The 99392-nt window shown below is 42.6% G+C and carries 76 protein-coding genes and 1 tRNA gene (1 of these 77 cut by a window edge); 37 read left to right on the top strand and 40 right to left on the bottom strand.

From position 1 onward, the window contains the following. Together WCM76_01725 and WCM76_01720 are read right to left on the bottom strand one after the other, a co-directional pair. The coding region (locus tag WCM76_01725) for a C25 family cysteine peptidase (GenBank protein ID MEI6764327.1) at window positions 1-3343 on the bottom strand (3343 nt) is incomplete at its 3' end. An 8-nt stretch (window positions 3344-3351) separates the two neighbouring features. Continuing rightward, window positions 3352-4473, bottom strand: coding sequence for a PorV/PorQ family protein (locus tag WCM76_01720; protein MEI6764326.1), 1122 nt, complete (start codon window positions 4471-4473; stop codon window positions 3352-3354). 184 nt (window positions 4474-4657) lie between these two features. Between WCM76_01720 and WCM76_01715 the strand changes: the two genes are divergently transcribed. From WCM76_01715 to WCM76_01695, 5 genes are read left to right on the top strand one after another with little or no spacing between them, the layout of a single operon-like run. Beyond that, entirely contained in the window at window positions 4658-5269 is a 612-nt protein-coding gene (locus tag WCM76_01715; GenBank protein ID MEI6764325.1) for a hypothetical protein, read from the top strand. A gap of 12 nt (window positions 5270-5281) precedes the next feature. Continuing rightward, complete coding sequence (locus tag WCM76_01710) at window positions 5282-6280, top strand: methyltransferase (protein ID MEI6764324.1); 999 nt, start codon at window positions 5282-5284, stop codon at window positions 6278-6280. Between the two features lie 51 nt (window positions 6281-6331). After that, the gene (locus tag WCM76_01705; protein ID MEI6764323.1) at window positions 6332-6901 is read left to right on the top strand and encodes an AAA family ATPase; all 570 of its coding nucleotides are present in this window, start codon (window positions 6332-6334) and stop codon (window positions 6899-6901) included. Window positions 6902-6926: 25 nt separating this feature from the next. Then, window positions 6927-7421 carry a cytidine/deoxycytidylate deaminase family protein gene (locus WCM76_01700; protein MEI6764322.1) on the top strand — a complete coding sequence of 165 codons (495 nt, stop codon included), beginning with the start codon at window positions 6927-6929 and terminating at the stop codon, window positions 7419-7421. Window positions 7422-7430: 9 nt separating this feature from the next. Beyond that, on the top strand, window positions 7431-7943 hold the full coding sequence (locus WCM76_01695) for a hypothetical protein (protein MEI6764321.1): 513 nt from the start codon (window positions 7431-7433) through the stop codon (window positions 7941-7943). On the opposite strand, the gene lptB is transcribed toward WCM76_01695, so the two are convergent. Continuing rightward, a complete protein-coding gene (lptB, locus tag WCM76_01690; GenBank protein ID MEI6764320.1) occupies window positions 7932-8657 on the bottom strand; it encodes an LPS export ABC transporter ATP-binding protein in 726 nt (241 codons plus the stop codon). The genes WCM76_01695 and lptB overlap by 12 nt on opposite strands. Before the next feature lie 126 nt (window positions 8658-8783). Beyond that, the gene (locus WCM76_01685) at window positions 8784-11264 is read right to left on the bottom strand and encodes a DUF5686 family protein (protein MEI6764319.1); all 2481 of its coding nucleotides are present in this window, start codon (window positions 11262-11264) and stop codon (window positions 8784-8786) included. A 357-nt stretch (window positions 11265-11621) separates the two neighbouring features. Between WCM76_01685 and WCM76_01680 the strand changes: the two genes are divergently transcribed. The 5 genes from WCM76_01680 to WCM76_01660 all read left to right on the top strand — a co-directional run bounded on the left by WCM76_01680 (window position 11622) and on the right by WCM76_01660 (window position 18476). Continuing rightward, entirely contained in the window at window positions 11622-14855 is a 3234-nt protein-coding gene (locus WCM76_01680; protein ID MEI6764318.1) for an FAD-dependent oxidoreductase, read from the top strand. A gap of 31 nt (window positions 14856-14886) precedes the next feature. Then, entirely contained in the window at window positions 14887-15429 is a 543-nt protein-coding gene (locus tag WCM76_01675; protein ID MEI6764317.1) for a DUF177 domain-containing protein, read from the top strand. Between the two features lie 13 nt (window positions 15430-15442). After that, window positions 15443-15628, top strand: coding sequence for a 50S ribosomal protein L32 (rpmF, locus tag WCM76_01670; protein MEI6764316.1), 186 nt, complete (start codon window positions 15443-15445; stop codon window positions 15626-15628). Window positions 15629-15674: 46 nt separating this feature from the next. After that, window positions 15675-16673, top strand: coding sequence for a beta-ketoacyl-ACP synthase III (locus tag WCM76_01665; protein MEI6764315.1), 999 nt, complete (start codon window positions 15675-15677; stop codon window positions 16671-16673). An 837-nt stretch (window positions 16674-17510) separates the two neighbouring features. Next, on the top strand, window positions 17511-18476 hold the full coding sequence (locus WCM76_01660; GenBank protein ID MEI6764314.1) for a T9SS type A sorting domain-containing protein: 966 nt from the start codon (window positions 17511-17513) through the stop codon (window positions 18474-18476). Window positions 18477-18505: 29 nt separating this feature from the next. Here the strand turns inward: WCM76_01660 and WCM76_01655 are convergent, their stop codons facing one another. The 3 genes from WCM76_01655 to WCM76_01645 form a co-directional block, all read right to left on the bottom strand. Beyond that, entirely contained in the window at window positions 18506-19300 is a 795-nt protein-coding gene (locus WCM76_01655) for an amidohydrolase (GenBank protein MEI6764313.1), read from the bottom strand. Then, a complete protein-coding gene (locus WCM76_01650) occupies window positions 19288-20442 on the bottom strand; it encodes a methionine aminotransferase (protein MEI6764312.1) in 1155 nt (384 codons plus the stop codon). Before WCM76_01650 ends, WCM76_01655 begins: the two co-directional genes overlap by 13 nt. Window positions 20443-20610: 168 nt before the next feature. Continuing rightward, complete coding sequence (locus tag WCM76_01645) at window positions 20611-21771, bottom strand: hypothetical protein (GenBank protein MEI6764311.1); 1161 nt, start codon at window positions 21769-21771, stop codon at window positions 20611-20613. A gap of 182 nt (window positions 21772-21953) precedes the next feature. Between WCM76_01645 and WCM76_01640 the strand changes: the two genes are divergently transcribed. From WCM76_01640 to WCM76_01610, 7 genes are all read left to right on the top strand, one after another. Beyond that, window positions 21954-24353 (top strand): MMPL family transporter, encoded by a 2400-nt coding sequence (locus WCM76_01640; protein ID MEI6764310.1) that lies wholly within the window; start codon window positions 21954-21956, stop codon window positions 24351-24353. Window positions 24354-24367: 14 nt separating this feature from the next. Beyond that, complete coding sequence (gene rfbA / locus WCM76_01635) at window positions 24368-25228, top strand: glucose-1-phosphate thymidylyltransferase RfbA (protein MEI6764309.1); 861 nt, start codon at window positions 24368-24370, stop codon at window positions 25226-25228. A gap of 2 nt (window positions 25229-25230) precedes the next feature. Further along, complete coding sequence (locus tag WCM76_01630) at window positions 25231-26178, top strand: NAD-dependent epimerase/dehydratase family protein (protein ID MEI6764308.1); 948 nt, start codon at window positions 25231-25233, stop codon at window positions 26176-26178. A gap of 160 nt (window positions 26179-26338) precedes the next feature. Further along, entirely contained in the window at window positions 26339-27439 is a 1101-nt protein-coding gene (locus WCM76_01625) for a glycosyltransferase family 2 protein (protein MEI6764307.1), read from the top strand. A gap of 13 nt (window positions 27440-27452) precedes the next feature. After that, entirely contained in the window at window positions 27453-28580 is a 1128-nt protein-coding gene (locus WCM76_01620) for a glycosyltransferase (protein MEI6764306.1), read from the top strand. After that, the gene (locus WCM76_01615; protein ID MEI6764305.1) at window positions 28581-29375 is read left to right on the top strand and encodes a class I SAM-dependent methyltransferase; all 795 of its coding nucleotides are present in this window, start codon (window positions 28581-28583) and stop codon (window positions 29373-29375) included. Next, entirely contained in the window at window positions 29372-30301 is a 930-nt protein-coding gene (locus WCM76_01610) for a lysylphosphatidylglycerol synthase domain-containing protein (GenBank protein ID MEI6764304.1), read from the top strand. Before WCM76_01615 ends, WCM76_01610 begins: the two co-directional genes overlap by 4 nt. A gap of 12 nt (window positions 30302-30313) precedes the next feature. Here the strand turns inward: WCM76_01610 and WCM76_01605 are convergent, their stop codons facing one another. After that, the gene (locus tag WCM76_01605) at window positions 30314-32398 is read right to left on the bottom strand and encodes a tetratricopeptide repeat protein (protein MEI6764303.1); all 2085 of its coding nucleotides are present in this window, start codon (window positions 32396-32398) and stop codon (window positions 30314-30316) included. Between the two features lie 214 nt (window positions 32399-32612). Here WCM76_01605 and recQ point away from each other — a divergent pair, with 214 nt between their 5' ends. The 3 genes from recQ to WCM76_01590 are packed head-to-tail and all read left to right on the top strand — an operon-like array spanning window position 32613 to window position 35987. Further along, window positions 32613-34808 carry a DNA helicase RecQ gene (gene recQ, locus WCM76_01600; protein ID MEI6764302.1) on the top strand — a complete coding sequence of 732 codons (2196 nt, stop codon included), beginning with the start codon at window positions 32613-32615 and terminating at the stop codon, window positions 34806-34808. Between the two features lie 30 nt (window positions 34809-34838). After that, window positions 34839-35537, top strand: coding sequence for an OmpH family outer membrane protein (locus WCM76_01595; protein MEI6764301.1), 699 nt, complete (start codon window positions 34839-34841; stop codon window positions 35535-35537). Window positions 35538-35552: 15 nt separating this feature from the next. Then, on the top strand, window positions 35553-35987 hold the full coding sequence (locus WCM76_01590; protein ID MEI6764300.1) for a hypothetical protein: 435 nt from the start codon (window positions 35553-35555) through the stop codon (window positions 35985-35987). A 93-nt stretch (window positions 35988-36080) separates the two neighbouring features. On the opposite strand, the gene WCM76_01585 is transcribed toward WCM76_01590, so the two are convergent. The 10 genes from WCM76_01585 to WCM76_01540 all read right to left on the bottom strand — a co-directional run bounded on the left by WCM76_01585 (window position 36081) and on the right by WCM76_01540 (window position 46522). Next, on the bottom strand, window positions 36081-37226 hold the full coding sequence (locus WCM76_01585; GenBank protein ID MEI6764299.1) for an acyloxyacyl hydrolase: 1146 nt from the start codon (window positions 37224-37226) through the stop codon (window positions 36081-36083). After that, entirely contained in the window at window positions 37207-37953 is a 747-nt protein-coding gene (gene kdsB / locus WCM76_01580) for a 3-deoxy-manno-octulosonate cytidylyltransferase (GenBank protein MEI6764298.1), read from the bottom strand. The genes WCM76_01585 and kdsB overlap by 20 nt, the downstream gene beginning before the upstream one ends. Before the next feature lie 41 nt (window positions 37954-37994). Then, on the bottom strand, window positions 37995-38609 hold the full coding sequence (locus WCM76_01575) for a deoxynucleoside kinase (protein ID MEI6764297.1): 615 nt from the start codon (window positions 38607-38609) through the stop codon (window positions 37995-37997). A gap of 149 nt (window positions 38610-38758) precedes the next feature. Beyond that, window positions 38759-39211: a CoA-binding protein gene (locus WCM76_01570; GenBank protein ID MEI6764296.1), complete on the bottom strand. Its 453-nt coding sequence runs from the start codon at window positions 39209-39211 to the stop codon at window positions 38759-38761. 56 nt (window positions 39212-39267) lie between these two features. Next, entirely contained in the window at window positions 39268-40290 is a 1023-nt protein-coding gene (locus WCM76_01565) for a radical SAM/SPASM domain-containing protein (protein ID MEI6764295.1), read from the bottom strand. Window positions 40291-40304: 14 nt separating this feature from the next. Continuing rightward, entirely contained in the window at window positions 40305-41399 is a 1095-nt protein-coding gene (locus WCM76_01560; GenBank protein ID MEI6764294.1) for an AI-2E family transporter, read from the bottom strand. A gap of 57 nt (window positions 41400-41456) precedes the next feature. Further along, entirely contained in the window at window positions 41457-43058 is a 1602-nt protein-coding gene (locus tag WCM76_01555; protein MEI6764293.1) for a S41 family peptidase, read from the bottom strand. A gap of 141 nt (window positions 43059-43199) precedes the next feature. Then, window positions 43200-43679: a glutathione peroxidase gene (locus tag WCM76_01550; protein MEI6764292.1), complete on the bottom strand. Its 480-nt coding sequence runs from the start codon at window positions 43677-43679 to the stop codon at window positions 43200-43202. 95 nt (window positions 43680-43774) lie between these two features. Further along, the gene (gene asnB / locus WCM76_01545) at window positions 43775-45637 is read right to left on the bottom strand and encodes an asparagine synthase (glutamine-hydrolyzing) (protein ID MEI6764291.1); all 1863 of its coding nucleotides are present in this window, start codon (window positions 45635-45637) and stop codon (window positions 43775-43777) included. A gap of 30 nt (window positions 45638-45667) precedes the next feature. After that, window positions 45668-46522 (bottom strand): TIGR01777 family oxidoreductase, encoded by an 855-nt coding sequence (locus WCM76_01540; protein ID MEI6764290.1) that lies wholly within the window; start codon window positions 46520-46522, stop codon window positions 45668-45670. Between the two features lie 167 nt (window positions 46523-46689). Between WCM76_01540 and WCM76_01535 the strand changes: the two genes are divergently transcribed. Beyond that, on the top strand, window positions 46690-48996 hold the full coding sequence (locus WCM76_01535) for a DUF3352 domain-containing protein (GenBank protein ID MEI6764289.1): 2307 nt from the start codon (window positions 46690-46692) through the stop codon (window positions 48994-48996). A gap of 189 nt (window positions 48997-49185) precedes the next feature. On the opposite strand, the gene WCM76_01530 is transcribed toward WCM76_01535, so the two are convergent. From WCM76_01530 to WCM76_01515, 4 genes are all read right to left on the bottom strand, one after another. After that, window positions 49186-52605, bottom strand: a complete 3420-nt coding sequence (locus WCM76_01530) for a lamin tail domain-containing protein (protein ID MEI6764288.1) — start codon at window positions 52603-52605, stop codon at window positions 49186-49188. 104 nt (window positions 52606-52709) lie between these two features. Next, window positions 52710-55349 carry a gliding motility-associated C-terminal domain-containing protein gene (locus tag WCM76_01525; protein MEI6764287.1) on the bottom strand — a complete coding sequence of 880 codons (2640 nt, stop codon included), beginning with the start codon at window positions 55347-55349 and terminating at the stop codon, window positions 52710-52712. A 20-nt stretch (window positions 55350-55369) separates the two neighbouring features. Then, window positions 55370-55855: a hypothetical protein gene (locus tag WCM76_01520; protein ID MEI6764286.1), complete on the bottom strand. Its 486-nt coding sequence runs from the start codon at window positions 55853-55855 to the stop codon at window positions 55370-55372. A 292-nt stretch (window positions 55856-56147) separates the two neighbouring features. After that, window positions 56148-58559, bottom strand: coding sequence for a gliding motility-associated C-terminal domain-containing protein (locus tag WCM76_01515; protein MEI6764285.1), 2412 nt, complete (start codon window positions 58557-58559; stop codon window positions 56148-56150). 263 nt (window positions 58560-58822) lie between these two features. Between WCM76_01515 and WCM76_01510 the strand changes: the two genes are divergently transcribed. The 4 genes from WCM76_01510 (at window position 58823) to WCM76_01495 (ending at window position 61977) form a co-directional block, all read left to right on the top strand. Next, window positions 58823-59665: an SDR family oxidoreductase gene (locus WCM76_01510; GenBank protein MEI6764284.1), complete on the top strand. Its 843-nt coding sequence runs from the start codon at window positions 58823-58825 to the stop codon at window positions 59663-59665. Window positions 59666-59679: 14 nt separating this feature from the next. Then, complete coding sequence (locus WCM76_01505) at window positions 59680-60156, top strand: (4Fe-4S)-binding protein (protein ID MEI6764283.1); 477 nt, start codon at window positions 59680-59682, stop codon at window positions 60154-60156. Between the two features lie 74 nt (window positions 60157-60230). Continuing rightward, the gene (msrB, locus tag WCM76_01500) at window positions 60231-60719 is read left to right on the top strand and encodes a peptide-methionine (R)-S-oxide reductase MsrB (protein ID MEI6764282.1); all 489 of its coding nucleotides are present in this window, start codon (window positions 60231-60233) and stop codon (window positions 60717-60719) included. A 67-nt stretch (window positions 60720-60786) separates the two neighbouring features. Then, window positions 60787-61977 (top strand): MFS transporter, encoded by a 1191-nt coding sequence (locus WCM76_01495; protein ID MEI6764281.1) that lies wholly within the window; start codon window positions 60787-60789, stop codon window positions 61975-61977. A gap of 27 nt (window positions 61978-62004) precedes the next feature. On the opposite strand, the gene WCM76_01490 is transcribed toward WCM76_01495, so the two are convergent. The 3 genes from WCM76_01490 to WCM76_01480 all read right to left on the bottom strand — a co-directional run bounded on the left by WCM76_01490 (window position 62005) and on the right by WCM76_01480 (window position 65729). Next, window positions 62005-63144, bottom strand: coding sequence for an iron-containing alcohol dehydrogenase (locus WCM76_01490; GenBank protein ID MEI6764280.1), 1140 nt, complete (start codon window positions 63142-63144; stop codon window positions 62005-62007). 228 nt (window positions 63145-63372) lie between these two features. Beyond that, window positions 63373-64755 (bottom strand): class II fumarate hydratase, encoded by a 1383-nt coding sequence (gene fumC / locus WCM76_01485; protein MEI6764279.1) that lies wholly within the window; start codon window positions 64753-64755, stop codon window positions 63373-63375. A gap of 86 nt (window positions 64756-64841) precedes the next feature. Then, a complete protein-coding gene (locus tag WCM76_01480; GenBank protein MEI6764278.1) occupies window positions 64842-65729 on the bottom strand; it encodes a class I SAM-dependent methyltransferase in 888 nt (295 codons plus the stop codon). Between the two features lie 40 nt (window positions 65730-65769). Between WCM76_01480 and WCM76_01475 the strand changes: the two genes are divergently transcribed. Continuing rightward, window positions 65770-66573 carry an RNA methyltransferase gene (locus WCM76_01475; GenBank protein ID MEI6764277.1) on the top strand — a complete coding sequence of 268 codons (804 nt, stop codon included), beginning with the start codon at window positions 65770-65772 and terminating at the stop codon, window positions 66571-66573. Here the strand turns inward: WCM76_01475 and gldA are convergent. After that, window positions 66570-67484 carry a gliding motility-associated ABC transporter ATP-binding subunit GldA gene (gene gldA / locus WCM76_01470; protein ID MEI6764276.1) on the bottom strand — a complete coding sequence of 305 codons (915 nt, stop codon included), beginning with the start codon at window positions 67482-67484 and terminating at the stop codon, window positions 66570-66572. The two genes, WCM76_01475 and gldA, sit on opposite strands and share 4 nt — an antisense overlap. A gap of 169 nt (window positions 67485-67653) precedes the next feature. Between gldA and aspS the strand changes: the two genes are divergently transcribed. After that, window positions 67654-69405: an aspartate--tRNA ligase gene (gene aspS, locus WCM76_01465; protein MEI6764275.1), complete on the top strand. Its 1752-nt coding sequence runs from the start codon at window positions 67654-67656 to the stop codon at window positions 69403-69405. A gap of 34 nt (window positions 69406-69439) precedes the next feature. Here the strand turns inward: aspS and WCM76_01460 are convergent, their stop codons facing one another. The 3 genes from WCM76_01460 to WCM76_01450 all read right to left on the bottom strand — a co-directional run bounded on the left by WCM76_01460 (window position 69440) and on the right by WCM76_01450 (window position 73199). After that, entirely contained in the window at window positions 69440-69958 is a 519-nt protein-coding gene (locus WCM76_01460) for a hypothetical protein (protein ID MEI6764274.1), read from the bottom strand. A 25-nt stretch (window positions 69959-69983) separates the two neighbouring features. Next, on the bottom strand, window positions 69984-70580 hold the full coding sequence (locus tag WCM76_01455) for a hypothetical protein (GenBank protein ID MEI6764273.1): 597 nt from the start codon (window positions 70578-70580) through the stop codon (window positions 69984-69986). 174 nt (window positions 70581-70754) lie between these two features. Continuing rightward, window positions 70755-73199, bottom strand: a complete 2445-nt coding sequence (locus tag WCM76_01450; GenBank protein ID MEI6764272.1) for a DUF5686 family protein — start codon at window positions 73197-73199, stop codon at window positions 70755-70757. Between the two features lie 92 nt (window positions 73200-73291). On the opposite strand from WCM76_01450, the gene WCM76_01445 reads away from it, so the two are divergent. Beyond that, entirely contained in the window at window positions 73292-74542 is a 1251-nt protein-coding gene (locus WCM76_01445) for a peptidase U32 family protein (protein ID MEI6764271.1), read from the top strand. 26 nt (window positions 74543-74568) lie between these two features. On the opposite strand, the gene WCM76_01440 is transcribed toward WCM76_01445, so the two are convergent. The 7 genes from WCM76_01440 to WCM76_01410 all read right to left on the bottom strand — a co-directional run bounded on the left by WCM76_01440 (window position 74569) and on the right by WCM76_01410 (window position 85387). Beyond that, on the bottom strand, window positions 74569-76821 hold the full coding sequence (locus WCM76_01440; GenBank protein ID MEI6764270.1) for an OmpA family protein: 2253 nt from the start codon (window positions 76819-76821) through the stop codon (window positions 74569-74571). Window positions 76822-77001: 180 nt separating this feature from the next. Continuing rightward, a complete protein-coding gene (locus tag WCM76_01435; protein ID MEI6764269.1) occupies window positions 77002-79053 on the bottom strand; it encodes an OmpA family protein in 2052 nt (683 codons plus the stop codon). 27 nt (window positions 79054-79080) lie between these two features. After that, window positions 79081-80136 carry a tetratricopeptide repeat protein gene (locus tag WCM76_01430; GenBank protein ID MEI6764268.1) on the bottom strand — a complete coding sequence of 352 codons (1056 nt, stop codon included), beginning with the start codon at window positions 80134-80136 and terminating at the stop codon, window positions 79081-79083. A 57-nt stretch (window positions 80137-80193) separates the two neighbouring features. Then, entirely contained in the window at window positions 80194-81090 is an 897-nt protein-coding gene (locus WCM76_01425; protein ID MEI6764267.1) for a UbiA-like polyprenyltransferase, read from the bottom strand. 85 nt (window positions 81091-81175) lie between these two features. Then, the gene (trxA, locus tag WCM76_01420) at window positions 81176-81529 is read right to left on the bottom strand and encodes a thioredoxin (protein MEI6764266.1); all 354 of its coding nucleotides are present in this window, start codon (window positions 81527-81529) and stop codon (window positions 81176-81178) included. A gap of 114 nt (window positions 81530-81643) precedes the next feature. After that, window positions 81644-84004 carry a Smr/MutS family protein gene (locus tag WCM76_01415; GenBank protein ID MEI6764265.1) on the bottom strand — a complete coding sequence of 787 codons (2361 nt, stop codon included), beginning with the start codon at window positions 84002-84004 and terminating at the stop codon, window positions 81644-81646. Between the two features lie 147 nt (window positions 84005-84151). Then, a complete protein-coding gene (locus WCM76_01410; protein ID MEI6764264.1) occupies window positions 84152-85387 on the bottom strand; it encodes a glycosyltransferase in 1236 nt (411 codons plus the stop codon). A 180-nt stretch (window positions 85388-85567) separates the two neighbouring features. Here WCM76_01410 and WCM76_01405 point away from each other — a divergent pair, with 180 nt between their 5' ends. Beyond that, on the top strand, window positions 85568-86902 hold the full coding sequence (locus tag WCM76_01405) for a hypothetical protein (GenBank protein MEI6764263.1): 1335 nt from the start codon (window positions 85568-85570) through the stop codon (window positions 86900-86902). Here the strand turns inward: WCM76_01405 and WCM76_01400 are convergent. Next, window positions 86890-88398 (bottom strand): glutamine synthetase family protein, encoded by a 1509-nt coding sequence (locus tag WCM76_01400; GenBank protein MEI6764262.1) that lies wholly within the window; start codon window positions 88396-88398, stop codon window positions 86890-86892. The two genes, WCM76_01405 and WCM76_01400, sit on opposite strands and share 13 nt — an antisense overlap. Before the next feature lie 139 nt (window positions 88399-88537). On the opposite strand from WCM76_01400, the gene WCM76_01395 reads away from it, so the two are divergent. The 3 genes from WCM76_01395 (at window position 88538) to WCM76_01385 (ending at window position 90610) form a co-directional block, all read left to right on the top strand. Next, window positions 88538-88610 (top strand) — tRNA-Lys (locus WCM76_01395). Between the two features lie 355 nt (window positions 88611-88965). Further along, window positions 88966-89508, top strand: a complete 543-nt coding sequence (locus WCM76_01390; GenBank protein ID MEI6764261.1) for a sigma-70 family RNA polymerase sigma factor — start codon at window positions 88966-88968, stop codon at window positions 89506-89508. A gap of 1 nt (window position 89509) precedes the next feature. Then, entirely contained in the window at window positions 89510-90610 is a 1101-nt protein-coding gene (locus WCM76_01385; protein MEI6764260.1) for a tetratricopeptide repeat protein, read from the top strand. A 111-nt stretch (window positions 90611-90721) separates the two neighbouring features. Here WCM76_01385 and WCM76_01380 read toward each other — a convergent pair whose 3' ends face one another. Further along, a complete protein-coding gene (locus tag WCM76_01380; protein MEI6764259.1) occupies window positions 90722-93544 on the bottom strand; it encodes a CHAT domain-containing protein in 2823 nt (940 codons plus the stop codon). A gap of 938 nt (window positions 93545-94482) precedes the next feature. On the opposite strand from WCM76_01380, the gene WCM76_01375 reads away from it, so the two are divergent. The 3 genes from WCM76_01375 (at window position 94483) to WCM76_01365 (ending at window position 95841) form a co-directional block, all read left to right on the top strand. Further along, complete coding sequence (locus WCM76_01375) at window positions 94483-94638, top strand: hypothetical protein (GenBank protein ID MEI6764258.1); 156 nt, start codon at window positions 94483-94485, stop codon at window positions 94636-94638. A 407-nt stretch (window positions 94639-95045) separates the two neighbouring features. Continuing rightward, window positions 95046-95414 carry a hypothetical protein gene (locus WCM76_01370; GenBank protein MEI6764257.1) on the top strand — a complete coding sequence of 123 codons (369 nt, stop codon included), beginning with the start codon at window positions 95046-95048 and terminating at the stop codon, window positions 95412-95414. A 55-nt stretch (window positions 95415-95469) separates the two neighbouring features. Beyond that, on the top strand, window positions 95470-95841 hold the full coding sequence (locus WCM76_01365; protein ID MEI6764256.1) for a hypothetical protein: 372 nt from the start codon (window positions 95470-95472) through the stop codon (window positions 95839-95841). Window positions 95842-95870: 29 nt separating this feature from the next. Here the strand turns inward: WCM76_01365 and queG are convergent, their stop codons facing one another. Continuing rightward, window positions 95871-96815, bottom strand: a complete 945-nt coding sequence (gene queG, locus WCM76_01360) for a tRNA epoxyqueuosine(34) reductase QueG (GenBank protein ID MEI6764255.1) — start codon at window positions 96813-96815, stop codon at window positions 95871-95873. Between the two features lie 113 nt (window positions 96816-96928). Next, window positions 96929-97951: a Holliday junction branch migration DNA helicase RuvB gene (ruvB, locus tag WCM76_01355; protein MEI6764254.1), complete on the bottom strand. Its 1023-nt coding sequence runs from the start codon at window positions 97949-97951 to the stop codon at window positions 96929-96931. Between the two features lie 154 nt (window positions 97952-98105). Between ruvB and WCM76_01350 the strand changes: the two genes are divergently transcribed. Together WCM76_01350 and WCM76_01345 are read left to right on the top strand one after the other, a co-directional pair. Beyond that, window positions 98106-98960: a universal stress protein gene (locus WCM76_01350; protein ID MEI6764253.1), complete on the top strand. Its 855-nt coding sequence runs from the start codon at window positions 98106-98108 to the stop codon at window positions 98958-98960. A 65-nt stretch (window positions 98961-99025) separates the two neighbouring features. Then, on the top strand, window positions 99026-99392 hold the 5' portion of the coding sequence (locus tag WCM76_01345; protein MEI6764252.1) for a hypothetical protein. The gene runs 41 nt beyond the window's last position; 367 of the gene's 408 nt are visible here — the first part of the coding sequence; the start codon lies at window positions 99026-99028; its stop codon lies off the right edge, out of view.

Here is a 99392-nt window from a genome sequence, read left to right as displayed (position 1 = left end):
GGCTCCAGCCGAGTATGTGAAAGCCAGCGGGAACAGAATCCATAAATGCCCGCATCACCTCTCTGCTCGCCGCGCTGCCAATATCAAATTCATAACCGTCCTGCGTAGGATTACCAACAGCGGGGTTATGCCAGGGCACGCCGGTAATCGGATCGAAAACAGAAAGTATCATCAGATTGCCGCCTGAATTATACGCCCACATGTAGTTTTGCACGGCATTGATGCGGTAATACTGGTCGGTGAAATTAAACCCACCTTGATTGAAGGTTTGACAATAAAGGGCGACCTGATTATTTACGAACTCAAACTTACGTTGTGGTTTGTTATAATTTACATAAGTGTAATCATCATTTTTAAACTGGAAGAAATGTGCCTGTCCCCAGCCCTGCTTGTTTTGAATATACTGAAACGAAGTTTCGCGCCAGTTAAACGGAACGCCATTGCTGGAGTCGCGGCTCACGCGCCAATAGTAAACAATGCTGTCGGTCATAATCGGGAATACCGGATTCCATGAAACAACACCTCCGCCATGATTGATAACCTGACTTAACTTAATGGGACTGTTAAATGCATCGGTGGTATCGAGTTCGAAGCGGTAATTGGCTGCAGGGGCGAACGCAAATCCGGTAGAGGCTTTCAGGGTAACCGGCAGAGCAGGAATTACAGCATATTTATATGGATAAACAGGCACGATATCGGATGATTTGATAAACAGATCCACATCGGTAATATTATTCACTTTAGTGATTTCATCCATGTGGTTGTAAGCATCCAGTGAAATTCTGAATTTATTGAGTCCTATTCCTTTGATAAAATTAACAGGCAGTTTAACCGCAAGTGTATCTTTAAAAAGAGGTGCAACTATCTGGTGATAATAGGTAGATATGGTTCCATCGGGAAACGTACGGTCGAGCTTAACAATGAATGAATCGGCCACGGCACGGCCTAAATTCGTGGTGATGATGTTCACATAAAAAGAATCAATTTCGGTGGTAACATTGGGCGGGTCAAAATAAACAGATGAATTGTTTACCATGTAATCCGGTTTGGGGAAGGAGTTGATGATGATGGCCGGATCGCCGTGCAATGTCATAGTAAGACAGGTTTCTTTAAGTGTAACATCTGTTGTCTGCACCGCTTTTATGGTTTGCTGAATGCATTTACCCACAGGCTGACCATAATTTTTGAATGAAATATTTTTATAAAACTCTGAACTGTATGCATTGAGTGCCCATGGCATTCCCAATGCAATAGATGCCAGATAGCCTATTACACCTTTATTTTCTATTAAAACAAATGACTCGCTTGAACTGGGCGCATCAAGATAAATATCGCCGGCATAGCATGAATTAGCAAGCAGGAAGGGGTATTTATCCATATTGTTATACTCCGCAGGATTATCGATACTCACATCAAATCCGGTTCCTCCGGCATGGCCAAAAAAGGTCATCAGGCTCACGCCTCCGTTGATGATATTTTTCAGTGAATCGGACTGATTAATCTGAATCGGATCCGAATTGGTTTTCAGGTAGGTTCTTACATATCCGCCGAACAGCGTATCTTCAATGGTATTCTTATAGGTGTTCAGGTATGCCTGAAAGTCTGATTGTTCGCCGATATTCGACCCCCCGCCAAAATGAAGCACATTCTTCATCCATTCCTGAGGGGTTTGTGCGGCTATTTCATATCCTTTCACCTTATCAAGATATATCCTCACCTGGTCGGCAGTGCGCGCACTCAGCCTTCCGGTGGGAACGGCCGGAGTGTACATGGTGTCGTTGATGCCGGTTGTGAAAAGCAAATCGCTGGGCGGATTGCCCAGTGAAGGCACTAATGTCTGGTTCCAGTAATACGCACTTTTTCTATAAACATAGGCATTATCATAACCTGCGCGGAATGCTTTCCCGATAAGGAATAAATCTTTGGGTTTCTCCGGAAAATTTGCCCACGCATACCGCATAAAATTGCGGATTCCCAATGGGTTTTTCAGAATACCGTAAGCGAACTGGTCATAAAGCTGATCAACATCAGCCAGCATGGCATGATATCCGGTTGAATTGCGGTACAGCCTGTAATTCTCTGTTTCGGGTTGAAGCTGGCTGTTAGAAATAATAATGTAATCGGAGTTTTTGGATGTTGCCTCTGCTAGATAATTGAAAAACTTTGCGTTTGCCGAAACCGCAACCAGCTTAGTTACATTACTGATAGCGCCGTCTGAAGTTATGTAACATTCCTTTTCATTACCGGCATTAGGAATAAGCGCACGATAGTTGGTGCCGTCATAAACCACTTTAATACGGCGATGATTACTGAGGTCGTAAAGCCTCGCGGTATCATTATTATTTACCGTAAGCCCCGTGAAATTAAACAGCGACTTTGCCTGAATGCCATCGGGAACAAAGAAACGGAAGGTTGTTGAGTTGTCCAGACTGGGCGTATGGGGATATTTAATCTGGATGTACGGAATGGTATTTCTGTCGGCGCCTGAGCCAATATTATTAACGGAAGTAAACGTAAAACCTGTTGTAGCGCTTCCAAGCTGACTTACCGGAACTGTCCGGTTAAACCTCAACATTTGATAGCCTTCAAAAACAGTATCGATGATGGTGCTCCCGAACTGGATTCGCACATGATGGTCGGGATTGGCAAGGCTGTAATCAGATGCGCCCACCAGAATAAAATCTACTTCGGCATTGCCCGAACCGTATTTGCCGGGGGTAGGAATATTTTTTGAAATGCTGCCTCCAAGCGAAAATCCGTTATCAAACCAGCCCTCACCCGCGGTGTACACAGGGTCGGTTATTCCGTTATAGGGCTTACCGTTGAAATAGGCAGAGGTATAATCCACCCTGCTTATTTTATTGAAGAAGGTTACAGGTGTATAGGATGAAAAATTAACATCGTTTTCAAGCGTCATTCTTCGGTTATTTATCGAAGAATTCCACGTAAGAAAATAGACCGCTGAGTCGCAGAAAAGGCTGTAATTAGGATTCGCCTGGCTTAGGGGATGATCGTATAATTGAGTGTCGAAGGTACCGTCGTTCATTTTTCCTGAAAACTCGATAAAATCACCGGGATTGAATACGCCATCGGTTTCACCCTTGATATAAATATACTGTTCAATGCCTTTACAAAAAAGCTGAATACTTCGCGGGTCTATAGATTGCACCGGTACGCCGGCAGTTTGGAGTGTAGTATATGGAATACGAAAAATGCCATCGTGGCTAACGTAAATTTTGTAATACTGACGGTTATAATCTATCCATTCGTTACCGAAATTCTGGCCTTTGGCCAGTGTGGATAAACAGATGTATAATGGCAGGAGTAGGTAGAGTTTTCGCATAATGGATTTCAGAAATAACTTTTTTTGGTTTTCGTATCATCACCGGCAACCTGTTTTTTCCTGTTGATATTGAACTTAAGAGAAAAAACGTGAGAATAAAGAGCTATGGATGCATTGCCCACATCGGTAAGCGCATAATCAATGCTTACCATTTTTTTAATTGTAAATCCCACACCGATATTCGGTTGAAAGGTAGTATGGCGTTTGTCGGTAAAATCTGTTTCGTTCTGAATATTACCAATGCCGCCGCGCAAAAAGATAAAATTTCCATATCCAAGTTCCAGTCCCGCATGCGGATCAATTGAAATAGGATCGCTTTTTACGAGAACGTTGCGCATCCCGTCGAAGGTAAAATCTGCATCAATGTCTATCAGCGCTGAAAAGCGTTTTAAGAAATCGAATCTGCGTGCCACCCCTACATTGATACGGGGCATGGTAAGCTCAAGTGAATTCTCCGGTATATCATTCCCGGTGCGGGTAAAGGTTTCTTTCATCCCGTCGCTCAGGCTATAACTCCATGCATTGAAGGTCGAGGTTACGTCGCGGGCAACCAGACCGAAAGTCCACTTTTTAACATCATACTGTGCACCCAGATCCAGCCCGAATCCCCACGAATGCGCAAAATCGCCCACCTTGCGGTGAATAATTTTTACATTGGCACCATAGCGGAACCCGGGAAGTTTATGAAGATTGCGCGCATAGGAAAGAATAAACGCATAATCGGCCGCCGAAAACGTGGTGATGCGGTCGTAATTTATGTTTCCTTCGGCATCAATTAATTCTGTTGTATTGGGTATGTCGTCAACACCAAAACGGATAAAGGTAAATGCGGCAGTACTCGATGAGTCAATACGTGCAGCAAGACCACCATAATCATATTTTGCAATTCCCGCAAAATATTCGGAGTGCATAAGCCCCACCTGAATACTCGACGGAACAAGCATCAGACCGGCAGGATTCCAATAGCCCGCTGTGACATCATTCACAATGGCGGTATTACAGCCCGACATTCCCAAAGCACGCGCACCAACCCCGATAGCAAGAAATTCGTTACTGTATTTGGGCGACTGCGCCATTCCCTGTGACCAGGCAAAAAGCAATACAAAAAAGGCAATGAAAGTTCTTCTCATCAGTTTATCTTATATAGAAGCTAATAACGACTGTTTAATGAATGTAGTATCCTGCGTGAAATTAAAGGTATAAAATTATGAATTTTTTTGAAGAATACTATCCACTTGTTATATATTTATGCCGTTAATTATACACATACACGATTTGAAAAAGTTCGCATACTGTTTTTTCTTTCTTTTTTTGATGCCTTTACAGAACATCAAAGCAGAAATTAATGCAGGCTCAAGCATAGAATGGCTGTGCGCCTCGGCTGATATTGTTGCCACCGGAAAAATCACATCCGTATGTTCTGTAAAAGGACAGAACGGCATTACCGGCTGCGTTTTTAAAGTGAGTCAGTACCTCAAAGGCAATGCGTCAGGCGACCTTTACTTTTATGTACCGTGGTTTGCATCTGACAGCCTGCAGAAGCTCAAAAAAAACGAATCCGAAATTATTGTTTTTCTAAAAAAAGCGGATAATATATATACTTCCGGGAACAAGACTTTTGACTATATCGTTATGGAAAGTTATAATTCTGTTCCTGCACTTGCAAAACTTGAGAAGCCGCAAAAAGCATTTATTTCTGCGGCGAATTTCAAATTACTCACTACCGGCACACAGATTCTCGAATGCAGTCGCAAAGCTATCAGCCGGATGCAGGAATATACACAAACGCAGCAAAAAGAAATAAAAAGACATTATCTGGAAATACCGTACAATACCGACGCATGGGATCTGCTCTATTCAGGAAGCAGTTGCTTCTTATACGTCCCGGCCTTCATGTTTCCCGAATCGAACGAAGACTTTTACTAAACTATTTATTCTATGAATCCTACAGACAAATTTAAAACGCCGCTTGACCTCCGCGAATCGGTGAGCGCTTTCCAGCGAAGCCGCATAATTCTAAGCGCATACGAACTTGAATTATTTACCGTGATTGGTAAAGAACGCAAAAGTCCAGAGCAGGTTGCCACCGAAGCAAAAACCGACAAGCACGCCACAGAACGCCTGATGAATGCTCTTTGCGCTATTGGATTACTTGAGAAAAATGACGGGCTTTATAATAATTCCGAATTTGGACTTAACTATCTTGTAAAGGACCGTCCGGGGTTTATTGCCGGACTTATGCATAGTTCAAACTTATGGCGGTCGTGGAGTAATCTTACAGAGATTGTAAGAACAGGTCGCGAGAACGCGCAGACCATCCGCACCAAAAGCAATGACGGCGACTGGTCTGAATCGTTTATTGCAGCGATGCACGACCGCGCTTACCGCCAGGCACCGGCCATAGTTGCGCAGATAGATCTCACGGGCACACATAAAGTTCTGGATATTGGTGGCGGCTCAGGTGCCTACAGCATGGCCTTTGTTCGTGCAGGTAAAGAAATAAATGCAACGGTTTTCGACCTTCCGAATATTGTTACAATCACCGAAAAATATATTCGCGCCGAAGGTTTGCAAAATAAAATTGATACCCTTGCCGGCGATTATCTGGTGGATTCTTTCAGGGCGGGATACGATCTGGCATTCCTTTCCGCAATTATCCATATCAATTCGTTTGACGAAAACCTGCGTCTGGTAAAGAAGTGCGCTGCCGCGCTGAACCGGGGCGGCATCATTGCCATTCAGGATCACGTAATGGGGCAAGACCGCACCAACCCTGCGCCCGGAGCCATATTTGCCATCAATATGCTTGTGGGCACACCCAAAGGCGACACCTACACCGAAAACGAAATTCGCTGGTGGATGGCCGAAGCCGGATTTGATGACGTACAGCGAAAAGAAACCTTCCAGAATGCGCTTATCATTGGAAGGAAGAAATGAAACCGTTAAGCACCTTTGTATATCTTTGTAACGATTTATTCCTGTTTTAATATGATTATCATTGGCATTACCGGCACTCTTGGATCAGGCAAAGGCACTATTGTTGAATATCTTGTTCAGCAGAAAGGCTTTGTTCATTTTTCGGTGAGAGCATTTATTGCCGAAGAAATACTGCGCCGCGGATTGACTGTAAACCGCGATAGTCTGACCATGGTCGGAAACGACCTGAGAGCCGCCAACAGCCCATCATACATTGCAACTCAGCTATATGAACGAGCCGCTCAGAATGGGAAAAATTGTGTGATTGAAAGTTTGCGCACACCGGGAGAAATTGATGCACTGCGCGCCATGGGCGGCTTCTGGTTATTTGCCGTAGATGCTGATATACAAACACGGTACGAACGCATTAAAAAACGCAAATCGGAAACCGATGATGTTACATTTGAAACCTTTGCCGCCAATGAAAACAGAGAAATGCTGAACCATGACCCGAATAAGCAAAACATCCGGAAATGTGTTGAAACAGCAGATTATGTATTTATTAATGACGGCAGTATGAATGATTTATTTCGTGAAGTTGAAGTCGCCCTGAATCAAATAGTGCTAAAACAGAATTCGTAAAATCTCCTGGTATAAATTTTTTGTCATGACCGAAGAAACAAAACACCTGCGCCCGAGTTGGGACGAGTACTTTATGGAAGTGGCCAATACCGTGGCGAAGCGCGCCACCTGCGACCGCGGCAGAAGCGGTTGCCTGATTGTACGCGACCGTCAGATACTGGTATCGGGCTATGTTGGCTCACCCCGCGGACTTGAACACTGCGATGAAGTCGGACATTTATTTAAAACCGTAACACACGAAGACGGCCATACCACCAATCATTGCATGCGCACCGTTCATGCCGAACAAAATGCCATTTGCCAGGCAGCAAGGCTCGGCATACCGCTCGATGCAGCAACACTGTATTGCCGCATGACACCCTGCCGAACCTGCGCCATGCTTATCATTAACTGCGGAATAACCCGCGTTGTCTGCGAAAAAAAATATCATGCCGGCGCCGAATCCGAAGAAATGTTTCGGCGCGCAGGACTCACACTCGACTATATAAGCGAAGAAATTTTAACCTACAACAATCAATAATATTTTATTATGAATAAAGGATGGAAACCAATGCCCGTGATACTGAAAGTTATCTGGGTAATTTTAGTAATCAGTTCGTTTTTTTCGATATTTACGGTGATTGGTACATACGATGCCGGCTATGACCTGCTCGGAATGCACCTCGACCGAATATTGGCCGTAAATGCGGCATTTATTTTAAATATGGTGCTGCCTGTTCTTCTGATAATCGCCATGTATCAACGTCACAAAGGCACGGTACTTTTTGCAATTATTTACTTCCTGTTTTTTATCGTTAACGGCTTGTTTATTCTACAGAATATTGATGCAAAAATAGAGCTTGTGCTTGCGCAGATGCCTGAAATGGGCGAAGAGCTCAGCGATGCCTATATGTATTCGGTTGCTTACTGGACAATAGTATTAACAGCTGTTTTCAGCGCAGCTTTTAACCTTGCCATTCTTATTATCTTCTTTATTAAACGGAATTATTTTATTGGGCAGGATAACGCTAATATGCCCGAAAATCCCGAACTACCTTCGTAATTCAAAATTTTTGCCCAGATATACCTTGCGAACCTGTTCATCACTTGCAAGTTCTTCGGCGGTTCCTGATTTAAGGATAGAACCTTCAAACAAGAGATATGCCCTGTCGGTGATGTTCAGTGTTTCATGAACATTATGATCGGTAATGAGTACACCGATATTTTTTGTTTTGAGTTTGGAAACAATGGCCTGAATATCTTCAACGGCAATAGGATCAACGCCTGCAAACGGTTCGTCGAGAAGAATAAATTTAGGGTCAACGGCTAATGCGCGTGCAATTTCCGTTCTGCGGCGCTCACCGCCCGAAAGGGTGATTCCTTTTCCTTTACGTACATTCTGCAAACCAAATTCATCAAGCAACGATTCAAGCCTGTCGCGCTGCTGCTCTTTTGTGTAATCGGTAAATTCAAGTACGGCCCTGATATTATCTTCAACACTCATACCCCGAAATACCGACGCTTCCTGCGGAAGATAGCCGATACCCTTTTGCGCACGCCTGTACATGGGCATGCCCGTTATCTCATCATTATCTAGAAAAACCTTGCCGCTGTTCGGGCGAATCAGCCCAACAATAATATAAAATGATGTTGTTTTCCCGGCACCATTCGGACCTAATAATCCAACTATCTCACCGGGTTTTACTTCAAGTGAAACACCTCTCACAACCGTGCGGCTGCGGTATTTTTTAACAAGATTTTCGGCGCGAAGTATCATTCGGAACGGATAATTTTAAAGAGCAAAGTTAATTCAATTTCGTTTATCTGAATATTCAGTATTAAATGACCCGCACTTCGTAATAACTTTATGTGTTGTGATGATACCGGCTCATGCCTGGGCAGACTAAAAATTAAACGACATTGTTATCAGTACATTAAACCTTCGTATGCCCGGATGATCAAGATGTGACAGACGCCACACACCAACTATGCGCAACACCTTTAAAATATTTTCTATTCCCACACCTGCCTCATAAAATGGCTTATCGAGGGTGTAGGTGTATTCCGGCAGCACGTTGAAGTCGCGGTTTTGCTTGCTGAGTGTACCTATACCATAGCGCCCGTAAGCATATTCGCGCCAGTGCAATTTGCGAAGCAATGGGATTCGATTGAAAAACAATCCGTCGAAATGCTGCGAATACAGCGCCGTAAAATACTGGTCGCTCATAAACTCATAATAATTCATAGAGTTGAACGAGTAAAAGTCCCATATATAGGTCTCGTTGCCTTCATGAATTTTTAACAGTGGGAAGGGTACTTTCCCCCAGATACGTCCGCCTTCCATATAATAATCGGCCCATCCGAGCGGCCCAAGGTTGAACCACTGATTTACGCTGATGGTAAGCTTATCATACGAAAATTCACTTTTCAATACGTCCTTGAAGCCATGAAGGTAGCTCACATTCAATTTCGGAAATTTTGTGCCAAGGCTGACGCGCTGAAACGCTCCTTCGACAAATTTTTCCTTAAATCCGAAATGTGTGTTAATCATTATTTCGGAAGTACTGAATGAACTCATTTTACTTATTATTCCATTATCCCGAAGTTCAAATACCGAATTTCCAATAGGATAATTTTTCCGGTGAATAACATAAAAAGCAGTTGAAAAGCCCGTGAACCAGTCTATATCTGAAAACACGCGGTAATCCTCAGCCATCGAAAGTTTATCCTGTGGTTTGCGCCTTGCAAACGATCCCACAAGGTCATATTCATTGAATGAATTATCGCTGCGCCCCAACTGTTCCACATCATAACGATAGGCTGCACCCACACCCCTGAACGGCCTTTTATCCCACAGATACCAGATGCTGCCCGAATATTTCCACTTCATGTCTTTAGTGCCGTATGCCCCGTAACCGCTTATCATTACCTTCTTGCTGAAATTGTTACTTGTTCTTCCGCCAAAACGAAAACGGGTGCCTTCATTATTATTCCAGCTTACCAACGACAATATCGGCCCTATTTCAAACCACCCTACCTGATAATGGTCCATGCCTATGGTCAGGAAAAGCTTTTTCCATATTCTAAATGCACGAATCGTTTGTATCGTGTCTGTCATGTGATAGATACTCTTTTCCTGTTTGGAAAGAGAATCGGGACGCCTGTTTTGCCAGTACAGATGCGACATTTTTAAGGCACTGTCGGAAACCACAATACTTAATGGATTATTGTAGAAGCTTTCCGGCATCGGCTTGTCAAGAATATAGTTATTATAGGTTGAGGATTTGTGGATATACATCCCCATGGTTTTTTTCAGGTTATCAAAAACATTAATATCGGCGATGAGATTATCCTTGACGGGCATCCAGCATTTCCCGTCTACATAAGTGAATTCCTGATAAACAACCAGATCATTGATAAGATTGATATTGGCCTCAGGATCCATGCGAAGGTCTATTTTAACGATGCCCCAGGTGGTGTCATTTATCCATACATTGCCCGAAAAAGCCGGTTCCTGAACCCTGCGCGGCTTAAACATAATATGATAACAATATTTATTGCCGACATAGCCGCTGTCAATTAGATAGTACTTATAGTAGGCAAGTCCGAAATTTGCCAGAGGACTTACAAAGCTCTTTTCAACAATGGAAATATAATTATCATAGACGTTCGTTTTCTGGTACGAATCGCCCACAACCTGCGATATGCTCGCATTTTTCATTCCCGAAACCTTGCTTGCATTTATAATTTCACGGTATGTTTTAGGACTCTTTCGGAAATAAATATCTGAAACGGTTTCTGTAAGAAAAATCGGTAAAAAAGCCTTGCCGTTTACGGTAGAAGTGTCCACATTATCAAAAACAAAACGGAAGGGTTTAAGCACGCCAAGATCTTTTAGCTTGCTGCCAAAATTATTGGCATCAATCTGCATCTTGGTATAAGCTTCGTACTGAAAATTCCCCTGCGCCTCACGGTTGTTCTTATCCTTATTTTTTATGACCTTTCTTATAATTACCTCCGCAGGATTTTCACCGGCAACAATTACCGCTTCTTTAAGTTCCAGCGTTTTTGGTTCAAGCTCAAAATCGATGTACTGAAACTTATTTTTTACTACAGCATGTCCTTTGGAGTAATAGCCAATATACTGGGCCATTAAAGAGTCGCAGGCAGTTTTCGTTTCAATAGAATAACGACCGTCAAAATCAGTCGTTGTTTCAACATCACTTCCTTTACAGTAAACATTCACAAAAGGAATAGGACTCTTCGTTTGAGCGTCAATTACCGTACCCATAACCTTTGTAAGAGGCTGAGCATGTAAAAATGCCGGCGCAACGGTCAGTGCGAGAAAAAGAAAAGTGAAGCGTATCAGTGATTTATATCTCATGTGCAAAAAAAGTGGGCAAAGTTATTCAAAAAAGCGACAAGTATGTTTAAACGTAAATATAATATGGATATTATCCCGGGCAATAATTAATAGCGTTCATCAGCTGCAGTTTTTAAAATACCGGTAATTCTATGCCGGCCGTTTATGCATCAATTGCAAAAACAGTATTATTTATATTACACAATATCAGTTAATTAATGCAATATACGGTTTTTATTAAAAACTTAACGTTTACCGGAGAAAAAAAAAGGGCAGAAAGTCCTTAAGCAGGAATAATTCATATAATTTTGCGCCGATATCGCAGAATGAAAAATATACTGTTTCTGCAACACTACGCTTGTTTAAAACCTATCAGTTATGTATAAAGTAACGAAACACCCCATACTTGAAGTTCCCGAAGGTAAAAAAGTGGTTTTTACTTTTGAAGGTAAAGAAATAGAAGGCGAAAGCGGATTTACAATCGCCGCGGCACTTCATCAGGCAGGATTTCCGGTTCACAGCCACAGCCTGCGCAACCGCGAACGAAGCCTTGAATGCGGCATCGGCAAATGCGGTGCCTGCGAAATGCTGGTCGACGGAAAGATTAAAAGGATTTGTATTACCCGCATCGACGGAATTAAGACCGTGTCTGAAATTCCGAAAGATTACGCACCGGAAGCGGTAGACTTCATAAAGACCGACAGCATTGATGTTTATAAAACCGACGTGGTTATCATTGGCGCCGGACCTGCCGGACTGGCTTGCCGCGAAGAACTGAACAAACACGGCATCCCCAATATTGTTATTGATAATAATGACCGTATCGGCGGACAGTTTCTGATGCAAACCCACCAGTTCTTCTTTTTTGAGAAAGAAAAGAAATTTGGCGGAATGCGCGGTTTCGATATCGCTGAAACACTTGCCGGTGATGATCATTCGGGAATCTTTCTGAACTCAACCGTCTGGGATTTGCTCGACGGTAAACGCGTTGCCGTTAAAAATCTGGTGACCGGCACCATTTATTATGTTGACACTCATTTTTTGGTGATTGCTACCGGCGCAGTGCCCTTCATGCCTGCGTTTGAGAATGATGACCTGCCCGGAGTTTATACTGCTGCCGTTGTTCAGAAAATGATGAACAGTGAATTCACACTGCTCGGCAAAAATGTTCTCACGGTCGGTGCCGGAAATATCGGATATCTGACATCATATCAGCTTATGCAGGCCGGTGCAAAAGTGAAAGCCATTGTTGAGGCCATGCCCAACGAAGGCGGCTTTCCCGTGCAGGCCAACAGAATCCGCAGATTGGGAATTCCTGTTCTGCTGTCGCATATCCTGATTAAAGCGTTGCCCAATGAAAATCATGATGGCATTATCGGTGCCGTGGTGGCAGAATGCGAGAATTTTAAACCCATCCCGGGAACGGAAAAAATAATTGATGGTATTGATGCCATTAATATCTGCACCGGTCTTGTTCCCGACGATCAGTTGCTGATTAAAGGCTATGAAGTGTTTGGCAGGAATTGTCTGGGTGCCGGCGATGCCATCCGCATCGGTGAAGGTACAAGCGCCGTGGTACGCGGAAAGCAGGTTGCCTTTGAGATATTACAGGAAATGAACGAACCGTTCAGCTATAACGAATATCTGGCCGTTTCAAAAGAATATATAGACTCACAGCAGCATCCGGTAAAAATTATTGAAGCGCCTTACAGCCCTTCAGCAGAACGCATGGACGCCAAGCCCTTTGTGCTCATCGACTGCCTCTACGGCTTTGCCTGCAACCCCTGCGAATTTGCCTGCCCTCACGCCGCCATTACCAAAACATCCACGAGTACGGTGCCGCAGATAGATTTTGATAAATGCATCGGCTGCATGGATTGCGTTTATCAATGTCCCGGACTGGCAATTTTTGGATACAGCACCAAAAAAGACTGGCTGTTTATGCCCGTTGAATATGCGGTTGAAGAAAAATCAGCGGTTTATCTGGTAGATAATAATGGTAAAAAACTGGGAGAAGGTTTCATTGAAAAAGTTCTGAAAAAACCGAATAAAACCAATGTTGTCCGTCTGAAATCGGAGACTATTCACGGGGCTGGGCTGATGGATGTACGCGGATTTATTGTAAAATCTGATTACCCTGAGCCTGTTACAATGCACAAAACCCAGGTGGAACTTGAAGAAGAAAAATACATTTGTCATTGCGATGATGTTACGCTGAGCGAGATACAGGAAGTTATCGGCGACCGCCAGTTTATTTCTGTAGACGAAATAAAACATACCACCCGCCTCGGAATGGGCGCCTGCCGAGGCAAACGCTGCATCCGCCGGTTAAAACAGACGCTGCGCGGCTCGGGCGTTTCTATTGTCGGAGACGCAACGCCCCGGGGACCGCTGTCGAACCAGATCAGTATGGGTGAGCTTTACCCTCAAGGCATCAACGAAAGGGTAATTACGTCCATAGGAACCGAAAAACCACAGCAGATAAAAGTAGCTTCATTTGTTGCCGGTGGCGGCATAGGCGGAAGCTCTTTGTTCAGATATCTGTCTGAAGCCGGTCTCAAACCGGTGCTGGCAAACTATGGCCGTGGCGCGTCGTGGCGCAACATCGCCGGCGGAAGACCCGCATTCAGCCTTCCTGAAATCGCAGATATTGCCGAACATAATCTTGAGATATTCAAAGAATTACAACAGCTTCACGATATTAATTACAAGCAGATACGCTATGTGAATTTTGCGCACGACGAGGCAATGTACAAAGCCTGTGTAGATTCCATGTCGTGGTCTGATGCTTATATGGTAGATGCCAAAGACTTCCGCAAAGAAATATCGCCGTATTTTAATGCAAAACTGGACAAATACTCGGCAGCTCTGGTCACTCATAATTGCTGGCAGGCCACGCCTGGCAGGGTTATTGACCTTATCCGCCGTATCGGTATCGAAAAAGGAGGCACCATACTCGAAGATTGCCGGTTGATAGATATCAGAAAAGAAGGCAAAACCTATATCGTGCTGGTACAGGACCATGAGAAAAAATACAAGGAATACCATACCGAGGTGTTTATTAATGCGCTAGGGCCCGACAGCGATAAGTTTGCGAAAAAGCTGGGTCTGGAAACCGGACTTTACCCGGTTAAGCATCAGGCGTTTATTACCCGCAGATTACCCATGCTGGGACTCAACGGCGCTCCGCTTGATATGCTTATTGACCGGCGCAAGCACAAAGGATTTTCGGCTGTTTACGGACAGCAGCTGGCTGAAACCGGTCAGGTAATCGGCTGTGCCTCACCGGCAGTTGATGCACAGGAAGCGCTGGGCAATGTAAAGATTAATTCAAAAGAATTTATTGAGATTGCTACCGAAACATTTGTTGACTGGATTCCGGCACTTTCGTCGGTAGGTTTCCAGGCCGTGTGGGCAGGCTATTACATTGAGCCCCGTATGGTTATTGATACAGAACTCGGGCTTTTCGTGGGTCTGAGGGGACAGGGATTTATGCTGGGACAGTATCTTGCGAAGCTGTATGTTAACAAACTTACCGGAGGTGAAGTACCTGCGTACTTTGACCGACTGAAACTAAGTGGCGACGGGCTTCCTGAAAAAGCCTTCAAATAATAATTTGTTATTCCCGATAATTTATGTAATTTTGCCCCCCTTTAAACAGGGATTTGTTGTGGAAGACACCAAACAGTTCATAATAAATTTCAACGGTCTTGCAGCCGGGAAGCATCAGTTTGTTTTTAACATTGATGACACGTTCTTTGAGCATTTTGAATATTCTGAAATTCATAAAGGTCAGATAAAAGTTGAGCTGGAGCTTACCAAAGAACTGGATTCGCTCATTCTTGATTTTTCAATCGACGGCATCACGGAAGTTTCGTGCGACCGCTGCCTCGAGCCCCTTGAATTTCCGTTGCATGGCAACAACAGGCTGTATGTAAAATTCAGCGACAATAACGAAGAGGAAACAGATGAAGTAGTGATTCTGCCTCCCTCATCGTACCAGCTGGATGTCAGTCAGTACATCTATGAGTTTACTCACCTGATGCTGCCCATACGCAGAGTGCATCCCGAAGATGAACATGGGAAAAGCTCCTGCAACGAAGAAGTTATTCGTAAACTTGAACAATATCTTAAGAAAGAAGAGAGCGACTCCCGCTGGGACGACCTCCAGAAGTTGATCAATTAAATTTTTTTGCTTTATGGCACATCCTAAACACAGGTTCTCATCAACCAGAACAAAAAAAAGAAGGACACACGTAAAGGCCGTTGCGCCGACCGTAATCGTATGTTCTAATTGCGGAGCCCCCATCCTGCTGCATCGCGTTTGCAAGGAATGTGGCTTTTATAAAGGAAAACAGGTACTTGAAAAAACAGCTACCGCTTAGTTTCCTTTTCAACCCACGGAATGATCACTATTTAATGCGATGACCAATGACCAGGATCAGAGCAGCGATTACCGGTGTTGCCGGATATCTTCCTGATTATATTCTCACGAATAAAGAGCTGGAACGTATCGTTGACACTACAGACGAGTGGATTCTCTCTCGTACCGGAATCTCCGAAAGAAGAATACTGAAAGGTGAAGGCAAGGGCTCATCGGATTTGGGTACCGAAGCTGTAAATCTGCTTCTTAAAAAGACCGGCACCAAACCTGAAGAGATTGATTATCTTATTTGTGCCACCGTTACCCCCGATATGCAGTTTCCTGCAACGGCCAATATTATATGTGATAAAGTCGGAATCAAGAACGCATTCAGTTATGATCTGAACGCGGGCTGTTCGGGCTTTTTATATGCACTGGCCACCGCATCCAAATTTGTAGAAACGGGTTCTGCCAAAAAAGTAATTGTTGTGGGTGCCGAAAAAATGTCATCCATTGTTGACTATACCGACCGCGCTACCTGCGTTATTTTTGGCGACGGTGCCGGCGCTGTGATGCTCGAGCCTACTACCGAGGAATTCGGTATCATGGATTCCATTCTTCAGGTTGATGGCAGCGGCAGAGTGAATCTGCACCAGAAAGCCGGCGGATCGGTAAAACCCGCATCGCATGCTACCATTGACGCACGCGAACATTTCATCTATCAGGAAGGACAGGCCGTGTTTAAAATGGCGGTTTCCAAAATGGCCGATGTATCTGAAGAAATTATTGCACGCAATAACCTTACTGCCGACGATATTGCATGGCTGGTACCTCATCAGGCCAATATGCGCATTATTGACGCTACAGCCAAACGCATGAAACTGTCGAAAGACAAGGTGATGATAAATATCGAAAAGTACGGAAACACTACAGCCGCAACACTTCCGCTGTGTCTGTGGGAATGGGAACCCAGATTACACAAGGGTGATAATATTATACTTACCGCATTCGGCGCAGGCTTTACATGGGGTACCATTTATCTTAAATGGGCATACGACGGAAAATAATCTGAAAATATTTCAATAAAAAAAGCTGTCTCTCAAGGATGGCTTTTTTTATAATTAATAATGCTAATCAAGACTTGAAAATCTAAACTGTGGCTCTCTGTGCCTTCTCTGTGCACCTCTTTGAAATAAAATGAACTGACACGGAGAAACACAGAGTTATCACGGAGTTACACAGAGAAAATCTAACCCTTGATTCGCATTAGTAATTGATGCTTACGCAGATGCTCAATTACATATTCTGATATACCTGTGAACACTTCCGGAGATAGTCTGTTAGACACTCCGATATACTTGAGAACACTTCCGGAGATAGTCTGTTAGATATCCTGATGTACCTGTGAACAATTCCGGAGATAGTCTGTTAGACACTCCGATATACTTGAGAACAATTCCGGAGATAGTCTGTTAGATATCCTGATATACCTGTGAACACTTAATCGTTATAATCTATTCATGGATTTTCAACCTATTACCTGTTTTCAACCGTTTCATCAGGTTGCGGCGCATGAACGCTAATTAAATTGAGCTATCATTAAACGTGCGCCGCCGATTTGTTTATTATCGCCGTTTCTATGAATATTATATACCTGACGGGATAATTTTAAATAACCTTATCAATTATTCATTGTAAAACCGGCCAACCCTATTCAGGGATGGTCAAACAATTACACTTCGCTGTAAACTGTTTCCGCCAAAGGCGGACAGGCATTATTAATTGTTAATTGTTAACTATTCACTGTAAACCCGTCCCAATACCGAAGTTTTGCCGGCACATAAAATAATTGTCGCCTCTGATGCACAGGATTTTGTATATTTGAATTGTAAATATTTCCTGAAATGAAAACACCTTCTATTATTGCGCTGCTTTTATGCGTTCTTGGTATGCCCGTAAGCATGCAGGCTCAAAACAAACGCTGGTACGGCGATACCATTTTTCCCGTACGTGTCATCAATTTTGACACTATTTCGCCCTATATTATCATTGATACTGCAGCCAATAATATATGGCAAACAGGTGTTCCGCAAAAGATTTTCTTCAACAGCGCCTACTCGCCCAACAGTGCAATTTTGACCGATACCATCAATAATTACCCTCCGAATAACTATTCGTTTTTTGATTTAATAATCGGTGGTTTTAATATGAGTTGGTATCCTTTTGATATTTTTATTTCAATAAAACATAAATTTGATACAGACACCCTCGCTGACGGAGGCTATATTACCGTTTCCTGGGATAAAGGGCTTACATGGACAAATATAATTGAAGATTGGGGACTATACCACAATCCGAGCAACTGCCCTGAAGCGTCAAATATCTACACAATGAGTGATACCTTGTACACTGGAGCATATGGTTACTCGGGAAGGTCGAACGGCTGGATACAGACCGTTATCCCATGGCATGATATAGCAGTGAAGCAATGGCCTCCTGCAGACACCATGATACTCAGGTTCAATTTTATTTCAGACAACATTGACAACCCCGGAGAGGGCTGGATGATTGACGATATCAAACTGTTCGCCCTTGATGTACTTGGAGCTGTTGATGAAGTTGACACACCCATTGCAAGGCTCCAACCAAATCCGGTCAGCACATCGGCAGAAATTATACTGGACAGAACCTATCGCACTGCTCATATTGATATCTATGATTCGAAAGGAACAAGGGTTCGTCAGGCAGAATTTTCGGATTGTGAAAAAATAACGCTGCAGCGCGATTATCTCGTCAGTGGAATCTATTGCCTGAAGCTTACCTTAGAGGGAAACAGGGTGATAACTAAAAAAATGGTAATCGGAGGATGATTGTTCAGCCAATTAATAATTGTTCATTGTTAATTGTTAATTGAAAAACCGTCCCAGTCCTGAGCGACATTGAATTTTTCACGGTAACGCAGTAGTTCTTCGGCACGGAGCACAACGGTAGCGGAGCCTTCAGTATATTTTTCTATGGCCGCCAGTAATTTCCCTTTGGGGTCAATAACCAGAGAATCGCCGCCATGATACGTACCTTTACCGTCGGTACCAATGCGGTTTACACCCACGCAATAGCTCATATTCTCAATAGAACGGGCCAGTAATAATGTTTTCCAGTGATGGCTGCGGGCATCGGGCCAGTTGGCAACATAGATAAGACAATCGTATTCAAAAGCGCCTTCGCTGTAAGTATTTTTTGCCCATACCGGGAAACGCAGGTCATAGCATACCAGCGGTCTGATTTTCCAACCGTTCAGTTCAACAATCAAACGTTTATCGCCCGGCGTAAAATGTTTATGTTCGTTCCCAAAGCGGAATAAATGCCGCTTGTCATAGGTTTCAAACCTACCGTCGGGCCACATAAATACGAGCCGATTGAATAAATTTCCATTCTCCGTAAAAAGCATACTTCCTGTAATAGCGCATTGACGCTCTTGTGCTTTTTCTTTCATCCACTTAAAAATGGGGCCGTTAAAATCCTGCGCACATTTTCCTGAATCAACAGAAAAGCCGGTGGCAAACATTTCGGGCAGTACAATCAAATCTGTTGGCTGATTAAGTCCATCGATTTTCCGGTCGAAGTACGACAGATTGCGTTCGTGGTCTTCCCAGGCCAGGTCGGCCTGAAAAATAGAGATGGTCAGATCCTGCATAATATTTCGGCTGCTTTTTTAATGGTTTCTTCTTTTTTGGCGAAACAAAAACGGAGCACTTTATTATCAATTGCTTTGTGGTAAAATACGGAAACAGGAATAGAGGCCAGTCCAAACTCTTTGGTAAGCCTTATGGCAATATCTGTTTCTTTTTCGTTGCTGATGGCACTGTAATCGAGCAGTTGAAAGTAGGTACCATAACAGGGTATTACTTTGAACCTTGAACCGCTAATATTTTTGAGGAAATAATCGCGTTTGGCCTGGTAAAATTCAGGCAGGTAATCGTAGTTTGCTTCATTTTTAAGGAATTCGGCAAGAGCATATTGTATAGGTGTGTTGCACGCAAAAACAGTGAACTGATGGGCTTTTCTGAACTCTGCCATCAGGTTGGCGGGCGCTAAAATATACCCCATTTTCCATCCGGTAGCATGAAATGTTTTTCCAAATGAATACACCACCATGCTGCGCTCTGCCAGCCTCGGATAACGAATTACACTTTCGTGACGGTGACCGTCGAAAATAAGGTGTTCATACACTTCGTCGCTCAAAACAATGATATCGGTATTCCGCGTAAGCTTATCGAGCATCTTCATATCGTCGGCGCCGATAAGACTACCGGTAGGATTATGCGGAGTATTGATGATGATCATTTTAGTGTTACTGCTGATCATCTTTTTTATATCGGCCCAGTCGATGGTATAACCGGGCGTTTTGAGTGTCGCATAAATGGGCGTTCCGCCATTCAGACGGATGGCCGGTGCATAAGAATCATAGGCAGGTTCAAACAGGATTACCTCATCGCCTTCTTTTATAAATGCAGAAATGGCCGTATATAATGCCTGTGTTCCGCCTGCAGTGATATTTATTTCAGTTTCCGGGCTGTAGCTCACACCATAAATGCGCTCCACCTTTGCAGCAATGGCTTCGCGCAGAGCCGGCACGCCCTGCATGGGAGCATACTGGTTATGTCCTTTTTTCATAGCCTCGTTGATAAGACTGATGAGTTTTTCGGAAACCGGGAAATCGGGGAAGCCCTGTGAAAGATTTATTGCCTTGTGCTCCAACGCCAGTGCCGACATTACAGCAAATATGCTTGTTCCGGCCTGAGGCAATTTGGAACGGATATTAAAAGGAAATTCCATGTTGTCTAAAAAATTTGTTGATTACAGAATATAAACTTACACAAAAATACACAATCATTGAGAAGTATTGTTGGAATGGATAGTACCCTGCCGGAAGTGCCATTCATAATAAACAAAAAAAGAGGCTGCAGCAGGGAGCTGCAGCCTCTTGTAAATATTGATTTTCTATTATTTCAGTATGTAAGCGTTATTGGAAATAATGCTGCGAGCGGCATCTTTCAGGTAATCGCTTGCCAGACCTATCATTTCCAAATCATTGGGAAAAGGAACAGGTCTGTTTAACTTGTTCGCCGTTTCGGGTTTCAGCGCATCGAGGTCGCCCATGGCAGTGGCAAACATATAGTTGAAATGGCTTTCGGCGGTTATTTTTTCGTTGCGCAATAATTGCGAATTGTGATTATCATAAAAATCAACCGTACCGTTAATGATGGCATCTTTGTTCATCTGGGTTTCGAGCACATGGCAGGTAAGTGTTTTGTATTTCTGAACCTTGATATCGTTGCCCAGACTGTCTTTCATAACATTTCCATGAGCATCGAGCACATACTGAAAACCGTCTTTCACCTCTCGCGATTCGTTATATTCGTACTGTTTCAGATGTTCGGGCGAAACGTCAATCATTTTCAGATTCAGAAAAATCATGTAATCGTAGGTTCGTCCGCTCACTTCCCGGGAATCATAGTTAATCCAGTTTCTGTTCAGGTCTTTTACGGTCATGGTGAGCAGTTCATCTTCAAATCCCTGTGGTAATACCGACATTGACTGATTGTTCATTTTAAAGATAACGTTGGTAGTGCCCAGTTCAAGAGCAGTCTGCAGCATGGCGTCCACATCTTTGTAGTTTTCATAAAAATCTTTGATGCGCCTGAGTTCATCATAGGCCTGACGGGCCGACATTTTATCCTTTTTTTCGAGCAGCACGCGTGCGTGGGTATAGTAGTATTCTACCGCTTTTTTCTGCGATTCTATCACGTCTTTATCATAGTTCACCCAGTTAAAAGTAATATCGTCGAGTATTTTCTGGGGCAGTGTTTTAACCAGGTCCTGACGTTTTTTAAGCAGGTCGTATTTTTGAAATACTTCGTCCCAGATATCGGGTTGACCAGTTTGTTTCAGGTAACTGATGCGATCTAAATCAGCCTGGTTTACAGTTTTATAGGCGCTTAAAAGCACCCAGACTTCTTTGGGGCGGTCGGTATTTTTCTTCAGTCGTTTTACGGCTTTGGAAATAGCTTTATCGTATTCGCCTTTTTGGTAATACTGTTTTGAAGAAATGCAGCCCGAAAGCAGCAGAACGGCAGCGCTGAGCATCAATACTAATTTTTTCATGGCCGTAGATTTAGATAGAGCAAAACATAATTTGTGCCAAAAGTACATAAATCCCTGAGGTAATGTGTTCCGGTTAATACCATATTTATCGTATTTTTTTTCAGGTTTGCGGTATTAATATTAACTTTGACCACTTTTTAAGTACGTCAAAAAACACTTATTACCCGACTGATTTTATTGTTATGTGGACATTTTTAGTGCGCTTGATTCTCAGGAACCGTTTTGTTAATGTAATTATACTGTTTGTTCTTACGGGTATAATGGCTTTTTTCGCAAGCAAGGTGCAGCTTTCATATGAATTTGTGGAAATGCTTCCGCAGACCGATTCTACCAGCATCACCTATCGTAATTTTAAAGAAAAGTTCGGTCAGGACGGTTCGGTAATGTTCATTGGAATTGAAGACAGCAACCTGTTTAAACTGGCCGAATTCAATGACTTTTTTGACCTCACCAACAATCTGAAAAAAATAGACGGTGTTCAGGAGGTGGTTTCCATCACCAAAATGTTCTGTCTGGTAAAAAATGACAGCACCCGCAAATTTGGATTTCTGCCTATTGTAAAAGACAAGCCAACCACTCAAACCGAGCTCGATTCGCTGAAAGGCGCTATGTATTCTTACAAGTTTTACAACGGACTGCTGTTTAACAGCGCCACCAGCGTGAATCTGATCATGATTACGCTGGATAAAACCAAGATAAATTCAAGCAACCGCTTTGCGCTGATAAACAAGATTACGGAAACATCGTCGGTATTTACATCGAAATACAATATAAAACCTCATTATTCGGGACTTCCCTATATACGCACCATTACGTCCAAAAAAGTGAAAAATGAATTACTTCTTTTCATTTTACTGTCACTTTTGGTGGCTGCGGTGGTATTGTTCTTTTATTTTCGTTCACTCAAAGCTGTGGCCATACCTGTTCTGATTGTGTGCATGGGTGTAATCTGGGGGCTCGGACTGATGGTGCTTTTCGGGTTCAAGATTACCATTCTTACCGGTATTATTCCTCCCCTGATTATTGTTATCGGCATAGAAAACTGTATTTTCCTGATCAATAAATATCATTTTGAATACCGTTTACACGGGAATAAAGTCAAAGCGCTTTCGCGGATAGTTCAGCGCGTGGGACTTGCCACACTGCTCACCAATGCCGCTGCTGCAGCAGGATTTGCCGCATTTGTAATCACACGGAATCAATTGCTGTATGAATTTGGTCTGGTGGCATCTATCAACATTATGGTGGTCTATGTGATATCCCTTTTCCTGATACCGATATTCTTCAGTTATATGAATCCGCCGACGGCGAAGCACACGAAACATCTCGACAACAGAGTTGTTAAAGGAATTGTGGAGAAGATTGTGAGCGCTGTTCAGGGAAAGCGGAGGCTCATATATATCATCGCCGTTTTGTTCCTTATTGGCGGCGGTTTCGGAATGTCGCTGCTCAAAACCTCCGGTCGTATTGTGGATGACATTTCGAGCAAAGACCCGATGTACAAAGATTTGATGTTCTTTGAAAAACATTTCAAAGGTGTGATGCCGCTTGAAATATCTATTGATACCCACAAAAAGAAGGGCGTAATGAGCCTTTCCGTTTTCAGAAAGATAGACAGGCTGCAGGACAGTCTGTCAAAAATTCCCGAATTATCAAAACCCTTGTCGGTAGTAGAAGTAGTGAAGTTCGCCAAACAGGCATTCTATGGCAATGATTCGGCATACTATTCGGTGCCCAATGGGAATGAGCTGGCATTCATGCTTGATTATATTCCGAAATATAATAAGTCGAAAAAGTCGCTTCTTAACTCCTTTGTGGATTCAACGCTGCAATCAGCACGTATTAGTGTACAGATGGCCAATGTAGGCACGAAAGATATTGAGCGCATTTACGCTAAGGTTAAGGCTGATGTTGACACTATTTTTGACCGCTCAAAATATACCGTTGCGGTAACCGGCACCAGTGTTGTATTTGCGAAAGGAACAAATTTTCTGGTCGACAATCTGGGGACCAGTCTGCTGCTTGCATTGGTTGTAATCTCGTTGCTGATGTTTTTATTGTTCAGGTCTCCGCGCATGGTACTTATTGCGATTATCCCCAATTTGCTTCCGCAGATAATGACCGCTGCCATGATGGGTTATCTGGGCATCGCAATAAAGCCTTCAACCATTTTAATATTCAGCATTGCGCTGGGTATTTCTATTGACAATACGATTTTATTTCTTTCGCGCTATCGCTTCCAGCTTAAACATAATAAAAACGACCTGCGCGAGTGCGTTCTGGCCGCTTTGCGCGAAACCGGTTTTAGTATGATTTATTCATCGTCGGTATTGTTTCTGGGCTTCTCAATTTTTGTATTTTCAACCTTTGGCGGCACCCAGTCTATGGGCTACCTTATCTCTTTCACGCTGTTTATGGCAATGATATCGAATCTGTTCCTGCTGCCATCGCTGCTGCTCACATTCGGTAAAAAGGCCATCACAAAATCATTTGAAGAACCTGTTCTGGAGCTTGACGAAGGAGCCGAAGATACTGAAATAGAAAAAAATGCGATTTCGGAACTTGAAAATGAATTAAAATAACCAAACTTCAGCTTATGAAAGGAATAGTACTTGCGGGCGGTTCGGGCACACGTTTATATCCAATAACCATGGCGGTGAGCAAGCAAATGGCTCCCGTTTATGATAAGCCGATGATTTACTATCCCTTGTCGGTACTTATGGCTGCCGGAATCCATGAAATCCTGATTATCTCCACACCGGTTGACCTTCCTCAGTTTGAACGCCTTTTAGGCGATGGTCATGAGCTTGGCTGTAAGTTTAATTATCAGGTTCAGGAAGTACCGAACGGACTGGCACAGGCTTTTGTTCTGGGCGAAAAGTTCATTGGGGGCGATAAAGTTTCATTGATACTGGGCGATAATATTTTTTACGGTACCGGCATGCAGGAAACGCTCCTTGAAAATAATGACCCGGACGGCGGTGTTGTGTTTGCGTATCACGTTTCAGACCCCGAGCGTTACGGTGTTGTGGAATTTGACGAGAACAACGTTGCCATTTCAATAGAAGAAAAACCGGAACATCCCAAATCGAATTTTGCTGTGCCGGGTTTATATCTGTATGACAATTCCGTTGTAGAAATAGCAAAAAACATCAAGCCGAGCAGCCGCGGCGAATACGAAATTACCGATATCAACAAATATTATCTGGCCCAGAAAAAACTCAAAGTTGCCATACTGCAACGGGGTACGGCATGGCTCGATACGGGCACATTTGCCTCATTGCTTCAGGCATCGCAGTTTGTGCAGGTTATTGAAGACCGTCAGGGTTTGAAAATAGGATGTATTGAAGAAGCTGCTTATCGTATGGGATTTATTGGAAAAGACCAATTGCGAAAGCTCGGAGAAAAGTATATTAAGAGCGGTTACGGAGAATACTTATTAAATTTAATTGACTAGCTATGAGAACTATTTTAATCACCGGGGGCGCCGGATTTGTTGGGAGCGCTCTGGCAGAAAAAATTATTTCTGACCCGGAAAACTATGTAATCATTGCTGATGACCTGACAACAGGCGAGATTAGTAAATTACCCAAAGTTAAAACCAAGAACTGGCGCTTTATCAAATGCGACGTGAACGATTATCGCGACATTGCAGCGGTCATGCATGCCTTCCCTTTTGACTACGTATTTCATTATGCAGCAGTGGTAGGTGTACTTCGCACGCAAGCCAATCCGGTAAGTGTACTGCGCGATATTCATGGCTTTGAGAATATCCTGATGCTGAGTAAAAATTCGTACGTAAAAAGAGTTTACTTTTCGTCGTCATCTGAAGTGTATGGCGAACCGGTTGATTTGCCCCAGAATGAGTTTACAACGCCCTTGAATTCGCGCGTTCCTTATGCCGTGGTTAAAAACCTGGGCGAAGCCTATCTTAAATCATATAAAAAAGAATTTGGTCTGGATTACACCATTTTCAGGTTTTTCAACACATACGGACCCAAGCAGAGCCGTGATTTCGTAATGTCGCGTTTTGTATCCATGGCACTCAAAGACCAGAACATTACAATTTATGGTGACGGCAGCCAAAGCCGCACCTTCTGCTATATTGATGATAATATTGATGCTACTTATAATAATTTTATGAATAGCGTGAATTACAATAAATCCGACAATGATATCATCAATATTGGCAATGATGTTGAAATTCCTATTCTGGATTTAGCCTTGAAGATTATTCAAATTACACGTTCCAAATCAAAAATAGTTCATAAACCACCTCTTGAAGAAGGCGATATGAACAGGCGGCTTCCTGATATTACCAAAATGAAAAGCCTGCTGAAAAGGGATTTGTTACCCATAGACGAGGGCATCAAAAAGTTATTGGCAAACCCACATTTTCTCAGATAAAAAATTACGGAACTAAACCAGTGCAGACCATAGAACGGTCTGCATTTTTTTTATTCGGCAGCTATCACAAATAAGGACATGGCAGCGTACATTTGACTTTACACATTATTTTTTTATCTTTACAAAAAATTCATGCAAACGGACAAATAAATCAATCCTTATGCTGTACAATAAAACCGTTGCCGTAGTTATTCCGGCATATAATGAAGAAACCCAGATTGGGATGGTTATTGAAACCATGCCTGCATTCGTTGACCGCATTATTGTGGTGAACGATTGTTCAAAGGATGGCACAGCAGCAGTACTGCAAGACATCATGAGCCGCTATCCCGACAGCGGACTGGCAATCAAAAAAATCAGCGCCGACCGGCAATCAAAAAGATACAGCCGTGCCAGCCAGCTGCTGCTTGAACAAAATGAGTTGGAGAAGAAATACTTTACGCCGGCTAAAACAGTTTCCCATAACGAAGATAAAGGACGTATTGTTCTGATCAATCACTTGAAGAATGCCGGTGTTGGTGCATCCATTGCCAGCGGCTACAAATGGTGCAAAGACCACAACATTGACTGTACCGCAGTGATGGCGGGCGACGGACAAATGGACCCCGATGAACTCGAAAGCATCTGCGCACCGGTGATTCGCGAAAATATTGATTACGTGAAAGGAAACCGGCTGATACACCGCAGCTCATGGCTGGCCATTCCCAAAACCAGGTATTTCGGGAATTCCATACTTTCAATACTTACAAAAGTTGCCTCAGGGTACTGGCATGTTTCCGATACTCAAACCGGCTATACTGCCATCTCAAACAAAGCGCTGAATTCAATACCGCTTTACAAAATTTACCGCAAATACGGCATGCCGAATGATATGCTGGTTAAGCTGAATATTGCCTTCTGTACCGTAAAAGAAGTTGAGATAAAGCCTATTTATTTCGTCGGCGAAAAATCAAAAATGAAAGTGTGGAAAGTAATACCGACCATTTCGGGGCTGCTTTTCCGTTCTTTTTTCAAACGGCTTTGGATAAAATATCTGTTTCGCGATTTTCACCCACTGTTTTTATTGTATCATATCTCTTTTGTTTTGGGCATACTTGCCGTTCCATTCGGAATAAAGTTGCTGAGGCTTGTTATTAACGGACAACCTGCGAATCCTATCACCATACTGGCATTTGTATTTCTGGCTATCAGCGGGCTGCAATCGCTGTTGTTTGCCATGTGGATGGACATTCAGGACAATGAACGGCTTTATAAGAACTGACAATATTTCTCCCTTGAATATATTAGTTATAAGCAGCACTTTTCCTACAAATAATACCGATCCGGTTGGTGGGTTTGTATTGGACTTCTGCCTGAAGCTGTCGGAGCAGCACCGCGTGACAGTACTGACGCAAAAGCGCGCAGAAACGTATGCTGTTGACTCAAAGATTAATCTTGTAACATTTTTGTGGAGTGGTTCTCAGCAGCCCCTTTCAGACTTAAAATTCTATAATCCGATTCACTTTTTTCATACGCTGAGCCTGTTTAAAAATGCGCGTACCGCGCTGAAAGACCTTACGAATAATCAAACGTTTGATCATTGTTTTGCATTGTGGGCAATACCTTCAGGAATTGCCGCCAAGTATATTTTCGAAAAAAAGAACATCCCCTACTCTGTTTGGTGTCTGGGCTCCGATATCTGGAAACATAAGAATAACTTCTTCACAAAATCATTGCTGCGGAAGATACTTGTCAATGCACAACAGGTATACGGCGATGGTTTTAAATTTTGTGAAGAGATTGAAGCCTTCAGTAAAAAGTCATGTTTATTTTTGCCAAGTGCCCGGAACATTGATAAAACCGCCGTAACAGTGGTTTCGGAGTCACGGAAAAAATTTGTGTTTGTGGGGCGTTACCATATAAACAAAGGTCCGGATGTATTGATACAGGCTATTTCCAGACTTCCTGATGCGGTAATGGACAATGCCGTTTTTCATTTTTACGGGCTCGGCAGCATGAAAACCGCGCTTCAGGAAATGGTAAGTGACGCAAGACTTACAAATGTTGAAATACATGATGTGCTTGATACGAATGAATTATTCAGCGTTGTTTCAAATGCACATTTTTTAATCATTCCGAGCCGTATCGACAGCATTCCGGTAATACTGTCTGATACGCTGCAATGCGGCACACCCTTAATAGGAGCCAATGTGGGCGATCTGGGTGATGTAATTACAAAGTATGGCATAGGTTACACCTTTGAAAAAGAAAACAGTGAAGAACTGTGCGCTAAAATAGTATTGGCATTTAATGATTTAAAATCGGCTTATACTGAGCCCATTCAGCAGGCATTAACACTATTTTCGGTTGAAAATGCCGTTCATGAATTCATTCGGAATATTCAAAAACAAAAGCAGTTGTAGATGAATACAGAACAGGAAACCAACAGGCTTTTGTGGGAACAGCGAAGTTCGGAGCATCAGAATCATCCGAAAGGCGTTTTATTCAAACGGTTTCCTGATTCGCTTAATATGCATATTCATCGTGCACAGACGGATTTTATTCTTGATAACATCAATGATAATCCGGACCAAAGAATACTGGATGCCGGCTGCGGTTATGGCCGGATATCTTTGGAAATTCTGAAAAAGTTTCCAAAGGCAGATGTCTGCGGCATGGATGTGAGCAGTAATTATGTTGCCTTATACACTGCCAATACGGGCAAACCTGCATTTACCGGAAATCTTGGTGCCCTGCCCGAAAACACGGGCAAATTTGATATCATCATTTGCGCTGCCGTACTTATGTATGTTCCGGCACCGGAGCTGGAAACAACATTGTGCAGGTTATTCAAACACCTGACCGAAAACGGAAGCATCATTTTTATTGAACCTTTGAAATCGGGAAAAATTGTTTCTTCAGGATTTGGTCTGCTGAATCTTTTTTCAAAACAAAAAAGCACCACCGCAGGAAATTGCTTCTCCGCAAGGGCTTTGAAAAAAATGATTGTACAATGCGGCGGTGTAATCGTCAACGAAAGAAGAATGCCGGTAACCACCGGATGCATAATTCCGCTGTATATTCTGGCACGGATATTCAGGCGTATGCAATTAGTTTATAGATTTACGAATGCATTAGATTCAGTTTTCGCGAAATGCAGACTTCCGTCACTGCACGTGTTTCTGCGGGTTGAAAAATCAAAGCAAACCGGTCTATGAAAAAAGATACGCTGTTAAAAATCGCGAAATACACAGTCATACTGCTGATTTTCTTTTTCATCATCCGATATCTGTACCTGAATTTTAACAACATTAATCTTCGTGAAATCAGCTTTAATTCAGGATTTCTGCTGCTTTCAGTACTGGTGTATTTTGTTCATTTATTATTTAATGCGCTCATCTGGCACATCATCACCATTCAGAACCATTGTGCCATCAATGTTTTTGAGGCCATCAAACTCAGGATATATGCCGATTTCGGAAAATACATCCCGGGAAAAGTGTTTTCATACGGCATATTATTATTCAGTTACGAGAAAAAAAATATTCCTAAAAAAAATATAGCCGCATGCTCGGTTCAGGAATTCATTCTTTCAACGCTTGCCGCGATTATCATTGCTCTTGCATCCATATTTTTCTCCGGTATAAAAGAACTGGTTCCTTACAAATATTTATTCCTCGGGCTGGCTGCCGGCTGTTTTGTGTTCGTGTATCCGCCGGTACTTCAGTTTATCATGAATGTGTTTTTCAGAATATTTAAAAAAGAAAAGATACTCCTGACGATATCGTTTGGCCGTGTTCTCATAACGTTGTTGTTGTTTATATGTACGTGGCTGATTTTTGGCTGGGCTTTTTATTTTTTCATTAATTCTTTTTACGCGCTTTCGGTTGAGCATTATTTTTTCATCACAGGAGCATTTGCAATAGCAGGCATCATAGGGTTTGTATCTGTTTTTGCACCTGCCGGACTGGGAGTGCGTGAGGGAGTACTGATATTTACATTATCACTGGTACTCACAACAGCCATGTCGTCACTCATATCGCTGATATCGCGCTTATGGATGACCTTATCGGAGATTCTGCTGTTACTGATTGTGTTTGCGCTCGACCTTATTTTCAGGAAGCGGAAGCTGCCCGGTGGTTGATTGTCCCGGAGCTCAATTACTTTTTTTTAGCTTGTTTCTTTCAGACGTTGCCCATGCCAGATTATTCTTCGCAAGTTCGTAGTCCGGTTTGAGCTTGAGAGCCTTTTCGCAGGCACGCATACCTTCGTCCCATTTTTTCATGGCATTGTATGCCGAACAGATGTTATTATAGGCTTCTGCATAATCGGGCTTTAGCTTAAGAGCGTCGTTGCAGGCCTGTATGCATTTCTCAAATTCACTCCGGTTATAATAAATCAGGCTGAGGTTGAGATAGCCTTCGGGTGTAGGATTGCTTTTCAGTTCTTCTTCGGCTCTTTCCGCGCTGCCTTTTTTATTCTTGGCCATCTCCAGATATGCCAGAGCGTTCGCATCGCCCGGCAATATTTTAAGCGTTTCCTGTGCTGTTGCCTGAAGATCATCCCAAATCTCCATCTGAGCAAGCAAATCCATAAGCATGTAGCGGCTTTCAAGATGAGCGGGCGACACCTGAAGCGCGGTTTTAAGATTCGCGACAGCCTGGTCGTTCCGTTTCTGATTGCGTAAAAAGCGAGCGTAGTAATAATATCCTTCCGGGCTTCTCTGACCCAGACGAATTGCGTTGAGCAGCCACTGTTCCGCTTCGGCGTTGGCTCCTGTAGCCTCTTTCACAATACCCATGTTGATGTGCAGATACAGCCAGTTGGGCCAAAACTTCAATGCTTTTCTGTAGTTGTATTCGGCATCCGAATAATTGCCTTTTGCCATTAAGGTAAGACCGTAATTCATCAGTGCACGGGGATTTTCAGGGTTCTTCTGAACAATATCGCCCCACAGCGATTCTTCACTGCGCCACACCTTGTTGCGCTGCCATGTAGCGCCTGATTCTGCCACCAATAGAATCAAACAAATGGCAATCAGAGCACGGACCAGATTACGTTCTTTAAAAACGGGTGCGATTTTCAGTACGAAAAGATATAAAACCCACAACACGGCAGGCGCCAGTCCCACATATACATAAAAAAGCCGGTGGCTGTTTGCCGGTTGCGTTAATTCAGCCAGCACAGATGTGGGAATAGAACATATAAAAAACCACAGAATTCCAAAAGATACCGGTCGGTATGTTTCCTTACGGATGCCGGCAATCGCGATAAACAGCATGACCGCCACGAAAACGAGACCGATCCATAGGTTCAGATTTTTCCAGGTGGAAAACACCTCCATTCCGGGATCGGAGCTGAGGTTATTGGGAATAAAAAAGCTTCCGAAATACGTGAATAAGGCATAAGGCTGGGTAATTACATAGCTTAAATACTTAAGCGAAGAATCGGGTGGCGTATCCAAAAAGCCCGTACCCGCCTGTTTTGACACCATTATTTCCACTAAGGCAGAGACGCCAAAAGTGACCAGCAATGCGGGCAACACCCGCACAAACGACTTCCACAAGGCTATAAAATTATTTTTGCCGAGCAGATTATTTTTATCGGGTTTAACTTCAAACAGGTATACATAAACAAACAGCAGTAAGGGGAACATGGCTGCCGACTGTTTGGAAAGAACCCCCAGAATAACCGGTATTGTATAAATCCAGAATTTACGGCATATCCGCGAATACATGTAAAGAAACAGCCCCAATACCACGAAAAACGTAGAAAAAGAATCGGAGCGGGCCGAAATATAATTGATGGTTTCGGCATTCCCCGGATGCAGCATGTAAACGGCAGTCACAAAAAATGCCAGCAGGGCATTCCACTGATGTTTGATGGTTTTGTCGAATATTTTAAGGAACACAAAAAACATGATTATACCCTGAAGCAGAAAAACAATAAACATGGAAAGATGAAAGTAAAACGGGTTCAAACCTCCGCCCAGCTTGTAATCAATGGCTGTAGAAGCGGTAACTATAGGTCTGTAGCCAAGGTTATCGGGCATGGACCCAAAGGTTTTCAGGTCAGTGAAAAAACGGGGGATATTCCCGATGTCGCGGATATAAATATTATTATTTATAGTGTGCGAATCATCGAAATGAAAATCATTTTTAAAATGATTTGAATAGGTGACAATGGTTGCGGCAAGCAAAACAACTGAAAGTGCAAAAAAAACTAATTTCTTTTTATCCATCCGACAGATTTTTTTTATTGCAGGGTAAAATTAGAAAATATTACCAATAAAGCAAAAGCCGCTTTTCATGTTAAATTTTTGTTAGGAAAACAATTCAAAAAATTTCATCGATTATTTGTAATTTCGTAGTACTTTTAGGGTAACCAAAAAATTATATTATAGAGGTTTATACGCTACTCCCGCGAAATTTTTCGCACGATTAATTAATGATGAAATGAAAGTCAAAGATGATATTTCCTTGCATAAGGTTCTGAAAGATTTTTTCGGGTTCAGTTCCTTTAAAGGAAATCAGGAAGCCGTTATTAAAAGTTTACTCAGTGGCCGTGATGCCTTTGTTATTATGCCTACAGGTGGCGGAAAATCATTATGCTATCAGTTACCGGCTCTTATCAGCGAAGGCACTGCCATTATTGTTTCTCCCCTTATCTCACTGATGAAAAATCAGGTTGATGCCATCCGTAATTTCGGTGTTGACAAGGGAATTGCGCATTTTTTAAACTCTTCGCTCTCCAAACAGGAAATTGCCGATGTAAAAGATGATCTGGTAAACAGGAAGACAAAGCTGCTTTATGTGGCACCCGAATCGCTTACAAAAGAAGATAATATTGAGTTTCTGAAAACTATTGAAATTTCTTTTTATGCCATTGACGAAGCTCATTGTATTTCGGAATGGGGACACGATTTCAGACCTGAATACCGCCGCCTTCGCCCGATTATAAAGGCAATTGGTAAGGATGTACCTGTTATTGCTCTTACGGCAACCGCCACACCCAAGGTGCAGTCTGATATTCAGAAGAACCTGAACATGATGGATGCCGATATCTTTAAATCTTCGTTCAACAGACCGAATCTGTATTATGAAGTACGCTCCAAAGGCAAAGATATTGACAAGGATATTATTCGTTTCATCAAACAAAACATGGGCAAATCGGGCATTATTTACTGCCTGAGCCGCAAACGTGTTGAGGAATTTGCAAGCACACTTCAGGTAAACGGCATTCGTGCATTACCTTATCATGCGGGGCTTGAATCGGTTATGCGTGCCGAAACCCAGGATAAATTCCTGATGGAAGAAATTGATGTGATTGTGGCTACCATCGCCTTCGGTATGGGTATAGACAAACCCGACGTGCGCTTTGTGATTCACTACGACATACCCAAAAGTCTGGAAGGCTATTATCAGGAAACGGGACGGGCAGGACGCGACGACGGCGAAGGAAACTGTATTGCCTATTATTCCTACGACGACATTCAAAAACTTGAGAAATTCACCAAGGGCAAGCCGGTAGCTGAACAGGAAATTGCTCGTCAGTTGCTTGTAGAAACGATTGCTTACGCCGAATCTGCCGTATGCCGCCGCACCCAACTGCTCCATTATTTCGGAGAAATATTCCCTGAAGAAAATTGCCAGAACTGCGACAATTGCCTTCATCCTAAGCAAAAATTTGAAGGCAGTGATTATCTGACAACAGTGCTCGAAGCCGTTGTGGAAGTGAAGGAACAATTCAAGGCAGTGCACCTTATCAATATTATTGTCGGCAAAACAACCGCCAATATCAAGGCGTTTAAGCACAACAACCTAAACGTTTTTGCCAAAGGCGCCGATAATGATGAGAAATTCTGGAATGCGGTCATCAGGCAGGCACTCATTCACCGACTGCTGTTAAAAGACATAGAAAATTACGGTATTCTGAAGATTTCTGCCGACGGGAAGAAATTTCTTGAAGAGCCATGGTCGGTTATGCTCACTCATGATCATGACTATGAAAATGCCGATGACGATGATTTTGTTTCATCTTCCGCCAAGGTATCAACCGCCGATATGGCGCTGTTCAGCATGCTCAAAGATTTGCGCAAGCAAATATCCCGAAAGGAGTCGCTACCGCCCTTTGTTATTTTTCAGGATCCATCATTAGAGGACATGTCTATCCATTACCCGGTAAAGATGGACGAACTGATGCAGATAACCGGAGTGGGCGCCGGAAAAGCGCAGAAATACGGCAAACCATTTTTGGAATTCATAGCCAAATATGTGGAGGAAAATGAGATAACACGACCGATGGATATGGTGGTGAAATCTGTGATAAACAAATCGGGACTCAAAGTTGACATTATCCGTAACATTGACCGCAAGGTACCTTTGGAAGATATTGCAGTAACAAAGAGCCTGACAATAAGTGATTTAATCAATGAGTTGGAGCATATTGTCGGTTCCGGGACTAAAATAGACATCAATTATTATATTGACCAATATATTGACCCCTACCACCAGGAAGAAATTTTCGAGTATTTTGGCTGCGCAGAAACGGATTCCGTTGAAGCGGCATTGAAAGAACTCGGAGAACAAGAGTTTACAGAAGAAGAGATACGCCTGATGCGTCTCAAATTCATGTCTGAAGTTGGTAACTAAACGATTGATAACCTAAAGATTAAAATTCTGATGACAGAAGAAATCCAGAATGCACAACAGCCCGAAGCGACTGTGCCCGCGGAGCCAAAGCCATCCGCATGTAAGAATAAAATTTCTAAATGGCTTATTGGCATGAATGCGGTATTGTTGATTGCAGTTGTCGCCATTTTTATTCTCTATTTCAAAAACAATTGTTGTAAAAATGCAGGTTCGGCAAATACCGGTTCGCAGAATGCTAAGTTTGCCTTTATTAATACGGACACTGTATGGAGCCGTTACCAATTCGTGGCAGACGTAAAAACCGAGCTGGCAGAGTATGAAAAGAACCTGCAGTCGCAATACAGCGGTCGCATGTCGGCTTTTGAGAAAGAATACAATGATTATTTGAAAAAGGGAACATCAGGACAGCTTTCACTCGATGAGCAAAAAAAGACCGAAGAAAAACTGGCTAAAAAACAACAGGAACTTACGGCCCTTGATACCGAACTCACGCAGCAGCTCATGGCCGAAAAAGAAAAACGCAACATGGAAGTTCATGATACCATCGTAAGCTATATTGCGCGTTTCAACAAATCAAAGAGTTATACATTCATTTTTGAACGTTCGTATGGCGGGACACTGCTGTATGCCGATCCTTCTCTGGACATCACGGATGAGGTTATGAAAGGTCTGAGTGAAGAGTATGGAAAGATTAAGGAAAACCGCCAGAAACAGCCGCAAGCCAATTAAGCAGCACTTACATCTATGAAAAATAAACTTATTATTCTGCTTTCACTATTCCTTTTTTCGTGCGTATCAACTAAAACAGAGGAGGTAGTAGAGCAGTCATATCCTGACGGATCGCCTAAAATTGTAAAAGTGTATGCCGACAACGGCACAACGCGTGTTCTTATCAAGGAAACGAATTACTACGCCAACCACGCCAAATACATGGAAGGCGGATATCTGAATGATAAACGGGATGGTCTTTGGATATCATGGTATCAGAACGGCAATAAATGGAGTGAAGGCAATTTTAAAAACGGTCTTGACGACGGAAAACGTACCGGCTGGTATGAAAATGGCAAAAAACATTTCGATGGCACCTATAAAGATGGCAAGAAAATCGGAATGTGGAAATTCTACGATGAAAACGGATTGCTGCTGAAAGAGGTAGATTACGATAAAAATCCGGAATAGAAAATCTGTGAATGTGTTTAAAAAAAAATATAATTACACAGAGTACACAAAGATTTCACAGAGAGAATTGTGTTTTTGTCTTTTTTCTGATGTCTAATGTCTTTTTTCTATCCGGTATCCAAGCCCCCACTCTATCAGGTCAGCTTTTGCAAGGTGCGTTTTCAGTGCAACATTCACAAAGATGTGCCTATTGATATGATATTGCAACATCATACGATCGTATACCCAGCCATCACTTTTTTCTTTCTGGTAAACATACGCTCCCACCTGAATTATAAATGATAAGCGTGAGAAGGTGAGTATATGCCCGAATGTGATTCCGGCACGCATCGATTCAAAGGGCAGTTTCGCTGTTATACCGTCGCGGCGCAGCACTTCGCGCAAAGCGTTGTCATAGTAAATATCAAACCCGGCGCTGAGCTTTCGTTTCAGGCTTATCGGTTTATTGAATGTGGTCATGATGCCGTAAGCCGGATATTTATCGCCGCCGGCGCCCCATAATTCGCTCACGCCGCCCCACACAATAACATCCATCTCCCATTTACGCGATAACGGTGGAAGTTCCTGTGTGAATAATTCGGGTTCTTTTTTATTAATCTTATATGTAACTCCTGCACTCAGTGTAGGTATGTTGAGCCCCAGATTGGGTATTTTGAAGGCACCGTTAGACAAATGTGTCAGCGACAGTCCTGCCGCCAATGAAAGTCTTGATGTTGCTTTCCATTTAAGCTCAAACAGCACCTGTGCCATGGCATTTATATGAGACCCGATGGCTATATTTTTATAATTCTCAATACGGTCGAATGGCTTTGATATATAGGCCAGCCCCAGTCCGAACCTGAAGTTGAAGGCAAGCCGTTTGCTTTGTGCCATGGGATAGTTCAGCCATGGGAACAGGCATACCATTTTTCCCAGATAGGGCGAGCCGCCCAGGTCAGAAACCATCAGGCTTATTCCTTTATCAGGATAACGGTACAACTGGTCCCATTTATTCTCACCGGTTCCGCGCAGTCCGGCATTTACCTCAAAAAAGCTGATATGCTGATCGGTAAGATGCACCATATTGCCGTGATGCGGAATGATAATACCATAATGATACTTTCCTTCTAAAACCAGACGGCTAACGATGCTGTTGGGCAGTTGAGCACGAACAAGGGTGCATGCACATACAAGCAATAATAAAATGCAGTGTTTCGTCAGGGATTCCGTTCCGTGAGGATTATAAATCGGTCGTGGCATTATCAATATCTTCCGGTGTGTCTATGGAATGGCTTTCGTGCTCTGTGAATGCGACGTAAATTTTATATCCGTTCTCGAGCCATCGGAGTTGCTCAAGCGACTCGGCCATTTCAAGAGGAGTGGGTTGCAGTTTTGCTATTGCCGTAAGAACTTCCGCACGGTAAGCGTAAATGCCAATATGCTTGTAGAACGTATGATGTACAAGCCAGTCGCCGTTCTGACGACCTCTGATAAATGGAATAGGCTGCCGGGAGAAATACAGTGCCTTGTTGTCAAGCCCAACAACCACTTTCATCACAGAAGTATTCAGCAGGTCGGCTGCATTGCTTATTTTTTTAACCAGAGTAGCAATCTGCACCTCTTTGTTAGAAAAGCATTTCGCCACAAGGTCAATCTGCTCAGGGTTTATAAAGGGTTCGTCGCCCTGAATATTAATGGCGACATCAAACACGCTGCCTTTTGCCGCCAGAATGCTTATAACTTCGTTGCAGCGTTCTGTACCTGTAAGGTGCGATGCCGAGGTCATCATGGCTTTTCCGCCAAATTCCTTTACATGGTTTTCAATCCGCTCATCGTCGGTAGCGACATACAAATCATTCAGCACAGCCGATTGCGATGCCTGCTCATAAACACGCTGTATCATGGTTTTGCCCTGTATCAACGCCAGGGGTTTACCCGGAAAGCGTGTTGAAGCAAATCGAGCGGGAATGATGCCGACAACTTTCATGATAATACTTTTTTATAACAGAAAATGTGAAAACGCAGGATTTAAAAAAGTCCGTACAATTCAGCATTGATTTTATTGATGATTTCTTCCAGGTCGGCCGGATTTTCCTGAAAATTCTTATTGTCCACGTCAAGGATAAGTAATTTCCCGGCTGAATAGGATGAAATCCATGCTTCGTAACGTTCGTTGAGGCGTGTGAGATAATCAATGCGAATGGAATTCTCATAATCCCTTCCGCGTTTCTGAATCTGACGAACAAGCGTTGATACTTCGGCACGCAGGTATATGAGTAAATCGGGAGGTTTGATAAAGGATGCCATCAGTTCAAACAGCGATTTATAGTTTTCGAAATCGCGTGTTGACATCAGCCCCATTGAATGCAGGTTGGACGCAAAAATATAAGCATCTTCGTAAATGGTGCGGTCCTGCACTACGGTTTTCTCACCTTCGCGAATGCGTATAATCTGTCTGAACCGGCTGTTCAGAAAGTACACCTGCAGGTTGAACGACCAGCGCTGCATGTCTTCATAGAAGCTGTGCAGATACGGGTTTGTATCAACGTCTTCATATTGTGCTTCCCACTTAAAGTTTTTCGCCAGCAGGCTGCTGAGCGTGGTTTTTCCGGAGCCGATATTCCCTGCTATCGCTATATGCATAAGGTGTGTTTTTTTTTGATTTGATCGCTCAACTAAAATAAAAAAAATCCTTAGCAAAAGCGGTTAAAAAAAAATATTTTTTCAACGACGGGTATGCCTGAAAATCAGGAGCAAACATTAATTGTTGGTATTCTGAACCCGAAATTTAGCTATTGTGGAAGCGAGCCGAACAGTTTTTTGATGCTCCGGTGGAATTTATGCATGCCGCCGACAGGCTCCGAAAACATAAAAAGGCATTTTTTATAAATCAGGTTAATGCCTGCTTTGGTAGCTTTATCAACAGCAGCGGGTGTTTCAGACATTTGCTGTATCCAGACATTCTTCATTCCACGGGCAATTGCCGCATCCACAAGCGATTCTGTTTTGTCCTTTTTGGTAATGATAGCAAGGCTTTCTACTCCTGCCGGAAGTGATGCCACGTCGCGGTAGCATTTCACGCCCGCAATCTCATCGGTATTCGGGTTGATGGGATAAACCGTAAATCCTTTTTTCTGAAGTTCAAGAAATACGGCATTCGGGAATTTTTTAGGATTTCTGGAAACACCTGCAATAGCGAGGGTTTTACTTTCAAAAAAACGGTCGATGTTTGCTTTTGTAATCATGATGAAATGGTTTAATGCTTCTTGTTATTGTTTCCGTAAAAATAAACAATTATTTATCAATTATACCTGCTCCCTTCGGTACAATTGCGACACATTTCCACTGATTTTCTATTACTGAAAATGCGTTTGCGGAATGCCCGGTATGACGGATTTTTCCAGATATCAAACAGATTGCTTTCTATAATATTTCCCATGGTATGCGCCGCATCTTTATCATAGCAGCAGGGAGCTACATCGCCGTTTTGGCAGATAACGGGGGCGCTCCACATTCTGAAGCAACGGTTTGGAAGATTGTTTTTTGCAATCAGAACGCCCTCCGGATTTTTTCTGTAACGGCTGTAGCGCTCGTCAGATGGCACGGTCACAACAGGAGCTTCGGTGTTCAGCACCTGCATTGTTTTCAGTTCAAGTTTGTCGGCACCCAGTTCTTTTGCAAGCTGTTGTATCAAGGCAAGCTGATGCTGATTTTTTTCGCTGACAAGAAACTGCAATACAATAAAAGGCGTTAGTGATTTTTCACTATTCCGGCAGGCCGTCAATCGTTTAATACCCTCAACAACTTTATTAAAATCGCCGCCACGGCGATAATCCGTATATGTATCAGCATCGGCACCGTCTAATGAAACTATGAGCCTGTCAATTCCGGAATGTACCGTTGAACGAATGTTTTCGTCATTCAGGAAATGCCCGTTGGTGGAAACCGCGATGTACATTTTTCGTTTTTTCGCGCCAAGCACAAAATTGAAAAAAGAAGGATTCATATACGGTTCACCCTGAAAATAAAGGTTCAGATAAAATGTTTCTTGAGGAATTGCAGCCAGAGCGCTCTCAAAAACATGCGGACTCATCATCCCCTGCGGTCTGGTAAATCCGCCGGTTCCCGTGATGCACTCGGAGCAACGCAGGTTGCACACATTGGCCGGTTCAATACTAATGAACGAAGGTTTTCCGGCATGTACAGGTGTTCCGAACATTACGGAAAACCCATAGCTCAGGCGCAGCACAATATAATTCCACACCCGTTTCAGGGTGAGGATTTTTATGAGGTTACGAGCGTCGCGAAAGGCTGTGACAGGCATGAATTATGAATAAATCAGATTTTTGCTGTCAGTTTTTTTACGAATCGTGAAGAACTGAAAAACTCTTTAAGAATGATGCGGATAAACGTATAGGCAGGTATGGCAAGTATCATTCCTGTGATTCCCGCGGCACTGCCGGCTATCATGATTACCAGAAAAATTTCCAGTGGGTGCGTTTTCACACTCTTTGAATAAATAGTCGGTTGAATCAGCATGGCATCGGTGAGGTTGATTACTACAAGTATTCCGCAAATTTTCAGAATCATCGGGGCAAGCACCGTGTTCAAATCAGCATCAATATTCCCGGTAACGGCAAGCATAATGGCAATTCCGGCGCCAATCATCGGACCCACGTACGGAATAATATTCATCATCCCGGCAAGTATGCCGATCATCAGCGCATTTTTAAGCCCGATTCCCCACATACCCAGGGCTATCAAAGACATCACGATGGCGAGGTCTAAAAGCATGCCGATAAAATACCGCGACAGCAAACGAATGCTTTTAATGTAAACATGCTTCACTTCCGATTGCATTTCAACTTTTGTCACCAGCATAATACCGCTTAAAAGCATATTATTTTGTTTCAGGAAAAAGAAGGTAATGAATGCAATTGCAAAAAAGGCAACAAAAATATTACCGACCAGGCCAATGATTGTATTTATTATATCGGGGATGCTGAGGTTGTGTACGAAGGAAAAAAGTTTGTCAGAAACAATTGTTTCAACATCCTGATCGGGTGTAATAACCTGATATTTAAGAAGCAGCTGTTGCAGTTTTTCAAGTGGTTCTCTGAAGCTGTTCAGGAATGTTTCGGAATCGATATTGGAAATAATACTGGCCTGATTCAGCAGCATTGGCAAAAGCAGTGTGAGAATGCCTGCAATAAATGCAAAAATAATGAGCAGTGTAAGCAGCGCACTGAGGCTGTGCGGAAAGCGGAAACGGCCTATTTTTATTTTATCAAACAAGGCTACAAGCGGACGTCCGATTATGGAAAGCACCGTGGAAACGGCAATATAAATGATGATGTTTGAAAAATACCATGCAAGGAACCCGAACAACAGTACCAGCACGGCAATAATAATCCAGCTTTTCTTTTTTGTCATCACAGTATGGCGGTATTAATATCCACAAATATAGAAAAACACAACGAGAAATGCATTCTATCTTTTGCCAAGCGCTTCCAGTGCTTTTTGAAATATTTTATCGACAGGCAGTATCACCGGATAGAATGCCGCATCATCAAAAATATTCCGTCCGATGGCACCTTTGAGTTGTGCGCGTATCAGCTTATCCGATTGCTGCTGCCCCGGCGTATCATTCTTTATGCCGGCCTTTTCCGCAAAAACAGTAAACTCGTCCATAATCGTTTGATTGATGGAGAATAGCGTGATAAAGTTCTTTGCACTTCCGTAAGCACGCAACATGCGACGGTTCTTATCGGCATATTCCCATCCAAACTGTGCTATGAGCCCTTTGCTCATTATTTTCTTATAATAGTCGCTGTAGTCCTCAGATTTCATAGAAACATAAATATCGGGCATAATGCCACCACCACCGTAAACGATACGGCCATTTTTAGTTTTGTACTTCACGGTATCCACAAAATTCAGGCTGTCCATGGCATCATCGTCGAGCACGCGCTTGTAAAAATCATTGTAATATTCTTCAATGCCTTTGTTGTAAGGTTTCTGTATGCATCGTTTTGAGGGAGTATGATAGCGGGCCACGGTAAGCCTAATAGCCGAACCATCTGCCAGCGGGGTTTGTTCCTGCACCAGCCCTTTCCCGAAAGAACGCCGTCCGATAATCAATCCGCGGTCGTTATCCTGAATGGCGCCTGCAACAATTTCACTTGCCGATGCGGACCATTCGTCGATAAGAACCACCATCTTGTTTTTTTCAAAGAGCCCTTCTTTGGTTGCAAAATATTCTTTCTTTTTGCGATGAAAACCTTCTGTATAAACAATAAGATTCCCCTGTTCTAAAAATTCATCGGCAATTTTTATGGATGCATCAAAGTAGCCGCCACCATTGCCCCGCAAATCTAAAATCAGCGATTGCATACCCATGCTTTCGAGTTTCATCAGTGCGTTCATTACTTCTTCATAGGTAGTTGCAGAGAATTTACTGAGCTTGATATATCCGGTTCCGGGAGCTGCCATATAGGCAATATCCACAGAATTTGTGGGTATCACACCACGAACAATTTTAAAACTCAACAGGTCATTATTGCCTTTGCGGTAAACTCCGATTGTTACTTCGGTGCCCCGTTTACCCTTGAGCTTTTTCATAACATCCTCGTCTTTAATTTTTATGCCGCAAACGGTCTTGTTATCAATTTTCACAATACGGTCGCCGCCCATCACACCCTCTTTTTCCGATGGTCCGCCGGGAACGGTGTTTATAACGGTAATACTGTCTCTTATTAACCTAAACTGCACGCCAATGCCGTCGAAGTTGCCTTGTAACGGGTCGTTCACATCATCGAACTCCGATTTCGGGATATAGACCGAATGCGGATCAAGCCCCTGCAGCATGCCCGAAATGGCCTTATCGGTGAGGCTGTCTTTATCAACATTGTCAACGTAATCATTCTCGATGTAATTGATTACATCATTAATCTTGTCGTAGCGCGATGGTGCTGCTGAAAAAATGCCGCTATCACCGCCAATGGCGGGAATTAATTTTGCCCCGATAAAAATGCCTGTAACCACAGCCAAAGCAAACCAGATAGGCAGATAGATATAAGCTCTGTTTTTCATATAGTTTCAGATAGAGATGACAAATGTACGCAGAAGTTGGAAATTAGAAAGCAGACTTAATTAGATGACAGACTTAAGACATAAGAAAAAAGACAAACAAAAAAATAATTTGCTTATCGGTCTTCGTCAATAATCTAAAATCTATTTTTGAATCCAGCTGAGGATGCGTTCACTGAGCGGGCTTTCAGCAGATAATGCAACATCTGCCCACTGCCCGTTTTCGTCAATCATGAACTTCTGAAAGTTCCATTTCACTTTGGCATCAGCCACGCCGTTCAGCTCTTTTTGGGTGAGCCATTCATAAATGGGATGTATATTTTTCCCTTTGACCGAAATTTTTGAAAACATCGGGAAGGTGACGCCGTATTTGAGGGAGCAGAACTGTGCTATTTGCTCGTCGCTGCCGGGCTCCTGCCACAGAAAATTATTGGCAGGAAAACCGATGATAACAAATTTATCGCCGCCGTATTTTTTATAAAGTTCTTCGAGTTGTGCGTATTGTGGCGTAAATCCGCATTTAGATGCCACATTCACTACCAGAATTTTTTTGCCTTTGAGCTGCGCCATGGCGAATTCTTTCCCGTCGATGGTGGTTGCGCTGAAATCGTGAAATGTTTTCATAGACTTACATATTGAATACAAAGGTAGTCCACAAAACAGCATTTTATGGTAACAATCATACTGATTTTGGGCATGAAGCGCTTAGAATGACATAATCAGTCTTTGTTTTCGAGGAATTGATGCAGCACAATGAGCAGCCAGAGCCTGTTATACAGGTGTTCGTGACCTTTTTCGTTATACAGGCGTTTCAGCTCATGAACGGCAGAAACGTTAATAACACCATGTTTTTTAATGATGTCGTCTGAAAGAAATTCATCCTGTAAATATTTCAGCTCGCCACCAAGCCAGCGCGACAACGGTATAGAGAAACCCCATTTGGGACGGGCAAACAATGCTGCAGGCAGAAAATCGTACAATACCTGTTTGAGCAGGTATTTCATGGTGCCGTTGAGGTATTTCAAATCATGCGAAAGGTTGAGCGCAAATTCAACAATTCTGTAATCAAGCAATGGAACGCGTGTTTCAAGCGAATATTTCATGGTGGCGCGATCCACTTTTACCAGAAGGTCATCTTTAAGATAATGGTGAATGTCAAAAAGCGCCTGAGCTTCAGGTGCTGAAAGGGTGCGGTTCAATCCACTGAAATTCTCATGCAGCGTAAACGGACAGACAAATCCGGGTTCCAGAATATTTTGTATTTCGGAACGGGTGAACATATTTTGTTCCTGAGAAAAAACATGGCTTTTCAGTGTTTCAAAAGAAGGATACTGAAGGACTTTTGCAGCACGGCGGTAACGGTCGTCACGCAACGACATTACCGCTGCCAGAGGCTTACGGAATGTTTTATACAGCGGACTGCTGAGGCGTTCGGCCCAGCGATAGGCGCCATAACCCGAAAAAAGTTCATCGCCGCCATCGCCCGAAAGTGTCATGGTTACATGCTGCCGGGCAAGCTTAGATACAAGCATGGTTGGAACCGCCGATGAGTCGGCATACGGCTCATCATACACCGAATACAATTCAGGAATAAGCTCCATCGCATCTTTTTCAGACACCGTAAATTCGTGATGTTTTGTACCCAGATGCTCCGCAACTTTTCGGGCATAACCCGATTCATCGTATTTTGATTCGCCGAAGCCTATTGAAAAGGTATTGAGCGGTGCTGATGAAACGCTTTGTGCGGCTGCCGTAACAACACTCGAATCAATGCCTCCGCTTAAAAATGTTCCGTAAGGAACATCACTGATAAGACGGTATTTTGCCGAAGAAACAATAAGGTTATGGAGCATTTCCTTGGCCTGAACTTCGTCCGTGATTATCTCCTTTTTTATCTTATCATCAGGATTCCAGAAATTCTCGATTTTCAAGCCCTCACCACTCATCACACCATAACTGCCTGAAGGAAATTTGGAGATGCTGCTGTAAATACTGTCAGGTCCCGGAATGTAGCCCAGATGCAGGAATTCATTAATGGCTCTTTTGTTGATGTTCAACGATTGCTTCACGTAAGGCAGTTGCACCAAGGCTTTCAGCTCCGATGCGAAAGCAAAATTATTTCCGTCGAGAAAATAATAAATCGGCTTGATGCCCATCCTGTCGCGAAAAACGTGCAGATTTTTTTCTTTCCTGTCGTAGATGGCAATGGCAAACATGCCGTTCATTTTATGAACGAACTGCGGTCCCCATTCAATAAATGCTTCAAGTATAACTTCAGTATCTGAAGTGGTTTTTAATTGCAATGAAGGCCTTGACGCGCGGAGATCGGGAACAATCTCCATATAATTATAAATCTCGCCGTTGAACACCATGGCATAACGCTCATCATGCGAAAGCATCGGCTGATTGGCTGACGCAGAAAGGTCAATAATACTCAGCCTGCGATGTCCGAGCCCCACGGGCCCTTCCATGAAATAGCCTGCGGCATCGGGTCCGCGATGCGCAATAACATCGGTCATACGATGAAGACCGTCTTCATTGAATTTCCCGGAAGGTGAATAAAAGCCTGTTATTCCACACATGATTGTTGATTTGCTTCTGCAAATTTAATATTATTCATGAATGATATCCCGAAGCGCCTCTTCCAGCTTTCGATATTTGAACTTAAAGCCGCATTCTATAAGGTGTTCGGGCAGTACTTTCTGACCTTCGGTAAGCGCAATCGAGCCACCGCCATAAAGCAATCTCAGCACCCATGCGGGCAGAGGAACAAGCGCCGGGCGGTGCATGGCATGTGCCAGAGCCTTTGTAAATCCTCGATTGTCGGTTGGTTCGGGGGCTGCCAGATTAAAAATACCCTTTTCATTATTCTCAATAAGGAAGGTAAATGCCGCCACAACATCATGGATGTGACACCACGAAAAGCCCTGTTTACCGCTGCTGATGCGGCCTCCGAATCCAAAGCGGAAGGGCGTCATCATTTTTTTCAAGGCACCGCCATTATTACCAAGCACAACAGAAATCCTGAAAATGGCAATGCGCCCGGCCGATGTGGCCGCCAGGGCTTCTTTTTCCCAGGCCATGCAGAGTTCGGCAAGAAAATTTTTCGCGAACACGGCATTATTTTCAGTCTGTAAAACCTCGTCGGCATATATGCCCACCGCCGAAGTTGAAATGAATAATTGGGGCGGCACGGTGCTTTTGTTTACCGCGGCAGCCAACCGGCGGGTTGTGAGAATACGGCTGTCCCACATTTCCTGCCTGTGGTGTTTTGTCCATCGTTTGATGATAGGTGCACCGGCCAGATTTATAAGCACATCGCAGCCCGAAATACGGATGGCGAGCGCTTCATGATTCAGCAGCAGGTCGGCACGCGATAGGTTTTCAACGTTCCAGTTGCGCAATCTGAATTCTTCCGTGAGTTTTGAGCCGATGAAGCCGTTACCGCCGCATATCAGTATTTTCATAAACTAATTTTCTTGTTTTTTCAATATTCCAAAGGTAGAAAAATATCGATGCAAACAGTCATACGGAAAAGGCAGCTTTTTCAATAAACGTTCCGCTTAACAAAGTAATTATTTTTTCCAGCACATCTGATTGAAGATTATATTTGTATGTTCAAAAATAAATCGTAATGAATCAGCCAGCACAATTTCAGCCGCAGCAGTCACCTCAAATGCAGGCACAACAGCCGTCTCCAAAAAAGAAGCGCCGGAGAGGTCTCAAAATATTTTTATGGCTGTTTTTTATCACCATAATTGCCATTGGCAGCTTTGTCGCGTGGATTTGGTTCAGCGAAAGCGGCAAACGCAACGCGCTGAGCGTAATTCCCAACGATGCCATTTTTGTAATTGAAACATCAAACCTCACCAAAGGCTGGTCAACACTCAGCGAGAGCGCTATGTGGAAACATCTGATGGGCAACCCGAAGTTTGACGACATCAATCAGAGCGCCCTCAGCCTCGACTCGCTGATTAAAGGTAACGAGACCATGGACATGCTCTTTACCGACCGTCAGCTGGTTATTTCGGCACACATGATTTCAGCGACAGACTATGACTTTTTGTTTGCCGTTGACCTTACCAAAGGTTCTAAAATTGCCTTCATCAAAAACTATATAAAGGAAATTATGGGCTACTATGATTTCGCGATGGGCAAAAAGGATTATCTGGGATACGAAATAATTACGCTTACCAGCACCATCACCGGAGAAGTGCTCTATATCTCGTTTATTGAAAATGTGCTGGTGTGCAGCTATTCCGAACAAATTATTGATAAATCAATCGCGCAGAAAGATAAACCATACTGGCTCGATGATCCCTATGTAAAAAGGGCTACCGTCGATTTAAAAAAAGATAAATTATTCAATTTTTATCTGAATTTCAGCCAGATTGGAAATTACCTGCGCTGCTTCCTCTCAGAACCGGGCGACATTGTAAAATCGCTGAACGACAATCTGCGCATTGCCGCATTAAATATGACTCTCGAGAACGAACGCCTGACACTGAGCGGCTTTCTGAATGTTAACGACAGCCTTCCCTCCTACTTTCGGGCACTGAGTCAGATTAAACCCGGGAAACTCGGTGCCTACGATATTGTAAGCGACCGAGCAGCACTGTATGTTGCGATGAATTTTGAACAAAGCGGAGAGTTCTTCAGTAAATTAAAAGAAACCTTCGCAACGGATGATACGGCGCATTTTCAGGATTATGATAAAAGCATAAAAAAGGTGGAGAAATTTCTGAAAGTGAATCTCGACGAGGATTTCTTCAGCTGGATTGGCAATGAAATTTCGTTTGTAAAAATGCAGCCAACAGCCAATGCAGGCGAAAATGATGCAATCGCCATTGTCCATGCCAGTGATATGGACGCCGCCAAAGCAGGCCTCGACCACATCATGAAACAGGTGAAAAAGAAATCGTGGGGCGCTTTCAAATTCGACGACAAAGACTATAAAAATTTCACCATCCGCTACCTGCAGTACGGCGGATTTCTCAAACTCTTTTTCGGAAGTCTCTTTAAAAAATTCGATAAACCCTATTTTACGTACATCGACGACTATGTTGTTTTCAGCAATTCACCGTCCTCGCTGATGGATTTTATTGATGATTATTCGGCAGGGAAAACGCTCTCTCACAACAAGGAATTCATGGCCATGAAAGATGGCTTTGAAGCCCGTTCGAGCGTGTTTGCCTATATCCAGATGCCCAAGATTTATTCGCACCTGTATTACTACAGCAAGAACGAAAAACGTAAAGGTATTAAAGACAATAAAGAAATTATTCTGGGCTTTACGCGGATAGGCTTTCAGATGGTATCGCAGGATAAAATGTTCAGAACACAGCTCTCGGCCGAATTCAATCAGGATGCTCTGTACGATGCCGAACTTGAAAGCATTGAATCGGCTGCAGAAGAATTGTATCTCACCGAAATTGATTCAGGACGATTTAAGCCCGAATTGCGCGAATCACAGCTATTGGTAAATGGTCCTGCAAAAGTTTATTACGCCGACAGCACCACGGTGAAAGCTGAAGGACGTGTGGCAGACGGCAATCTCACCGGACTGTGGCGAAGCTATTTTGAAAGCGGCAAAATTATGAGTGCCGTAAATTATGAAGAAGGAAAAGCGACCGGCATCGGACTTTTCTATTTTGACGCCGACAAACAGATTACGCGTGCAGAGGTAACTTTTGAAGAAGACCTCATTACAGGCACCTACCGTGAGTTTTATGAGAACGGACAGCGCAAGGCCATGATAGAATTCAGCGACGGCATGCCCGACGGCAGTGCCGAATTTTATTACGACAGCGGCATACTCAAGATATCAGGGCAATACCGTAAAGGTGTGAAATCAGGCAAATGGAAACATTATACCGAAACCGGCGAACTCATTGATAAAGAGAAATGGAAAAAAGGGCAGAAGAAAAATAGTGAACAATGAAAAATGAATAATAGAAGAGTGCCTGTCCGCCGTTGGCGGAAAGAGAATATTAATAGTTTAATTGTTGTAATTACATATTAAACCTAAGCAGCCAAAAAAAACCGCCTCCGGAATTCAGAGGCGGTTTTTTATTTCATTTTAGTACATTTTAGCACTTACTACTAAATACTATTTACTAACGACTGTATTCTACATTTTGGTTGCCAGAACAGCCGCTTTCTTATAATGCTTTACATCGCCTTTTAGATCGAACACTTCAAAGTAAACGATATAAATGCCAATCGTGCCTTTGAGGTTATCTTCGGTAATCCCGTCCCACGAAAACACACCTTCGGCGGCCAGCAGTTCGTTATGTATGAGCTTGCGGACAAGGCGTCCTTTTTCATCATAAATCGTGATATTGGCAACATAGCCGGGCTCACCAAATTTATACGCAATATTCAGTACATCATTGTAACCGTCGCCATCAGGAGAAAAGATATCGGGTGAAAGGGTGATGGCGCCGTCATCGTTCAGCGCTTCCTGGTACTGAGAGTTTTTATATGCCGGCGTTCCGAAGCCTACACTTTTTGCAGCCGAATGCCAGTTGGTTTTATCTGAAGCCGCACGGTCAAAGCTGATACGCTCAAGAGAAACATTATGCAAATCGTTCAGTAACGGAAATTGCATTGATGAGTTGTAATGGAAGTAATCAATAATGGTTCCTGTTTTTGTTGAAAGAACTACGGTTCCCGAATCGCTATTGTATGTAGGCATTGCCATAGCAACAAACTGGTCGGGGTTTGATGTTGTATAATATGACTTAACCACATCGGGGTCGGCTGTCAGGGCAATATAATCACCCGGGAAAAGCAGAAAACCGTCCTGATCTATTGCTTTTACATCTTCAAGTGCAGACAACGCCAGATCGTAGCCGGAAAGATTCAAATCGGCAAGGTCATATACTTTATCACCGCGATTGTATAGTTCCACATAATCTTCACCGCCGGTAACAGGATAATACATTACTTCATTAATCACGATGTTTCCTGAATCAGGAAGATAGGGAACAGCAACTTTTACCGAACTATTTGCTGAGATAATATTTCCTACGCAATCGGTCACGCTGTCTTTCACTGTAACAGTGTAAATAATATCATATTGGAGTAATGACGGAAGTTTAATTGCTACCACTTCATTACCCGGACCATATTGTTTGATAGATACAGGTGTGCCGATGCCGTTATCAACCTCATAGCGACTCAGGTTTTTCAGCGATGTGCTGTCCAGTGATTCGCTAAAATACAGATACACTACATTGCGTTCAAAACGGGTGACACTTGCTCTGAGCAGCCTCGGACGCTCATTATCACGGTTGCTGGCAGCAATGGAATTCACTTTGCCCGGCGTGCCGCCTGCTGGATCAACAGAAGCATTCCAGTTCGAAAATCCGCCACATGGGTTGTTCGCATCAATTTGCTCAAGCGACCAGCCACCGTTCACTTTATTCGCCGGAACCCATGTACTTGAATAATCAACGAAAGAAATTACCTGATTGCCTGTATCAAGCAATGTAAGTAACTCGCCGCTGTTGGTCAGGCTAAGTCCTGAAACCTCAGCAACCGTACCATAAGGTGCAAATGCGGTTGTGCTGCCCGAAGGACCCAAGATAAGATAGCCGCCTGCATCAATGGTTGCATCTGAAATAGCTCTTGCTGTTGTTCCTGTTTTCAATGTCCAGCCAATCAGATTTACAGGAAAAGCGGAACGGTTATAAAGTTCAACATATTCAGTATTCGGAAGACCAACGGGAGGATCCGGGTCGAACATTATTTCGTTTATCTGAACATCAAATTCTTTGGCTGAATATAGCGCGAAAACTTTCGACGGATTCACGGTAATATTACCGGAGCAGTCCATGATGGTATCATTCAGCGTAATCGTGTAAAGCACATTTTGCTGCAATGCATTGGTAAGATAAATAGTGGCCGATTTAAAATCGGGCGACGATACAACAACTGCTGTTGGTGAGCCAATGCCGTTATCAATCGAATAACTTGCCGGATTTGCAATCGTAGTGCTGTCAACGGCTTCACTGAACGTAACTTTAACGCTGAGAGTGGTGAGTGCACCCGCATTGCTCATGATGGGAGCTGTAACATCCGGATTGCTTGCATTTATTGAATTTGTATGACCGGGTGTGCCGCCTGTTGTGCTGACGGAAGCCCTCCAGTTAGAAGCACCGCTGCATGGGTTTAACGGGTCTATCTGTTCAATGGACCATCCGCCGGCGCTTTTAGTATTGTCCTGATACCAAGAGTCGGCGAACGTAATGGTATGTATAAGCTGCCCGTTGTCTTTACGAAGTGTTATTACTGCGCCCGAATTGGTAATTGAGAAACTCGGGAAACTGACGATGGTTCCAAAACCTCCGAACTGTGTTGCAGCAGTATCAGACATCACGAGCAGGAAGCTGTCGGCAGCAATGGTAGCTTCCGGAAATAATAGTGTTGACGAGCCAACGCTGAGTGTCCAGTTTTTAAGCGAGAGGGGAATATTTGTATTATTTTTCAGCTCAATGTATTCAAAATTCGGAAGACCGACAGGAGGATCAGGATCTGCCATAATCTCATTGATAACAACATCAAATGTTTGAGCACTGTACCATGCAAAATTTGAATTTGATGTTACCATCGGATTGGCCGAAAGGTCAGTCACATTCTGGGTTGTAAGTGTGTATGTTGTTGCGGGAACAAAAGGCGTGCTGAACGTAAGGTGAACAAGGGTGCCGTCAATAAGGCTTTTCACTGCTGTTGTGGGATTTCCGATTGTATTTACACTATAGTTGGTAAGTGTTTGGGCACTCGCACCATCTACAATTTCCGAAAAGCGAACATCAAGTTCAGTCGCTGAGGTAGGAGTTACTGTTAATATGGAAGGAGGAGTTACATCCACAATTTCTGCACCGGCATAGAAATCATCAAAATAGAAGGCCGTTTTATTACTTGCAGTATATTTACAATAGACTCCGATTGCGGCCGTCGTATCAAATGTGTTGTCGGTAGCCGTACCGTCTGCAACCAGATTCTGTCCGCCAATTGGATCAGTGAATAACGACCAAAAACCGGCCGCTGTACGCGTTACTTTGATACGGTAATTGCCGGAAGCCCCGGTGAAGATGTTGTGTCCGTGAATTATTTTTTGAACTGTTGTACCTGTTTGTTTACACAGAGAAACACTGTCAATAGCGCCGTCATTATCATCGCCGAACATGATAAAATATCCGTTCAGTGAGCCTTCCAAAAAGGTGTTGTTTGAGATTAGGTAAACTCTGCAATTATTCGTGGTTGACGTATTAAACGCAAGACGCACCCAAAAATCCCACTCATAGTTGTAATTCAACGTGTCAGGGTTATTAACGTACAGGTATGAAATATCCGCTACACTTCCGTTAAGCTGCAACCTGGGTTGCTGACTCCATGAACTATTTGAATAAGTTGACATCTGAAACTGAGTAACGTCGCCGTTCCAGGCAGGATTAGCAGTAAAATTGCCATCAGAGAAATTATCAATTATCTGAGCATTAGCAAATAATGGTAGTAACGCGACTAACAAGAATAACTTTTTCATTTTTATTGGTTTTCTATAATGTGCGAAAATAGGAAAAAATACGATTAGGGGCACAAAAAAACCATCCTGCAAGGGCAGAATGGTTCAATAATATTTTGAGATTATTATCGCAACACAGTTACCGTACCATGCATATCCTTGGTTTCGATTCCGTTTCCGTGATTGCCATAATTGATAGTGAATACCCAGTAATATACTCCGTCAGCATTATTCTCGCCATTCCATTCGTTATGATAATTAGACGATTCAAATACTTTTTTACCCCAACGGTTGTAAATTACCATGGTACTGTTCGGATAAAATTCCACATTGGGAATTTTAAGATATTCGTTCTGTAAGTCACCATTTGGTGTAATAATATTCGGGATGGTAAGATCACAGGGTTCTACCGTGAGCATCATAGTATCTGCCACCGTTATACAACCGGTAACCTGACAAACTACCGGGTACACCTTATTCGGATCAAGCCAGGTAAGCACAATAAACGGATCGGTTGAAGCATACGGCTGCCCGTCAAGTGTCCAAGCGTAGGCGTAATCATACCCACTCAGATAGTTATTCGGATCTGTCACTTTTATTTCGATAGAATGATGTCTGCATATGGTTGAATCAGGTCCGAGTGAGATGTCGGGTATCGGGAAATAGGTAATGTTTACATCATCCGTTACCTCGCATCCAAAACCGAATTGCTCTGCAACAGTTACCGAATAATTACCGCTTTGATTAACCGTGTAAGTTTGATTCGTTGCGCTCGCAGGCAGTCCGTTTACCGCCCAGTGGTATTGGAAACCCGGATTCTGAGCATTCAACAGTACCGGCAGCGTAGTAGTGCATTGGTCGGGACCGAGGTCAACTGATGGTAGAGCGAGCACTCCTATATAAACCGTATCCGCCCCTGTACACGTCAAGGTATTGGCCATATTATAATTTTCAACCGTTACCGAATAATAGCCGGTGGTAGTGACGGGAATCGTTTGCGTTGCCAATCCGTTTGCCCAGGCATAATGATCGCCGGGACCGGCATCAAGGGTATAAACCATATTATTACCGCAAAGTGTAGTATCGTGCCCAAGATCTACTTGAGGAGTCTGCACTACCTGTAAGCTCAGAGTGGTATCATACGAACAGCCAAAAATATCATACAGCGTAACCGTGTACTGATAAGTTCCGCCCGAATCGGGAATAATCATCAATGTGGTATCGTTGATAAGGTGTATGAAAGAACCTGACCATACTACAGTATCAATAGGAACGCTATAGCTCCAGCCCACCGGCAACAGTGATGGGTCAAGATTCAGTTCCCACCAGAAAATATATCCGTTGTCTACGCCAAAGTCGTCACAAATCTGAATATTCCAGGTACCGTTGAGCGGACAGCCAATCAGGCCGCTGAAAGGATTGCTGGGCGCCAGATAATTGTTGTTAGCAACTGTATTTGTAGAATCAATGGGACTTGTACCTGATTGAAGAGAAACAAGCGTGCCATGTGTGGGATAAATTTCCGACCAGCAATAGGTCCAGCCAATTCCGGCGGGGTTATAAGCTGCGTTGCAAGGGTATGTTGTGTTATCATACGTGCCGTGGTTGACGCCACCATAAGGTTCACCAAGGAATGCGCCGCCACCATGATCGTTCGGGTCAAGCTGAACACTTTGCCCGTTCGGACAAATAATTGTAAAGCCAAGGTCGCCGGCATAACTGTGTTCCATATTAACACAGATGGACATAATGTCTGATGAAGCTTGTATAGTGCTGTTCTGTGCAAAGGCAGTAAAAGTAACATAGGTGTTGTAGCACTGAACGGAACAGTTTGGACCGTCGGGAATGAACATAGTACTGTCAAATAACTGACTGGCCGATTGCTGTGAAGTAATCGGCTCGATTACCACCACTGATGAGGCATTGTAGCCCAGTGTAATGTATGTTGTATCCAGTGACGAACAAAGATCGGGAATCGGATTAATATGTCCATACGGATTCGCTGAAACCCTGACTCTCGCACCAAGATAATTGGCACTGGTACATCCGCGAACATCTATAACAGTTAAGGAAACATCATAGCCGCGCACCACGCTGTAAAGATGGCTGATCACTCGTCCGGTATCTATAGTGCCGTCGCCAAAGTCCCAGATATACATTGATGTTGCACTGTCCTGATCATATAAAATACCATCTTGCGGAAACGCACCCGGACCCGCACCCATCCCCGCAAACGTAATCCAGTCACCAAAACAGATATCGATGTAATTACTGTCGTTGGGTGTTGGAACGGTTTCTACGGTATCCAGCGCAGCAATTATATCCTGGCATTGCGGAATGCATACAAGTGATGCAAACCACCCGGACGTTTGAATGGCGCCATTGGAAACAAAGCGGAAGGTAAGGTCTCCGGTAAGATTATAAATCGACGCCTTCACAAAGTTAGGCGGAGTAAGGTTGTTATTATATTTGCCCAGAATAGCAGAGGTGATATTCGATCCATCATACACAATCAGGGTATCTCCCGGTTCAATATCAAATAAATTAAAACTCATTTTTATATGAGTGTTTCCGGGGTTGGTCGAATGAAAAGTTATTGTGAAATTCTCATTCGCGCCATAATTTCCTCCGCCACCACCACTATCAAAAAAATCACCAGCACAGGTATTCACTACACCACCCTGACTGATCAGTGTACTGGTGGGTTGAGCAAAAGCAATTGCCGTCGATAATGCAAAGAGAGCTAACAGTATGAGTTTTTTCATCTGAATCTGTATATCGTTCTTTATTTCGTTATTTCCAATGAACTGAGATATGCCTTGTAACCGGTGCTGATAGCCTCCGTTGAACGGCACACAATAGCAATCCCGGCTTCTTTCCAGGTGTATGTTGTAAAAACGCCCATCCCAAAATTGAAATTATATTTCATTGGGTTAAACGTGCTTTTATTAAACGTTTTTTCCTTGAAACGAATCACGGCGCCATTAGGTGCATCCTTAACCGTTACAGTATGTATATCAATGCCCTCAACAGGTTTGTCGCCATTTAAAGGGGTCGTGTAATAACAATTTTCCAGATAATAATTGTAGTAAATAATCAATTCCGACTTTTCGGATTGAAGTTTATCAAGAAATGCTTTATCCAGACATTGATAGAGCCTCGCATCAGGTTTATAAAGATCCTGTTTCTGCTGCGCAATGGCACCCGGCACCGAAATAACGAGAAGGCTTAGAACAATCAAAAAACTGAAACTAAAGGAAATTTTTCTCATGAAATGTATGTTTTTGCGTTCAGGGATAATTGAACAAATTTATTGAAAAAATGCTTAATGTAGACAATGAAATATACTTATAGGTTGCTCATTAAAAAAACCTTGTAATATATAGTCAATAATATATGTTTTTTTATTATGCATACACGACTGTTTATTAAATAAATACAGAATAAATTCCGACTCAAATCATTCCGGTTAATTTTCTGTTAACCTTAAAATAATTCATTTCAGGCAATAAAAAAGCCGGAACTACAATTACATAATTCCGGCTCATTCATTCAGGAAGATGTTATCTTAAAATGGTCAGGGTTCCATGAAATTCTTTCCATTGCTCGCCATTACCGGCATTGCCGTAATTAACGCGGAGTAAGAAGAAGTATACACCATCGGAATGATCGGTTCCATCCCAGTCGTTCTGATAGTTTGAACTCTCATAAACCTTACGCCCCCAACGATTATAAATAAACAGCTCACTATTGGGATAATATTCCAAATTCGGAATTCTGAAACGGTCGTTTTGTCCATCGCCATTCGGAGTAATAATATTGGGAATGGTGAGTTCACAGAGCTGCACCGTAAGTATCATTGTATCGGCATAGATATCACAGCCTGCAGCATAGCCGATTATTGTGTGCGGTCCGGCCGAAAGCCATGACAGCACAATAAACGGGTCGGCCTGCCCATAAGGTGAACCATCGAGCATCCAGGCATAGGTATAATCATAATCGGTAAGGATAAAATTGGGGTCTTTATCCCTCGCTTTGATTTCAATGGATTGATGCTGGCATACAGTTGAGTCGGGACCAATTGTTAATTCCGGAACAGGAACAACCCGAACATAAACATTATCGGTAACATCGCAATTATGACCAAGTTCTTCTGCAACAGTAACAGTATAGGTTCCTGAATGGTCCACTAATATAGTTTGTGATGACGCTCCCGTACTCCAGCTATACTCAAAACCGGGATTTCCGGCATTCAGCGTTACGGTATCTTCCACACAAAGGTCGGGGCCCAAATCAACAACCGGAACCTGCAGCACTTTTACAAAAATGGTATCATAGTCCTTACAGCGCGTATTCTGACCACCATCCACTTCTACCACGTAGGTTCCCGTGGTTGTTACAGCCAGTGTTTGTGTTGTCTGGTTTCCGGGAAGCCAGAAATACTGTGCCCCGGGACCTCCATCCAGTGTGTACGTTTGTCCTTGACAGATAACCGTATCGGGACCGAGATTCACGTTAGGCATCGGCACCACTTTTACATTGATATAATCCATGCCCGGACAGCTGGTCATGCTTCCGTCGTCGACCGTTACCTTGATGGTATGATTACCCGCACCGAGTGTCGCGGAATTCACGAAAAACGTAGTGTCATTAACGGGTATTGCCGGACTTCCGTCAACTTCCCAGCTGTAATTTACAACGTTTGTATCGCCATGGGCGTAAAGTGTGTAGCTTTCTCCCATACATAACAAGGTGTCTCCACCGGGGTAGAGGTCTACCGCAATTCCTTTGATGGTGATGCAATAAGAAAAAGTCTGGGTTCCAACATACGGACAATTATCATCCTGTACCGATACGGTGAAACAGTTTGGCACATTACTGAGGTATGATGAATTGGGTATCCAGAAAAAGTGTCCGGTGGCATTCGGAGTATTATTTGCGGTAACACTCCAGGTTGCGTCGGGTATTCCGCTATTCCAGTTAATTGTCAGATTCTGTGCGGGAACATCTGCATCATGCGAAAAAACATTAAAAGCAACGGTATCGCCAAGGCAAACATCAATGGCAAAGATTGAATCATTAGGGCTGTACTGTGTGGCGTTCGGGTTGATTCCCGCAATAATAGGCAGGGTGTTGTTACATGTAACAACGGTAAGCTGCATATCCCGCAGCACCGTTCCGATCAGCGTTGGTACACCATTTATGGTCCGCCATTCCTGAACAAGTACCGCAAACACTGTTGTGATATTTTGTGTAGGTGTCATGCAAAGGTCACCTGTAACCGGATTCATAGTGACAGGCGGCGTTGACGGAAGCGGTTGTTGCGCTGTATATCCGTTAATATAAACAACATTGGGCGGGGAACCGCCGGGACCAAGGTCATATGGTGTAACAAGTGAATAAACCAGTGAATCGCCATCAGGGTCAATGGCTCCATGATTAAAACAAAATTGCTGACCGTTGCAGATAATGGTTGCAGGCGCATTGGAAAATGTCGGTGAACTGTTACACGGTGCTGCAAGATTATTAAGGGTTGCAGGGATGTACATACTGGCACTCGACGGTGCATTTATCGTATTCGACGGGTTGCGGCAACAAAGAACATAAGACATGGTCCAGTCGGAGCAGGGAACCAGTGTAACCTGACCCTGATACACAAATTTTTGCAGCCCGTACAGGGTGCCGCCACCGCATGTTGTAACCTGCCCGGGGCACACCGGAGTAACTTCAACGCCTGCAATTGGCGGAAGTTTATTGAGCGTAGCCGAAAAGCTGCTGCAGGAAGAGGTAAAATCAATTACAACGTTGGTCGGTTCAGTAACCCCACTGCAATCACGGTAAAAAGTAAGTGTGATAAGATAATCGTTACCGCCTATACAGGTGTAAGAAAGATCACAGCCCGCAATATGGGATGCATTGGCTCTGAAGCCTGTAATGGTAAAAAATATGCATGTTAAAAGTAGAAACTTTTTCATATAATTAAGTGGTCAATTAACAATAATTTTATATACAAAAATATTAAAAAGTTTTGCTATAGACTTAATTCCATAAAAATATAAGTATGTGTATGCGAATAAAGACGGGAAATCGACATTGTTGGTTGCCTGCTTTTCACATATATTATGATTCTTCGAATCATTTCTTGACTATTATCACTCTAAATAATCACAGTTTGATGTATATTGCAGTAATTAATTGGAGTAATTTTGCAGTCTTCGAATTTTAACACATTCTTCCTTTGACTCCTGAAAAACAAACATTCCTGATAACAGGCGCTACCTCGGGCATTGGCCGGGTAACCGCAGAAAAGCTGGCGGCTTTGGGCGGGACTGTGGTTATAACGAGCCGCGATGCATCCAGAGGAAGAGCTGCAGCCGATCAGATTATTCATACTACCGGAAATAAAAAAGTACACATGATGTCATGCGACTTGTCTGATTTGTCTTCTGTTCGTCAATTTGCAACAGATTTTCTGAGTCGGTTCAACGAACTTCATGTATTAATAAACAATGCCGGAACGTGGGAAATGGCCCGTAAAACGAGCACCGATGGCTATGAACTTAATTTGGCCACCAATCACCTTGGACCATTTTTACTTACAAATCTTTTGCTGGAACGGTTGAAACAAAGCGCCCCTTCCAGAATTATTACGGTTGCATCGTCGGCACATAAACGGGCGCACATCAACTTTAAGAACATCCATCTCGAATATGATTTTACCTGGTTCAAAGGTTATAGTCAGTCAAAACTGATGAACATTTTATTCACCAAAAGTCTTGATAAGCGACTTGTCGGAACAGGAGTTACTGCAAATTGTTTGCATCCGGGACTTGTCAGGACTTCCATTTTCAAAAACATGAACGGTTTTAACCGTTTCATTATTCCATTCTCGGCAATACCTCCCGAAAAAGGTGCTGAAACCACTATTTTTCTGGCAACATCAAATGAAGTTGCTACTGTTTCGGGGAAATATTTTGCTAAGAAAAAAATTACCGCGTCTTCATCAGAATCAAACAAAATGGAGGTTGCGGAAGAATTATGGACCCTGAGCGAAAAGCTGAGCGGGCTTACCGTTCTGTAATAAAATAAAAAAATATGACCCGAGAAAAAATCGTAAAAAAGTACACCAATGGTGAGATAACCATTGTTTGGAAACCTGATCTTTGTACGCATGTGGCCTATTGCTTTATGGAACTGCCCGATGTGTTCGACCCTTCAAATCTGCCGTGGGTGAACCCAAAAGGAGCTCCTACAGATAAAATAATTGCTCAGGTAAAGCGCTGCCCCACCGGTGCACTTACCTTTTTCAGAAATGCAGACATTCAGGAACAAGCAGGTAATGTGGAGACTGAAAACAAAGAGACCGATTCTGAGAATGAGAATCCACCCATAGATGTTAGATTGAAAGTGATGCCAAAAGGTCCCATACTGGTAACCGGGAATGCTATTATTATTCATCCCGACGGAAGGCAAGAGGTTAAAACTGATATGTTCTCGCTTTGCCGCTGTGGTCATTCAAAGAAAAAACCTTATTGCGACGGTTCACATTCAGGTACTGATTTCGAAAAATAAAATTCCGCAATAAAATCATAACACTTATCTCCGGGATAATTTACCCATTACTATTCCACTAAATCCGGAATACCATGAACCGCTTATCTCTTTTAATTATTTTCGCCGCGAGCCTGATATCATGCAGACCGGCTGCACAAAATCGTGTGAATATGAATGCTGAAAATAAATATCCGATTCAAAAGACCGAGGCTGAATGGCGCGCGCTGCTCAGCCCTGAGCAATATTCCGTTCTGCGCGAAAAATCAACCGAACGACCCTTTACAGGAAAATATTATCTCACAAACGACAAAGGAGTGTATACCTGCGCCGCCTGTGGTTCAGAGCTTTTCAGCTCAAGCGATAAATTTGATGCGGGCTGCGGCTGGCCCAGCTTCTCGGATGGAATAGAGAAAGGGAATATTCTTACCCGCACCGACACATCTTTTGGAATGGTACGTTCAGAGATAATATGCGCCCACTGCGGAAGTCATCTGGGTCACCTGTTTGACGACGGACCCAAGCCCACAGGTATGCGCTATTGCGTTAACTCGGCCTCGCTTAATTTTATTGAAAAAAAATAATGCTCACACCCGGATAAAATCCGGTATTCTGCGCATTGGATTAATATTACTTGCTACAAATATCACTGTGAAAAAAGACACCCTCTGGAAAAAAGAATTTGTGCTTCTTGCTATAGCGAATCTGTTCATGTCAGTTGCTTTTTATTTTATCATTCCAACACTCCCAATTTATATAGAGACTATTCTGCACGAGGGCAGAAGCACGATTGGTTTTGTTCTGGCCTCCTACTCCATAGCCGCATTGCTTATCCGTCCGTTTATCGGGATGGCGCTCGATCGCTGGGGTCGTAAAACTATTTACCTTGGTTCTTTTCTGGTTTTTGCGTTACTGTTCAATATTTATGCGCTGACAGCCGGAGTGCTTTTTCTCGTTGTGCTTCGCTTCATGCACGGACTTACCTGGGGGACGATAAGTACGGCAAGTTCAACCGTAGTAGTTGATATCATTCCGCCCGAACGGCGTGGCGAAGGCATTGGTATCTTTGGACTGTCAACGACTGTGGGCATGGCCGTAGGGCCGGCATTGGGATTGCTGATTACGCATAGTTTCAGTTATTCAGCCATGTTCATCGGTGGTGGGGCACTTGCAATCAGCGGGTTTATCCTGTCGCTTTTCGTAAAATATCCGAAATATGTTCCTCCGGCAGTAAAATCAGGCGTAAGCATGAAAAATCTTTTTGAGCGCCGTTCATTTCCTGCATCACTGAGCATTTTTGTAATAATGCTCACCTATGGAGGCTTGTTGTCTTTTGTTGCTATTTACGGAAAGCAAATTGGGATTCAAAATCCGGGCACATTTTTTATTATTTATGCTTTAGGACTTGGTATCAGTCGCTTTTTTGCCGGAAGAATATTCGACCGCACGGGACCAAAAACCCTGAGCATTGCGGGATTGTTATCTCTTATGGCAGGATTTCTTGTACTTGCGCTTGAGCAGAATCACTGGGGCTTTCTGACAGCCGGTCTGTTTATGGGAATGGGTGTCGGAATTATCTTTCCTACCTTTCAAGCCCTGGTCAATAATATGGTGCCGCCCGAAAGGCGCGGTGCCGCGAACTCAACATTTTTCACTGCCGTTGACCTGGGCATTGGATTAGGTATGATTATCATGGGCATTTTAGCCGATGCCATTTCTATCAGTAACGCTTTTCTGGTTTCATTCGTAGTAATATTTGTCGGGCTGATAATAACAATATATCATATGGTCCCTCACTACGAGCGCCATAAAATTGCTTCAGGAACTAAAGAACCGGCATAAGAAAAAACAATTTTTCTCCGCTGTTCTTTAGAGCATCAGGTCAAACAAACGGCCATATTCAACTTCGGTAAGCTTTAGATTGCCGCCCGTCACTTTATTCACCGAAAGGTTATTGATGAATTCCTGACGCTTATCTTTTCCTATATTGATATCGGAAAGACGCACCGGGCTGTTCAGTGAGCGAAAAAAACGTTCGAAACCGGCAATGGCTTCTTCGGCGGTTTGCGTGCCGAACAGTGACAGACCGAGCACGGCAACTTTTTCAGAATCGGATTCCGAATATAATTTCATCCAGGCCGGGAACGCAATTGAGAGCGATGCACCATGGGGTACATCGTACAACACTGAAAGTGTATGTCCCAAACCATGCGTACCCCAGTCGCCTCCGGGTTTTCCATACATAATGAGCCCGTTCAATGCATTGGTGGCGGCATACATTATACGTGCCCTCAAGTCGTAATTATCAAGGGCTTTCATCAGACGCGGACCGCATACCATGGCTTCGCTCATAATAGCAACTGCAAAAAGATCGGAAAGCGGCGCTTCTCCTTTCCCGAAATATCCTTCAAGACAATGTGCAATAAGGTCAACAATACCGAATGCAGTATAATCAGCAGGAACGGAAATTGTGTAAGCCGGATCCAGGAATGAATGCCGCGGATAGATGAAGGGGCTGTAATAGCCGGGCTTCTGCTTAGTTTCATTGTTCTGAACCACCGCAAAACCATTCATTTCAGTGCCGGTAGCTGCAAGCGTAAGTACGGCTATCAGCGGAACGGCCACACGCGGTTTTACTTTGTATTCAAGAATATCCCAGGCTTTATTCTGTATAGGAATTGCCAGTGAAATAAACTTGGCCGAATCAATAACGCTGCCACCGCCAACAGCTACTATCACATCAACATTATTATCGCGACCCAATTTGGCCGCGGCGTCTACATCATCAATTATCGGATTTGACTTAATGCCGCTATATTCAAATACTGTTGCTCCGGCGCCTTTCAGCTGATCTACCACAGTAGCATAAATACCGTTCTTCACCACCGATCCTTTGCCATAAACAAGCAGCACTTTTTGACCATAAATTTTTGTTGTCGCGCCCAAATCGCTGATAACACCTTTTCCAAAGTGCAGGGCTGTAGGGTTCATTGCTACGAAGTTTTCCATACGTTTGAACTATTATTAGTTTTTTAGTTATTGCAGTATTAATGCAGGCAAAATATTTGTGATGGTGCATGAAACAGCTTCCGGAATTGCCGTTATTACAAACCTACATAAAAAATAGAAATCAGACAATTAAAATGTTGGGTGAAATTCAGAAAACAGCGTAACACTTTTTTACAAAAAAGTGTTACGCTCTGCAGGGCTTGTCAATTGAGGGATTCCAGAAGATTATTATATCATTTTTTTAGGATCCACCCACAGGGTAAACTGCTCGTCTGTAACTAGTCCGAGTTCTATCGCTGCACCGCGAAGTGTTTTATTTTCGTGATGCGCTTTTTTTGCAATCTTAGCCGCATTTTCATAACCAATATGCGGATTGAGCGCCGTAACCAGCATCAAAGAGTTCTCCAGATTTTGTTGAATAACAAGCTCGTTTGCCTGAATACCCACAGCACAGTTTTCATTGAATGAAACGCATGCATCGCCAATGAGGCGGGCGGCCATCAGTAAATTAAATATCATCACAGGCTTGAACACATTGAGCTGGAAGTGGCCATTCATACCGCCAATATTAATGGCAGCATCGTTGCCTATTACCTGAGCACACACCATGGTCAGGGCTTCGCATTGTGTTGGATTCACCTTGCCCGGCATGATGGATGAGCCGGGTTCATTCTCCGGAAGCATTAATTCTCCAATGCCGCAACGGGGGCCGGAACCCAGTAAACGGATATCATTCGCTATCTTCATCAGGCTGATAGCGGCTGTTTTCAGCGCACCTGAAGTTTCTACCATAGCGTCGTGCGCCGCCAGTGATTCAAATTTGTTGGGCGCAGTGATGAACGGCAAATGAGTAAGTTCTGCAATTTTTTTGGCAACCAGCTCAGAATACCCTTTGGGCGCGTTGATGCCCGTACCCACTGCGGTGCCGCCCAAAGCAAGCTCCGATAAATGAGCCAGCGTATGCTCGATGGCTAAAATTGCATGGTCTATCATGGACACATAGCCCGAAAATTCCTGACCCAGCGTCAGCGGCGTTGCATCCATTAAATGCGTACGGCCTATTTTCACTATGTTTTTAAATTCTTCCGATTTTTTGGCAAGTGTATCGCGCAGTATTTTTAATCCCGGCAAGGTAACGCTCGTTATCACTTTATATGCCGAAATGCTCATTGCTGTAGGAAATGTGTCATTCGATGACTGACTTTTATTTACATCGTCATTCGGATGAATAACGGTTTTTCCTTCGCCCAGCGTACCGCCATTGATTACATGTGCACGGTTGGCAATTACCTCGTTCAGATTCATATTACTTTGGGTACCACTTCCGGTTTGCCACACTACCAAAGGAAACTGATCATCAAGTTTGTTGTCAAGTATTTCGTCGCAAACAGCAGCAATAAGATCGCATTTTTCTTTTGCAAGAACACCAAGATCAAGATTGGCAAGCGCTGCAGCTTTTTTCAGAACAGCAAATGCATCAATAATTTCTTTTGGCATCAGCTGACCGCCAATTTTAAAATTATCTTTAGAACGCTGGGTTTGTGCGCCCCAGTATTTATCGGCAGGAACCTCAACTGCTCCCATGGTGTCGTGTTCTGTACGGGTTTTCATCATCATGATATTTTTGTGGTTCGTATAATTGTTTCAGATTCTGTTAATTGAATAACAAACCAAATGTAAAAAAAAATATTCTGCAATTATCGCGTAAAGCGTAAAAATATTCCAAGAGGCAAACGATTGCCCGAACGATCGGGGAAAAACAATTCGCCATACTGCTTTGACTTCAGGTTTGGGAAATATGAGTTGGCTAAGTTCTCGGCAACCAGCGCCGAGAAGCCCATTGAATACAGGTTCAGAATAAAAAAGCTGTTGACGGGTTCAAGTAATTCAGCACAAAGTGAAGCAAGTTCATTGATACTATCTTCCAGAATCCACCTTTCTCCGTCGGGACCACGTCCATAGGCCGGCGGATCGAGAATAATACCGCTGTAACGACTGCCGCGTTTCACTTCGCGGCGTACAAATTTCATGGCATCTTCTACTACCCAACGTATGCCGTCGAGTCCGCTTGCTTCCATATTCTCACGCGACCAGCTTATCACCTGTTTTACCGAATCAACGTGCACTACATCGGCACCTGAAGCCTTTGCGGCAATAGATGCACCGCCGGTGTATGCAAACAGGTTCAGTACGCGCGGCATTTTGTTTCCTGAATTCACAATGGTGTCATGAATAAAATTCCAGTTATCAGCCTGTTCAGGAAAAAGACCAACGTGTTTGAATGATGTAAGTCCCAGGCGGAACTTCAGTTTCATTTCTTTATAAGCATACGAAACGAACCATGATTCGGGCATTTTTTTATAGAAATTCCATCGCCCTTTTTCGCTTTCTTTATCGTTGCTTCCTTTTTCGCGCACAAAGTGAACATGGGCCAAACGTAACCATTCGGCCTCGTCCAATGACTTGTTCCAGCAAGCCTGCGGCTCAGGACGGGCAAGAATATAAGCGCCGAAACGCTCCAGCTTTTCGTAGCCGCCGCTGTCAATGAGTTCGTAATCGATCCAGTGTGGTGATAGTAATTCCATCGGTAACAAAGATAATCGGTAATTTTTTTACATTTGCATTATGCCTGAAAAAATAGTCAGTACTACCAACCCAAAGATAAAAAACATAGTTCTGCTCCTTAAAAAAGCCGCGGCCCGCAAGGAACAGGGACTTATTGTTATAGAAGGATTAAAGGAAACCGGTCTTGCAATAAAGGCCGGTCTGCATATCAATTCTGTTTTTTACTGCTCCGAATTGCTGAAACGGGAGCAATTACCACGCTCCCTGTTTTCCGACCCCGGCGAAAAAAATATTTTTGATGTGAGCCGTCCGGTGTTTGATAAGATTGCTTATCGCGAAAGCACTTCCGGTTTTGTGGCGTTGGCAGTACCGCAGCCTGTCAGCTTACAGAATATCAAACTATCGGCAAACCCATTAGTTGTGATTCTTGAATCGGTTGAAAAACCCGGAAACCTCGGTGCCGTGCTGCGTACTGCCGACGCAGCGAAAGTTGATGCCCTCATTATTTGTGATCCGACAACGGATATTTATAATCCGAACGTGATTCGGTCGAGCATTGGCTGTGTGTTTACAGTACAAACTGCTGCAGCCGGCTTTGCAGAAACCGTATCATGGCTTAAAAACAACAAAATAAAAAGTTTCGCGGCAGCGCTCAGTGCGGAAAAATATTATTATGAAACAGATTTGTCGGGTCCATCGGCACTGGTAATGGGAACAGAATCTACCGGGCTTACGCCGGGCTGGATTGCTGCTGTGGACGACCGCATAAAGATACCAATGATGGGTATCATCGACTCGCTGAATGTGTCAACATCCGCGGCAATACTCATTTTTGAAGCGATGCGCCAGCGAAAATTCAGTTAATCTTTAGTGAGCTGCTGAAATACTTCCTGAATACTTTTACCTTCTTTTTTCTGCATCGACAGGATGTTCAGTTTGTTCTGAACGGCAAACTGAAAAATATCTGAACGCAGGTCTTTCAAAGGGTCACAGTGTAATTCCCATGTATTTGCTTTTACAGATTTCAATTTCTGAACGCCGTGAATTGCTTTAAGCAGGGCTTCTTTAACAGGAAGGTCAAATTCAACCAGGATGATGTTTTCTGTAGTAGCAAGCCGCGAAAGATTTGCCGTGGAGTCGTCAGCCACAATGATGCCGTTGTGAATAATAATGGCGCGACCACAAATAGCTTCCACTTCCTGCATAATATGTGTAGAAAGCATCACGGTTTTTTGTTTACCGATGTTACTTATCAAATCACGAATATCAACAATTTGATTGGGATCGAGCCCTGATGTAGGCTCATCCAGAATAAGCACTTCGGGATCGTGTATCAGTGCTTGCGAAATACCCACACGCTGTTTGTAGCCTTTGGATAATGCACCTATTTTTTTATTTTGTTCGGCCTGCAATCCTGTCATGTCAATCATTTCGGCAACGCGTGACTTACTGGCTTTACCCAAACGGTGTATGCCTGCTATGAAAAGAAGAAACTCTTTCACATACATATCAAGATACAGCGGGTTATTCTCCGGAAGGTATCCTACCTTTTTACGGACATCAAGCGATTGCTCAAGTATATCAAAATCGCAAACCGCAGCACGACCTGATGTTGGCGGAATATAGCACGAGAGAATTTTCATCATCGTGGATTTACCGGCGCCGTTCGGGCCAAGCAGTCCCACTATTTCTCCTTTGCGGATGCTGAAAGAAACAGCATCCAGTGCTTTCTGCGTCCCGTATTTTTTAGTTATCTGTTCTACCCTTATCGACATATTTTTGAGGTATTGTCTGTAATCAAATGCGCGTTCGCGCAAAGCGCAAAATTAAAACTAAATGTGATATGATGTTCGTGTATGGCAGAGAATTAACCAACGCATTTGCCCCCACCTGCTTCCGCCCCTGTTTTTTTATTAATTTCGCAGCCTGATAAACCAATGAAATATGTATAGGACAAACACCTGCGGCGAGCTTACGCTGAAGAATGAAGGAAGTACCGTTACCCTTTGCGGATGGGTTCATAAATCAAGGGATCTGGGAGGCATGACCTTTATCGACCTGCGCGACCGCTACGGCATTACGCAGCTTGTTTTCAATATGGAAACCGACGGTCCGATCTGTGAACAGGCGCGGCAGATAGGACGCGAATACGTAATCCGCGTTATCGGAATTGTGGCCGAACGCAGTAATAAAAATTTAAAGATAGCTACAGGCGAAATAGAGATCATTGTAAACAATCTGGAAGTATTAAACGCCTCCAAACTACCGCCTTTCACCATTGATGATAATACTGACGGCGGTGATGAGATCCGCATGAAATACCGTTATCTTGACCTGCGCAGACCGGCTGTAAAAGCAAACCTCGAACTGCGTCATCGAATGGGCATCGAAACCCGCAATTATCTTAACCTTCAGGGTTTCATGGAAATTGAGACGCCCTGTCTGATAAAATCTACACCCGAAGGTGCGCGCGATTTTGTGGTTCCTTCACGCATGAATCCGGGCGAATTTTATGCTCTGCCGCAATCGCCACAGCAATACAAGCAATTATTAATGGTTGCAGGCTACGACCGCTATTTCCAGATAGTACGATGCTTCCGCGATGAAGACCTTCGTGCCGACCGTCAGCCGGAGTTTACGCAGATTGACTGTGAAATGTCGTTTGTTACCCGCGACGATATCCTTGACACCTTCGAAGGACTTGCCAAACACCTGTTTCGCGTAGTGAAAGGAATGGAAATCGGCGATTTCCCGAGAATGCCCTACGATACCGCAATGAACCTTTATGGCTCCGACAAGCCGGATATCCGCTTCGGGATGGAGTTCAAAGAGATTACTGATATTGCGAAAGGCAAGGATTTTAAGGTATTTGACGATGCCGGAATTATTGTCGGAATCTGCGTGCCGGGTGCCGCAAACTATACTCGCAAGCAGCTTGATGAGCTTACCGATTTTGTAAAGAAGCCGCAGATTGGCGCAACCGGAATGATTTATATGCGTCACAACGAAGACGGTACACTCAAATCGTCCGTTGACAAATTCTTTAATGAAGAAGAGCTGAAAAAATGGGCGGCAGCCTTTGGCTCTTCAGCAGGCGACCTCGTGCTGGTTCTTGCCGGTGCAAGAGAAAAAACGCAGAAAGCACTCTGTGAACTCCGACTGGAGATGGGTACACGGCTGGGCTTGCGAGATAAGAATGTTTACAGACCGCTGTGGGTGGTCGATTTTCCGCTGCTGGAATGGGACGAAGATTCAAAGCGTTATTACGCGATGCATCACCCGTTTACGTCACCGCGACCCGACGATTTTGAACTTATGCATACCGACCCCGGAAAAGTAAAGGCCAATGCTTACGACCTTGTAATTAATGGCATTGAGATTGGCGGAGGTTCTATCCGCATACATAATAAAGATTTGCAGAAGCGCATGTTCGAAGTGCTCGGCTTCAGCGACGAAGAAGCACAGAACCAGTTCGGTTTTCTGATGAATGCGTTTGAATTCGGTGCTCCGCCTCACGGTGGTATTGCCTTTGGTTTCGACCGTTGGTGTGCCGTTTTCGGAGGATCCGATTCAATACGTGATTTTATTGCATTCCCGAAGAATAACGCGGGTCGCGATATCATGTCGGAATCGCCTTCGGCCATTAATCCGGCACAGCTTACCGAGCTGAATATCAAACTCGATTTGAAATCATAAAAAAAAAGACCGCGACGATGCGGTCTTTTTTTTCTTACTTTTCGTGATACGTTTTATTAATCTCGAATTTGTATTTCTCAGCAAATTTTGACTGGATTGGCTTGAGCTCATTCAGCCCGTTATCCATTTTATTCAGCGCCTGTTCCGAAAGGCTGGTCCATTTATCTTCCTGCTCTTTCGTAAAAAGATTGTCAGGAAGCTTATACAAAGCCACCATTTCTTTGTATTCATTATCCAATACACTTTTATAGACCTTGAATAAACTCAACGCTCCTTCTTTGAATTCTGTATTCTTATCGAATGCATCCATGGCTGTCACTTCCGTTATAGAAACTTCAACCTGTTTGATGGCCTCGGCATAGGCTTTATCCATGCCTTCTTTGTTTGACCAGTCTTTAAAACTGGTGTTCAAACCATCCATTTTATTGATAATAGCCACCTGCTGGTCAATAATCTTATCATTATACGCAATAGCCTGATCAGATGTTGGTCCACACGACATAACACACAGCATAACTGTTGTAAATAATAATGTACCTGCAATTTTTCTCATAAGTATGATGTTTAAATTGTCAATATTATTTCTTTGGAATTGTATCGTTATCTGTTGCAATTTCAAATTTATATTTCATTGCAAAAGTCTTTGATTCCTTTGTGAAATTATCTATTTTTTCCTGCAAACGGTCATCTACTTTTTCAGTCAGTAAAATAAATTTATTGTCATCCTCATTGGTATAGACCGATGAGGGTATTTTTACAATTTTCAGAATTTCCGGATATTCATTGCTGACAATCTGTTGATATTCTTCAAGCAGTTTCACCAGAGCATCTTTCAAACCGGTTTCTCCATCAAATGATTCAAGTCGACGTGCATCAGATAAGGCTTGCTCAACCTGCACTTTAAAGGCAATAAACGTATCGTCGAGTTCTTTGTCTGCAACGGCATTTGAATTATCAGAAGGTTTTTCAAGAACCGATGCACCCGAAGCCGCCTTACCCATTTCTTTGTTGATAAGCACTATAAGGTTGTTTTCCTTTTGAAGTAAAGGCTCGATGATATCGGTAACATTTTCGTAGTATCGCTGCGCATTTTTTGGCGAAGGCTTGCACGACACTAAAGCGGCTAAAGCAACAAAAACAATAAAAAACTCAATTCTTTTATTCAGCAATCCCATCTTATTCCTTTTTTTTATGCAGTAAAAATAACGAAATATTTCAAACATACTCAATTGACCATTGTGCTATAAACTAACATTGAATTGTGAATTTCAATTATCACGGGTGAATTCTGTCCACATTCTTCATTCTTCATTCTTCATTTTTCATTTTTCATTTTTCATTTTTCATTCCTAGGTGCTTCCCAGTTTCAGCGATATTTTAAACGCTGCATTATCAATAGGTTTATTAAATGAATAATAACCGTAACGATAATACGCACCGCAGCCAAGCCCAAGATAAACGATGTTCAGTAATTTTATTTTTATCAGATTATCTATAACGAGGCCTGCTTCAAAAAAACCTTTGTCGGGAGCAGCTACGCTTATTCCGTTGTATTTTTTACCGGCCTTGATGTCTCCGAATAAAACGCCCTGCACGAGGCTTATCTCCGGATTGAATTTTTTCACTTTAAATAACAAACTTCCGAAATTATGACTCACAAACAAACTTGCGTACCGGCTGCTTGTAAATTCTCCAGGGCGCATTGTCTGAAATGAATTCTTTATCAGTGCGGGAAAATCTCGGTCATAAGTGCCACGCGCCGCGAATAATTTCATGTAAGGGACATCGCCCATAATATAGCCGCCTTCAACCAGAAACGACATAAGTCCGACATTTCGAATTCGTATTCTTTTTTCAAGCGCCATTTCAAATTTATCATACCTGAATTTTCCTTTTAAAATGCCCGTGATGCCACGCGAATAGCTGAAATAAAGCACAGGATACATGGAGCCGAGTGATACTTTTTTATCAAAAGCATCTACCAGATTATCACGAAATGAATATTTTGCTCCAATGCGCGCTTCTGTGAAATCAAAAATATTTCCATTCAGAGTATCGCCACTACCCGACCAGGTAAAATTGTATTCCGGATGCAGGCGTTGCTGCGACAGTGACACATTGAATTCGCCGTACCTAAAACATCTGAAGCTGACCGATGCCGACTTCTGTTCTCCGCGGTCAAGGCGAGTATTGATGTAGCCTGTCCAGTATGCAGAACCGCCAATACCCGGCAAACGGCTTTGCCCCGCAGCCCAAAGGTCATTCGCGTAAGCGAATTTTAATTTAATCTCCTGGTTATGACTTAACGTAAAAACCGCATTACCCCCGTACTTCCATCGCCGGTCTTTTGTTCCGTAGCCAAAATATCCGCCAACCGATACCCATTTTGCCATCTTATTATTGGTCATCAAACCAAAACCTAAGCGATTGCCTTCAATGGCGTTACTACTGTAGAGTCTATCTGCAATTATACTGACCGGTCCTACCGGAAGATTGCCTTCGAGTATTTCGCTCGATAGCCTTACCAGATAATCAAAATTCATTTTCTTTCCCATGCTGTCAACCACTACATAAGTTTTGCGTTCGCGGACGCTCAAAGTATCAGCCCTACGTTGATTCCAGTAAATCTCATCACGCGTTGCAGCATTTTTATCCATCACTATTTTTTCAGGAATAAAATCTTTTCCCGAAAGCAAAGGATTAAGCTCAATATTGCTGAAATAACTTCTGCCATGCATTACCATCCCAACTTTTGGCGAGGGATATTTGGGCAGAATCCAATCATAATTCAGCTTTACAGGAAACCACTGTTTGCCATCAATGAGCTCATATTCCTGCTGAATTTTTATCGTCCACAGCCCTTCATCTGCAGGCTCAGCAATTACATTTTGCAATGCATAGCCATTCGTATTGATATACAGTAAACCCTTCAAACCGTTAAATGTTTTACCACGCAGCGGATGATATGAAATCACATAGATGCTGTCGGTGCCGTGGTATAATGTGTCCTCAATAATATAACTGTACCTGCCAATGCTGCCATTCCCTACCGGATTTAAATAGTCCTTCACATCCGTCAGATTGAGTGTTATCAAATCGTCATAAAAAGTAAATGGCTGAATATCTGTTGCTAAAGATGCGAATGCGGGATCCATAAAACCAGAAATCCGGGTGGCAAGTACGGTCTCAAGGCTATGAGCCGGCGTCATGTATATCCGCTCGGTACACGATTCCATCATCAAAATGCTGTGCTCCTCCGATTGCTTTAGCAAATTAATATAGAGAGAGTCTGCCTTTGCCGAATCGCCGTTATCTTGGTATTTCGTGATGCGGCTCTCATCAAAGTACCATTCGGCAGTTGTTTTGTTATACGATTTATAACGGAACGTGTGAAGATTCTTTTCGGGATTGTTTGCCTCTCTGTTTTCTATTACTCTTCGGATAATGCGGTGGGCAGGATTTTCCCCGGGGACAACCACCACTTCCGAGAGTTCATAATTAACACGCAACAGGTCTATTTTAAGGTCGCTTTTTCCCGCAACCTGCACCGTTTTTTGTTTATATCCAACATAGCTCAGTGTCAATGAATGAACCTGAAAGGGCAACGAAAAGCTAAATTCACCATCAATATCAGTAAGCCCTCCATACTGGCTATCATTCACTATAATATTCACAAAAGCAAGTGGGCTGAGAGTTACAGAATCAATTACACGGCCCTGTACACGAAACTGAGCCAACAACGGAAGGGTCGCTGAAATAAGTAAAATAAATAATAATATCCTGCGTGAAATCATCACTACAAATTAACGAATTTGTTGCGAATAGTCATGATTTCATTGCAAACAGGTTTGGTATGCCCCAATCTTCTTACTTTTGTATTCACACTATGATACAATCAATAGAAATAATGTCGCCGGTTGGTTCTTACGAATCGCTGATGGCTGCCATACAGGCAGGTGCAGGCTCTGTTTATTTTGGTGTCGGAAAAATGAACATGCGTTCGCGTTCCTCCGCCAATTTCACACTTGATGACCTTGCCCGCATCACCGCACTTTGCAAAGAAAATAATGTACGCGCCTATCTCACACTCAATACGGTTGTATTTGACAACGAAACAGAGGAGATGAATGCTCTGGTAGATGCCGCTGTTGAACATGGTATCAGTGCAATTATTGCTTCGGATATTTCAGTAATGGAATATGCACGCGACAAAGGTATGGAGGTGCATATCTCAACCCAATGCAACATAACTAATGCCGGTGCCGTGAGGTTTTATGCTCGTTATGCCGATGTTATGGTTACCGCGCGCGAACTGAGCCTTGATAAAGTAGCAGCAATCGTCCAAACTATTAAACAAGAAAATATTTGCGGTCCTTCGGGCAATCCTGTTAAAATAGAAATATTCGTTCACGGCGCTTTATGTATGGCCATTTCCGGGAAGTGTTATATCAGCCTCGATAATTTCAACAGCTCTGCCAACAGAGGCGCTTGCTTTCAACCTTGCCGACGTGGTTATGCCGTTCACGACCTTGAAGACGGTCTGGAGTTGGTGGTGGATAACAAATATATCATGTCGCCAAAAGATTTGTGTACGATAGGTTTTATCGATGCTATCGTCAATGCAGGAGCAACCGTATTGAAAATTGAAGGACGTGGCCGTTCACCTGAATACGTAAAAGCCGCGACCATGTGCTACCGCGAAGCGGTTGAATCTCTGGCGGCAGGAACGTACAACGAAGAGGCCGTCAAAGGGTGGATTCAGCGGCTTGATTCAGTTTACAACCGCGGCTTCTGGGACGGATATTATCTTGGAAAACACACCGGAGAATGGTCTGAACGCTACGGTTCGCAAGCAACACAGCAAAAAACCTATATCGGGAAAATAACCAACTACTTCTCTAAATTAGGCGTAGCAGAAATAAAATTGGAAACAGCACAATTATGTGCGGGAGACGAACTGCTGATAATTGGTCCTACAACAGGAGTACTTGAAGAAACTGTCAGAGAGATCCGCCTCGACGATGGCCTCACAAACACTGCAAATAAAGGCGATATCTGCTCTATTCCTGTGTCTGCCATAGTCAGACGCTCCGACAAAATATACAAACTGACCCCTGTAAGCAGGAGTCAGTCGTAAAATTCTATTCTATTTCTAGTTTGTTGTTATTTCATGATGCTGAACTCAACGCGGCGGTTAAGCTGGCGTCCGGCATCTGTTTCATTGGTTGAAATGGGCTTGTTGAAACCATAGCCGCCCGATTTGAAACGGTTACGTTTAACGCCCTTTGCTAATAAGTATTCAATGGCATTTTCAGCCCTTTTCTGTGAGAGGAACTCATTGTATTTCATCGTTCCCATGTTATCCGTATGACCTTCAACCAGTATCTTCCAATCCTTATGGCTCTGGAATAAAACAGCATGACGGTTCAGTATCTCGGCAGCATCGGGTCTGATTTCAGAACGGTCAAAATCAAAATAAATATTCTCCAGTTTAATAATCTGACCATCGATATTGCTTTGAGTGTAGTTTTCTGTTACCACCTGTACTTGCGTATGCTCGCAACCGGAAACCTGAACATACATATTATATTCAAGAGTCGATGTAACCGTTACATTGAAATTACCCAGTGTATCGGGAACCACAACAGCAACTTTTTTGCCCGTTCCCTTTTCGATAATTTCTATATTCGGCTGCATTGGTTTACCATTCTTTTCGTTAATTACAGTTCCATAAATAACGGTTGCCATACCGGCAGAATCAGACAATTTTATAGGATTAAATTCTTTGGAATATGACGTGCCGAAAAATAATTTTTTCTTTGCACCGGCATCATCGCAACCTTTTACCAGCATCGACATTCTGTAAGCCTTGCCTGACGACAAGTGTACATCATATTTCCCTGATTTATTAGTAACTCTCGATGCAATAAGTGAGTCCTTTTCGCGTGAATACATCAGAACATTTGCCATAACAGGCTCACCCGAATCTTCATCAACAACTGTTCCGTGGATTGATACAGGGTTTATGTTTGAAATAATTTCTTCGGTCGACATTGTAAACTGAACTTTGTAAATATCATGTCCGCCAAAACCGCCCTGACGGTCAGAATTGAAATATCCGGTTTTCCCGTCTTTGCCCATCCACAGGAAAATATCATCTCCTGTTGAATTCATCGGGTAACCAAGATTAACCGGGGCCGTCCATTTTCCATCAATCAATCTTGAAAGAAAAATATCATACCCACCCACAGTATTGTGTCCTTTTGAGCTGAAGTACATTGTAGTATCATTCAGCAAACAAACACCTTCTTCATCATAGGGTGTATTGATTACCGGACCGATATTGACAGCTTCGCCCCATTTACCGGACTCGTCAACTTTGCTGTAATAAATATCGGAACCACCCACACCGCCTTCTTTATCGCTGATAAAATAGATAGTCTGACGGTCAGATGTATAAGATGAGGATGGCTGATGTGAGCCTGTATAATTAACGCTGGAGGTCAGTTTTCTTGGTTTGGACCATCCGCCGTCTTGTTTAACTAATTCAACAAGCAGGTCTTCACCTTTGTAGTTTTTATAGATGGTAATAGTATCGCCACCTTCCGACATATCAGAAGTTGCATCGTTCGTCTTTCCGTTAATCGGGGGACCGGGATTTTCCGGAATAGTCCATTCACCATTTCTGAAATAAGTGAACCATATATCTTCGTAATACAAAAAGTCATAATGGTTGAGTCTTGAGCTGGTTCCTTTTCTGCGCGAAGTAAAAGCCATTACTGTTTCAGCTTTATTAACCACAGGGCAATAATCATCATATAAGCTATTTACGTTCTGTCCGAGGTTCATTATTTCGAGCCTGTTCGGTTTTGAATAAATTATTTTCCCACTTTTACATTCCTCAATTCGTTTGGTTATCTCTGCAAGTCTTGTATCCAAATCACCTGATTCATTTGCAAGCTTCCTGGGGTCAACAGAGCCGTAGTACTTCTGATAGCAGGCAATCGCTTTATCAAACTGATAGTTGTACTGATACGCTAAACCAAGATAATATGGCAAATCATCGGTTACATGTGAGTTTAACCTGTTGGCATTTTCAAGGTACAGTAGAGCCGTGTTTTTATAGAATGATTCGAGGTAACAAACGCCAATGCGGTAATTAAGCATCGCGCAATTCGGGTTGAAGTTATTTGCCAGCAGATAATAATCGAGTGCTTCTGCGTATTTTCCTTTCAGATCATAACTGTAACGGCGATCGCCCTTTTTAATGTTACGGAGAGCCCTTCTCAATTCCTTTTTCTGTCCAGGGAAATTACCCTTTGTAAATCCAAAATCCTGTGCAGACAAAATGCTGCTGCAGAAAAAGAATACAACAGAAAAAGCAATGATCATTGCAAAAATATTGGGCTTTTTCATAGACGCTATGATTTATTTGGTTATTTAAATTGATATTACTCTAATTATAGATACTTTAAATCTGAATCCTTACTAATCTGTTAATTTTCGATAAAAGTACTAAAAATGCCTTCAATAATTAAAATTGCTGCATTATATCTTCATTAACTCCAACGCAAAATTTATATATCTTGTTGAATATTACTTGCTTAGAATTTTAAACTCTGTTCTTCTGTTCATCTGCCGACCTTCTTCTGTATCATTGGTTGCGATTGGTTTATCAAAACCATAACCGACAAAAGTCAGTCTGTCAGCGGCAATGCTTTTGCCAACAAGATAATCAACAACTGATTTTGCACGTTGTTCTGACAGTTTTTTGTTGTATGCCGATGCGCCGATATTATCTGTATGTCCTGAAATTTCTATTTTCAGAGTCGGCAGGTCTGTCAGCAATTTCACAAGCCTGTCAAGTTCTGAAGTGGATTCGGGACGTATTGTTGCTTTATTAAAGTCAAAGAATATATTATTCAGAACTATAGTGCTGCCCACTTCAACTTTCTTCAGTTTAATATCTTTATTGATTTCCCTATAAGTCGTTGATGGCGGAATATTCAAATTTTCGGAATGAAACAGGTAACCTTCAGCCTTGACGGCGATTCCGTAATTTTTTCCGGATGGCAGAGAAACCAGATATTTACCCGTTTTGCTGTTTGATTCAAAACTTGAAATTATCTCATTTTTATCGTTGTCTGTAATTTCTATCACGGCACCTACCGGAGCCAGATTGATTTCATCGCTGATAATCCCTTTTAACAGCGTCACCTGATTATCAAGAATGGCAACAACAGGCTCAATTACAGTTTCACTTACAGGCTGCGTTTGGCTGGCAAGCAAATTATCTTCTGTATTATTGATGACCGGCTTTTCGGCTCCCAGAAATGTAATCTCATAAATATCCTGTGCGCCATAGCCTTCAGGTTTTACAGAAGAATAATAGCCATGAATGCCACTTGCCGCTATTGAAAAGAAAACGTCGTCGTCGGGAGTATTAATAGGATAACCAATGTTCACCGGTTCTGTCCATTGCCCATTTTCAAATGATGATTTAAAAATATCAAAACCACCCATGCCTTTATGTCCTTGCGAGCTAAAATAGAGTGTTTTGCCGTCTGACTGCATGAAAACACCTTCTTCATTCTCGGGTGTATTAATTACCGGCCCGGCATTAACAGGAGTTGACCAGCGACCTTTATCGTCTTTTTTCGTGATGTAAATATCGCCGCCACCGTATCCACCCGGTCTGTCGCTTACAAAATACATGGTTCTTCCGTCAAATGAAAATGTGGCGGATGATTCGTGATATTTTGTGTTGAGTTTTAATTTTGAAGGCGATGACCATTGATCACCTTTCAGCTTACATTCAAAAATGTCACCGCCGTTGGTTCCTTTATAAATAAGCAACGTTTGCCCATCGGGCGAAAGACCCACAGTAGCATCATGTTTATCGCTGTTTAATGGTTTTTTGGGATTGGTAGCTTTGGTCCAGCCGCTGCCCGTTTTATCGCTGAAATAAATATCTTCGTAATATTGCAAATCATTTTCGTCTAATTTGCCACCGGTAGTATTATCTCTGCGCGATGTAAAAAATATCTGCGATTCATCGGCCGTGATGAGTGGCGAATATTCAGGATAAATTGTGTTGATGTTACTTCCCAGATTATCGATGAAAACCCTGACCGGCTTTTTCACCAACTCTTTACCGACATTACACGCGTTAATCCGCTTTTCAATGTCAGGACCAACCTGAGCAAGCATATCAGGTGATAACGTGGCTTTATATTCCTGCAAAAACTGAATTGCTTTATCAAACTCAAGGTTAAGGTGGTATGCCTGACCCATCAGATATTTTATATCGGGAGCTACAGACGGATTGAGCAAATATGCTTTTTCGAGATATTGGATTGCGGTCGTTTTTTGGATAGTATTTACATAGCACTTTCCTATTTTATAATTCAAATCGGCGCAAGAAGGGTTAAAGCTATTTGCTTTCAGGAATAACTCCAGGGCGGTACGATACATTCCCCGTCCCATATCAAAGTATTTATTCCCTTGCTTATAATTATTCTTGGCTTCTTTGAATTCCTTTTCTTTTCCCGGAAAATTGCTTTTGATAAATTCCACATTTTGCGCCGAAACGCCTCCAAAGACGAATAACGCGATAAACAAACAAATCGGTGAAATATATTTTTTCATGGGTGTTCTATTATATTGCATTAATAACTATTTACACTGATTTTTCACGTAAGTGTCGGCAGTATTGATTCCAAGTGCAGCCGCCTTTTTCCAGTCTTCACAGGAATTGGTATTCTTACGCATCATTTCGTACGCAATACCCCTGTTCAGGTAAGCATATCCGTATGATGGGTTCAGTTCAACCGCTTTGGCATAATCGGCCAATGCGCCTTCGTAATCTTTGAGCTTATATTTTACATTACCCCTGTTATTGTAAGCATACGCATAATCAGGTTTTTGTTTGATTGCTTCATTGTAATCGGCCAAAGCGGCTTCAAAATTATCCAGTTCAAAATAAGCGGTGCCGCGGTTGTTATAGGCAATATAATAATCTGCCTTGATTTTTATGGCGGCCGTATAATCATCAACCGCACCTTTAAAATCTTTTTGCTTCTTTTTTACGCTGCCCATGTTATTATAGGCAAAGGCCATGGATGGATTGAGTGTGGTAGCCATTTTATAATCGGCCACAGCATCATCGAATTTCTCAAGTTTAAATCTCGCGCTTCCTCTGTCATTGTAGGCATAAGCGAAATCTGACTTACTCTGAATGGCCAGCGTAAAATCCTGAATCGCTTTATCGTATTCGCCTTTTTCAAAACTGATATCGCCTCTGTAATAGTAGGCCTGAGCATGGCTTGCATCCAGCTCAATAGCTTTCGTATAATCGGCATAGGCGCCATCTTTATCGCCCGTAGCTTCCTTTGCTTTGCCACGGCTGAAATATGCTTTTGCACTTGGACCTAACTCTATAGAACGGTTAAAATCGGTGATAGCACCTGCATAATCTTTTAATTCAAGTTTTACTGACCCACGATTAAAAATGGCTTTGTCAAATGTTGGCTTCAGTTGAATGGCTTGATCAAATTGTTTGAGTGCTTCCTGAAGATTTTTCGCATCATACGATTTGATTCCGTCATTGTAGAATTTCTCGGCCTGTTGGTCATCACCACTCCATAAAGAATCAGCCGAAACTACAGGATTCTGCGCATAGGTTCCGGCACACAGGAAGAAGACAGCAATCAGAAGTACAAGTCTTTTCATGAGATTGTTATAATATATTAATATTAGAAGGCAAATGTAAACAACACCATTAACATTTCAAAACAAAAAATTCCAAATTGGGACTTTAAAACATATATCAGTTATTACGAATGCTGCGAAAATAATGCCGGCGAATCCATTGGTTGTTGCGAATGCGATATTTACCCTGCTGATATCCAAAGGTTTTACAATGCGGTGCTGATATACCAAAAGCCCAATGAACAACAGTGCGCCAATCCAGAAAAATACACCTGTATCAGAATAAACCCCTGCTACGCACACACACAATCCACATATCACATGCGTAACGGACGAAATGGTAAGCGCCTTTTTCCTTCCAAAAAAAGATGGGATTGACTTTAAGTTCTCCGCCCGGTCAAATTCCTCGTCCTGCAGCGAGTAAATTACATCAAAGCCGCTGACCCAGAAGAAGACAACTACAGAGTATAAAACAGGCACCAGCGCAAACCTACCAGTCACGGCCAGATACGCTCCTATGGGGGCTAATGATAATCCCAGCCCGAGAATGTAGTGAGCTAAAGACGTGAAGCGCTTGGTATAACTGTATCCAAGAATTACAATGAGCGCAATAGGCGAAAGTGCGAAGCATAGCACGTTTATAAACCAGCTTGTGCCAATGAACAGTACCGCATTTACAATTATAAAAACCAAGGCCGACCATGGTTTGATGTGATTTTGGGGAATTTCTCGGTTACTTGTACGGGGGTTTTTTTTATCAAAAACGCGGTCGGCATACCGATTGAACCCCATGGCGGCATTGCGTGCAAATAGCACGCAAAGCAATACCAACAGTAACAGAAGAATATCCGGACGGTTATTCGCCTCGCTTGTTCCCAGAAAAAACCCGATAAGGGCAAACGGAACTGAAAACAGCGTGTGACTGATTTTTATAAATGAAAAATACTTCGATGTTTTATTGAAAAAACTACTCATTCAGCACATTAATAGACCGCTACAAAAATAGTCAAATCAATGGCATAATTTAAAAAATAGTTTAATGCTTATTTGCAGCAAGGCTCTACTTTGCAACTTCATCGATTGCATCAAGCAGGGTTTGCTTTTCCTGAGCACCGGTAAATCGTTTGATAAGAACACCATCTCGAAAAATTAATATGGTAGGAATATACTGCACATTGAAGCGGTTCGCCGTTTTTCCGTTTTCATCAACATCCATTTTACAAATAAGCGCCTTTTGGCCTATTTCTTCCGCTATCTGATCTATTATAGGCGATTGTAATCGGCACGGACCGCACCAGGTAGCCCAGAAATCAACCAATACAATATCCTTTTTAATCGTTTTGTCAAAATTCTTATCGGCGAGAATGGTAACCCCGTTTACAATGTCCTGAGCTTTTACTTCCGCTATGTTCATTATTATAAAACCCGCAAGAAAAAACAGGAAAGTCCGAATGAATGTGCCGCGTTTCATAAATCTTTAATTTGTGTGAATATTATTTTGCGGAGTGAGTTATCAAATTTCACACCACTATTCTATTTCAACAACAGTGATACCATGACCACCTTGCTCCAGTATTTCATCTCTGAATGATCGCACTTCTTTTGTTCTGGATAATAATTCACGAATTACGGACCTGAGAACACCGTTGCCTTTGCCATGCAAAATTCTGAGCTCATGAACGCGCAGCAAAACGGCATCATCCAACCATGCCGAAATCAATCCATGTACCTCCTCGGCACGCTTTCCCCTGACATCTATCAGTGGTTTGAAATTAGCAGTTTTTTCATCCAACCCACTGAAGATTGACCTCTGGTCGCTTTTTGCCATTTTCCTGACGGATGATTCATATTCTCCTTTTCCGGCAATACCAAGCTCATCCAGCGGCCACCATAATTTCATCGAATTAATAATGACCAGTGCCGATTTGTTTTTTATTTCTTCAACAATACCGGTTCCTTCATGCCCAATCAATTTCACATAATCGCCAATTTTAGCAGGTCTCGAATATACCGCGGGTGCTTCATTTTTGCTTTTCTTCCGGTCGGCAGATTTTTCTGTTTTCTTTTGCTTTTCAGGAACAACAACCATTGTCGCATTATTGGGATTGTCCGCCACCTGATTATCTTCAACCAATGACGCCAGTTCCTGCCGTAATTGCCTTGTCTTTTCTTTATCTGCCTGATGCTCCCTGATTTCACGAATCGTATTTTCAATAGTTCGGTTGGCATCGTTCAGTAACTTTGCAGCATCATTTTTTGCTTTTACAATAATCTCGCGTTTTGACTGCTCCAAATTTTCAAGAAGAGTGCGGTATTTTTCTATCATTTCCGATAAAAATTCATCGGCAACATTGTTTTGAATCTGCTTCTTTAATAATTCTTCTTTTTCCACTTCCAGTTCTTTCAGCTGACGGTCATAATCAAGTTGAGTCCCGCCGGTAAGCCGTGCCGCATTTTCAAGTACATCTTTTGCAAAACCAATCTGTCCGGCAATTTCAAAAGCATAGCTGCTACCCGGATTGCCAATTGCAAGCTTGTAAACCGGTTTCATTTTTTTAGTATCAAACAGCATGGCGCCATTTACAACACCCGGAATTTTTCCGGCAAGCAATTTCAGATTGCCATAATGGGTGGTAACAATACCGAAAGGTTGTACATTACTCAGATGAACAAGTACTGCCTCCGCAATGGCTCCGCCAAGATGTGGCTCGGTTCCACTGCCAAACTCATCAATCAGAAATAATGTTGAAGAAGTGATATTGTCGCAAAAATACTTTAGGTTGCGAAGGTGTGAACTGTAAGTACTTAAATCATTTTCAATCGACTGCTCATCGCCAATCTCAATAAAAATCTGTTTAAAAATTCCTGTTTCCGAATAATCTTTCATCGGAACAAGCATTCCGTTTTGCAGCATATACTGCAACAATCCGGCGGTTTTCAGGCATACCGATTTACCTCCAGCATTTGGCCCGGAAATTATCAGGATGTGCTGTTTTTCATTCAGCTCAAACGTAAGAGGAACGACTTCTTTTTTTTGTCGCTTCTGCAAAAGAGAAAGCAGTGGATTTACCGCTTCGTACCACACCATCTGCGGAGTGGCCGATATTTTAGGTTTTGAAGCGCCCATATCCAGTGCCACCAATGCTTTGGCTCTGATAAAGTCTATCTGCCCCATAAATTGATAGGCATCAATAATTTCGGGCAATTCAGGACGTAATTGATTTGTGAATTCGGTAAGGATTCTTATAATTTCCTTTTTCTCCTCGTACTCAAGGTCACGCAAATCGTTATTCATCTCAAAAATCTCAGCCGGCTCAATATAAGATGTAAGCCCGCTCGCAGATTCATCATGAATGAATCCTTTTATTTTTCTTTTATTGGATGAATAAACAGGCACAACAGCTCTTCCGTTGCGGATGGTTATTTCTGCCTCATCAGGCACCAGGCCGTCTTTTTTCAGCGATTGAAGAATTCTTCTGGTTTTTTTATCAATGGAATTACTGATGGAAACTATAGAACTTCTGATTTCACGAAGCCTTTCCGATGCCGTATCTTTAATTATTGCCTTGTCGTCAATAATTTTTGACGCCGACAGAATGATTTGTTTATTAAAAGCAGGTAATGCCAGACTTTCGTTCAGCACAGGATATTTCAAACTCCTTTTTTGCAGATATTCCTTTATTGCTCCAATTGCGGCATAACTCAATTTGAAAAACATGAGTTCTTCCGTTTCTATCCATGTTCCTTCAAGACGGATTCTTTTCAGTTCAGGAGTACAATCATAGAAATCCTGTGATGGAAAGTACTCTCCCGAAATTAATATTTGTCTGAATTCTTCTGTTTGCGATGTAAATAGTTCAACAGATGCAAAATCATCAAGGAAATGCATGACTTCGGCATTTGACACACCGAGGGCACACAGGCACTTTTCCTTCAGGAGAAGGCGTATCCGGTCAAACCCAGTCTTTAGCTCAAATGTTGCAGGAAAAATCAATTACAAAAGTTTGTGCAAAGATATAGTATTTGAACCTTTTCATCAGGCATGGACTGATTCTGATAATTCATCATACACCTTTTCATACAGATTGATTCCGGTCTCAAGTGAATAGAACTTTGCGGCCTGACTTCTAATATATGCAGGATCTGTTGTAAGAAGTCCGCTGATATTATTGATGGTTTCACTAAAAGTGTCTTCCGAAAAATCACCGACAACCAAACCCACACCGGCATCCTGCAATATCCGGTCAACATCGCCAATGCCACTGTTGCATATTAATGGAATGCCCATACTCATAATCTCTCCCATTTTAGTAGGCGAGGATGCTTTTTTTGAATAGGCCTGCTTTACAAAAAACAAGCTTATATTGCTCAGCCCGAGCAATGCCGGCACTTCGTCTCTATTAGCTGCAATAACAAAAATATCGTTTCCCGGAATACCTGATGAGGTTGATTTATTAATGATAATTTCTTTGTCGTCCTGAGTAATGTACAGAAAGCGTGCGCTGGGAATTACGGTTTTCATTTGGGTAAAAAAGCGAATCATTTCATCGGTCAGATACCAGGTACCAATGCTTCCCAGATACGAAACAATGAAATCGTTTCCGGAAATTTGCAACTTTTTGCGCAGCAAATCGGTTGATTGCTGTGTTTTGGTTTTATCAAACAACGCCATATCGCAACAGCAGGGGATTACCTGAATTTTATTTTCTAAACCTTTAAAATAATCCCATCCCGATATTTCACTTTTTGCATTGTTCGTAAGTGAAATGATTTTGTCTGCAGCCAGCAAAAAGTCGCGTTCTTTTTTTTTGAAATACGTAAATATCGTTTTGAACAGCGGATTTTTTAGATTCCAAAGCCCCCCATCTACGCGCTCATCGGCCCATAAACCTCTCATGTCAAAAACAAATTGACACCCGAATTTTTGTTTCATTGCCAGTCCTGTAAATGCGGCAATATAACTCCGGCAATGAACCACATCAAAATGGTGAATGGCATAAAGCTTTTGAGCATTTTTCCGCATCGTCATTATGTCCATTACCGTTGAAATTACCGGTGGGCTTGATGTATAATGCAAGGGAACCCATTTTATGGAAGCACGGTCGAGTTGAGCCTGTATCGTTTCGCGGAATTTTTCGAACCGGCCCGGCTTCTCACAACTCATTAAACATATTTCATGACCTGCACGGCTCAATCCCTCTAGATAAGGTATTACCTGTGAGCGCCCCAAGGGGTCTGTCATTCCATCATAGGACACATATAAAATTTTCACGGGCAATTCGTTGTATTATTGTGAATCATTAATATTCAATGATAGTGCGCAAAATTATTACTTTTGTTTTCAATTCATCCGAAAAACTTAACAGAACAAACTATGCGTTGGGAGAATCTGAATATATTTTCCGCTTTTGATGCATTCATTGTCCCAATGTTTTTCCTAATTATTTTAGGCTTGGCATACGCCAACAAACAGCGCAAAATTAAGACCAATCCAGCCTACAAATACTACATACCAGGACTTGTCGTAAAAATGCTCGCCGCAGTAATCTTTTGTTTTATCTATACATTTTATTATGGTTATGGCGATACCGTTGATTACTTTGTTGGCGGAAGATCCATGGGTAATCTTATGGTTGCCGATTTTGATCATTACATGCAAATTATGCTTACCCAAAAGCAGCCCTGGTATTATTATGGCTATTTCACAAATGAGACAGGCTTCGCACCCTATTTTATGTGGAAAGATCCCCATACTTTTTTTGTAATCAAGTGCGTTAGTCTAATCGTAAATATTGCATTTAAAAGTTTCCTTGCCACGGCGATTTTGTTGGCGGCTCTTTCGTATGTTGGTGTGTGGAAGTTGTATTTGTTTTTTACACACTACTACCCAAAAATGACTAAAGAACTTGCTATTGCTGTGCTTTTTATCCCATCCGTAATCTTCTGGGGGTCGGGCATTATGAAAGACACATTTACGTTTGCCTCATCCTGCTGGTTTATTTATTCTGTATTTAAAATATTTGTAAAGAAGGAACAGATTCCACTACACATTTTCACAACCCTTATCACTGCATTTATCATTTTATCAATCAAGCCATATATTTTTGTTGCGCTGATGCCCGGCACACTTATTTGGGTATTTTATCAACGAATGCGAAAAATAAAAAGCCAGTTCTTTAAAATTTTACTCTTCCCCATCATAATTATTGTTCTATTCGGGATAAACACGCTGCTATTCTCGGGAATAAAAGATTATCTGGGCGAATTTGGAAGTTATGACAATATTGTAAAAAGGGCTCAGATTATCAAAGACGACCTTACACGCGAGGAACAATATGGTAAAAACTATTATGATGTAGGAACTATTGGCGGTGGTGCCGGCGACATGATTAGTAGTGTTCCGAAGGCCTTAATGGCCGGACTTTTCAGACCATTTTTATGGGAGGCTGCAAGTCCTGTTATGATGATGTCCGGTCTGGAAAACACTATCCTTTTGCTGCTGACAATTTATCTCATCATTAAAATCGGGTTTATTAAATTCTTTACGCAAATTTTTGCCGACCCTGTTTTGGTTTTCTCTTTCACATTTATGCTGTTTTTCCTTTTTGGAGTGGGTCTCGCCACGGCTAATTTCGGTGCACTTGTTCGCTATAAAATACCGGCAATGCCGTTTTTTGCTGCAACATTACTTATTCTATACGGTAAGATGAAAGAGAAACAAAAGGACGAAGAAGCTGAGCGGTTGGCTAAACGCAAAGAGCGGCAACAGCCACTCTATCCGCAGTGAAAGAATTTCTCCACAAGTTTCATGATTTCAGCTTCATTTCCGGAAATATTATTTCTTAAACTGGCATCATCAAACCGCTTTAATCCCTTTTCAATTCCTTCGAGTAAAGCCGCCGGGAAAACATCGTATTTTTGATAAATTTCCGCCTGTTTTTCTAACATTTCTGCTGACGCAGCGCAGCTAACCGGTAATTGCGATAACTGGCTTGCGCGTTCGTTATGTTCTTTGTTGAAAATATTTACATCAACATAGGTTTTCTTTGCAAATTCCAATGAATCTTCCATCTCAAAACCATGGCGCGCTGCCACTACCAAACCGGCCATTGTCAGATAAATATCTGCAGAGCCATCTGGGCAACGAAATTCAATCGTCTGCTTGTCTGAGAAATCGCTTTTAGAAACCGGTTCATTCGGATTGGCGTGACCTATCATGTTTTTAGTGCCACACCAACCAAGCGGAACCCTCACCAATACCGACCTGTTACGATCTCCCCAACAAATATTTGTCGGCGCTTCCTGATGTGGAACCAAACGGAAATAAGATGTCGGGTTCGTATTCCCAAAAGCCGTAAGTGATGGTGCCAGTGTGAGATATCCTGCAACCATTTTGCGCGCTTCTGCGGTTAAGGTTCCGCAATTAGTAAGCAAGTTACGCCCATCTTTTATCAACCGTGTATGTATATGCAAACCGCTTCCGGCCTTGCCCGTCGTAATTTTAGGCGCTAAAGTTAATGTGATGCCATGCTTGAATGCAAGCGTACGCAATATCCATTTCGCGATAAGCAATTGGTCGGCAGCATCCTCAACATCAACAGGAGAAAACTCAATTTCATTTTGCTCATATTCCAAATCACCAATTGAAAAATTACCGACTTCCGAATGCCCGTATTTTAAGTTGCCGCCACATTGAACAATTGCCAGCATGGCTTCTGTCCGAAAATGCTCCCACTTTGAAAAAGGAAAGGACTCATGATAACCTTTTTGGTCGGATGCGGTAAAAAGAGCATTTTTTTCACTTATAATATAATATTCAAGCTCTCCCATGGCCTCAAAAGAAAACCCGGTCACAGATTTAAGCGATTGGTGAGCCTTTCGAAGCACATATTCAGGCGCCATTTCTAACGGATCGCCGTCTTTATTATAATAAGAGCACAAAATATCAATGGCCGGAATTTCACTGAAGGGATTCAAAAAAGCCGTTTTATATCTTGGCACAACATAAAGATCGCTTGACCCTGCTTCAATATACGGAAAGAGGCTTGATCCGTCGACCCGTTCGCCTGAGGATAAAAGCTGGTCGAGATGAGCAAGACTGTTTATTACAATATTTAATGTTTTTAACCGACCGTCGCTCCCGGCGTATCTGAAATTCACCAAACGGATACTTTTATCACGAACAAAGTTGATAATATCACTTTTTGTAAAATCTTTGGATGGTTTGTTCAAATGCTGAACCAGTTGATTTTGGTTCATTTCAGTATTTAATTTGTCTGACATAACGATGCTTTTTTTACAATTTTGACTGGGAGCAAACATAATAAAAAATAAATTACTGAATCAGTCTATTCCTGTTAATCAAAAAATAAAATACACCCCGGCTTTGCAAATAGGGATTTTGTTGTACTTTTGCACACCTCTCTTCGTAGCTCAGTTGGTAGAGCAGCTGACTCTTAATCAGCGGGTCGAAGGTTCGAGTCCTTCCGGGGAGACAAAACTGTTTTAGTAAACAGTTAACAATAAATACGTTATTATTCTATTAAAAGGGAGTGTTTCGCTACTTGCAAAACACTCCCTTTTTCTTTTACCTACCCAACAACTGTTGTTCATAACTTTTCTACACTAAGAAAACAATGCTAATTTTAGCATAAAATACTAATATTATGCACTTTAATTAAATTTCTAAACCAATACGGCAAAAACCACGACAAATATTTTCATCTACATTATTTGCTTTTTCATAAGGTATTTTTGTATCTTTGTCTTTAATTATTGAAAATAACGTGCAAAAACATCGTAGAATTGAGAAGCGTGTCAACAATAACCGGTCAAGTTATACACTTGCAAATGCAGGAACCGGCGCATTATACGCAGGAAACGCTCTACAATGTTTTATATAAAGAGTGTAATGGCATAATAAAGAAGTTCGTTTATCGTCATTTTGGTACTGAAGATGATTTTAATGATTTGATGCAAGAAACCTTTCTTGCTGTTTCAACAAAATTAAAAAAAAGTGACCTTCACGGCGTTCTTTCTCTTAAAGCATACTTAATCGGAGTGAGCCGCAACCTTTGGTTCAAAGAATTAGAGCGCAAAAGGTTGAGCGAACGGTTTCTCCCCGAAATAGAAGTTTCGTGCAACGACGATGACGATGATTACACAGATTCGCTGCAACAACGATATAACCTCTACTGGAAGTATTTTATACGGCTCGGACATGAATGCCGAAAAATAATTAACTCGGCATTTAAAAAGGAAGCGAGCGCAGACACAAGTTATAAACTGGGTTATACCAGAGATAATTTTTACAAGAGAAAATCACTTTGCTTGAAATCATTATACAATAAGATAAAACAAGATCCATTATTTAACAATCTAAAATTCGACTGAGATGGGATACATAGAGCAGATTGAGAAGTACATCAACGGCGAATTGAAGGGAAAGGATCTGGTACAGTTTGAAGACAAACTCAAACAAAACCAGAATTTATCCCGCGATGTTGCCCTGTTCAGGGACATGAACGGATTTCTCCTGTCAAGGCAGGCAGAAATAGCGCAGTTCATGGAAACCGGCACGGCCATCCATCAATCGCTTATTGATGACGAACGGAAACATGTGGAGAACTTCGGGACTCAAGACCGGATTAACAGGATCTCCGCATACATCGGACAGAGCGAAGATAACAGTCAGATTGCCTGGTTGCATACTGAAGCAATCCTCTATCCCGAAATGGTTGATGAGATTATCGGCGACATACACATTGACAGGTTCAATGGCGGTCGCTTATCTCCCGACGAATGTCTTGTACTGTATGAAAACCTTTGTACGGTTTACAATTCATTCAACTCAATCAACCGCAGCATAGACGAGTTACTTATGGACAAAGACTATGCAGGGAATAGATCGCGCCGCTATCTTTACAGCTCAAATCCGAAAGAAACCAAAGTTATACAACTTGATCAGAAAAAACCTGCACCACGGATAGGCCGGGTCAGATGGGCTGTTGCAGCCTCTCTCGCACTGCTTATCGCAGCATCGAGTATTGTGATGCTCACCGTGAACAGAATGCCGCAGGGCAATCAGTTGTATACAGAGTATTTTTCACCCTATCAGGCTGATATGACTCTGAGGGATGGCGGAATCGAAAACAACTCCTTTGCTAACGGAATGGATTTGTTTACTGCTAAAAACTTCAACGAGGCCATAACCCTCCTCGGCAATGTAGAAGCTAGCGATCAAAATTATGTCGCTTCTCTATTTTACCGTGGATTAGCCTACATGCAAACCAATGATCACCGCAGCGCAAAAGCTGAATTTTTATCAGTAATCAATTCGGGAAAAACAAACCTGACCGCCGATGCACAATGGTATCTTGCCTTGTGTTACATCAAGTTGGGCGAAGTGAGCGAAGCCAAAACCATGCTCCGCACGATTATCAAATCAAACCCGTTTGATAAAGAAAAAGCTGAAACACTGCTGAATCAATTGTAAGAAGCGGTAACCCCTGAAGGTTATAACACAGAAAACGCTTCAAAAATCTTTTGGAAAGAACGATTGCCACACTCTGGCAGTCGTTCTTTTTTTATTGATTCATCGGCACAATCATTTATCATATGCAAACTTAAACCTGCCCGATGGCCTGACCCTGAGTTTACGCTTCCGACGGAGGTAAAAGAACAGAAACAAGAAGGCTGCAACAAATACTACTGCCGAAATTAAATAGGCATAGAACCGCCAATGCGAAGTCGGGATATTTTTCATAGGCGAAGGACTGCCTATTAAAATATACCCTGACCAATATGCCGGATGTGAAATAGTGGAATTTGATTTTTTTATGAAATCAAGTTTTGCCTTTTGCAACGCATCGTCCTTACTCATGCCCAATGCAAGATTTCTGTAAAACGCCTGCATGATGGTCGATCCCGAAAGGTCACTCACAGGCCACAATGATGTAATAATACTGCGGCAGCCGGCATAAATAAACGTGCGTGAAAGACTCATTAACCCTTCGCCCAATACCATTTTTCCGCTGCCAGTGCGGCATGCACTCAGCACTACCAGGTCGGTTTTAAACGACAATTGGCGAATTTCCGTCACATCCAGAATTCCATTATCGTCCGGACTTCCATCGGGAGAGAAAACCAAGCCCGACATCAGCGGATTATCCTCGTTGGTGGTACTGTGCATTGAAAGATGAAGAATAGATGCTTCAGGCGCATTCTCAATAAATGATGCACGCGTAGCAGCAGTTCCACCATAAAAGGTTCCTTTCCAAATTCCGGCAACGGCTTCGGCTTCACGGCGCGCCTCGCGCAGCGGAGGAAGCTTTATTTTACGCGTGGTGCCCGGTATTGGCGTACTGTCTAACAAACTGTAATCAGGAGCATAAGCAATCATTCCACTTCCCTGATTATCTCCGGCGGTTAAGGCAGACGACAGCCAGGTAGCCGAATAAACGTAACTGAATGCAAAACGTTCAACAAGGTATGACATCCCCCGGAAATCCAAAAGCTGTTTCGCAGTATCACCGGGCGGTTCCTCCATCAGCGCGTCAAATGTCATGTATCCCAGACGGGCATCAGGCGCAATTACAACGTGATCGGCATCTCTGAGTAAAGGCATGAGCGGCTCCATGAGCCCCACATAGAGTTTATGTGCCATCATCCCAAAACCATAAATATACTTGTTCGTGTATGATGACGGTGCTTTCCGTGCAAGGTCCGTCTTGAATTTGTTGGCAATGCCGTAAAACGAAGTGTCTGTTTTGATTCTTACTACTGAAAAAGAATCGCATGTAACTACAAATGCATAAATAACCGAATCGGTACAAGCGTATTCCACAAGAGCCATTCCCTTTGGCATCAATCTGGAAAACTGGACCGGGTCGGCTGTTTGCGTACTGTATTTGGCCGCATAGTATGCAGGGTATTCTTTCTCAAGCCATGCAGTGAGCTTTTCGCGCTGAGCATACAGCTGCACAAGTTTTTGCCTTGCCGAACCACTATTTCCTCCAAACGCCTCAACGGCAGAGCCATTGCCCGAAAGCACTTTTTCATAACCGGCAATCTCGTTTTTCAATTTAGTTTCAAATTCAATTACCTGACTTGGAACGCCCGATTGGCTAAGTGCAGATGCATTTCGCTGATCGGCCATCAGGGCGCCGGCTTTATTCAGCTCAGCATATCGGAAAGCACGTGCCAGATAAATCTGCTTACGCGTAAGCGAATGCAATTTCACGGCAACATCTATGGCTTCAAGGTATATCGGCGTTCCTAACTCAGACAGGAACAACTTACTGTCTTCAACCATGTAGCTCTTTTGCACCATACTCAGCAGATCCATGGCTTTTTCATAGGTGCGCAACGATAAGTTGAGATAATACTCTTTTTGCGCCGGATACACTTCGGCCATCAGTGCATATGCCTTTGCCTTGCCGTTAAGCGCGTTTCCCAGGTGCATTACGAAAGGCGTTGATTTAATGTCCGGATTTTTCAGAAAGCTCATATCATCAAATCCTGTTGATACCGCTATCAGCGCTTTTTGGTAATAATACAAAGCGCTGTCAGGCTTGTTCATTTTAAGCCAGTAATAACCCTGGAACTGCAGCGCAAGCGATGTTTCCTGATGTTTCAGCCCATAAATGGCAAGATACCCCGCTAATGCCATTTTTATTTGAGCATCACCATCTTTGAACCGCCCATGGTCGCACAGAAATTTTCCGTATTGTACTCTGATTTCAATATTCTGGCTCTCAACAGGATTAAGCAATGCCCACTTGAAGCAGTTCTCTGCGTTGGCAGAATCCTTTAAGTAGTTGTAGCATTTCGCCAGCTCCCCGTATTCCTGAAAATACGGATAGGGCGAATTTCTTTTTAATTCAATCGATTGAGTAATGCATTCGAGCGCTTTTGCATATTCGTGCTTTTGCATATAGCACAGTCCCAGAGCCTGATAGGCGCCTGATTTATAATAGAAAGAATAAGCACTATTTTCCTTTTCAAAATAGAACAATGATAAATCAAGCATTCTGATTGCTTTATCAAAATCGCCGAGAAAAAAGCTTATATAGCCCTTATTTGTAATTACATTCCCTAATGTTGAGTACTGCTTCTTATTAACCTTATTACAAAGATACTCTGATGCATTAAGGTACTTCGATGCAGAGTCGAACTCCCATAGCTTGATAAACATCAAACCAGTATTTAAGAGCTTTTCAGGAATATTTTCAACAGACTTTTTTTGTTTTATATAGCTTGAAAGATCCTTTTTAGAATAGCTGAGTGCGCGTTTATAATCACCGAGAACCTCATAAATGTACGCCATTGTCCTGAAATACGGGGCAATTGTATCGGGATTTGCTTTGATAAAGGCAGATTTTTCAGCAAGATTATAGAAATATAGCGCTTCGGAATATTTACCAAGCATGTAAGATTGATTCCCTTTTTTGATATTGGCGTTAAAATAATCAACTTCCGCAGTCTGTGATTTGGCATTTATATGAGAAATTACCATCAAAAAACAAAAGAAAAAACATTGTTTTAAATATCTCTTTATTAATATTTTAACAACACTTTCATTCATAATAATACTGCGTTTTTAATATTTGTAATATCTTCAAAGTTATTATAATAATCTATTCCATTTAAGTTGGTTGGTGCAATGATCTAAATATTCAGTTACACCCTGCATTTTGCTTTATGTAATCCTTTATTTTCGGTCATTATATGAGTTTTCAACAAATTCAAACGACTTATCAACAATTCTTTTGATGCCAGCACCTCAAATTATTTAAATAACAAATACTAAATATGAAATAATATTTAGATGAAGATGAAATTATAAACAATGAACATGCATAGATTAACGACATTATTCTAAGTCTGTTTCCTTACCTATATCAACTTGCTGTGAATGTGACTTGTAAGAAATTCTTGATAATTATGAAAGTTGCTGTTTTAAAGACGTTTAGTAAATATAAACTATTAAAATGATTAGATAAACACTTCTGTTACTGAAAACTGTCGAAAATTTAACCCTGTCAAATGTAAAAACTGCCTATTCCCTTCATAAATTTGCTGAACAATTCGATGTAAGAATGTTCTTTAATTTACTGGTTTAAATTTATTCTCCGGATTCTCCAAATAACTTTGATTGGTTTATTGCATTTACTGACCATCGTATGTTTGAGGCATCCTGACAATATAAAAGTAGTACTTGGTTACATATTCATTTTGGCAGCCCCCGAAAAGTTATTAACAGGCAAATGAAGGATGCGGTGTCAAAAAAAAATCAGTAACAAAGGGTTTTAGTATTCGGAAATTTTGTTTCAATAAATAAATGTTTAACAACCAAATCAGAGAAAAATGAAAAAGTTCGCAAAAGTTGTAACCGTGGTTATCGCAGCTGCCTTTATTTTCGGCAGTGTTGTTAGCTCATCAGCAATGTCGATTGATCCCCCTTCGGGTGGTGGCAGCATTGTTAAAACTACACCTCCTCCTCCTCCTCCTCCCAGGCCGTAATACTATTCAAAATACGATTCTTAAAATAAAGAACAGTATTTGAATACCTCTGGGGAAAGATTAAAAGAGGTAAATTAAGGTTAAATCAAAATTTCTCTTCCGGGGGAAGACAGTCAAGGACTGTTTTTTCTCCGGAGGAGTATTTATATAAAATCTATTATTCATGAGACTTTCAGAACGATGGTCTCATGAATTGTTTATAAATAGTAAGGTGCAATATTTTTCAACTTTCTTTTCTTAGAGCTACGCACTATTTCGGTGTTTTTTAATAAATATTGATTCAGATATTCTTACCTTCAGTAACTAACATGGTACGAAGCAGAGAAATACCCGAAAGAAATAATTAACTTTGAGGCACAGAATTGGTCGGTTCATTTGTAACTCATGGAAACGAAAACTCTACTCTAATGGAACCAGATGAAAACTCAAAGCACCTTACAGCTAACGTTAAAGTTGGCGAAGATATAGTGCAGGCCGTTTGGGAAAAGGCGAGGATTATCCCGGAAGTCAGCCCCGACAGATGGCGCAAAGATCAGAACGGAGCATGGATAGGGCGGGATAAGTTTAACGACAGTAGCTTACCACTTTCGTTCGGATGGAAGTTAAGCTATATACTGCCTCCCGAAGATGGCGGCCCAGACGAACCAGAGAACCTAAAACCATTACAGTGGGAAAATGCTGAGGCCACAAGGCGCAATGCGCAGCGAAATGTAGTGACCAGTGATGGTTATCATAATACTTATTTCGCTAATTTAAAGCGCTTCCCGTCCGAATAACATCCAAAAAATTAAAAAAAAAAAAAAATACCAAGTTCTTCCTCTTCCAACCCTTATGAAAAAAACAGAAACAACTAAAAAGCATTTCAGTATGATTGTTCATCCTGAAAGAGTCCGAGCCGAAGCCAGGCGTATTCTGAACACACGATACACCGAAGAAGACGGTTGGATTGTAAATTCAACACTCTCGTGGCAGCCCCATCTGCCCGATTTCATTATTGACCGCTACTGCGGAAGAAATACAGAACGCGTAGTTGCCGTAATTATTTTCGAGGAACAAATTACGCACAGGCATATTAACCGCATTGATGAAATTTCATCCAGACTTACCGGGCACAATTTTCTGTCGGCCGGAAAAATAATTATTGTGCCTGAAGGTTGTGACACATCACTCATTCACTCAGATACCGAAATTCTTGCGGTGTAGACAAACACTGCAAATACTCTCCCGGTTTTTTACCTGCACGATGATTGCTTGTTCGGACGGTTCATGATATTTCGCAAGACACGCTTAAACCCTGTTCGTTTTAAGGTTGTTTGTGAAAATAATGCATTGAATTGGGGCTCATCAAGGTTCCGCCAGTCTTCATCAGTCATTGATTTTAACACGGGATTTAAGCTGAAGTCGCTGCAGTTGTGCGGTTCTGCCTTCCTATTGTATGGACAGACATCCTGACAGACATCACAGCCAAATATCCAATTTCCGGTTTGCCCGATTTCATCGGCTGTAAAATCCGGTTTCTGTTCAATCGTTTGATATGCTATGCATTTTCGAGCATCAATAACGCCGGGCATTACAATCGCTTTCGTTGGGCAGGCATCCATACATAATGTGCAGTTGCCGCAGTGTTCCAATGATGCAATATCAGGCTCAAGTTCAAGATTGGTAATAATACTGCCAATAAAGAAAAATGATCCTTTTTCACGGTTTATAAGCAGCCCGTTTTTACCGATCCACCCAAGACCGCACTTCATTGCCCATGGTTTATCCATAAAAGAGCCGGAATCAACCGTTGTAACTGTTTGGTATGGTCCGAGGATATTGATAAAAGCGGCAATACGCTTGAGTTTCTCCATCACCACGGTATGGTAATCGCGCCCCAGCGCATACTTTGCAATTCTGAATGTGCTGTCGACCGGCTGTTCCGGGGGATAATAATTAAACAAGCCCGTGATTACTGTTTTAGCGCCATCCAGCAGCAAGCGCGGATCGGCTCTTTTTTCCTGCGAATTGGCAAGCCACGTCATTTCTGCATTATACGACAGGCCGATCCATTGTTTTAACTGTTCTGATTCATTCTGGAGAAAGGCCGCACGGGCAGTTCCTGCCATATAAAATCCTTCATCGTGAAAACGGCTAATTATGGAGGCTTTTAGATGACTATTCTCATTCAGGTTCATTGGCTGAGGCTATTTTCTTATGCAGAAGTTTTGAAAAGCACCCATGATTTCATTCCTGAAAAGATTCGCTTTTTGTTTGATATCAGGCTCTCCATATTCAGTATATGAAAAAATCAGAAAAGATTCTGCTGAGTGTTGGGATTGATTCGTCCCAGATGCCGGTAGGCATTTTCTGTTGCTTCGCGTCCGCGAGGCGTACGCATCAGGTATCCTTCCTGGATAAGAAATGGCTCATATACTTCTTCGATGGTACCGGTATCTTCGCCAACGGCCGTTGCAATGGTGGTGATGCCCACAGGACCGCCTTTAAATTTATCAATGATTGTGGTGAGTATCCGAATATCCATTTCATCGAGGCCATTCTTGTCAACATTTAGCGCGGTAAGCGCCATGTCGGCAATTTTCATGTCAATGGAGCCATCGCCTTTTATTTGCGCGAAGTCGCGGACACGGCGCAATAAAAGATTGGCAATACGGGGTGTTCCGCGACTGCGGCGTGCAATTTCGGCAGCAGTATTGGGCATGATAGGAACCTTAAGTATACGTGATGACCGGGTAACAATAGAAGTGAGAATACTGCTGTCGTAATACGACAGGCGCGAATTGATACCAAATCGTGAGCGCAGCGGAGCAGTAAGTAATCCGGAGCGTGTTGTTGCCCCAACAAGTGTAAATGGGTTGAGTGATATTTGTACACTGCGGGCATTGGGTCCGCTTTCTATCATGATATCGATGCGGAAATCTTCCATGGCAGAATACAGATATTCTTCCACCACGGGCGAAAGGCGGTGAATCTCATCAATAAAGAGAACGTCGTTTGTTTCAAGATTTGTAAGCAATCCGGCAAGTTCGCCGGGTTTATCGAGAACCGGCCCGGAGGTGGTTTTAATGCCAACGCCCAGTTCATTTGCAATGATGTATGAAAGGGTTGTTTTTCCAAGTCCCGGAGGGCCGTGAAGGAGGACATGGTCGAGAGCCTCACCTCGTTGGCGGGCTGCTTCAACAAAAATCTTCAGATTACTCACCACATTATCCTGGCCAATAAAATGTTCGAACGACTGAGGTCGCAAGAATTTTTCGAACTCCAGTTCGGCAGGGCTAAGGTTTTCTTCTGAAGGATCCAGTACTTCGTTCACCATTTTGAAATAAATTCGGTATAATGGCAAAAGTACTAAAATGGCGCAATATAAGTACGCTGATGCAGTAATAAATGGAGGGTACCGATACAATTATCGAAAATAATTTCATAAATTAGCTGAAAATTTCAACTATTGTTAATACCCCATAGATATGAAACAGATAATTGTTGCCATCGATTTTTCTAAAGGCTCACTCCATGCCTTGGAATATGCAATTTCAATAGCCAATGTTATGAAAGATGCGAATATCCGTATGGTATGGGTAGATAAACCGGAAGCGGAAGATTCGCTGTTTGCTTCAGTCAATAAGGAAAATCAGCATCGGCTCGAAGCCAAAAAGCGCATGGAAGAAATTATTGAACGTTATTCTAAACAACTAAAAAAAGGCACTATAACCTATAAACTTCGCAAGGGGAAAATTTACAAAGAGGTTGCCAATCAAGCCAAATATGATGATGCATACTTTGTGGTTGCCGGGGCGCATGGTGTTTCGGGCTTTGAATCTTTCTGGATTGGCAGTAACGCGAATAAAATAGTTTCGTATGCTCCATGTCCGGTAATTACTATCCGCGATGGGTTCAACATTAAAAAAGGTATCAGGAAAATTGTTTTACCGATTGATAATTCAGCGTCTACCAGACAAAAAGTGCCGTTTGCGATGGAATTCGGATCATATTCATGTTCTGAAATCCACATCCTTGAACTCCAGTCCTCATCGTTAAAAGGGATTCGCGGCAAGGTTACCAGCTATGCCGATCAGGTTGAAAAATACATGAAAGATCACAACTGTAAAGTTGTAAGAAAAAGCCTCGATTGTGACAATATTACCACCAGCACAATTAAATATGCTGAGCAGACCGGCGCTGATATGATTATTATTATGACCGAGCAGGAAGAAGCTACATCCAATATTTGGCTGGGTCCGTACGCTCAGCAGATGGTGAACAATTCGCCGGTGCCGGTGTTGAGCGTTCATTCCAAAGAAATTGCTACGCTTGAAAAATAATTTGTGTGCTTAAAATGAAATTTGCGGCAGGTTTTTTGATTAACCGGACTTCAATAATTCCGATCATGAAGGGTGTATTTCTATTACTCGTTTTTGTGATTGCCGGCTCGTATTCGGTAACAGCGCAGACTGTTAAACCGGGAAGGGTTGAATATATCAAAGACGACCGTGTAGAAACGCTGTTATGGAAACATAAAATTATCAACGGAAAGCAAAAGAAATACGGTTGGCGTGTACAGATATTTTTCGATTCAGGGAATAATTCAAAAAGCAGGGCTTTCAGTAAAAAAGGATTATTCATGGCGAAATTCCCTGACGTTGGATCCTACATGACTTTTCAATCACCCAATTATAAAATCCGTGTAGGTGATTTCCGCACGCGCATGGATGCCGAAGGATTCAAGCAGCAGATACTTGGCGATTTCCCGGATG

This window comes from Bacteroidota bacterium (assembly GCA_037133915.1).
Taxonomy (GTDB): domain Bacteria; phylum Bacteroidota; class Bacteroidia; order Bacteroidales; family CAIWKO01; genus JBAXND01.
This window is presented reverse-complemented; position numbering and strand designations above follow the sequence as displayed.

Coding starts and splice junctions, on each gene's coding strand:
- WCM76_01720 (MEI6764326.1), bottom strand. CDS start 4,473: ATGAGAAGAACTTTCATTGCCTTTTTTGTATTGCTTTTTGCCTGGTCA.
- WCM76_01715 (MEI6764325.1), top strand. CDS start 4,658: ATGCCTTTACAGAACATCAAAGCAGAAATTAATGCAGGCTCAAGCATA.
- WCM76_01710 (MEI6764324.1), top strand. CDS start 5,282: ATGAATCCTACAGACAAATTTAAAACGCCGCTTGACCTCCGCGAATCG.
- WCM76_01705 (MEI6764323.1), top strand. CDS start 6,332: ATGATTATCATTGGCATTACCGGCACTCTTGGATCAGGCAAAGGCACT.
- WCM76_01700 (MEI6764322.1), top strand. CDS start 6,927: ATGACCGAAGAAACAAAACACCTGCGCCCGAGTTGGGACGAGTACTTT.
- WCM76_01695 (MEI6764321.1), top strand. CDS start 7,431: ATGAATAAAGGATGGAAACCAATGCCCGTGATACTGAAAGTTATCTGG.
- lptB (MEI6764320.1), bottom strand. CDS start 8,657: ATGATACTTCGCGCCGAAAATCTTGTTAAAAAATACCGCAGCCGCACG.
- WCM76_01685 (MEI6764319.1), bottom strand. CDS start 11,264: ATGAGATATAAATCACTGATACGCTTCACTTTTCTTTTTCTCGCACTG.
- WCM76_01680 (MEI6764318.1), top strand. CDS start 11,622: ATGTATAAAGTAACGAAACACCCCATACTTGAAGTTCCCGAAGGTAAA.
- rpmF (MEI6764316.1), top strand. CDS start 15,443: ATGGCACATCCTAAACACAGGTTCTCATCAACCAGAACAAAAAAAAGA.
- WCM76_01665 (MEI6764315.1), top strand. CDS start 15,675: ATGACCAGGATCAGAGCAGCGATTACCGGTGTTGCCGGATATCTTCCT.
- WCM76_01660 (MEI6764314.1), top strand. CDS start 17,511: ATGAAAACACCTTCTATTATTGCGCTGCTTTTATGCGTTCTTGGTATG.
- WCM76_01655 (MEI6764313.1), bottom strand. CDS start 19,300: ATGCAGGATCTGACCATCTCTATTTTTCAGGCCGACCTGGCCTGGGAA.
- WCM76_01650 (MEI6764312.1), bottom strand. CDS start 20,442: ATGGAATTTCCTTTTAATATCCGTTCCAAATTGCCTCAGGCCGGAACA.
- WCM76_01645 (MEI6764311.1), bottom strand. CDS start 21,771: ATGAAAAAATTAGTATTGATGCTCAGCGCTGCCGTTCTGCTGCTTTCG.
- WCM76_01640 (MEI6764310.1), top strand. CDS start 21,954: ATGTGGACATTTTTAGTGCGCTTGATTCTCAGGAACCGTTTTGTTAAT.
- rfbA (MEI6764309.1), top strand. CDS start 24,368: ATGAAAGGAATAGTACTTGCGGGCGGTTCGGGCACACGTTTATATCCA.
- WCM76_01630 (MEI6764308.1), top strand. CDS start 25,231: ATGAGAACTATTTTAATCACCGGGGGCGCCGGATTTGTTGGGAGCGCT.
- WCM76_01625 (MEI6764307.1), top strand. CDS start 26,339: ATGCTGTACAATAAAACCGTTGCCGTAGTTATTCCGGCATATAATGAA.
- WCM76_01615 (MEI6764305.1), top strand. CDS start 28,581: ATGAATACAGAACAGGAAACCAACAGGCTTTTGTGGGAACAGCGAAGT.
- WCM76_01610 (MEI6764304.1), top strand. CDS start 29,372: ATGAAAAAAGATACGCTGTTAAAAATCGCGAAATACACAGTCATACTG.
- WCM76_01605 (MEI6764303.1), bottom strand. CDS start 32,398: ATGGATAAAAAGAAATTAGTTTTTTTTGCACTTTCAGTTGTTTTGCTT.
- recQ (MEI6764302.1), top strand. CDS start 32,613: ATGAAAGTCAAAGATGATATTTCCTTGCATAAGGTTCTGAAAGATTTT.
- WCM76_01595 (MEI6764301.1), top strand. CDS start 34,839: ATGACAGAAGAAATCCAGAATGCACAACAGCCCGAAGCGACTGTGCCC.
- WCM76_01590 (MEI6764300.1), top strand. CDS start 35,553: ATGAAAAATAAACTTATTATTCTGCTTTCACTATTCCTTTTTTCGTGC.
- WCM76_01585 (MEI6764299.1), bottom strand. CDS start 37,226: ATGCCACGACCGATTTATAATCCTCACGGAACGGAATCCCTGACGAAA.
- kdsB (MEI6764298.1), bottom strand. CDS start 37,953: ATGAAAGTTGTCGGCATCATTCCCGCTCGATTTGCTTCAACACGCTTT.
- WCM76_01575 (MEI6764297.1), bottom strand. CDS start 38,609: ATGCATATAGCGATAGCAGGGAATATCGGCTCCGGAAAAACCACGCTC.
- WCM76_01570 (MEI6764296.1), bottom strand. CDS start 39,211: ATGATTACAAAAGCAAACATCGACCGTTTTTTTGAAAGTAAAACCCTC.
- WCM76_01565 (MEI6764295.1), bottom strand. CDS start 40,290: ATGCCTGTCACAGCCTTTCGCGACGCTCGTAACCTCATAAAAATCCTC.
- WCM76_01560 (MEI6764294.1), bottom strand. CDS start 41,399: ATGACAAAAAAGAAAAGCTGGATTATTATTGCCGTGCTGGTACTGTTG.
- WCM76_01555 (MEI6764293.1), bottom strand. CDS start 43,058: ATGAAAAACAGAGCTTATATCTATCTGCCTATCTGGTTTGCTTTGGCT.
- WCM76_01550 (MEI6764292.1), bottom strand. CDS start 43,679: ATGAAAACATTTCACGATTTCAGCGCAACCACCATCGACGGGAAAGAA.
- asnB (MEI6764291.1), bottom strand. CDS start 45,637: ATGTGTGGAATAACAGGCTTTTATTCACCTTCCGGGAAATTCAATGAA.
- WCM76_01540 (MEI6764290.1), bottom strand. CDS start 46,522: ATGAAAATACTGATATGCGGCGGTAACGGCTTCATCGGCTCAAAACTC.
- WCM76_01535 (MEI6764289.1), top strand. CDS start 46,690: ATGAATCAGCCAGCACAATTTCAGCCGCAGCAGTCACCTCAAATGCAG.
- WCM76_01530 (MEI6764288.1), bottom strand. CDS start 52,605: ATGAAAAAGTTATTCTTGTTAGTCGCGTTACTACCATTATTTGCTAAT.
- WCM76_01525 (MEI6764287.1), bottom strand. CDS start 55,349: ATGAAAAAACTCATACTGTTAGCTCTCTTTGCATTATCGACGGCAATT.
- WCM76_01520 (MEI6764286.1), bottom strand. CDS start 55,855: ATGAGAAAAATTTCCTTTAGTTTCAGTTTTTTGATTGTTCTAAGCCTT.
- WCM76_01515 (MEI6764285.1), bottom strand. CDS start 58,559: ATGAAAAAGTTTCTACTTTTAACATGCATATTTTTTACCATTACAGGC.
- WCM76_01505 (MEI6764283.1), top strand. CDS start 59,680: ATGACCCGAGAAAAAATCGTAAAAAAGTACACCAATGGTGAGATAACC.
- msrB (MEI6764282.1), top strand. CDS start 60,231: ATGAACCGCTTATCTCTTTTAATTATTTTCGCCGCGAGCCTGATATCA.
- WCM76_01490 (MEI6764280.1), bottom strand. CDS start 63,144: ATGGAAAACTTCGTAGCAATGAACCCTACAGCCCTGCACTTTGGAAAA.
- fumC (MEI6764279.1), bottom strand. CDS start 64,755: ATGAAAACCCGTACAGAACACGACACCATGGGAGCAGTTGAGGTTCCT.
- WCM76_01480 (MEI6764278.1), bottom strand. CDS start 65,729: ATGGAATTACTATCACCACACTGGATCGATTACGAACTCATTGACAGC.
- WCM76_01475 (MEI6764277.1), top strand. CDS start 65,770: ATGCCTGAAAAAATAGTCAGTACTACCAACCCAAAGATAAAAAACATA.
- gldA (MEI6764276.1), bottom strand. CDS start 67,484: ATGTCGATAAGGGTAGAACAGATAACTAAAAAATACGGGACGCAGAAA.
- aspS (MEI6764275.1), top strand. CDS start 67,654: ATGTATAGGACAAACACCTGCGGCGAGCTTACGCTGAAGAATGAAGGA.
- WCM76_01460 (MEI6764274.1), bottom strand. CDS start 69,958: ATGAGAAAAATTGCAGGTACATTATTATTTACAACAGTTATGCTGTGT.
- WCM76_01455 (MEI6764273.1), bottom strand. CDS start 70,580: ATGGGATTGCTGAATAAAAGAATTGAGTTTTTTATTGTTTTTGTTGCT.
- WCM76_01450 (MEI6764272.1), bottom strand. CDS start 73,199: ATGATTTCACGCAGGATATTATTATTTATTTTACTTATTTCAGCGACC.
- WCM76_01445 (MEI6764271.1), top strand. CDS start 73,292: ATGATACAATCAATAGAAATAATGTCGCCGGTTGGTTCTTACGAATCG.
- WCM76_01440 (MEI6764270.1), bottom strand. CDS start 76,821: ATGAAAAAGCCCAATATTTTTGCAATGATCATTGCTTTTTCTGTTGTA.
- WCM76_01435 (MEI6764269.1), bottom strand. CDS start 79,053: ATGAAAAAATATATTTCACCGATTTGTTTGTTTATCGCGTTATTCGTC.
- WCM76_01430 (MEI6764268.1), bottom strand. CDS start 80,136: ATGAAAAGACTTGTACTTCTGATTGCTGTCTTCTTCCTGTGTGCCGGA.
- WCM76_01425 (MEI6764267.1), bottom strand. CDS start 81,090: ATGAGTAGTTTTTTCAATAAAACATCGAAGTATTTTTCATTTATAAAA.
- trxA (MEI6764266.1), bottom strand. CDS start 81,529: ATGAACATAGCGGAAGTAAAAGCTCAGGACATTGTAAACGGGGTTACC.
- WCM76_01415 (MEI6764265.1), bottom strand. CDS start 84,004: ATGCATTTCCTTGATGATTTTGCATCTGTTGAACTATTTACATCGCAA.
- WCM76_01400 (MEI6764262.1), bottom strand. CDS start 88,398: ATGTCAGACAAATTAAATACTGAAATGAACCAAAATCAACTGGTTCAG.
- WCM76_01390 (MEI6764261.1), top strand. CDS start 88,966: ATGCAGGAACCGGCGCATTATACGCAGGAAACGCTCTACAATGTTTTA.
- WCM76_01385 (MEI6764260.1), top strand. CDS start 89,510: ATGGGATACATAGAGCAGATTGAGAAGTACATCAACGGCGAATTGAAG.
- WCM76_01380 (MEI6764259.1), bottom strand. CDS start 93,544: ATGCTTGGTAAATATTCCGAAGCGCTATATTTCTATAATCTTGCTGAA.
- WCM76_01375 (MEI6764258.1), top strand. CDS start 94,483: ATGAAAAAGTTCGCAAAAGTTGTAACCGTGGTTATCGCAGCTGCCTTT.
- WCM76_01370 (MEI6764257.1), top strand. CDS start 95,046: ATGGAACCAGATGAAAACTCAAAGCACCTTACAGCTAACGTTAAAGTT.
- WCM76_01365 (MEI6764256.1), top strand. CDS start 95,470: ATGAAAAAAACAGAAACAACTAAAAAGCATTTCAGTATGATTGTTCAT.
- queG (MEI6764255.1), bottom strand. CDS start 96,815: ATGAACCTGAATGAGAATAGTCATCTAAAAGCCTCCATAATTAGCCGT.
- WCM76_01350 (MEI6764253.1), top strand. CDS start 98,106: ATGAAACAGATAATTGTTGCCATCGATTTTTCTAAAGGCTCACTCCAT.